The sequence below is a fragment of the Desulfopila aestuarii DSM 18488 genome, from assembly GCF_900143695.1.
Taxonomy (GTDB): domain Bacteria; phylum Desulfobacterota; class Desulfobulbia; order Desulfobulbales; family Desulfocapsaceae; genus Desulfopila; species Desulfopila aestuarii.
This window is the reverse complement of sequence record NZ_FRFE01000012.1, coordinates 1-115,343: the sequence shown is the minus strand read 5'-3', so window position 1 is coordinate 115,343 and position 115,343 is coordinate 1. Positions and strand designations below refer to the sequence as shown.

General features: G+C 51.0%; 99 protein-coding genes and 1 tRNA gene (1 of these 100 running past the window's edge). 41 read left to right on the top strand and 59 right to left on the bottom strand.

Features of this window, described 5'->3' with window-relative positions; all coding sequences use genetic code 11:
- The 7 genes from BUF15_RS13185 to BUF15_RS13155 all read right to left on the bottom strand — a co-directional run.
- Positions 1 to 1,087, bottom strand: partial view of a TOL_0244 family TonB-dependent receptor gene (locus BUF15_RS13185; protein WP_159441295.1) — the 5' portion only. Its footprint begins 1,004 nt before the window's first position; 1,087 of the gene's 2,091 nt are visible here — the first part of the coding sequence; the start codon lies at positions 1,085 to 1,087; its stop codon lies off the left edge, out of view.
- Positions 1,088 to 1,444: 357 nt separating this feature from the next.
- Entirely contained in the window at positions 1,445 to 1,648 is a 204-nt protein-coding gene (locus tag BUF15_RS13180) for a hypothetical protein (RefSeq protein ID WP_073613959.1), read from the bottom strand.
- A gap of 72 nt (positions 1,649 to 1,720) precedes the next feature.
- Positions 1,721 to 3,892, bottom strand: coding sequence for an L-lactate dehydrogenase (quinone) large subunit LdhH (gene ldhH / locus BUF15_RS13175; RefSeq protein ID WP_073613958.1), 2,172 nt, complete (start codon positions 3,890 to 3,892; stop codon positions 1,721 to 1,723).
- 135 nt (positions 3,893 to 4,027) lie between these two features.
- Positions 4,028 to 4,591, bottom strand: a complete 564-nt coding sequence (locus BUF15_RS13170) for a LutC/YkgG family protein (protein ID WP_073613957.1) — start codon at positions 4,589 to 4,591, stop codon at positions 4,028 to 4,030.
- 424 nt (positions 4,592 to 5,015) lie between these two features.
- Complete coding sequence (locus BUF15_RS13165) at positions 5,016 to 6,455, bottom strand: sigma-54-dependent transcriptional regulator (RefSeq protein ID WP_073613956.1); 1,440 nt, start codon at positions 6,453 to 6,455, stop codon at positions 5,016 to 5,018.
- Between the two features lie 3 nt (positions 6,456 to 6,458).
- The gene (locus BUF15_RS13160; RefSeq protein WP_073613955.1) at positions 6,459 to 9,101 is read right to left on the bottom strand and encodes a hybrid sensor histidine kinase/response regulator; all 2,643 of its coding nucleotides are present in this window, start codon (positions 9,099 to 9,101) and stop codon (positions 6,459 to 6,461) included.
- Between the two features lie 273 nt (positions 9,102 to 9,374).
- Entirely contained in the window at positions 9,375 to 10,490 is a 1,116-nt protein-coding gene (locus tag BUF15_RS13155; protein WP_073614011.1) for a glycosyltransferase family 4 protein, read from the bottom strand.
- Between the two features lie 114 nt (positions 10,491 to 10,604).
- On the opposite strand from BUF15_RS13155, the gene BUF15_RS13150 reads away from it, so the two are divergent.
- Together BUF15_RS13150 and BUF15_RS13145 are read left to right on the top strand one after the other, a co-directional pair.
- Positions 10,605 to 11,795: a glycosyltransferase gene (locus BUF15_RS13150; protein ID WP_073613954.1), complete on the top strand. Its 1,191-nt coding sequence runs from the start codon at positions 10,605 to 10,607 to the stop codon at positions 11,793 to 11,795.
- Positions 11,792 to 12,220 carry a YqaA family protein gene (locus BUF15_RS13145; protein ID WP_073613953.1) on the top strand — a complete coding sequence of 143 codons (429 nt, stop codon included), beginning with the start codon at positions 11,792 to 11,794 and terminating at the stop codon, positions 12,218 to 12,220. Before BUF15_RS13150 ends, BUF15_RS13145 begins: the two co-directional genes overlap by 4 nt.
- Positions 12,221 to 12,227: 7 nt before the next feature.
- Here BUF15_RS13145 and BUF15_RS13140 read toward each other — a convergent pair whose 3' ends face one another.
- The 11 genes from BUF15_RS13140 to rsmB form a co-directional block, all read right to left on the bottom strand.
- A complete protein-coding gene (locus BUF15_RS13140; protein WP_073613952.1) occupies positions 12,228 to 12,704 on the bottom strand; it encodes a hypothetical protein in 477 nt (158 codons plus the stop codon).
- 144 nt (positions 12,705 to 12,848) lie between these two features.
- Positions 12,849 to 13,073, bottom strand: a complete 225-nt coding sequence (locus BUF15_RS13135; protein WP_073613951.1) for a hypothetical protein — start codon at positions 13,071 to 13,073, stop codon at positions 12,849 to 12,851.
- 337 nt (positions 13,074 to 13,410) lie between these two features.
- Complete coding sequence (locus BUF15_RS13130) at positions 13,411 to 14,832, bottom strand: transferase (RefSeq protein ID WP_073613950.1); 1,422 nt, start codon at positions 14,830 to 14,832, stop codon at positions 13,411 to 13,413.
- A 70-nt stretch (positions 14,833 to 14,902) separates the two neighbouring features.
- Positions 14,903 to 15,475: a CBS domain-containing protein gene (locus BUF15_RS13125; protein ID WP_073613949.1), complete on the bottom strand. Its 573-nt coding sequence runs from the start codon at positions 15,473 to 15,475 to the stop codon at positions 14,903 to 14,905.
- 160 nt (positions 15,476 to 15,635) lie between these two features.
- Positions 15,636 to 16,934, bottom strand: a complete 1,299-nt coding sequence (locus BUF15_RS13120; RefSeq protein WP_073613948.1) for a CBS domain-containing protein — start codon at positions 16,932 to 16,934, stop codon at positions 15,636 to 15,638.
- Positions 16,935 to 17,185: 251 nt separating this feature from the next.
- Positions 17,186 to 17,998, bottom strand: coding sequence for a M48 family metallopeptidase (locus BUF15_RS13115; protein WP_073613947.1), 813 nt, complete (start codon positions 17,996 to 17,998; stop codon positions 17,186 to 17,188).
- A gap of 57 nt (positions 17,999 to 18,055) precedes the next feature.
- On the bottom strand, positions 18,056 to 18,388 hold the full coding sequence (locus tag BUF15_RS13110; protein ID WP_073613946.1) for a hypothetical protein: 333 nt from the start codon (positions 18,386 to 18,388) through the stop codon (positions 18,056 to 18,058).
- A gap of 153 nt (positions 18,389 to 18,541) precedes the next feature.
- On the bottom strand, positions 18,542 to 19,864 hold the full coding sequence (locus BUF15_RS13105; protein WP_073613945.1) for a PhoH family protein: 1,323 nt from the start codon (positions 19,862 to 19,864) through the stop codon (positions 18,542 to 18,544).
- Complete coding sequence (locus BUF15_RS13100) at positions 19,861 to 20,964, bottom strand: M24 family metallopeptidase (protein ID WP_073613944.1); 1,104 nt, start codon at positions 20,962 to 20,964, stop codon at positions 19,861 to 19,863. The genes BUF15_RS13105 and BUF15_RS13100 overlap by 4 nt, the downstream gene beginning before the upstream one ends.
- Before the next feature lie 25 nt (positions 20,965 to 20,989).
- Positions 20,990 to 21,580 (bottom strand): hypothetical protein, encoded by a 591-nt coding sequence (locus BUF15_RS13095; protein ID WP_073613943.1) that lies wholly within the window; start codon positions 21,578 to 21,580, stop codon positions 20,990 to 20,992.
- A 152-nt stretch (positions 21,581 to 21,732) separates the two neighbouring features.
- Positions 21,733 to 23,097 carry a 16S rRNA (cytosine(967)-C(5))-methyltransferase RsmB gene (rsmB, locus tag BUF15_RS13090; protein WP_073613942.1) on the bottom strand — a complete coding sequence of 455 codons (1,365 nt, stop codon included), beginning with the start codon at positions 23,095 to 23,097 and terminating at the stop codon, positions 21,733 to 21,735.
- 283 nt (positions 23,098 to 23,380) lie between these two features.
- Between rsmB and BUF15_RS13085 the strand changes: the two genes are divergently transcribed.
- The 3 genes from BUF15_RS13085 to BUF15_RS13075 are packed head-to-tail and all read left to right on the top strand — an operon-like array spanning position 23,381 to position 25,949.
- Complete coding sequence (locus tag BUF15_RS13085) at positions 23,381 to 24,229, top strand: D-amino-acid transaminase (RefSeq protein WP_073613941.1); 849 nt, start codon at positions 23,381 to 23,383, stop codon at positions 24,227 to 24,229.
- Between the two features lie 41 nt (positions 24,230 to 24,270).
- Positions 24,271 to 25,290 carry an amino acid ABC transporter substrate-binding protein gene (locus BUF15_RS13080; RefSeq protein ID WP_073613940.1) on the top strand — a complete coding sequence of 340 codons (1,020 nt, stop codon included), beginning with the start codon at positions 24,271 to 24,273 and terminating at the stop codon, positions 25,288 to 25,290.
- A 29-nt stretch (positions 25,291 to 25,319) separates the two neighbouring features.
- Positions 25,320 to 25,949 carry a class II aldolase/adducin family protein gene (locus BUF15_RS13075; RefSeq protein WP_073613939.1) on the top strand — a complete coding sequence of 210 codons (630 nt, stop codon included), beginning with the start codon at positions 25,320 to 25,322 and terminating at the stop codon, positions 25,947 to 25,949.
- Between the two features lie 89 nt (positions 25,950 to 26,038).
- Here the strand turns inward: BUF15_RS13075 and rbr are convergent, their stop codons facing one another.
- From rbr to BUF15_RS13055, 4 genes are all read right to left on the bottom strand, one after another.
- Complete coding sequence (gene rbr / locus BUF15_RS13070) at positions 26,039 to 26,614, bottom strand: rubrerythrin (protein ID WP_073613938.1); 576 nt, start codon at positions 26,612 to 26,614, stop codon at positions 26,039 to 26,041.
- Between the two features lie 2 nt (positions 26,615 to 26,616).
- Positions 26,617 to 26,808 carry a ferredoxin gene (locus BUF15_RS13065; RefSeq protein WP_073613937.1) on the bottom strand — a complete coding sequence of 64 codons (192 nt, stop codon included), beginning with the start codon at positions 26,806 to 26,808 and terminating at the stop codon, positions 26,617 to 26,619.
- Positions 26,809 to 27,073: 265 nt separating this feature from the next.
- Positions 27,074 to 28,072 carry a GGGtGRT protein gene (locus BUF15_RS13060; RefSeq protein WP_073613936.1) on the bottom strand — a complete coding sequence of 333 codons (999 nt, stop codon included), beginning with the start codon at positions 28,070 to 28,072 and terminating at the stop codon, positions 27,074 to 27,076.
- Positions 28,073 to 28,083: 11 nt separating this feature from the next.
- Complete coding sequence (locus BUF15_RS13055; RefSeq protein ID WP_073613935.1) at positions 28,084 to 28,776, bottom strand: iron-sulfur cluster assembly scaffold protein; 693 nt, start codon at positions 28,774 to 28,776, stop codon at positions 28,084 to 28,086.
- Positions 28,777 to 29,950: 1,174 nt separating this feature from the next.
- Between BUF15_RS13055 and BUF15_RS13050 the strand changes: the two genes are divergently transcribed.
- Entirely contained in the window at positions 29,951 to 30,823 is an 873-nt protein-coding gene (locus BUF15_RS13050; RefSeq protein WP_073613934.1) for an OmpA family protein, read from the top strand.
- 132 nt (positions 30,824 to 30,955) lie between these two features.
- On the opposite strand, the gene BUF15_RS13045 is transcribed toward BUF15_RS13050, so the two are convergent.
- Positions 30,956 to 32,188: a diguanylate cyclase gene (locus tag BUF15_RS13045; protein ID WP_073613933.1), complete on the bottom strand. Its 1,233-nt coding sequence runs from the start codon at positions 32,186 to 32,188 to the stop codon at positions 30,956 to 30,958.
- A gap of 366 nt (positions 32,189 to 32,554) precedes the next feature.
- On the opposite strand from BUF15_RS13045, the gene BUF15_RS13040 reads away from it, so the two are divergent.
- A complete protein-coding gene (locus BUF15_RS13040) occupies positions 32,555 to 32,998 on the top strand; it encodes a nuclear transport factor 2 family protein (protein ID WP_073613932.1) in 444 nt (147 codons plus the stop codon).
- A 96-nt stretch (positions 32,999 to 33,094) separates the two neighbouring features.
- On the opposite strand, the gene BUF15_RS13035 is transcribed toward BUF15_RS13040, so the two are convergent.
- From BUF15_RS13035 to BUF15_RS13020, 4 genes are all read right to left on the bottom strand, one after another.
- Positions 33,095 to 33,301, bottom strand: coding sequence for a hypothetical protein (locus BUF15_RS13035; protein ID WP_073613931.1), 207 nt, complete (start codon positions 33,299 to 33,301; stop codon positions 33,095 to 33,097).
- 234 nt (positions 33,302 to 33,535) lie between these two features.
- Complete coding sequence (locus tag BUF15_RS13030; RefSeq protein ID WP_234981176.1) at positions 33,536 to 36,664, bottom strand: efflux RND transporter permease subunit; 3,129 nt, start codon at positions 36,662 to 36,664, stop codon at positions 33,536 to 33,538.
- A 34-nt stretch (positions 36,665 to 36,698) separates the two neighbouring features.
- Positions 36,699 to 37,997, bottom strand: coding sequence for an efflux RND transporter periplasmic adaptor subunit (locus BUF15_RS13025; RefSeq protein WP_073613929.1), 1,299 nt, complete (start codon positions 37,995 to 37,997; stop codon positions 36,699 to 36,701).
- 39 nt (positions 37,998 to 38,036) lie between these two features.
- Positions 38,037 to 39,482, bottom strand: a complete 1,446-nt coding sequence (locus BUF15_RS13020) for an efflux transporter outer membrane subunit (RefSeq protein WP_084553972.1) — start codon at positions 39,480 to 39,482, stop codon at positions 38,037 to 38,039.
- A 186-nt stretch (positions 39,483 to 39,668) separates the two neighbouring features.
- Here BUF15_RS13020 and BUF15_RS13015 point away from each other — a divergent pair, with 186 nt between their 5' ends.
- Positions 39,669 to 41,105 (top strand): ATP-binding protein, encoded by a 1,437-nt coding sequence (locus BUF15_RS13015; protein WP_073613927.1) that lies wholly within the window; start codon positions 39,669 to 39,671, stop codon positions 41,103 to 41,105.
- Between the two features lie 7 nt (positions 41,106 to 41,112).
- A complete protein-coding gene (locus BUF15_RS13010; RefSeq protein ID WP_073613926.1) occupies positions 41,113 to 41,793 on the top strand; it encodes a response regulator in 681 nt (226 codons plus the stop codon).
- A 46-nt stretch (positions 41,794 to 41,839) separates the two neighbouring features.
- Here the strand turns inward: BUF15_RS13010 and BUF15_RS13005 are convergent, their stop codons facing one another.
- A complete protein-coding gene (locus BUF15_RS13005; protein ID WP_073613925.1) occupies positions 41,840 to 42,811 on the bottom strand; it encodes a zinc transporter ZntB in 972 nt (323 codons plus the stop codon).
- A 216-nt stretch (positions 42,812 to 43,027) separates the two neighbouring features.
- Here BUF15_RS13005 and BUF15_RS13000 point away from each other — a divergent pair, with 216 nt between their 5' ends.
- Both BUF15_RS13000 and BUF15_RS27130 read left to right on the top strand, forming a co-directional pair.
- Positions 43,028 to 44,353, top strand: a complete 1,326-nt coding sequence (locus BUF15_RS13000; RefSeq protein WP_073613924.1) for a DUF945 family protein — start codon at positions 43,028 to 43,030, stop codon at positions 44,351 to 44,353.
- A 134-nt stretch (positions 44,354 to 44,487) separates the two neighbouring features.
- Positions 44,488 to 44,640 (top strand): hypothetical protein, encoded by a 153-nt coding sequence (locus tag BUF15_RS27130; protein WP_159441294.1) that lies wholly within the window; start codon positions 44,488 to 44,490, stop codon positions 44,638 to 44,640.
- Positions 44,641 to 44,697: 57 nt separating this feature from the next.
- Here BUF15_RS27130 and queF read toward each other — a convergent pair whose 3' ends face one another.
- The 4 genes from queF to BUF15_RS12980 form a co-directional block, all read right to left on the bottom strand.
- The gene (gene queF / locus BUF15_RS12995; RefSeq protein ID WP_073613923.1) at positions 44,698 to 45,513 is read right to left on the bottom strand and encodes an NADPH-dependent 7-cyano-7-deazaguanine reductase QueF; all 816 of its coding nucleotides are present in this window, start codon (positions 45,511 to 45,513) and stop codon (positions 44,698 to 44,700) included.
- Positions 45,514 to 45,683: 170 nt separating this feature from the next.
- Positions 45,684 to 46,118 carry a hypothetical protein gene (locus BUF15_RS12990; protein WP_073613922.1) on the bottom strand — a complete coding sequence of 145 codons (435 nt, stop codon included), beginning with the start codon at positions 46,116 to 46,118 and terminating at the stop codon, positions 45,684 to 45,686.
- Between the two features lie 10 nt (positions 46,119 to 46,128).
- Positions 46,129 to 51,486 carry a CHAT domain-containing protein gene (locus BUF15_RS12985; protein WP_073613921.1) on the bottom strand — a complete coding sequence of 1,786 codons (5,358 nt, stop codon included), beginning with the start codon at positions 51,484 to 51,486 and terminating at the stop codon, positions 46,129 to 46,131.
- A gap of 105 nt (positions 51,487 to 51,591) precedes the next feature.
- Entirely contained in the window at positions 51,592 to 52,383 is a 792-nt protein-coding gene (locus BUF15_RS12980) for a caspase family protein (RefSeq protein ID WP_073614010.1), read from the bottom strand.
- A gap of 758 nt (positions 52,384 to 53,141) precedes the next feature.
- Between BUF15_RS12980 and BUF15_RS12975 the strand changes: the two genes are divergently transcribed.
- Positions 53,142 to 53,681, top strand: coding sequence for a hypothetical protein (locus tag BUF15_RS12975; RefSeq protein ID WP_143170717.1), 540 nt, complete (start codon positions 53,142 to 53,144; stop codon positions 53,679 to 53,681).
- A 26-nt stretch (positions 53,682 to 53,707) separates the two neighbouring features.
- On the opposite strand, the gene BUF15_RS12970 is transcribed toward BUF15_RS12975, so the two are convergent.
- A complete protein-coding gene (locus BUF15_RS12970; RefSeq protein WP_073613919.1) occupies positions 53,708 to 54,718 on the bottom strand; it encodes a hypothetical protein in 1,011 nt (336 codons plus the stop codon).
- A gap of 302 nt (positions 54,719 to 55,020) precedes the next feature.
- Here BUF15_RS12970 and BUF15_RS12965 point away from each other — a divergent pair, with 302 nt between their 5' ends.
- The 5 genes from BUF15_RS12965 (at position 55,021) to BUF15_RS12945 (ending at position 61,028) form a co-directional block, all read left to right on the top strand.
- A complete protein-coding gene (locus BUF15_RS12965) occupies positions 55,021 to 56,718 on the top strand; it encodes a potassium channel family protein (RefSeq protein WP_073613918.1) in 1,698 nt (565 codons plus the stop codon).
- 89 nt (positions 56,719 to 56,807) lie between these two features.
- Positions 56,808 to 58,010 (top strand): ABC transporter substrate-binding protein, encoded by a 1,203-nt coding sequence (locus BUF15_RS12960; RefSeq protein ID WP_073613917.1) that lies wholly within the window; start codon positions 56,808 to 56,810, stop codon positions 58,008 to 58,010.
- A gap of 10 nt (positions 58,011 to 58,020) precedes the next feature.
- On the top strand, positions 58,021 to 59,742 hold the full coding sequence (locus tag BUF15_RS27395; protein ID WP_073613916.1) for an ABC transporter permease: 1,722 nt from the start codon (positions 58,021 to 58,023) through the stop codon (positions 59,740 to 59,742).
- A gap of 21 nt (positions 59,743 to 59,763) precedes the next feature.
- A complete protein-coding gene (locus BUF15_RS12950; RefSeq protein ID WP_073613915.1) occupies positions 59,764 to 60,402 on the top strand; it encodes an ATP-binding cassette domain-containing protein in 639 nt (212 codons plus the stop codon).
- Positions 60,402 to 61,028 carry a CDP-alcohol phosphatidyltransferase family protein gene (locus BUF15_RS12945; RefSeq protein ID WP_073613914.1) on the top strand — a complete coding sequence of 209 codons (627 nt, stop codon included), beginning with the start codon at positions 60,402 to 60,404 and terminating at the stop codon, positions 61,026 to 61,028. Before BUF15_RS12950 ends, BUF15_RS12945 begins: the two co-directional genes overlap by 1 nt.
- 94 nt (positions 61,029 to 61,122) lie before the next feature.
- Here BUF15_RS12945 and BUF15_RS12940 read toward each other — a convergent pair whose 3' ends face one another.
- The 13 genes from BUF15_RS12940 to BUF15_RS12875 all read right to left on the bottom strand — a co-directional run bounded on the left by BUF15_RS12940 (position 61,123) and on the right by BUF15_RS12875 (position 73,448).
- The gene (locus BUF15_RS12940; protein WP_143170716.1) at positions 61,123 to 62,016 is read right to left on the bottom strand and encodes a hypothetical protein; all 894 of its coding nucleotides are present in this window, start codon (positions 62,014 to 62,016) and stop codon (positions 61,123 to 61,125) included.
- A 412-nt stretch (positions 62,017 to 62,428) separates the two neighbouring features.
- Positions 62,429 to 63,607, bottom strand: a complete 1,179-nt coding sequence (locus BUF15_RS12935) for an iron-containing alcohol dehydrogenase (protein ID WP_073613913.1) — start codon at positions 63,605 to 63,607, stop codon at positions 62,429 to 62,431.
- A 444-nt stretch (positions 63,608 to 64,051) separates the two neighbouring features.
- Entirely contained in the window at positions 64,052 to 65,176 is a 1,125-nt protein-coding gene (locus BUF15_RS12930) for a double-cubane-cluster-containing anaerobic reductase (protein WP_073613912.1), read from the bottom strand.
- 45 nt (positions 65,177 to 65,221) lie between these two features.
- Positions 65,222 to 65,980 carry an ABC transporter ATP-binding protein SaoA gene (gene saoA / locus BUF15_RS12925; RefSeq protein ID WP_073613911.1) on the bottom strand — a complete coding sequence of 253 codons (759 nt, stop codon included), beginning with the start codon at positions 65,978 to 65,980 and terminating at the stop codon, positions 65,222 to 65,224.
- 150 nt (positions 65,981 to 66,130) lie between these two features.
- Positions 66,131 to 66,958 (bottom strand): ABC transporter permease subunit SaoP, encoded by an 828-nt coding sequence (gene saoP, locus BUF15_RS12915; RefSeq protein WP_268753185.1) that lies wholly within the window; start codon positions 66,956 to 66,958, stop codon positions 66,131 to 66,133.
- On the bottom strand, positions 66,901 to 67,725 hold the full coding sequence (gene saoB, locus BUF15_RS12910) for an ABC transporter substrate-binding (seleno)protein SaoB (RefSeq protein WP_073613908.1): 825 nt from the start codon (positions 67,723 to 67,725) through the stop codon (positions 66,901 to 66,903). Before saoB ends, saoP begins: the two co-directional genes overlap by 58 nt.
- Positions 67,726 to 68,829, bottom strand: a complete 1,104-nt coding sequence (gene saoX / locus BUF15_RS12905) for an ABC transporter substrate-binding subunit SaoX (RefSeq protein WP_073613907.1) — start codon at positions 68,827 to 68,829, stop codon at positions 67,726 to 67,728.
- Positions 68,830 to 68,871: 42 nt separating this feature from the next.
- Positions 68,872 to 69,354 carry a Cys-Cys-COOH (seleno)protein SaoC gene (gene saoC, locus BUF15_RS12900; RefSeq protein WP_073613906.1) on the bottom strand — a complete coding sequence of 161 codons (483 nt, stop codon included), beginning with the start codon at positions 69,352 to 69,354 and terminating at the stop codon, positions 68,872 to 68,874.
- On the bottom strand, positions 69,351 to 70,436 hold the full coding sequence (saoE, locus tag BUF15_RS12895; RefSeq protein ID WP_073613905.1) for an efflux transporter SaoE: 1,086 nt from the start codon (positions 70,434 to 70,436) through the stop codon (positions 69,351 to 69,353). Before saoE ends, saoC begins: the two co-directional genes overlap by 4 nt.
- A 3-nt stretch (positions 70,437 to 70,439) precedes the next feature.
- Positions 70,440 to 70,694, bottom strand: a complete 255-nt coding sequence (saoT, locus tag BUF15_RS12890) for a thioredoxin-like (seleno)protein SaoT (RefSeq protein ID WP_073613904.1) — start codon at positions 70,692 to 70,694, stop codon at positions 70,440 to 70,442.
- Between the two features lie 69 nt (positions 70,695 to 70,763).
- Positions 70,764 to 71,414, bottom strand: a complete 651-nt coding sequence (gene merB / locus BUF15_RS12885) for an organomercurial lyase (protein WP_073613903.1) — start codon at positions 71,412 to 71,414, stop codon at positions 70,764 to 70,766.
- Between the two features lie 54 nt (positions 71,415 to 71,468).
- On the bottom strand, positions 71,469 to 72,626 hold the full coding sequence (locus BUF15_RS12880; protein ID WP_073613902.1) for a double-cubane-cluster-containing anaerobic reductase: 1,158 nt from the start codon (positions 72,624 to 72,626) through the stop codon (positions 71,469 to 71,471).
- Positions 72,627 to 72,695: 69 nt separating this feature from the next.
- Entirely contained in the window at positions 72,696 to 73,448 is a 753-nt protein-coding gene (locus BUF15_RS12875; protein ID WP_073614008.1) for an acyl-CoA dehydratase activase, read from the bottom strand.
- 420 nt (positions 73,449 to 73,868) lie between these two features.
- Between BUF15_RS12875 and BUF15_RS12870 the strand changes: the two genes are divergently transcribed.
- Positions 73,869 to 74,264 (top strand): hypothetical protein, encoded by a 396-nt coding sequence (locus BUF15_RS12870; RefSeq protein WP_073613901.1) that lies wholly within the window; start codon positions 73,869 to 73,871, stop codon positions 74,262 to 74,264.
- A gap of 229 nt (positions 74,265 to 74,493) precedes the next feature.
- Here the strand turns inward: BUF15_RS12870 and BUF15_RS12865 are convergent, their stop codons facing one another.
- The 3 genes from BUF15_RS12865 to BUF15_RS12855 all read right to left on the bottom strand — a co-directional run bounded on the left by BUF15_RS12865 (position 74,494) and on the right by BUF15_RS12855 (position 76,400).
- A complete protein-coding gene (locus BUF15_RS12865; protein WP_073613900.1) occupies positions 74,494 to 74,736 on the bottom strand; it encodes a hypothetical protein in 243 nt (80 codons plus the stop codon).
- A 725-nt stretch (positions 74,737 to 75,461) separates the two neighbouring features.
- The gene (locus BUF15_RS12860) at positions 75,462 to 76,208 is read right to left on the bottom strand and encodes a DUF6538 domain-containing protein (protein ID WP_073613899.1); all 747 of its coding nucleotides are present in this window, start codon (positions 76,206 to 76,208) and stop codon (positions 75,462 to 75,464) included.
- 102 nt (positions 76,209 to 76,310) lie between these two features.
- Positions 76,311 to 76,400 (bottom strand) — tRNA-Ser (locus BUF15_RS12855).
- Between the two features lie 538 nt (positions 76,401 to 76,938).
- On the opposite strand from BUF15_RS12855, the gene BUF15_RS12850 reads away from it, so the two are divergent.
- The 13 genes from BUF15_RS12850 (at position 76,939) to BUF15_RS12790 (ending at position 93,250) form a co-directional block, all read left to right on the top strand.
- The gene (locus tag BUF15_RS12850; protein WP_073613898.1) at positions 76,939 to 77,385 is read left to right on the top strand and encodes an Lrp/AsnC family transcriptional regulator; all 447 of its coding nucleotides are present in this window, start codon (positions 76,939 to 76,941) and stop codon (positions 77,383 to 77,385) included.
- A gap of 112 nt (positions 77,386 to 77,497) precedes the next feature.
- The gene (locus BUF15_RS12845) at positions 77,498 to 78,778 is read left to right on the top strand and encodes an aminomethyl transferase family protein (protein WP_073613897.1); all 1,281 of its coding nucleotides are present in this window, start codon (positions 77,498 to 77,500) and stop codon (positions 78,776 to 78,778) included.
- Between the two features lie 20 nt (positions 78,779 to 78,798).
- Complete coding sequence (gene gcvH / locus BUF15_RS12840; protein WP_073613896.1) at positions 78,799 to 79,194, top strand: glycine cleavage system protein GcvH; 396 nt, start codon at positions 78,799 to 78,801, stop codon at positions 79,192 to 79,194.
- Between the two features lie 4 nt (positions 79,195 to 79,198).
- Positions 79,199 to 80,533 (top strand): aminomethyl-transferring glycine dehydrogenase subunit GcvPA, encoded by a 1,335-nt coding sequence (gene gcvPA / locus BUF15_RS12835; RefSeq protein WP_073613895.1) that lies wholly within the window; start codon positions 79,199 to 79,201, stop codon positions 80,531 to 80,533.
- On the top strand, positions 80,530 to 81,987 hold the full coding sequence (gene gcvPB, locus BUF15_RS12830) for an aminomethyl-transferring glycine dehydrogenase subunit GcvPB (RefSeq protein ID WP_073613894.1): 1,458 nt from the start codon (positions 80,530 to 80,532) through the stop codon (positions 81,985 to 81,987). Before gcvPA ends, gcvPB begins: the two co-directional genes overlap by 4 nt.
- Before the next feature lie 3 nt (positions 81,988 to 81,990).
- Positions 81,991 to 82,680: a lipoyl(octanoyl) transferase LipB gene (lipB, locus tag BUF15_RS12825; protein WP_073613893.1), complete on the top strand. Its 690-nt coding sequence runs from the start codon at positions 81,991 to 81,993 to the stop codon at positions 82,678 to 82,680.
- Positions 82,680 to 83,576, top strand: coding sequence for a lipoyl synthase (gene lipA / locus BUF15_RS12820; protein WP_073613892.1), 897 nt, complete (start codon positions 82,680 to 82,682; stop codon positions 83,574 to 83,576). The genes lipB and lipA overlap by 1 nt, the downstream gene beginning before the upstream one ends.
- A gap of 272 nt (positions 83,577 to 83,848) precedes the next feature.
- Complete coding sequence (locus tag BUF15_RS12815) at positions 83,849 to 84,457, top strand: TetR/AcrR family transcriptional regulator (protein WP_073613891.1); 609 nt, start codon at positions 83,849 to 83,851, stop codon at positions 84,455 to 84,457.
- Between the two features lie 354 nt (positions 84,458 to 84,811).
- Positions 84,812 to 86,206, top strand: a complete 1,395-nt coding sequence (locus BUF15_RS12810; protein WP_073613890.1) for a putrescine aminotransferase — start codon at positions 84,812 to 84,814, stop codon at positions 86,204 to 86,206.
- Positions 86,207 to 86,345: 139 nt separating this feature from the next.
- On the top strand, positions 86,346 to 88,076 hold the full coding sequence (locus tag BUF15_RS12805) for an aldehyde ferredoxin oxidoreductase family protein (RefSeq protein WP_073613889.1): 1,731 nt from the start codon (positions 86,346 to 86,348) through the stop codon (positions 88,074 to 88,076).
- Positions 88,048 to 88,323, top strand: coding sequence for a ubiquitin family protein (locus BUF15_RS12800; RefSeq protein ID WP_073613888.1), 276 nt, complete (start codon positions 88,048 to 88,050; stop codon positions 88,321 to 88,323). Before BUF15_RS12805 ends, BUF15_RS12800 begins: the two co-directional genes overlap by 29 nt.
- Before the next feature lie 131 nt (positions 88,324 to 88,454).
- Positions 88,455 to 89,957, top strand: coding sequence for a Na+/H+ antiporter NhaC family protein (locus BUF15_RS12795; RefSeq protein WP_073613887.1), 1,503 nt, complete (start codon positions 88,455 to 88,457; stop codon positions 89,955 to 89,957).
- A gap of 341 nt (positions 89,958 to 90,298) precedes the next feature.
- Positions 90,299 to 93,250 carry a PEP/pyruvate-binding domain-containing protein gene (locus tag BUF15_RS12790; RefSeq protein ID WP_073613886.1) on the top strand — a complete coding sequence of 984 codons (2,952 nt, stop codon included), beginning with the start codon at positions 90,299 to 90,301 and terminating at the stop codon, positions 93,248 to 93,250.
- A gap of 171 nt (positions 93,251 to 93,421) precedes the next feature.
- On the opposite strand, the gene BUF15_RS12785 is transcribed toward BUF15_RS12790, so the two are convergent.
- Together BUF15_RS12785 and gdhA are read right to left on the bottom strand one after the other, a co-directional pair.
- Positions 93,422 to 93,664 (bottom strand): hypothetical protein, encoded by a 243-nt coding sequence (locus BUF15_RS12785; RefSeq protein ID WP_073613885.1) that lies wholly within the window; start codon positions 93,662 to 93,664, stop codon positions 93,422 to 93,424.
- Between the two features lie 68 nt (positions 93,665 to 93,732).
- Entirely contained in the window at positions 93,733 to 95,079 is a 1,347-nt protein-coding gene (gdhA, locus tag BUF15_RS12780; RefSeq protein ID WP_073613884.1) for an NADP-specific glutamate dehydrogenase, read from the bottom strand.
- A gap of 729 nt (positions 95,080 to 95,808) precedes the next feature.
- On the opposite strand from gdhA, the gene BUF15_RS12775 reads away from it, so the two are divergent.
- Positions 95,809 to 96,531 (top strand): TrmH family RNA methyltransferase, encoded by a 723-nt coding sequence (locus BUF15_RS12775; RefSeq protein ID WP_073613883.1) that lies wholly within the window; start codon positions 95,809 to 95,811, stop codon positions 96,529 to 96,531.
- On the opposite strand, the gene BUF15_RS12770 is transcribed toward BUF15_RS12775, so the two are convergent.
- Together BUF15_RS12770 and BUF15_RS12765 are read right to left on the bottom strand one after the other, a co-directional pair.
- Entirely contained in the window at positions 96,524 to 97,222 is a 699-nt protein-coding gene (locus BUF15_RS12770) for an RluA family pseudouridine synthase (RefSeq protein ID WP_073613882.1), read from the bottom strand. The two genes, BUF15_RS12775 and BUF15_RS12770, sit on opposite strands and share 8 nt — an antisense overlap.
- Positions 97,219 to 98,085: a class I SAM-dependent methyltransferase gene (locus tag BUF15_RS12765; RefSeq protein ID WP_073613881.1), complete on the bottom strand. Its 867-nt coding sequence runs from the start codon at positions 98,083 to 98,085 to the stop codon at positions 97,219 to 97,221. Before BUF15_RS12765 ends, BUF15_RS12770 begins: the two co-directional genes overlap by 4 nt.
- Positions 98,086 to 99,397: 1,312 nt before the next feature.
- Here BUF15_RS12765 and BUF15_RS12750 point away from each other — a divergent pair.
- Both BUF15_RS12750 and BUF15_RS12745 read left to right on the top strand, forming a co-directional pair.
- Positions 99,398 to 101,494: an acetate--CoA ligase family protein gene (locus tag BUF15_RS12750; protein WP_073613878.1), complete on the top strand. Its 2,097-nt coding sequence runs from the start codon at positions 99,398 to 99,400 to the stop codon at positions 101,492 to 101,494.
- A gap of 22 nt (positions 101,495 to 101,516) precedes the next feature.
- Positions 101,517 to 102,530, top strand: coding sequence for a hypothetical protein (locus tag BUF15_RS12745; protein WP_234981173.1), 1,014 nt, complete (start codon positions 101,517 to 101,519; stop codon positions 102,528 to 102,530).
- A gap of 38 nt (positions 102,531 to 102,568) precedes the next feature.
- Here the strand turns inward: BUF15_RS12745 and BUF15_RS12740 are convergent, their stop codons facing one another.
- Positions 102,569 to 102,973, bottom strand: a complete 405-nt coding sequence (locus tag BUF15_RS12740) for a desulfoferrodoxin family protein (protein WP_073613877.1) — start codon at positions 102,971 to 102,973, stop codon at positions 102,569 to 102,571.
- A gap of 581 nt (positions 102,974 to 103,554) precedes the next feature.
- On the opposite strand from BUF15_RS12740, the gene BUF15_RS12735 reads away from it, so the two are divergent.
- The gene (locus tag BUF15_RS12735; RefSeq protein ID WP_073613876.1) at positions 103,555 to 103,878 is read left to right on the top strand and encodes a hypothetical protein; all 324 of its coding nucleotides are present in this window, start codon (positions 103,555 to 103,557) and stop codon (positions 103,876 to 103,878) included.
- A gap of 361 nt (positions 103,879 to 104,239) precedes the next feature.
- The gene (locus tag BUF15_RS12730) at positions 104,240 to 104,425 is read left to right on the top strand and encodes a hypothetical protein (RefSeq protein ID WP_073613875.1); all 186 of its coding nucleotides are present in this window, start codon (positions 104,240 to 104,242) and stop codon (positions 104,423 to 104,425) included.
- A 260-nt stretch (positions 104,426 to 104,685) separates the two neighbouring features.
- On the opposite strand, the gene BUF15_RS27740 is transcribed toward BUF15_RS12730, so the two are convergent.
- Positions 104,686 to 105,999, bottom strand: a complete 1,314-nt coding sequence (locus tag BUF15_RS27740; protein ID WP_073613874.1) for an HD-GYP domain-containing protein — start codon at positions 105,997 to 105,999, stop codon at positions 104,686 to 104,688.
- Positions 106,000 to 106,602: 603 nt separating this feature from the next.
- On the opposite strand from BUF15_RS27740, the gene BUF15_RS12720 reads away from it, so the two are divergent.
- The 3 genes from BUF15_RS12720 (at position 106,603) to BUF15_RS12710 (ending at position 110,378) form a co-directional block, all read left to right on the top strand.
- The gene (locus BUF15_RS12720) at positions 106,603 to 106,788 is read left to right on the top strand and encodes a hypothetical protein (protein ID WP_234981172.1); all 186 of its coding nucleotides are present in this window, start codon (positions 106,603 to 106,605) and stop codon (positions 106,786 to 106,788) included.
- 222 nt (positions 106,789 to 107,010) lie between these two features.
- Entirely contained in the window at positions 107,011 to 108,150 is a 1,140-nt protein-coding gene (locus tag BUF15_RS12715) for a PQQ-dependent sugar dehydrogenase (protein ID WP_073613873.1), read from the top strand.
- Positions 108,151 to 108,719: 569 nt separating this feature from the next.
- Entirely contained in the window at positions 108,720 to 110,378 is a 1,659-nt protein-coding gene (locus BUF15_RS12710; RefSeq protein WP_073613872.1) for a M14 family zinc carboxypeptidase, read from the top strand.
- Between the two features lie 275 nt (positions 110,379 to 110,653).
- On the opposite strand, the gene BUF15_RS12705 is transcribed toward BUF15_RS12710, so the two are convergent.
- Complete coding sequence (locus BUF15_RS12705; RefSeq protein ID WP_073613871.1) at positions 110,654 to 110,887, bottom strand: hypothetical protein; 234 nt, start codon at positions 110,885 to 110,887, stop codon at positions 110,654 to 110,656.
- 160 nt (positions 110,888 to 111,047) lie between these two features.
- On the opposite strand from BUF15_RS12705, the gene BUF15_RS12700 reads away from it, so the two are divergent.
- The gene (locus BUF15_RS12700) at positions 111,048 to 111,308 is read left to right on the top strand and encodes a hypothetical protein (protein WP_073613870.1); all 261 of its coding nucleotides are present in this window, start codon (positions 111,048 to 111,050) and stop codon (positions 111,306 to 111,308) included.
- Between the two features lie 112 nt (positions 111,309 to 111,420).
- Here the strand turns inward: BUF15_RS12700 and BUF15_RS12695 are convergent, their stop codons facing one another.
- From BUF15_RS12695 to BUF15_RS12685, 3 genes are all read right to left on the bottom strand, one after another.
- Positions 111,421 to 112,440: an aldo/keto reductase gene (locus BUF15_RS12695; protein ID WP_073613869.1), complete on the bottom strand. Its 1,020-nt coding sequence runs from the start codon at positions 112,438 to 112,440 to the stop codon at positions 111,421 to 111,423.
- Between the two features lie 629 nt (positions 112,441 to 113,069).
- Positions 113,070 to 114,194, bottom strand: a complete 1,125-nt coding sequence (locus BUF15_RS12690) for a site-specific integrase (protein ID WP_073613868.1) — start codon at positions 114,192 to 114,194, stop codon at positions 113,070 to 113,072.
- 139 nt (positions 114,195 to 114,333) lie between these two features.
- Positions 114,334 to 114,702: a hypothetical protein gene (locus BUF15_RS12685; protein WP_073613867.1), complete on the bottom strand. Its 369-nt coding sequence runs from the start codon at positions 114,700 to 114,702 to the stop codon at positions 114,334 to 114,336.
- Between the two features lie 385 nt (positions 114,703 to 115,087).
- Here BUF15_RS12685 and tnpA point away from each other — a divergent pair.
- The coding region (gene tnpA / locus BUF15_RS12680) for an IS66 family insertion sequence element accessory protein TnpA (RefSeq protein WP_327021865.1) at positions 115,088 to 115,343 on the top strand (256 nt) is incomplete at its 3' end.

Below are 115,343 nucleotides of genomic sequence, written 5' to 3'. Positions count from 1 at the left end.
ACGTCCATCTGTAACCCAGGCCCCAGACGATATCGTGACTCCCCGCTGGATCCCAGTGATGCTTGAACTCAAGGTCTATCGTATCCCGTGACTCCTCTGCCACCACCTGGTCTCGCCAGGTATAGTCGTAATAGAACTGGAGATCGATATCGGACGTATCGTTAATGCGATGCTGCCAGGTGGTAAGGACATGACCACCGTTATATTTTTCGGTTCCGTTGGTTTCTGTCCAGCCTGGCGTGCCAATATTGGCAAGGTCCGAGCGGATATCCGCTTCGTTGTCGTAGGCCTCTGCCTGAAAAGACAGGGTGTCTTTGTCGGTATGGCTGCGGTCGGCCCGAAAACCGGTCCTGATCGACTCCCATGCGTCATGGGCATCTCCGCCCTCGGGATCTTTGTAATCTTTTTGGTGAAACCCTTTGGCAAAAATCCGGTAGATGGTTTTATCGTCGATCTGTCCGCCATAGCGGGCTGAAACTTCCGGCTGAATATAATCACCCACTTTAGTGGTAACAAGTCCGCCCTGGGTGTCTCCGCTATTCTTGGTGATGATGTTGATGACGCCATTGACGGCATTGGCACCCCATACCGTCGCTCCTGGCCCCCGAATGACCTCGATTCGCTCGATATCCTCCAGCATTGTGTCCTGGGCGTTCCAGTAGACACCGGAAAAGAGTGGGGTGTAGACGGAGCGACCATCGATTAAAACCAACAGCTTGTTGGCGAAATATTCATTAAATCCTCGAGAGCTGATGGCGTACCGCGAGCCGTCGAGCTGTGCGACCTGCAGGCCAGGTACGAGGCGCAGTGCCTCGGGGATGTTCTGGGCTCCTGATCTTTCGATATCCTCTTGGGTGATGACCGTTACCGCTGCTGCGACGTTGAACAGCTGTTCCGATTTTTTCGAGACCGAGGTGATCTGGGTCTGCAACAACTCCTCGATGGATAACCCCTTCAAATACAGGAGGGTGGCATCTTCTGGCTGCTGGGTTTGCGCACCACTGCTGCCGAATGTGCAGAGTGGCAGCAGTATGGAAAAAACGGAACCATAAAGGAATTTTCGCTTGCTATGCTGATTTACGGTCATGGTCATCACGTTCAAATAAGGGTTTGCTGAGCACTATTTTCCCGGCGCGGATTGCGTCTGTGCAAGCTCTGTTGTCGTGTAACCTCTTGGGGCTAACAGTGAGAATAGCCAAAAGGATACCGCAAGTACAGTGACTCTATCGCAAAGCGGTTGAGCTATGCGATCAGTGTGAAGCAAAGATTGTCAAAAAAAACAGCAGCCTATTCCTTGAAAGAGAACAAGGGGCCATGTGCAGGATAGCACAAAAGAAATGGGCGGGGAAAGCGGAAAGTACAAATATTTTTACAATTAACAAGCGTGCAGGATGACGATAGACTTCAACCTGCACGTATACTAGGGCTGGGCTGGCGCTGAAAATTATTTTTCGTCCATCGGCCCAGGTGCGCAGAGTGCACCGATATCGTTGGCGGTGGTTCCACAGTTGCCGCAGACGAATTTGGGGTTTTCCTGATATTTTTTCAATTGTTCGGTTCTCCCGGCTAGCCGTAACTCGCACATATGCGCTTTGTGGTTTGCGGGATTGGTGCAGAGGTTGTCAACTTTGGGAAGTCTGTCGCTCATTGGTCTCTCCTTACTTCATATCTGAAACCACTGGAGCGGGCCTGATACCAGCCCCAGTGGTGCGAAGATTTATTATTTCTTGTCAAGTGCTTCGGCCATCAGTTCGACTGTGTGGGCGCAACGGATGTTCGGGTTGGCTTTGCCCATGGCTCCCTTTAACATAATCATGCAGCCTGGGCAGTCCATGGCTACTGTCTTGACATTAACGTTTTGAATGGCTTCAACCTTGTCATGGGTGATCTGTTTGGAGATCTGTGGATGGCTGAGGAAAGAGTAGGTACCACCGAAGCCACAGCAACGGTCGCTGTTCTTCATCTCGCTGATCTCGTAGCCGGAAGCACCAAGCAGCGCGCGCGGCTCTTTGAAGACGTTATTGCCGCGTTTGAGATGGCAGGAGTCGTGATAGGTTACAGATCCGTTACCACTCAGGTTGCCAAGTTTTTCTGAGGCGCCCAGCACGTTCTCCAAAAAGGCTGAAGCATCCATGGTCTTATCGCTTAAGGCCAGGGCCTTGGCTGACCAGCCTGGATGGTCGGCAAGACGCTCGACGAAATCGCGCTTGATGGCCATGGTACAGGTCGGACAGATCGAAATAATATAATCGACCTTGGCCTCGGTGAAGGCTTCCACGTTTTGTTTGGCCAGGTAGACCCCTGTTTCGGTATCGCCGGAGTAGAGGGCCGGAATGCCGCAACAGTTCTGCTTTTGCGGGAAGACAACATCTACATTTAGGGCGTTTAATACCTTGATCAGGCTGGTACCGACTTCCGGATAGACAAAATCAGCACCGCAGCCGACGAAGAAACCGACGGTGTATTTCGGATCACTGACGCTCTGGCGGATATTGGGGAACTGATCACGGAAACTGGTTTCGGCTACTGACGGCAGGTCGCGCCACTGGGTGAAGTCACGATCCATGAAGTGCATTGGCAGATGGCGGATGACACGCTTCTCATCACCGGTACGGCTGGGATGGGTCACCGGCCGTTGCAGTTTGGATGCCGCTTTGACCATGGAGTGGAACAGACCGCGGTTTTTCATTACTGCTTTAAACGCCACGTTTTTGATGACACCCATGCCGTACTCGGAGGTGACCTGGGTCCGCAGATGGAGGATGATTTCCTCGAGGTCGATATTGGACGGGCAGACAGCGGTACACGATCGGCAGCCAATGCAGGCGCGGGTGAGCTCCTTCGCCTTATCGAGACCCTCGTAGAAGGCAGTGAGAATGATGCCGATGGCGGAAATGTAGATTGAACCGAATACATGGCCGCCGACTGTCTGGTAGACAGGGCAGACATTGGCACAGGCTCCGCATTGGATACAGCGCAGTGCATCTTGGCAGGCTTTGGACTCGTAGAGTGCCTCACGGCCGCCGTCGATCAGAACGATATGCTGCTCCTTGGTCTTGCCATCGCAGGGTACGGTGCCCTTGATCCAGGTGACGTAGGAGGTGAGCAGCTGACCGGTGGCGTTTCGCGGCAGCAGTCGGGTCAGCTTGATGGCATCCTCGACAGTGGGGAGCAGTTTGTGGATGGCGGCGAAGACCACATGGGTATCCGGAAGGGTGGCGCAGAGTCGAGCGTTGCCCTCATTGGTGACAAGGCCGATGCCGCCGGTGTTGGCAATCAGGAAGTTGGCGCCGGTCAGGCCAATATCGGCATTGAAGTATTCCTGTCTCAGCCGTTCACGGGCAACATCCACCAACGTCTTGATTTCTGGATTAAGTGTCTTGCCAACCTCCTTGCCGAACAGTTCGGCGACCTCTTCCTTGAACATGTGGATAGCGGGCATGACCATATGGCTGGGGCGCTGGCCGGCCAGCTGGACGATCCACTCGCCAAGATCGGTTTCAGAGGCGCGGATACCGGCTTTCTCCATGGCCTTGTTGAAATGAGCTTCCTCGGAGACCATTGATTTTGATTTGGCAATCAGTTTGGCGCCTTTTTTCTCGGCCAGCTTGATCACATAGTCGTTGGCCTCTTTGACGTCTTTGGCGACAAAGACGATGGAGCCGGCTGCTTCCGCGTTCTTAATGAACTCAGCCAGTAGCTCTTTTCTTCTGATTCGCACATCATCCTTGATGGCGGCCAGTTCCTGGCGCATGGCATCAAAATTGAGGCCGCTATAGGCGTTTTCGCGGGCGATCAGATAGGCGTCGCCGAAGAGGTGCAGAGCCTTACTGAGTTTCGGGTTGTTGATCGCGGTTTCAATACTCTTTTTATATGATTGGTCGGTGGCCATGTGAGCCCTCCTGGAGAATATCCGTAAAAATTATTTGGCCTTGCCAAAAAGGTGCGAGAACCAATGGTTCAAATCAGCAGCTGACTGAGGTGCCGTGTGCGTCCTTGAAGGTTTGGGGACTTTTCACGATGTTGGTCAAATCTCATACAGATCGCTGGAGAGGCCTTCAATTACCAAAATGTGCAGCTCACGGGGACCGTGACAACCGATGGTGAGAACTCGCTCGATGTCAGCGGTTCGGCTTGGGCCGGTGACATAGGCGACAAACTTCGGCTCGTTTCCGGTGTGTATTTTGGTCATCGGTACGGCGGCGGCGAGGTTGTCTTCTAAAATGATTTCCGGATCGACCAGGACAAAATGTTTTTCAGGGAGGGTGGTGGACAAACGGACATCTTCAGCGGTTGACTCAAGGACGACGGTGCCGGTGTCGGCCATGGCGAAGTTACAGAAGGTGACTCCGGCACCGGGGAAATGACCGGCCTTGCGGAAATCGCCGTCATAGACATCTACGCCTGCATCGGCCAGCACTGTTCGTAAATCATGTTTTTCAGAAAGTGCGGTTCTGGGAACCAGGGTGGTGCCGCTGGAATTGGTGACGACATATTTAGCTGCGTCCTGCAGGTTTTCCAGCTGGGTGACCTCGGCACCGACGCGGCGGGCCATCTCCATGAAACGCGAAAGGTGGGTGTTGTTGGGCATGAACATACTCCATTGTTCGTTGTTACCGGTATCCGTTTTCACCTGTGATGAGAACGGCAAAATTACACTAGGTAGATATATCCCGTGGATTAAGCACTTTCCGTACCATGACGTCAAAGTCGTTGGAAAATAACAAAAAAACAATATGTTATAGGGGTGGGGCGTAAACGTTGTTTCCGATTAGAACTGTTGCGGTCTGAAAAAACAGATTTGCTGGTAATACCTGTAATGGACTTGAGGCGTTCTGCAACAAGGGAAATTGAATTTATATATCTGGAATGGTAACGGAAAATGAACTCAAGCACGATGGCGTCTGTTCAAATTGCTGGTCTGGCCAGTGAGAGCGAGTCTGAAAAAACGGACAAGTTGTTGACGACCATACCAGTTGCACTTCCTGCCCGGTGTGAGCAAGGGTGATGACAGCTTACAGAGAGAGACCGTACTTCTTCAGCAGTGAATAGAAATGTGATCGCGATAGCTCGGATTTATCGAGAATTGCGGAAATATCCCCATTGCACTGGCGGATTAGCTCACTTAGATAGATCTTTTCGGTCATGCCTTTGAACTCTTTCAGAGGAGGGAGGGAACGGTCGAAAATGTCCTTGTAAATCTCGTGTCCGATTTTTCGGACTCCGTCGTTTGCTGGACCACCTTCATTACTGGTTACCTCCGAACCGGTCATCTGTTTTATCTGGGCTTTAGCAACCTGGATACGTAGCTCGCGAGAGAGATGAAAGCTGTAAAGGGTGTTATCCTCGTCGGCATTGACCATCGCCCGTTCGAGAATGTTAAATAACTCTCGCACGTTGCCTGGCCACTCGTAGCTGTTCAGGGTGGTCAGGAGGTCATCGGCCAGGATCTTCGGAGCCATACCGTAATTGTTCTGGAGATACTCCATCCTCGCGACAATAAGAGGCTTGATGTCCTCGATCCGTTTGCGTAACGGTGGTAGCCGAATATGCATCGTGTTGATCCGAAACAGCAAGTCACTTCTGAAATTGCCTTGTTCCACCATCATGTCGAGGTCGCGGTTGGTGGCGGCGATGAGGCGGAAGTTGCTGGTATCCTCCTGTGCCGCACCCACTGGTCGGAAATGGCGCTCCTGCAGGACACGGAGAAAAACCTTCTGCAGTGAAAGCGGCATTTCACCCACCTCGTCGAGGAACAGGGTGCCGCCATCGGCAAGTTTTACCAGTCCCAGCTGGTCGCTCTGGGCGCCGGTGAAGGCGCCTTTGCGGTGACCAAACAGGGTAGATTCAACGAGCGACTCCGTGAGCGAGGCACAATCAATGACGACGAACTTCTGGGCGGCACGTCTGCTGTTTTTGTGAATTGTTCGGGCAAAGAGCTCCTTGCCGGTACCGGTTTCGCCGGTGATCAGTACATTGGCGTCGGATCGGGCGGCCTTGGCGGTGAGCTGTAGGCTGGTCTTGATACCAGGGCTGACGCCTACGACCGAGCTGAGATCGACGCTCTGTTGTTCGGTACGGGCATTTTTTTCCTGGCGGTATTTGAGCGCCCGATTCAGTGTAAGGGTGATTTCTCTCACGCTCGAGGGCTTGAGGATATAATCCCATACCCCACCCTTGATAGCCAGCTCGGCCCCATCCGGATCTCCTTTGCCGGTGAGGATGATCACCTCTGGTGGGTTGGGCAGTGCCATGATCTGCGGCAGGATCTCCAGGCCGTTACCGTCCGGCAGGTGCACATCAAGAAATACCACGTCGTAGCCATTACCATTCAAGCGTTCCAGGCCACCTTTTAAGGTGTGAGCCATATCACAGAGATGGGATTGCCGGGTAATGAGGCTCTCGATGGTTTCACAGGCTTCTATGTTATCGTCGATAATGAGCATCTGGCTCATGAATTACTCCTTGTCATGCACGGCGCTGAGGGCCTTTTTCAGATCATGCCGGTCATAGGGCTTAATCAGAATACGGATGATATTGGGATGATTCTTACCTGCACTGATGGCATCTTCACGGCCAGAAACAAGTATGACCGGGAACTTCTCAAGTTTCTCAGCGAGCTGGGCGCCGTTCATGGTCGGCATGTCATAGTCGGTGATGATGATATCGATATCGCGTGGTTCGGAAAGCGCTCGTTCGAGAGCCACCAGGGGATCTCGGAGCGCTTCGACCCGATGGCCCATATCTCTTAAAATCCTAGGAACGCTGTTCAGCTGGTCCTCATCATCTTCCACAAAGAGGATGGAGAGAGCCTCTGAAGGTGTTGAAATCGCATCCTGATCGGAGAGGATATCGGTGTCACCGCTTTTCGGTAGATAGATCTCAAACGTTGTACCCTCGCCGGAAACGCTCTGCACCTGGATACCGCCCTTGTGGCCTTTGATTATACCATGGACAACGGCAAGGCCAAGGCCTGTACCTTCGGTAATGTCCTTTGTGGAGAAAAATGGATCAAAAATATTATCGATGATAGAGGCATCGATGCCGTGGCCTGTATCGGAGATGGTCATTTTGACATAGTTACCCTGCGGGATGTTCATGACGCCGCTTTTTTCCTGGTCGAGTACGGCATCGGCCAACTGGATGCGGAGCAGACCGCCTTTTTCGCGAAGGGCATGGAAGGCGTTGGTACAGAGGTTTAAAATAACCTGATGTATCTGGGTAGGATCGCTGTCGACAATCATACTGTTGTGGCTAACGTCCACCTCGACGTTGATATTGGCAGGCAGTGAAGCATCTATCAGGCTTAGCACTTCCTGGATCACGACGCTAATGTCCGTGGGTCGGAAACCCTCACTGGAAGGACGACTAAACGACAGGATCTGTTTTACTACCCGGCCGCCGCGTCGGGCAGCTTTGAGTACACGCTGCAAATCCTTGGCGGTTTGAGAGTCAGGATCGACGTCGCCTAAGGCCAGCTCGGTGGAGTTGATGATAGAGGTGAGAATGTTATTGAAGTCGTGGGCAATGCCGCCGGCCAGAGTGCCGATAGCCTCCATTTTCTGGGACTGGATCAGCTGTTTTTCCAGGTTCTGTTCTTTGGTGATGTTTTCGGCCGTACTCAATACACCGACAATTTTCCCAGCCTGATCGAGGAGTGGTACCTTGTTCACTTCCAGCCAGCCCCTGACCCCATTGTGGTCGACAATTTTCCGGCGGACCTTCCTGAATGCCTTGTGCTGGTTGGCTACCGCATAGTCGGTGGCCATGGACCAGCGGCAGTAGTCCGGGTCCGAGATGATGTCGGTGGCGGTGTTCATCACCATTTTCTCCGGGCTCTCTACCCCGAAGAATTCGGTGAAGGAACGGTTGGCGCCAAGATAACGGCCCTGTCCATCTTTCCAGGAGACCAGCTGGGGAATGGTATCCATCAGGGTCTCGAGAAACGACAGTTGCTCAAGTGCCTTGCGCTCAACCTTGCGCCGCTCGGTCATGGCGATCAATAGCGATAAGAGGGCGGTAAGCAACAGGAGGAAACTGACCATGATGGTCCAGAAAAGCTCTTTGGATAACTCATAGAAAATGGTCGGACTGTTGATGATGATCGAGTCTTCCGGCAGCAGTTTCTGATCGATATTCAGTCGTTTCATAACATCATAGTCGAACATGTAGAGGCCGGTCGGTTCAAGCTCGATGGGGATGGTATCCGCCGGTTCGCCATTGAGAATCCTGAGTGCCATCCTGGCGGCGGTTTCGCCGTGTTGACTGCCGGAAAGCAGACGGCCACCAACTACGCCATGACCGAGGAGAAACTCCCAGGCCGTGTACATAGGTACCGAGGAGTGAGCGTAGATCTCTTTCATCACTTCCTCAGTGGTATAGAAACGTCCCTTGATGGTCTGGTACCAGGGGGTGAAAAAGAGAAAGGTGTCGTCGGGAAGTTGTTTTACCCGCTCCTTGGTCTCTTCCAACGAAAGACTGACCCAGATTTCCACATCCAGGTCCGGGTCTGAGACGCGGACTTGCTGCTCCACCTGGTTGGCTATGGCGTGGCCGGTAACCGAGTCGTCGCCGAAGACGATCATGCGTTTTTTGTCGGGATGGAGTTTCCTTGCGATTTTCAGGGTGCGGGCCAAGTCAAAGTTCTCGATAACACCGGTGATGTTTTTCTGGGAGAGATCGACCGTTTCGATGCCGTTGATGCCGCAGAAGACCACCGGCACATTGCCGAAAAGATCTTCCTTGAACTCCTGGATAAAGCTCAGTGCGTCGTTGTCGGAGACGATGATGATATCGAATTTTTCATCCTTGAACTTTTCACGATAAAGGGTGTAGAGCCGGGGTTTGATATATTCGTAGTTATATTTTTTGGCGTCAAGATACTCGATCTGCAGATCGATTTTAAAATCGCTCTGGTTCAGAACTTTGCGAACTCCCTCCAGTACTTGGTCCGACCATTGATAGCCGTCATGGTACGAGTTGAGGTAGAGAACATTCTTTTTCAGTTTCTGGGCAAGGGCCGGCCATGGAAAAAAGAGTAAGAGCAGAAGAACAAGGAGAAAAAGGGTCTGAATCCGACGGGAAAGCTGTACCGTAATCATTGTATACCGCTTGATAACATCCTGATATGTCAAGGTTGACAGTCTCGTAAAAATCTCAAAATCAAGGATGGTTAAGTAAAAATCTTCATATGCGAAGCAATTGAAAAATCGAAGTAACAAAGCAGATGGAGAGCTATTACGACGCCATCAAGGTTGAGAAAGAATACTCCGGTGTAGGTTCCGGTGCGGTCTCTGCTGCAACTATTTCGGGCAATACCTGAGAATGGAGGTTCCATTCACATTGAGCATATCAGATATCGTGCCAAGATGGCACTATCTTTTACTAGCAATCTTTTCGAGAATTTCCGTGAAACCTGCATAGCCTCTTGAAAGCTCATGATGGTCCCGGACGTGGGTGGCGGCCTGCTGCCCCAATGTCCTGCGCAGTTCCGCGTCAAGGATCAACCTGTCGATATTCTCGGTGAACAGATGTGGTGAGGATGCCAGGCTGGTGAGGCCGGTCTGGCCGTTGACAACCGCTTCGCCACCGCCCCAGTCCGAAAATGCCACCACCGGTAATCCGCAGGATTGGGCTTCGAGGTAGACCATCCCGAGCGACTCTTCAACCCCTGGGAAGGCAAAGATATCGGCGCCGCTGTAGACGGATGCGAGTTCATTTCTTGGAATACGGCCGCAGAAGGTGACACGGTTACCCATGGCTTTGCGAGCGAAGGCGTGAAGTTCATCTCGGCACCGGCCATCCCCGGCGATGACCAAATGGATGTTTCTGCCGTTTCGAATGAGTTCCGCGCAGGAGTTCATCACCGTTTTGAGCCCTTCCGACTTCACGCCCGGTCGGAACATCGCGGCAGCCATGACAACCACCTTGTCTCTGACATTCCATTCTTGGCGCTGTTGCTGGCGGCCAGTATCGCTGAAGGTAAAATTGGCGGTATGGATGCCGGGCGGAATATATTGAACCCGTTCGGGTGGGAGAAGCCGCAGCAGGTTTTTTTCATCTCGTCGTTTATTGGTGAATACCATGGCGGCAGAGAGCAGTGCCTGCCTGTTCAGGTAAAAACCGGGGCGAGCCAGGAGTTGCCGGCGCCTTTTCGTTGAATAGATACCCTGAAAAACAACATAGGGGATCTGAAGCCGCCTCGCGCACCATGGGCCGAGAAGATCGGGAGCCTTGTAATAGCAATGATAGCTGAGCCAGATATTCGGATGGTCACCCTTCTGGTTGCGAAGAATCCTCTGTCGTTCAAAAAACAGGTGTAGCAGTTTGCCCGGATGCAGGTAGATCCAGCGGCAGCGAAGTCTGCTGACCAGGCGGCACTGATGGCCGGCCCGGTTCAGATGGTCGTGGATTTCGGTGCCGAGGATGAGATCGCCGGAGGGATTGGGGTGACCCAGTGGCTTGAACGGCATATAGTAGGCGATTTTCATCTTGCGGCCAGATTGGCAGAACATGGTTAAAAAGGATCAATGTGTCTGTAAAGAAAACAGATCCCGCATGATTATGCATGGGAAAAATGTGCATTTTTCGAGTAACCTGCCCTTATGGAACTTCCACGTCTTGATATATTGCTCTACGCCCATGATGGCCGCGGCCTGGGCCATGCCAGTCGCACCATTGCCATTGGTATGGCGCTCCGCCGTGTTGCCCCTGAGCTTAGGGTTCTGTTTGTGTCCGGCTGCAAGGTGAGCCAGGAGTTGATCGGTCGGGTGCCGCTTGACTGGCTGAAACTACCATCCTACGAAACGGAGGTGGTGGGCGGAAAGTCCCGCGGTATTGTCGGGAATTCGATGTTCAGTGACCTGGAACTAGGGGAATTACGGGGGGCGAACCTCGAGCAGATCGTCCGGCTCTATCGTCCCCGGCTGGTGTTGGCCGATCACACCCCGCAGGGGAAGCACCGGGAACTTTTGCCGGCGCTTCACTCGTCCGCTGTTATTGAAACCCGATGGGTGCTTGGGATTCGTGGAGTAGTGGGGGCAGTGCCACAGGCGAGGTCAGAACTGGCGGCGCAGATTTTCATGGACCATTACCGTGATATTCTCTGGTATGGGGATGAAGAGGTCTTGGGCGGTGAGCATCTGGCTCTCGTTCGAACCCAATATGGGGTTGAGCCCATGACCTGCGGTTACGTATCGCGGGTAAAGGAACTGCAGTATTGGCGCACTACAACTGACGACGATGCGCCATCGTTTGCCGGGATTGTGTCTGTGCCCTGGCTTGGCGAATATTCTCTTGGTTTCTTGCAGTCCCTGGCTGAAGCATTACGGATTGTGGGGCCGGACCATGGCGAATGGAAACTGTTTATTGAGTCCGGGCCTTCGGCGTCTCTACAGGTGGAGGTTCAGTCCTTGTTCGCCTCTCTCGAATATTGCCGGTTGCAACCGCTTTCCGGCGCCGAATACCTGCGGTCCCTGTCACAATCACGCTCGGCAGTGATTTATGGCGGCTATAACAGCATCATGGATGTTTTGGCCGAACAAATCCCTGCAGTAGTGGTGTTGCGGGGGATGCAGGACAATGAGCAGCAGCTGCATCTCACAAAGTTATTGGCAGCCGCGGGTGAACAACTGAAGGTGGTCGAGGAGCATCGAGTGGAGGGAAGTCGGCTGGCTGCAATGCTTCTGGCCATCTTGGCGAAAGCCGGTCACTGCCAACATACTGTCAACCTCGACGGTGCTGAACGTGCCGCTGAACAGTTGATTGAGCTTCTCTCCACAAAACTTTTTTCATGACCGGCTATTTGCTGCTGTTTGTTGCCTCGTTTCTGGCAGCCACCATCGTACCTTTTTCTTCTGAGGCCATCCTCTATGGTCTGCTCAAACAGGGAGAGCCGTCCTGGAATTTGATTATTGTTGCCACCTGCGGCAACACTCTCGGGGCGGCGGTCAACTGGGTACTCGGTCGGTATCTTCTCCATTATAAGGATCGACGCTGGTTCTATTTCTCAGAGGATCAGCTTACCCGCATGCAGATGCGTTTTCGAAAATATGGGGTTTGGAGCCTGCTCTTTTCCTGGCTGCCGTTGGGTGGCGATATTCTTACCTGTGTTGCCGGTGTTATGCGAGTGCCCTTTATGGTGTTTCTGCCGTTAGTGGCCATTGGTAAGGGTTTACGCTATATCGTCGTCTTCTATCTTTCTCTAATCCCGCTGACCTGATGGCAGGTTATTCGGAATCCAAGCGCCACCTGCGGTAATCATTTTGTCCTGGGCTAAGTCGAGGTGGCGGTACGATCACAACCGAGCTACCGGGTTCAGCTAGCCAGGCAGTTACCATATAGTACCGGGTGAGCATATATCCTATCTTCTCCGCTTGGGAGGAAAGGATTACTTTTGCCTGATAGTCGTCTTCTCGGAAGAATTCAGTGGAATGGTAAATTTCTCGCCAGAGAGTACCACTCATCTTGGTAGGGTACCAGAATTGGCTGTTGAATGAATATTTTTTGTCCAATGCCAGGTAGGCTACAGGCCGCTCTCCTGAGCCGTTGTAAACATAATAATTATATTTTGCAGTACCATTGTCGTCGAGAAACGGACCTTCTGCCTCAGAGCTATAGATGAGCCTTCCCATATCCCGGTTTGAAGCGCAACCGGGGAGCACTAGAATTGAGATCGCAAGTAAATAAATAATATATCTATTCATTGTTTTCACCGTAGCAAATATGATTTGGTACAAACAGTGATTGTCTCAGAAAAGGATAGCTACAAATGAGAGGGAAGGCAATGCGTCTTGAACGCTGAAGATGAGATTCATTAAGTGGATAGGGCGAGGGGCGGTCGACGAAAATTATCTGGAACCCCAGACAGTATAACCTTGTTTCTCAAGGGCCTGCACACATTTTTCATTTGCCGCAAATGCTTCATCATCCGGCCACTCGCCCTTTACCTCGCAATTTTGAAAGTCGAGGGTGTCAGGGTGCTTTAAGATAACAACTTTTGGTCCTTTCTTGTCCGCGAGGCAGGAGGACAACAGAAGTGTTGTAGCGGCAAGCAGCAGTAGTTTCTTGAGCATGTCCATGGTTCCGTGGAGGTGGCGACAAATTGTTCTTGAATATCTATGCAATATTAGAGCTGATCGAGTGTAGCCCGACTGCTGTAATTTGTCAAAACAAGATCAATGGAGGAAGCTGGAGAGATATCAGATTGCCCGTTTGACGTCAGCAGTGTCAGGGAAAACTCAGTGGAATTGATAACAGGCGAAGGTGAAGAAAGAGTGGAGCGAGGGAGGGAGTGATAAGTAAATTGAACGTGAAAGTGAACCTGGCGGGAAAGAGACAAAAGACGAAACCCTGAATGAGCGCTTGGCTCAATTCAGGGTTTCGTTGAAAAAAGGATATTATGCTCGTCTGCTAAAGCTTTATTATCATATTGGGATACAGTCCTTCCATCTCACCGAACCGGAACGGCTGGATGGTGTTGAGGGAAAGGTTCTGGTTCTTCTGGGCATGACCGGCATTGTTGTGCTCTTCGTCATAGAAGGCGCCGTTCACCTCAAGAATATGTTGAATTCTGTCTTGGAAGGCCTTCACGAATTGTGCTCCGTTACCCTCAAAGTGCATTCTGCCCCGGGTGAAGGATTTTTCGATTTTGGTGAGCTCTGTCAGGGAGACACTGTTTTCTTGAAGATCCCTGGCATTCTTGATCAACCCCCACACCAGGTGTCCCGGTGGGATTTCCAGAGGTTCGTCTATATCGATAATGGTGTGCGGCATGATGATGCACCGTTGGCCTATACAGACCCTGCTTTCTGCAGTTCCCCGGACAAAGCTGTTGAAACCGACAAAGACATTTTCTTCGAGATCGGCTTCGATCAGCTTGGCACCGTGGGCAGTGACATCGAAACCGGCCAGGGTCGAGTTGATAATATAGCAGTTTTCCTGGGCGTTGGCCCCCTTGCCGAGGGCGGAATTCTGGAGGTATGCTCGCTGGGAGACCAGCACGTTCTCGGCGATGGTGGTCTTGGGCAGGATCACCGCGTATCGGTCAAGCGAAGCGCTGGCGGGAATTGTATCGATGACATCGAGATTTACCATGTTGAAGACCCGTTGGAAGGCTCCCTGGTGTTCTTCAATAAAGTCGAAGAGCAGGCCGCTTGGTTGACCATCTTCCATATGCACATAAGGCTGGAGTGCTTCGGGTTTATATCGATAATAAAAATTGAAGTTGTTGGGGCTGTTTACCCAGATTGTACCCGGTTTGATACGGAGGTGATGCACTTCACCCGCCTGGATGTAGGAGTACCTGCCGATAACGCTGTCATGGGCGGTGGTGAGATCGACAGTGGCAAAGGGGCCGAGAAAACAGCCGTCCATTGGGGAGCCATGGATATTTGCGAATTGCATGGCCAGGGTTGAGCGGATAAAGAATCTTTCAGCGGTCTCCGGGTCGTGGGAATAGTTGTGGACCAGGGTCTTTATAAGGGCGCTGTCCCGGATATCGATCACCTCATCGGTGGTGAGTGGTATCGAAAAGTTCTGAAAGGTGAAAGTGGAGCCTTCTCGTTTGAGTTCGTCGCCCCTGATATCGCTTTTGTAGAGTAGGGAATTGGTGACCTTGCATTTACCGAGGAAATAGCTGCCGGCGAGACCGGAATGGCTGAATTCGAGATCAAGTGGGTGATCCGGGGTGATGCCGTAGAAGGCATAGAATTTCGTCATCTTTTCAGGATCAATCAGGTTTTCGACAAAGGGACGGACATCAAAATCAAGTTCTCTGAGGTTGATGTTTACCTGCTGCACAATCCGGTCGTAGAGTTTTTTCAGTTCTTTCATGTTGTTTATTTCGCCTCAAAATGGGTGGAGTTCCAGGGGACGGGACTTCGGGTTCAAAATCTCAAGGATTTCACCCGTTTTGCGGTGCAATGTCGTGCTTCTTCATCTCATGATAGACGGCGGCGAAGACATCGGCAATACGCAGGATTCCGACAATCTGCCCGTTGCGTGTAACGAGCAGAGAGAGATGGGTGCCAGCAACCAGTTGATGGATTGCGGTGTCGATAGAGGCATCCTCGGAGACGAATTCACCCGGTGTCGGTTTCTGCATAAACTCTTCCACTTTTTTGGCGGCGGCGTTTTTCAGATCCTCCTTGCGCATTATGGGGCCGCGTAGCCGGTGCAGCTCCTGGATGTGGGCCATATATTCGGGACTGAAGTTGAAGCTTTTGAGTTCTTCCAGTTCACTATCGAGATCGGGCCTTGTTTCGATGGCTTTCAGTACCCGCAACTGGCCGATCTTGCCCACGACATTCCGATTCTCGTCGAGGACCAGAATGGCCCGATGCTGATACTTGCTGATGGTGTATGCCTCCTGAGCGTGTTCCAGCACATTGATGGCGTCAAGCAGGGTGGTTCCCATCGGCACTGTGGCGTATTCGGAAATCGGCACCATGAGATCCTTGACAGAATAATGTTCCATGTGTCTCTCCTTGTACGAAAACTGTTATGTGAAAATTACGAAAAATGTGACTGCTCCCCGTTGTCGTTAACCGGCAACGGTAAACAGCGGTAATTTGGGTGATGGCGGAGGTGTCGATGACCCTGCCATGCTTCCTGTTTGCCCTGCGATGGAAAGGGAACTATTCGGGTAACAGGTTATAAAAATAATTCAAAATATCTGTTCTGGTGACAATGCCAATGACCTTGTTGTCCTGGACCACGGGCAGATGGCCGATATTTTTTTCGAGCATCAAGCGGCCCACTTTGGCCGGGATGGCATCCGGGGCGACACTGATCAGGTCGCGGGCCATATAGGCCTTGACCGGTTTGTCCCAGTGTTTGTCATTCTTTAATTTTTTAAAGTCCCAGAGCACGATAATGCCCTGTAACTCATCATTTTCCATGACCAGTACCCCTCTGATCTTACGGCGGGACATCATGGTATGGACTTCACGCATGGGAGTGTCCGGGGTGACATGGGATACCGGAAACGACATCAGATCGGCTATCCGTGCGCTTGCTTGCTGTTCGTTTTCCAGGATCTTGATTATGCTGTCGCGGATGGCTACCGCCGATTGCTCACTGAGCCGGATGGTGGCAGAACCCGCTCCGGCATGACCGCCGCCGCCCAACTGGCTCATGATCAGGCCGATATTGATCGACTCCACTCCGCTTCGGCCGATCACTGTGGCCCGGTCGCTGGTGACGAAAATGACAAAGATGGCATCGACGTTGATAATGGAGCGGTAGATGTTAACGACGCTGGACAGTGTCGTGATCTTGTCTTCCAGCGGAACGATGTTGAAGCCGACTTTGAGATCGCTGATGGTCCGCTTTTCAGTAGACTTCATCATCTCAAAGAGAATTTCTTTCTGTTTTTCTTCGTACGGAGGGTTAAGGAATGTGCTGGCAACGTGCAGATCCGCACCATTTTCTAAAAGGAACGCTGCTGCGTACGCGTCTTCCGGAGTGGTGGAGGGGAATGTCAGATGGCCTGTATCCTCGTACAGTCCAATCAGTAGAATGGTGGAGATCAGCGGGTTGAGTTCCATCTCACGCTTTTTCATCTCCCGCACAAAGAGGGTAACGGTGGCACCGATATCCTCCTGGCATACCCAGTTTGCCTGGATGTCGCCGCCTAGAGCGTGATGATCCCAAAGGTGAATATCGAGATCGGTTCGCTTCTTCAGCTTGTCCATCCGGTCCAGCCGCTGCCAGCTGGCAGTATCCACAACAATGAGTCTGGTGACTTTATCGTGTTCGACTTCCTGGGGGAGAATGAGATTGAAGGCGGTTTTGTGGGTGGAGAGGAAGCGGCTGACGTTGCGGCTTGTTTCCTTGGGGACTACGCCAACGCTACCGGGATAGAGCAGGGTGGCGGCGACGATGGAGGCCAGGGCGTCGAAATCCGTCTGCTTGTGCGAAGTGACGATCTGCATGAATTACGGCGCGTAATAAAGAACCATCGGCGGTGAATGTTGATTGACACCGATGATTGCACGTGAAACTGAGTATTTTCTTGAAGAGCACATCGGGAAAGAATACCATATTTCCCGTTTTTTGCGAACTCTTTGTCACTCGCAACACGCCGAAATATCAGCTAATTGTTGTTGCAAAACGCAACATGCCCAGCAGGATTAATGTGAGATCATGAGGTAACCATCTGAGATTCTGGAAATAGAACACTGATTTATTTCAACTGATAGACTGGCCGCGGCCCCGGCTGCTGATACAGCGGCATCATCTTGGCGGTGAGTGCTCTCAGTTCTGTCTGGCGATTGGCAGGTGCTGGGTGAGTGGAGAGGAATTGGGGTGGTTTTGGTCCGCCGACCTTGCCCATCTTGTCCCAGAGGGTGATAGCGGCCCGTGGGTCATAGCCGGCTCGTGCGGCAAGTTCGATCCCCATCACATCGGCCTCGGATTCGGCGGTACGACTGTTGGGCAGCGTAATGGCCAGGGCGGCAGCCATGGCTCCCCCCGACATAGCCAGACCTGAATACTTGCTGTCGCCGGCAGCAAGCGCCACGCCCATCATTCCCATCTGGGTGGCCATGGCCATGGACATTTTTTCGGCGGTATGATTGGCCAGGGCATGCGAGATCTCATGTCCCATAACCTGGGCGAGCTCATCGTCAGTGGGTTTCAGTTTTTCGAGAAGACCGGTGTAGACTGCCATTTTGCCGCCGGCCATACACCAGGCGTTGACCTCCTCCGGCTCATCGATCACCTTGACACTCCAGTCCCAGGAACGGGTGGCTGGAAAGAGGGCGATCGCCTGATAGATGATACGACCGGTAATGGTCCTGACTCGCTGGGAAGTTGCCAGATTAGAGTCAATCTTGCCCTCTTTCTGCAAGGGAAGAAGGGTCTGGACATAGGCTTCACGGGAGGCGCTGATCGCCTGTTCGGGAGACACCAGCATCAGCTGCGATCGTCCGGTTGGGCTGGTGGCGCAGCCAGCAATCAGAAAAAGAAGAAGGAGTACAGAGATCCAGATTTTCATGGTGGAAGTCCTCTGGTTTTGTGGATGCGTTGCTGAAATTGAACAGGCGAGCGATTTTCAGGCCCGGATCATCTCTTCTTCCAGCATCCTGTCGACGAAGTCGAGGACAAACTGGCGTTGAGTGGGCGTAGCGTGGGCAATACAGCTGCAGTGGAGGTTCGACTGGCTGCGGACCAGCAATTCGAAACGGACCTGGTACTGCTCGACCTCCACTGCCAGGTAAAAGGGACCATGTTCTTCATGACCCTGCTGGGCTGCGGAAAGGAGATCGGGCGGGAGCACAATCCAGTAAAGGCCGATCATCGGCCCGGCGGTGAGGGAACGTTTGAGATACGAGTCGATATTGTCCCGCTCCATGGGGGACAGTTCGTCAATGACTATCTGGCGCATAATATCGTTTTATAAGGTTGCTCGAACCGGAAATGTACAGAGGTTTTGCACTGTGCTCTCTTGGGGCCGGTATCCGGTCGGATAGGGAAACAGATGCCCCGGCAGGCGAACTTGCCGGGATCATACCATATATAAAAAAATCTGTCCTGCAGCTTATAAGAAATCGGCAGCAATCGCCGAAAGTGGTGAGCGCTCGCTTTTGGAAAGCGTCACATGACCGTAGAGCGGTTGCCCCTTGAGTTTCTCGACCGCATACGACAGACCGTTTGAGGACGAATCTAAATATGGATTGTCAATCTGGTTCGGGTCACCGGTAAGCACCATCTTGGTGTTCTCGCCGGCACGGGAAATAATGGTTTTCACCTCATGGGGTGTGAGGTTTTGGGCCTCATCGATGATTACGAACTGATCCGGGATAGAGCGACCGCGGATATATGTGAGAGCTTCCAGTTCCACATGCTGATCCTTGAACAGCTTGTCCACCTTGCTCTGCACCGTGCCTTCCTCGAGTCGGTGGTTCAGGCGCATCAGGTAGATGAGGTTGTCAAAGATAGGCTGCATCCACAGGCTGAGCTTTTCGTCTTTGGTGCCGGGGAGATAGCCAATATCCTTGCCCATAGGGATCACTGGCCGGGAAACCAGCATCTTTTCAAATGTCTCACCGTTCAGCACACTCTCAAGGCCGGCTGCGAGTGCAAGCAGGGTTTTGCCGGTGCCGGCCCGACCAATCAAAGTGATGAGGCTGATAGCGGGGTCGAGCAATAGTTCAAAAGCCATCCGCTGCTCTTTGGAACGGGCTCGAATATGCCAGGCGTTCTCACGCTCTTTCACAAGATGGCTCAGAGTTTCTGGGCCGGTGGCCCTTGCCAGCGCCGAATGTTTGGGGTTGGACTCGTCCTGCAGCAAGATGAACTCATTGATGAGAAAATCGCCGTTGGGGATTGTGAGTGTCTCTTCCTGGTAATAGCGGTCAACCAGCTCGCCGTCCACAGATATCTGATGCCAGCCGGTGTACAGGGCATCGAAATCGCATTTCTGCTTCTCGAAGTCCATCACGTCGAGGCCGAGCGCATCGGCTTTTAAGCGGGAGTTGATATCCTTTGAGACGAAAATGACGCGATGACCTTCGCTTTGCAGCGCGTACGCTACAGCCAGGATGCGGTTGTCCGGGACGCTCATATCCATGAACAAGCCCGGCATGTCCTGAGTTTCGACGGTGATTTTGAGAATACCGCCATTTTCCATTTGCACACCGTCTCTCAGGTTTCCCTGGGCGCGGAGCCGGTCGAGTTTACGGATAACCTGACGGGCGCTGCGGCCCAGTTCGTCATTGTGGCGTTTGAAGTTGTCCATTTCCTCGATGACTGTCATCGGCAGGACCACGGTGTTATCTTCAAAGGAGGTGACGGACTCCGGGTTATGGAGGAGGACGTTGGTGTCGAGAACGAAATATTTTGGTGGTTTCGATCTGGTCATATATCAAGCCAGGTGGTATCGCTGTTCAGGTTTTCGCAACCGTCTTCTGTTACTATCACCATGTTTTCCAGTCGGATACCGCCCCATCCCGGGATGTAAATGCCTGGTTCAACAGTGACAATCATGCCGGCTTTCAGGGTATCCTTGCTTTGGGTCGAGAGGCGTGGTGCCTCGTGTACGGCCAGTCCAACGCCATGGCCGAGGCTGTGGCCGAAATAGTCGCCATAACCGGCATCGGCGATGATATCGCGGGCTGCCTTATCGACCTCTTTACCGCTGATCCCGGCCTTGATCGTGGCTATGCCGGCCAATTGCGCCTGCCGGACGATGCGATGGATGTCCTGGTATTTTTTGGTAACTCTTTTCCCAGGGATAAAGGTCCTGGTCATGTCTGAACAGTAGCCGTTCAATATCAGTCCCATGTCGATGGTGAGTGGTCCGGCGGCGCCTATGCGGCTGTTTTGCGGTACGGCATGAGGAAGAGCGCTGTTTTCCCCGGCCGCGACAATGGTGGCAAAGCTGGGACTTGATGCACCTAAAACACGCATCCGCTGTTCGAGAGCAAGGGCAATGTCGATCTCGGTCTGTGAGCTGGTGATGGTGGGGAGAATATCTCGAAAAACCTGTTCATTGCGGGTTACCGATTCACGGATAAGTGCAATTTCCTCGGCATCCTTGACGGTTCGCATTTTTTCGATCATGCCGGAGAGCGGCACGAGCTCGATGCCTTTCTTTTTGAAAGCGTCTTTCATGGTCCGATGGGTCGAGTGGAGCATGTAGCTCGACTCAAATCCCAGCTTTCGGATATCGCACTTTGGCAGCAACGATTTCAACAGGTTGATGAGCCCGCGGGGATACATTTTGATCTGCAGGTGCGGTACCTCTTGCTCTGCCTGCTGCCGGTAGCGAAAATCGGTGAGCAGCAGCCCCTCACCCCGGGCCGGGATGAGGAGTACGCCCGAGCTTTCACTGATGTCATGGTCTGTGGCTGTAAAACCGCTGAGGTAACGCCGGTTATGGGACTGACTCACCAGGAGTGCGTCAACCTTCTTACGGCGTAATTTTTTCTGCAGTTTTTTTATACGTTTTGCGTAATCCATCAGAACCTCATAGGAGGAATGAGAATCAGACCAGCCCCAGCTGCTCCAGGATCGTGTCCTTACGCTGCTGCATAGCCTGGTTGTACTGGCCGTTCAGTTCCTGCTGCATCCGGGTCATCTCTTCCTGGTACTTTGGATGCATGGAAGCCCTGATTTTGCCAGCATCAACCCCTCTGCCGGCATACTGCTGTTCAAGTTGGGCCTTGAGCGCGCCTTCGAGCTGTTGGGTCACCTGCTCCTTATGCTTGTCGTACTGCTGGAGGATTTGCTGAAGCTCCGAACAGATCTGGGAGATTGCCGAAACTCCGAAATTGCCGGCAATGCTCATGACGCCGTTTAAAGCGACTTCACTGCGTTTCTGCAGCATTTCGTCACGGGGCAGCACCACGTTTCTAAGAAGTGTCTGTACTGCGCCTTTATACATGGCCTGCTGTGTTTCAGGGGGATTTCCGGCAAGTGCTTCGACCAGGTCTTCCAGTTGGTTGTTCAAAAAATCTGCGGCAAGGCGCATTCCTGCCTTCATTGTATCTTCGTCACTGGCAACGGGTTTGGCATTGGCCGTCATTTTCGCCATGCGTTCCATTACCAGATCCATTGTACTTTTTATCTCTGCCATAGTGTGCCTGTTGGGTGTTTGTAGAGGATATGTTACGAAAAAGTTAAGCACGGAATGTACATCAGACAGGGGGCGAGCGCAAAGAAAATCAATTCTCCCGCTAAGGGGCGCTACGGCTGTCTTTTCTGTGGCTGTATAACTCTGGAAGCCCGTCAGGATGTACGCATAAATCGGGCTGCAAAAAAACCGTCGATCTCACCTGTTGGTCGTGGTGCGAAGACATCTCCTTCCAGGAAGCCGACTGCAGTTTCTGGAAGATAGCCGCGACAGGAGGTGAGGGAAAATCCCGGATGGGCGGCGAGGAATCTCTCCATTACCTGCTGGTTTTCCTCGATTTCAATGGAGCAGGTAGCGTAGACGATGACTCCTTCCGGTGCAACCAGTTCCGCTGCATTATCGAGAAGATCGAGTTGTTCGAGCTGGTAGCCGATCAGGTCATCTGGCTGGCGGTTCCAGCGAATGTCCGGGTGCCTGCCGATAACTCCTGTTCCCGAGCATGGGGCGTCGATCAACACCCGGTCAAACTGTAGACGACTGGTCCGTAAATATTCCTGGAGATTTGTCGGGCAGATGGTGAGTTGCCTTTCGGGGGCCAGGCGGTCGAGATTTTCCTGCAAGAGTCTGAGGCGCTGCGGTTCGGGTTCAACGGCCACGACCCGACTGTTGGGAGCCATGAGTTGGAGGATGTGGCTGGTTTTCCCGCCCAGACCGGCACAACCATCGAGATAGGCCATCTGGCTGGTAAAGGGGCCAAGCAGTAACGTTGCCAGCTGGGCCGCTTCATCCTGCACCTGAAAGCAGCCTTCATCGTAGCCGGGCAGAGCGCTAATTGATCCTTGATAGTTGGTCAGAACCAGACTGTCTGGCGCATAATGTCCAGGAATGGCTGTAATACCGTCCTCCTGGAGGCGGTTGGCGAAATGGTTGCGGTCGATCTTGAGGGTATTGACCCGAAGCGTGAGTCTGGGCTCCCGGCTATTGACTCGACAGATCCGCTCCATCTCGTCTTGTCCGTAGCGGTCCCGCCAACGATCCGTGAGCCAAGCAGGATGATTAAGTATAGGGGCCCCGGAAGAAAGCGTATCGTCAGGTCCTGGCAGCGTATCGCGTTGCCTGGTCGCGGCGCGCAGTACCCCGTTGACAAAACCGTGGAGGTGTTTTTTCAGGCTTGCGGCCTTGAGAGCATTCACCGTTTCGTTAACCGCCGCCGATTCGGGAATTCGGTCCAGGCAGAACAGCTGGTAGAGCCCTACTGAGAGTGCTTGGTACACAAAAGGTTCCAGTTGGTCGAGCGGTCGGTTGCAAAGTTTGCCGATGAGCAGGTCGAGATAATCGCGGCGACGTAGCACTCCATAGATCAGGTTCATGGCAAGGGACCGTTCAGCGCCGATGAGCCTGCATTCGTCAGTCACCGAGTCAAACAGGGGCTTGACCGGATAGCGGGTACGGTTGAGGCGCAGCAGCGTTTCTATGGCGGCAAAGCGCGATGTTTTGGGATATTTGCGGGTCGCTTCCATGCTCTCTGGTGGAAAAAAGATTGCTGTGATCTATGCTCTTGTATCTTGGCTGAGCAAGACTATACTCATGTCAGTCTGGGAATTCCCGATTTTTTTCTGTGAACGTTCATGTCGTTGAGGTTGGCCAGGCTTTCTCTTCGCTGTATTTGTCAGGGTGTGCGGTTAGGCCGTTTCTATATTGATAAAATCATGGTAATCATCGGGGGCATAAGAGGAGCCTGGAATTGAGAGACGGAAGAGGTGCAAGAACGGAGTACGTTATTTAATTTACCGGAGGCAGAAGATGAGGCGGACGGTCTATATCAATGGCAGTTTTGTGCCGGAAGATGAGGCGAAGGTCTCGGTGTTTGATCGGGGCTTTCTCTTCGCAGATGGGGTCTATGAGGTGACAGCGGTCCTTGATGGACGGTTGGTTGATTTTGACAGTCATGTTGATCGGCTGAACAGGTCATTGACCGGACTCGGCATGACGATGGATCTCAATTACGCGGCACTGCTGGATCTCCATCGCCGTTTGGTCAGTCGCAATGGACTGCGGGAAGGTGTTGTCTATTTGCAGGTGACCCGTGGCGAGGCGGACCGGGACTTTCACTATCCGGTGGGTGTTGCCCAGACTCTTGTCATGTTTACCCAGGAAAAACATTTTAGTACTGAAACAGTGAAAGGGCTCTCGGTGATTTCTGTTCCCGACCTCCGCTGGCAGCGGCGGGATATCAAAACTGTGCAGTTGCTGGCCGCGTCCATGGCAAAAATGGCTGCCAAAGAGGCAGGTAAAGATGACGCCTGGCTGGTGGAAGACGGTCATGTTACCGAAGGTACTTCGAGCAATGCCTATATCGTGACCAACGACGGGACTATCGTTACCAGAAACCTGTCGACCTCCATTTTGCCAGGAACGACCAGGGCGGCAGTACTTAGGCTTGCAACTGAGCAACAACTCAAGATTGACGAGCGGCCTTTCACCCTTCAAGAGGCTCAGCAAGCGGCTGAGGCTTTTATTACTTCAGCGACTGCTTTTGTCACCCCGGTGGTGGAGATTGACGGAATGGCGGTGGCCGACGGACGTCCCGGGCAAATTGTCGGACGCCTCAGAGAAATCTATATAGAAGAGAGCAGAAAGACAGCTGTTTGATCCGGTGGGGTGGAGGACGACAGTTGTCTTTGGAGAAATGTATGACGAACAAAGTACGGCTACTTGCGATTTTCCTGTTGATGCCGCTTTTTGTTGCTTTCCAGGCGGAGGCGGCAACCAGGGAGGAAGTACGTGGTCGTGGGTATCTGCAGTGTGGTGTTGCCACCGGTTTACCCGGTTTTTCCTTTTCAGATGAAAACGGCAATTGGACCGGTTTTGACGTGGACCTTTGTCGGGCGGTGGCGGCCGCTGTTCTTGGGGACGCCAAAAAGGTCAGGAATGTCCCGCTTACAGCAAGGGACAGTTTTACGGCCCTGCAGTCCGGAGAGGTGGACCTTTTAGCCCATGATACGGGTTGGACCATGACCCGTGATACCTCGTTGGGAATCAGTTTTGCCGGAATCAGTTACTACGACGATCAGGGATTCATGGTTGCCGGCAGCGCAGGGATAACAAAAAGAGGGGAGCTGGAAGGAGCTGCCGTCTGTGTCCAGGCTGGAACAACGGCAGAGCTGAATACTGCCGATTTTTTTTCGCAGAACGGTATGAGTTACAAACCAATTGTTGTCGATACGCCCGACCAGGCGCTGAAGGGGTTTGAAGCGGGGCGCTGTTCAGTGGTAGCCGGCAACCTTGCGCATCTCCAGGCGTTGCGGAGTCGGTTGGCCGAGCCGGAGAGTGCGGTGATGCTGCAGGAGAGAATGGCACGAGAGGCGATGGGGCCGGTCGTGCGGCAGGGTGATGATGCCTGGTTCAATATCGTCAAATGGACCCTGTTTGCCCTGGTGAATGGTGAGTCCCTTAGACTTACAGCAGATAATGTCGTGCAGATGCAGACAAGTGCAGACCCGGCAGTACGAAGATTTCTCGGATTTGAGGGCATTAAGGGTCAGGGCTTGGGGCTGGCTGATGACTGGGCTGCCCGGATTATCCTGCAGGTTGGCAATTACGGCGAGATATTTGAACGGAACCTTGGACAACACGCTCTTCTTAAACTGGAGCGTGGACCAAACGCCCTCTGGTATGACGGTGGTTTGCAGTATGCGCCTCCGTTTCGTTAAAGACAGGATATCAGGAGGGGTGAGGTTTCATGGAGCAGCGTGAAGGTGTTGTCAAATTCCGGCTCGATTTTCATCAAAAAAGATGTATTACCAAGGAGATGACCGCCGAGCTCAACGGCTGGCGGCATGTCCTGCACCGGCTGGGGCTTATCGGTCAGGAGCCGGAGCGATACCAGGGTTTGGGATTTGGTAATATCAGCTGCAGGACGTCAGATGCGAGGAGCAGTTTTCTGATTTCCGGTACCCAGACCGGTAAGTCGCCGTTTCTCTCCTGCTCGGAATATGCATTGGTGACACAATGTGACCCTCTGACCAACTCCGTTAGTAGCATGGGACTTACCAAGCCGTCTTCAGAAGCATTGACCCATGGGCAACTGTATCTCTTGGATGTGACTATAGGCAGTGTTGTACATGCACATTCACCAGAGATTTGGAACCAGGCAGAGGCGATGGGCCTGCCACGTACGCCACGTGATGTGGCCTATGGCACTGTGGAAATGGCTCTGGCAGTTGATGAGCTATTTTCTCTAAAGTCAGTTCGGAACTGCCGGTTGTTTGTCATGGATGGTCATCAGGATGGGGTAGTCAGCTTTGGGAGCAATATAGAGGAGGCCTGTGGGACGATGATCGCAGCACTGGCTTCTGCTGTCGCAGGGTGACAAGGTAATAATGGCGAGCTATTGAAGAACAGCGCCATGTTTCAAAGGAACATGGCGCTGCTGGTTGGTGATAATACAGTTGTTGCAGGCTACCAGTTTTTGCCCAGCAGCTCAAAATAGCCCTGAGGTCGGACGCAGGCTGGACATTTGTCCGGTGCTTCAACGCCCTGGTGGATGTAACCGCAGCCAAGGCATTTCCAGAGCTGTGGCTCCTCTCGAACAAAGACCCGAGCTGCGTCTATATTTGCTGCCAGCTCACGATACAGCTGCTCATGGTGCTGTTCCGCAACGCTAATGGCATCAAAGGTATCGGCCGCGCGGATAAATCCCTCCTCGCGGGCGATTTTGGCAAAACCCTTGTACATCTCTTCATGCACATAGCGTTCGAGTTCTGCCGCCGACAGGAGATTGGCTCGGGTGTCGAGCGTGACCCCGGCCGGAAAAGACCAGGTGGTTTCGTATTCCCCTCCGTTGAAGAACTTGAAAAACCTGTGCGCATGCTCGTATTCTTCCCGTGCGGTATCGTCGAATATCCTGGCGATTTGGATATAGCCATCTTCTTCAGCCCGACGCGCAAAAAAATTATAGCGGGTACGGGCCTGGCTTTCCGCCGAAAAAGAGATCAGGATATTCCTGGCTGTTCGGCTTTCAGTGAACTTCCCCATGGCTATTCGATGATTTCGATGGCATCCGCGCCGCATTCCCGCATTGCCTGCCGAACCACATCCTCATATTTTTCGGGAATCTCATCAAACTTTACGATGGAGAGCAGTTGGTCTTCATCGTACTCGAATACTTCCGGGCAGAGTTTGTTGCAGTTCCTGTCGCCCATACACTGACTGGTGATCTTGACCTTCATGAGTCCTCCTGAATAAGTGGGATGGTCACAGCCGCTGCCTGGTGGCACGTGACAGCGGACCACGGAAAAGTCCCGGCGATATATCACATTTCGCCGATTGGCTTAAACTGGAATCCACTATACCGTATCGACAGGGAAAATGCACTGTGGAGATGATGAAATTTGTCAGGAAGTGGTGGGTGACGAGTGGTACTGTCTGGTTGATGAACCCTTCCGGGATCTGGGACGCCAGGAGCCCAGAAGGGTTGAGTACCAAAGACTGCGATCAGGCAGTAGCCTGTTCCAGCGCCACAGCAACGGCCACGCTGGCACCGACCATGGGGTTGTTACCCATGCCGATCAGCCCCATCATCTCGACGTGGGCCGGGACAGAAGAGGAACCGGCAAACTGGGCGTCAGAGTGCATTCGGCCCATGGTGTCGGTCATGCCGTAGGAGGCTGGACCTGCACCCATATTATCGGGATGCAGGGTGCGGCCAGTGCCGCCGCCGGAGGCGACGCTGAAATAGTTTTTCCCCTGCAGCAGGCACTCTTTCTTATACGTGCCGGCGACCGGATGCTGAAAGCGGGTCGGGTTGGTGGAGTTGCCGGTGATGGAGACATCGACACCTTCCATATGGTTGATCGCTACACCTTCGCGTACGTCGTCAGCGCCAAAGCAGCGGACTTTTCTTCGGTCGCCGTCAGAATAGACGGTTTCAGCGACAACCTTCAGCTCACCTGTGGCGTAATCAAAGCTGCTTTGGACATAGGTGAAGCCGTTGATGCGGGAGATGATCCTGGCCGCATCTTTTCCAAGTCCATTCAGAATTACCCTCAGCGGAGTCTCACGAACCCTGTTGGCAGATTTGGCAATACCGATGGCGCCTTCGGCGGCGGCAAATGACTCATGTCCCGCCAGAAAAGCGAAGCATTTGGTCTCTTCTTTCAAGAGCATGGAGGCGAGGTTGCCATGGCCGATACCCACCTTGCGGTCGTCGGCGACGGAGCCGGGGATGCAGAAGGCCTGCAATCCCTCACCAAGGGTGGCAGCGATATCTGCGGCCTTGGTCAACCCTTTCCTGATAGCAATAGCCGCCCCCAGGGTGTAGGCCCAGCAGGCGTTTTCAAAACAGATAGGCTGGATGGATTTGACGAGCTCAGCAACATCGACACCGCGGGATAGGCAGATTTCACGAGCCTCTTCCAGTGATTGCATGTCGTATTTGTTAAGGACCGGGGTAATTTGGCCGATCCGTCTGTCGTAACTTTCAAACAGTGCCATAATTTCCCTCCCTATTCATGGCGTGGGTCAATAGTCTTGACCGCATCGTTAAATCTGCCGTAGGTGCCAGAGGCGGACTCCAGCGCGTTGGCAGGATCCGTTCCTTTTTTGATGGCTTCCATCATCTTGCCGATGTTGACGAATTTGTAGCCGATGATCTCATCATTCGCGTCCAGGCCGATTGCCATGACATAGCCTTCGGCCATTTCCAGGTATCGCGGTCCTTTGGCGCTGGTGCCATACATCGTACCGCAAACAGAACGCAGCCCTTTGCCGAGATCTTCCAAACCTGCACCGATCGGCAGGCCACCTTCGGAGAAAGCGGACTGGCTGCGACCATAGACGATCTGCAGAAAAAGTTCCCGCATGGCAACGTTGATGGCGTCGCAGACAAGATCGGTGTTCAGCGCCTCAAGCAGAGTCTTGCCAGGAAGAATTTCAGAGGCCATTGCTGCAGAATGGGTCATACCGGTGCAACCGATGGTTTCGACCAGGGCTTCCTCGATAATACCGTTCTTGATGTTGAGAGTCAGTTTTGCGGCACCCTGCTGAGGGGCGCACCAGCCTACGCCATGGGTGAGTCCGGAAATGTCGGTGACTTCCTTTGCCTTGGTCCAGCCACCTTCCTGGGGAATGGGTGCGGGGCCGTGGCCGGCAGATTGCGCCACGCGACACATCTCCATGATTTCGGAAGTGTATTGCATTGTATGCTCCTTGAACGAAAAGAGAAACGAAAAGACAGGCTGCGCATCCTCTTGTGGGGGCAGCCGTGAAAAATGTTCCATGTCCGAAAAACAGACGCGAAATCTCATGTTGCTGAAAAAGGTTGTTTTCCGGGATAATAAATAAGTGACAATAAAATATCGAATTTCTGCGGAATGTCACTGAAAAACTCCTCGATCTTTTTTGGGACTCTACCTTATAGTTATCATCCTGCCGCAGAGTCGTCGGATTTATTGCCGTTTACCTTGCAATACACGCTATTAGTCAAAAGATATTCACGGTAATATAATGTGTTATATGAAACTGACTCATCTTCAATGTTGTTCTATTTTCGGTGGGAAATATGATGGCCAGCAACGGTAAATTTCCTTTCACAAAGAAACCGCACGTTCCCCTCTCCATGCCCTGACTGAGAAAAGAAGGGAATGACGATGTCGGGGATGGCCGAAGAAGTGCCATTTCTCTAGTGAGAAAAAATGGAGCCAATTGACAGAACCTTGTTGGTTTGCTAAAAATTTTCGTGGAATTATTTGAAATTAAAGGCTAGTATCAAAATACCCTACTATGAAGGCTTTGGTACTCTGTCTAGCTCTTTATTTATTTGGCTTGCAGATGATGCCAAATTTCGGTTGGGGTGGTTGCTTGCAGCCTTTCAAATGTTCTGTAATAGTTTGAAATGTAACATTTTTTGCTATTAGGAGAATTCCATCGGTTACAAAAGAGCATACAGGCTCAATTAGTCAGGAAGCCGTGATATTCATGACGTGGGTTGAAGGATGTCTCTGCACAAAGGACAGGTTCGACTACCATCAATCTGCGCGGAACCTATTGTTTTTTTCGTTAAACATGGCTTGATTGTTGAACTTGCCTGATTATTCTTTACCACATGCTTAATTTGATACACCTTGATAACCATGCTGAGTGATTAAAATTACTACATTTTGGATAAAAGGAGGGAACCGGTAACATACGTTGCTTCGGTTTGGAGAGAGCCGGGGTTCAGCACGACAGATCAGAATGATGTCGTAGATAAAAGTGGCAAGGTTTTTCAAGGGATTGTCCAGGTGGACATAATATAGAAGACACATGAATGTTGCTGTGATAGAAAACCGCTTTTTCAGAAGAAATGTAGTATAAGACTTAAGGAGAAAAGAAATGTTGAAAAGAACTGTATTTGTTGCCCTGGCCGCACTTGCTCTGAGCACGCCTGCTCTGGCCATCGAGATTCCTGCCGATGCCGGCGTTGGTTTTTACAAAGAATCCACTGCTTATCCGTCATCTAAGTTTAATAAACTTATCGAGGCTTGTGGAATAAGCATGTCAGCTGATGCTGTTGGTAATGTTCCTGCTACATATGCCAAGGCTGCTGATGGTCAGGTTGCTTTCAATGATCTTGATATAGCATACAGTCCAATGCAATACCATTCCATCTTCACTGCATATGGCCTGCAAATCAATCCTGAGAAGGTAAAAGAGAATGCAGTTACTGACTATGCTGTGGTTAAAGACGGCGAAGTTATGGTGAAATCTGCACCAAGTATTGCTTTCAATGGCGATGAGTGGACGAGAATTTTTGCCATGTACGATCTGCCGTTTGTTGACGGTGATGATGATGGCGACGGCGTCCTGAACAGCAGAGATCGTTGTCCGGATACCCCGAAAGGCGTGAAAGTTAATGAGGATGGTTGCTGGGTCTACACAGGCATTCTTTTTGACTTCGATAAATCCAACCTCAAGGCCGAGTACAAAGAAGACCTGAAAGGTGCCAAGGAAATCTTCGACATGAATCCGGATCTGGAAGTTGCTGTTGAAGGACATACAGACTCTGTCGGTACTGATGCCTACAACCAGAAACTCTCTGAGAGACGTGCTAATGCGGTTGTCAAGTATCTCGTGAACACTGTTGGTGTTCCTGCTGACAAGCTTACTGCAGTTGGTTACGGTGAGACCCGTCCGGCGGCAACGAACGATACCGCTGAGGGTCGTGCGCAGAACAGAAGGGTTGAATTCACCCCGAGCAGAAGATAGTAAGAGTTTTCCAATCGGCTTTGTCCGGTTGTTGAACTGAGAAAGGGGCTATTCCACAAGGGATAGCCCCTTTTATTGTTTATGGGCAACCGTCCGTTGGAAAATGATCTCTCCCTGAATGTCTCCTATCTTCTAATTTACCCCAGGGGGACCGGCTACAACAAGGTTACGCCCATTACTCTTCGCCTGATAGAGATAAACATCGGCGCTGTTCAGTAGTGTTTCATGGGATACATCTTCGGCAGTCTGCCATTCTTCAATGGAGCTTACCCCAAAACTTGCGGTGACATGCACGGCTTCCCCGGAGAAAAGGAAGGGGATCTCGGCTACTGCCTCCCGTAGACGTTCAGCGATTTCCACTGCACCTTCAGTGTCGGTCAGCGGCATGATAAGGATGAACTCCTCACCGCCGAATCGACCCAACCAATCCACATCCTGGCGAATGAGCTGCTGTATCGTTTCAACAACCTGTTTCAATACCAGGTCACCGGACTGATGGCCGTAGTTGTCGTTGATTCTCTTGAAATGGTCCAGGTCGAAGATAAGGATGGCTATTGGGTTGTTATAGCGCCTGGCTCGTTTCATCTCTTTAGGTAGGTATTCGTTAATCCCGCCCCGATTGAAGCAACCGGTCAGCGCGTCACGGATGGAAATTTGCCGGATACGTTGTATCGCCTCTTCCAGTTCGTTCGTGCGCTGGTTGACGATTTGCTCCAGGTTGTTCTTGTACTCGTTGAGTTCTTTCTGCGATTTTTCAAGCGATCTTAACATGGTCTGGTATCGGAGTTGCTGATACGCCTGATTGGAGAGCCGGTTGGCCATGAGCCAGAGAAAATCAAGCTTTTCCCTGAAGTGTTCCTCCGACATTTTTCCCATTTTATGAAAGGCTCTGAGCATCCTTTCGGAATCAACGCCAATTTCTTCAGCATAGGAAATAATGCGTTCTTCATTGACACTGCCTATTGAGTTCTGCCCGATCAACCAGTTTGCCACGTGAACATTTTCGATAACGATCGGGGCTGCGGCGTCGAGAAAGCCTATGCTCTCACAGGAGTGGCAATAGGGTTTCTGGGTTCTAAGCGACATTTCTCCCAGTACCTTGCCGGAACGCATGCAGTTGAGCAGACCTTTTTCGGTCCCGCGTATAATTTGGCAAACTTCACAGTAATTACTGGGCTTGGTGATAGGGGAACCGGTAATGTCGACGATGGATGAGGCGATACGATGGGCTTTGGCAAACGAGTCCTGCAACTCTTGAAGATGATTAATATCGATGATATCGATCAAAGAGTAATTCTTGAGAAAGGTCTCATGATGTTGCCGGGCACGTTTTGTGTCATCATTAGGGGGATAATGTCGTGTCATGGTCTGAATTCTGCTCACCTCAAAAAGATATCACGATGCTGAAAAATGTCGTTACATCCTTATGTTACCAGATGAACAGATTCAGGCCATCATTTTCGCAAGGATTATATAATTTTTCTGGTTTTTCCAAAATAAAGAGATCAGATGTGGTTGAGTGTTGGGAACATGATGCAATCGTCCTATGCTCCCTGGTTTGGGATGGTGGCAGTATTGTTGGTCAGGTTTTTTGCTAAAGATAAATGAAATTAGGTAAATATGCCTATTGTATTGAGAGGTTGTTCATGGTAAGCACAAGTCTCATTACAAAGGATTTCCAGGCTGGTGGATATTCTGCAATTCGTTGATATTCTATAAAAGGGGTGAAAAATGAAACTGAGCAGGGCGTTAATCAATGTTGCACTCGTACTTTTCCTGGTTGGACTGCTGGCCGCGTGTCAGTCAACCAAAAACCCGGGCATGATGATCGGCAATATCCAGGGAAATACTAGTGATGAAACAGAAGTCTACGCAATCGTTGCCAAAGTTCAGGAATATATCAGTGCGAGTGAATGGGATAAATGGCTGGCGCTCTACTCCGATGACGCTATTTTGACGAAAGGCGACGAGAAAGTTTCGAAAAGTGAAATGCGTAAATCGGTAGAGGGTATCAAATACAAAATTACTGATATGGAGGTCCTGCAGAAGACCATCGGTGTGGATGAAGCTGTTGTCAGCACTCGATTTCTCGGTAACGGCAAGGAACAGCTTGAGTCTTATAAGCTGAAAAAGATCGACGGCATATGGCTCATTGTAGAGGAGACAAACCCTTGATTCCTAATTGTTAAACCGTTGCTCGTTAAATATAGAAGAGGCGGTCTCAAGGGTGAGGCCGCCTTTTTTTCGTTGGGGAACGAAGGGGCACGCAACTCAACAGTCGCAGTCAAATTTACTGCAGGCGATGCAGTAGACGGTCAAATGTACGGCTTCGGCGAACATTTCAGTACCGTGCTCGCTGTCGTACGCTTTGGCAAGCGCCATCACCTCTTTATCGTCTTCCGCCCGGGTGATAATGTCGATCAGTGGGGCGAACTGCTCCTGATATTCTGCCTTTTCGACGGCGGAACTGTTATTCATATAATCTTCATAACAATATCTGATTTTCGTCCGTTTTCGTGCCACAGCTATCCTCGATTGTTGTCTATCTTTTGTTCTATACTAGGTTCGGTAATCATGAAATGGACGTTTTAACCGGTTATAGGAATGCTGGCAAGTGGAGGAACGAAGAGAAAACACGAGGTGTGCCTTACACCTCACCGACTGAGATCGTCGGTGAGGCGGAGACAAGATGACGTAGAAGCAGTGATCAACTTAGTCCGGCAGGCTATGATTGTCGCCAAGTCTGCCAATGTGTTGCTGATGCGAAGTCGTTGCAATTTCCGGTTGGGAACCAGATGCTTCCTGCATGAATATTCGAATGTTCTCCACGATCAGATAGAGACATGGTACCAGTACCAGCGTGATTACCGTGGCAAAGAGGATACCGAAGCCCAGTGAGATCGCCATGGGGATCATGAACCGGGCCTGGCGGGAGGTCTCCATGATCATTGGAGCGAGACCAAAAAAGGTGGTGAGTGTGGTCAGCATAACAGGCCTGAAACGCCGCATTGCCGCTGCAGCGATGGCGTTATGCGCGTTAAATCCTTCCCGCCGGCGCTTGTTGGCGTAGTCTACCAGAACCAGAGAGTCATTGACCACTACACCGGATAAGGCCACCACTCCCATCATACTCATCAGGCTAAGACTGTAGCCCATAATGAGATGACCAATAACCGCCCCGACAAATCCAAACGGAATGGCTATCATCACGATGAGTGGTTGACTGTAACTCCTGAAGGGTACCGCCAAAAGGAAATAGATGGAGACCAGGGCAAAGGCAAAACCCTGCATCAAGCTTTGTACGCTCTCCTTCCGATCTGCCTCGCGACCCTGATAGCCATGGGTAAGGCCTGGAAAGGTATGGGCGAGCTCCGGCAGGGCCGAGTTATTCAGGGCCGCCAGAATGATCGGGGTGTCCTCAATGGGGTCTACATCGGCCTTGACGGTGACGGTTCGGCGACCGTCCCGTCGGGTGATACTGGTGTAAGCGCGGCTGCGTTCCACATCGGCGATGTCCGAAAGTGGTACGAAGGTGCCGGCAGAGGTGGCAATCAGCATCCGTTCGATATCAAATTCGCTGAGCCGTTGGGACTCAGGCAGCTGCACTCGCAGAGTCACTTCATTTGCGCCTCGCTGCTGCTTGAGAGCTATAGCTCCCTGGAAGGCGTCGCGCACCTGACGGCCTACCTCTGTTGGCGTAAGACCTAGGCTGCGGCCTCGTTCATTGATGGTAAAATTGAACTGTGGTTTTCCTGGGGTATATCCATCGTCGATATCCTTGACTTTCGGAAATTCCGCCAGCTTATCTGCCAGTATGGCGCTCGCCTTGTCCAGAATTTCAATATCCCGGTGGCTCAGCTCAATGGCAATGGAAGAGCCGCTGCCAGGGCCGCCGCGATCCGATTCGAAGACAGTGGATTCAACTCCAACAATGGGCCCCACTTCTTGTCGCCAAAGCTTTGTGACGTCTTTAGTGCTTAGCGGGCGAATATCCGGTGGGGTGAGGAAGGCGTTTACCTCGATGGTGTTTTCATCAATCTCCGAGGCGATACCCTCCACCAGCTTGTCGTCGCCGTTTTGTTCGCGAACCCGTTCCATGGCCTGAACGATCTGATCCCGAACCTTGGCAAGTTGGGAGTAAGGGCTCCCATATGGCAGATTGGCGGTAACTACGGCCCGGTCTGACTCGACCCGCGGCATGAGAATCATCCTGATGCGGCCGCTCTGCACATATCCAAAGGTTACCAGTAACATGGCAATAAGCAGGGCGACGGTCAGAAATTTCCATTGCAGTATTGATTCAAGTGCCCGTCCGTAGATGTTTTCGACAAACCAGTTGAATTTTCTGCCAAAACCCTGTTGCAACCGGTTGAGGGCGCGTACCAGAGGATTTGACGGCCGGGGATTGCTGTGGGCCAAATGGCTGGGCAGGATCAAAACCGATTCAAGCCAGGAGACAAGGAAGACAGTGATGACCACTAACGGAATCACCTTCCACACCTTGCCCATAATACCGGGGACGAACAGCATCGGCATGAACGCCACCACGTTGGTCAGGATGGAGAAGGCGATGGGGCCTGCCACATCCTTGGCGCCTTCGATGGCGGCTTCAGCAAAGGAAAAACCCCGCTGTCTGTATTCATAGATATTTTCGCCGGCAATAATGGCGTCGTCGACCACGATACCGAGGGCGATAATAAAGGCAAAGAGCGAGATCATGTTGATGGTGACGCCGAAGAACGGCAGAAAGAGCAACCCCCCGAGAAAGGAGATGGGGATGCCCATGGTAACCCAGAAGGCCAGCTTCATCTCAAGGAACAGTCCCAAAAGGCCCAACACCAGAACCAGACCGAAAAAGGCGTTTTTCAAAAGCAGCTCGAGTCGCTGCTTATAGACTTCTGAGTCGTCGCTGGTAATGGTCCAGTGGATACCGGGAGGCAGATCCGATTCTATCTCGGCCATGGCCGCGCGGGTGGCATCGGAGACACCGATGGGGGTCTGCTTGCCGACCCGGTAGACCAGGAGGTTTAACGACCGTTGCTGTTCATAGGCGGCTTCACGGTTTGAGCTTTCAAATCCTTCCGTGACATCAGCAATGTCCTCAAGATAAACGGTTGTACCGGTGGTCGTGGAGACGATGGGGATGCGAGCAAATTCTTTTGCCCAGTCTCGCCGGTTGTCGACCCTTAGGAGGATCTGGCCGCCGCTGGTTTCCACCTTGCCGCCAGGTACTTCTACCGACGACTGGCGGATAATGGTGGCCACCTGGGTAAGGGTCAGGCCGTACATCCGTAGCTTTTCGAGGGGAATTTGCACCTGCACCTCAAAATCTCTTCCGCCGCCGATGTCCACCTGGGTGATGCCGTCAGCTTGCAGGAGCCGGTCGCGAACCTGTTCCACAACCTCTCGTAATGACAGCTCACTCACGTCACCGTAAAAATTGAGCCGCAACACCTGATGCCGCCGCGACGCCATAGATACGATCGGGTCCTCGGCGTCATCCGGGAAGGTGGAAATGCGATCTACCTCCTGCTGGATGTCCTGCAGGACGGTCTGCCGGTCGGCGTCATCCATCATCTCGGCGCGAACGCTGGCACTGCCTTCGGAGGCGGTGGAGGTGATCTCCTTGATACCATCGATACCCTCAATAGCGTCTTCGATGGCTAAAATGATACCTTTTTCCACTTCTTCCGGGCTCGATCCGGGATAGGAAACGCTGATGTTGACCCGGTCCAGTTCGAATTCGGGAAAGACTTCCTGTTTGATCCTGGTGGTCATAAAGATTCCGCCAAGGATCAGAAAAATCATGAGCAGGTTCGGGGTGACCCGGTTGTGGATCATCCAGCTGATGGGGCCGCTCTCTTGGGTGGTGAGCTTACTGAGCACTGGGGTTTCCTCCTGCATTTTCCATTTTCCCCTTCTTGCCTTGCCGCTGTCCGTCCACTGCCGTTTTTTTGTCACCGGCAACTTGTAGCGCGATGCCGGCGATGGGAGAAGAAAGTTGGGAGACCACCAGTCGTTCACCATTGGCAAGGTCATCAGCGACAATCACCTGGTCGCGATTACGAAAGAGAATGTCCACTTCCCTTATTTGCAGTTGTCCCTTATCGTCCATCAGCCAGACCTTGTTGCCGTCGTGGATATGGGAGCGATCCAGTTTGACGGCTGAATTGATGGGGATTCCAACTATCTCAGCTTTGACAAAGGAGCCGAGCAGCAATTTCGGTTTGGCGCTGTTCTCTGGTTTCAGGCAAAGTGGATCGTTAATTTCCACCAGGAGCTGGGCCATGCGCCCCTGAGTTTCAAGAGCAGCTTCAAGCCGGATAAGTTTCCCGGTGCGGAACTGGTCGGTGTTGCTCTGAGGGTAGATGCGCACTTCAGAGCCAGTTTCACTGGTGGTGGGAAATTTCAGCCATTGCAGCTGGTCAACGGGGAGAGTGAGCCGCAGCCAGAACACGTCGGCACCAACCAGCCGGGCCAGCGCTGTTGATTCGTTGACACGTGCGCCTACATCGGCACTGCGGTTCTCAATGACACCGTTGAAAGGGGCTTTCACCTCAGTACGGGCCAGATCGAGCCGGGCTTGTTCGAGTTTAGATCGGGCAACAGCAAGTGAGGCCTTCAGCTTTACCAGCTGCGGCTCGCGCAGGATGAGGGCCCGCTCTTCGGGCCGGACTTTTTCATTAACCAGAGCAAACTCTCTGGCGGCGATGGATTGATTGCCCATCTCTATTGCCAGATCGCTTTCGGCCTTTTGTACTTCACTCTCCAGCTGTTGGAGTGTCAAACGGTAGTCGTCCTGATCAATTTTCAGCACGGTTTCACCCGCCTCGAAATGGCCGCCAGGCACAAACTCGTTACTGACTTCGATCACCTCTCCGCCGACCCGTGGTTTTAAATCGACCTCCCTGGCGGCGACTATTTCACCCATGGCCTCAATCATGGTTGTCTGCAGACCCGACTGGATAGTACGTACTTCGACCAGAGTGGCATTTGGCGGTCGTTTCACAGGCCGGGCTTCGGGTGAAGTCCGCATCAGGTAGACGGTAATCGCCACTCCGCAGGCGAGGATCACCGCAGGAAGCAGAAAATGCAGGATGAATCCGGCTATTTTGTTGGTCTTGCGGTGAATTTCTCCGGGAGCGATATGTTCCTCTGGTCGTATCATGTTCATGGCGGCTCTGGCTTTTATGGTTATACGGATTTTTCTTTTTCAACTCTTATCGGAAATGGCGATCGAGGTGGGCGGCACATGTCCGCCCAGAGCTCGGTACAGGCTGATTCGATTACTGATGAGTTGCTGTCGGGCAGTCAGTACATTACGCTGCAGGGACTGTTGAGACAGCTGGGCCCCCAGCACTCGCTGATATTCGACAGCGCCCAGCTTATAGCGATCGCGAATGTTGTAGATGGTCTGGGTAGCCAGTTCGAGCTGGACTTCAAGGCTGGAGATAAGCTTTTTCTGTTCTTTTTCGGCGACGAGGGCGTCTTCAACTTCACCGATGGCTTCGAGAATAGTCCGATTGTAGGCCAGCAAACGTTCACGGGTCACGGCAGTGGTGCGATCGACCTCGGCCTGACGACTGCCGCCATCCACGATTGGTCCGAGGAGATTGCCGGCGATGGAGGCCAGCCAGTTGTCAAAGAGCTGGCTGGCGGTGCCGGTGGTGGTGAGATCGGCAGAGATTGAGAGACGCGGATATTTGTCGGCAATGGCTGCGGCTACTCTCCGGTCAGCGGCCAACACATTAAAGAATGCACCTCGGATGTCCGGTCGGTTGTTCAGCAGATCGAGTGGTACGCCGGTGGCAGGCAGAGGTGGCAGCGCGATCAGTTCAGGTTGCTCTGGCAGGGTGAGCAACCCAGGGGAAACGCCGCTCAAGATGGCCAGTTGATGTGTGAGCTGGGCAGCATTGCTTCGTTCTCGGGCCATTTCTCCTGATTTCGACTCAATCAGCTGTTGCTGCTGGAGCACATCGGCAATGCCGATCTGGCCGGCATTGAATCGCAATCTGATAAGCTCCAGGCCCAGCGTATTGACCTCCTGCTGTTTTTTCAGAAGTTCCATTTGGCTGTAGCTTTCTGCCAACTGGTACCAGGTGGTGGCAATCTGGGCCGCCAGGGAAAGCGCAGCCGTCTGCAGATCTTCTTTCGCGGTGCTCACTTCAAAAAGGGTTGCATCTTCCTTGGCCTGCAGCCGGCCCCAGAGATCAACCTCGTACCCGGCTGCCAACCCCAGGGAAAAATTGCTGGTCGAACTGGAACTGTCATCGCGGCGTGTTCTGGTTTCAGTCCCTTTGGCCTGGGCGTCGAGGGTTGGGGATAGCTGGGCTCCGGCTTGACGGGAGATCGCTTCAGCCTGCAGCAAACGTTCCTGGGCAATCTTCAGGTCCAGGTTGGATTGGAGAGCTTGTTCAATGAGTTGTTTCAGGTCGGGATCCGGGAGATCCTGCCACCACTCATCCGATATTCGCAATTCGCCCTGTTGGGAAAATTGTGCAGGTAACTCAACCTCGGGTGATTGTGGCAGCAAACCGGTTTTGGGTGCGCAGCCAAAGAGCAAGCCGGCAAAGAGAAGCAATAGTAACCTGCGTCCAAACGAACGGTGTGCGCATTTGTGGGCCGGAGCGGCGGGTAGGGATGATGCCGGTCTTTTCATGTGTCGTTCTCTTGTAAAGAAAGAGGGTAGTTTTCGAAATATGCAGATTATTACACAATTAATAAGGATGAATTGTGGCAAGAATGTGAAAAGAATGTGCAAAGAGGTATCCTGAAGATATTCCCTCAAAAAAAGAGAGGATATCTGGTACAAAAATATGGAACAGTACCTCAAAAGGATATCTCGATGAAAATCAGATTACACTATAAGCTCTTTGCAGCAATTCTCGCGGCCATTCTGGTGGTGGTGGTCTATATGACCCTTGTCATGCAGTGGAGTTTCAACCGTGGTTTTCTTCACTATGTGAGCAGTGTCGAGTATGAGCAGCTCAAGCGTGTTGGTACCGAGTTGGAGATCATCTACAAAAAGCATGACGGTTGGAGTTGGCTTACCGATGACCCGATTCGGGTTGCCGAAATCATTATCGGCAGCTATGCGGATAGAAAGCAGAAAGAAAGGTTTCTAGAGCGGTTGCGGGGAAATGGACGCGGCAGCAGAATGCTTCCCTCCGGACCACGGCCGGCCGAGCTTCCGCCGAGTTTGTTGCCGAGGGTTTTTCTGCTCGACGAAAAAAAGCATACGCTGTTCGGCTTTGATCCCGGCCAATCCAGCGTCGATCTGATTGAGCTGCTCCATGAAAACAAAGTGGTGGGGTATGTGGGCCTCTATCCGGCCCGATATCTATCAGAGAAGCTGGAGCTAGTTTTTGCTAATCAGCAAAAGTTCACCCTCATGCTGATCGCCGCTGCAGCAGTGCTCATTGCCGCTGGTTTGACATTCCCCATCACCTATATGCTGACTCGGCCCATTCGGGAGATGGCTGCAGCTACCCGTAGCCTTGCCAAAGGGCGTTACCAGACCCGTATTCGCATGAATTCCAGTGATGAGTTTGGGCAGTTGGCCCAGGATCTGAATGATCTCGGTACTATTCTCGAGAAAAACCAGATTGCCCGAAGTCAGTGGATTGCCGATATCTCCCACGAGCTGCGCACGCCGCTTTCCATTCTGCGCGGCAAGATCGAGGCGTTACAGGATGGGCTCTATCAGCCGACCGAAGAACTCTATCGTGGTCTACATCGGGAGGTCATGCATCTTGGTCTCCTGGTCGATGATCTCTACCAGCTGTCGCTTTCCGACCTGGGGGCGATGTCCTACCAGCGGGTAGAGGTTCAGCCATGCTGGGCCCTGGAACAGGCGATATCTCTTATGGAGGCGGAGCTTACAGATCATGGACTGCGGCTGGAAACCGAAGTGGATATCGATAATGATGCCTCACTCTTTGCCGACAATGAGCGACTCAAGCAGTTGTTTACCAACCTACTGGCCAATGCCATCCGCTATACGGATTCCGGCGGCACTATCCGTATCCATGTCGGCTGTGAGAAGCAACATTTGGTGTATACCTTTGAGGACACCGCCCCCGGAGTAAGCGACGAAGATCTTACCAGGCTCTTTGACCGTCTCTACCGGGTCGAGGCCTCACGCAGCCGGGAACTGGGCGGTGCGGGATTGGGCCTGTCCATTTGCCACAGTATCGTCACAGGCCATAACGGCACAATCGAGGCGGAGCACTCCCCTTTGGGAGGTTTGCTGGTGCGGGTGCGACTGCCGCTTTCTGAGTAATAGCATTATGACCGAGCACATTCTCATCGTTGAAGATTCAAGGGAGCTGGCGAAGCTGGTGAGCGACTATCTGGCCCAGGCCGGGTTCCGGAGTCACTGCCTCCACACAGGAGAGACTGTGGTGGCTTGGGTGCGTGAACACAATCCGCGACTGATTCTGCTGGATCTGATGCTGCCCGGTTGCGATGGGCTGACGATTTGTCGCGAAATACGTACCTTTTCGCAGGTGCCGATCATTATGGTGACGGCAAGAATCGAGGAGTTGGACCGGTTGACGGGGCTTGAGCTTGGGGCCGACGATTATGTCTGCAAGCCGTTCAGTCCACGGGAGGTGGTCGCCCGGGTGAAAGCGGTGCTCAGGCGCAGTGAAGAATTGAACAACCATGGCACCGGGGCAAAAAGCGGGTCACTGCAGCTTGACCCGGCAAAATACGAGGCCAGGATCGACAGTATCCTACTGCCGCTCACGGTCGTTGAATACCACCTTCTGGCGCTCTTGGCCGCTGAGCCCGGCCGTGTTTTTTCCCGTGGTCAATTGATCGAGAGAATCTATCCCGATCAGCGGACGGTCAGCGACCGAACCATCGACAGTCATGTGAAAAAGCTCAGAAAAAAGATCAGCGAGGCCTGCGACCGGGAGCTGATCCATTCCGTCTACAGTGCCGGATATAAATTTGATGACAGGTAGGGACTGCCACTCTCAGGCTGGAGCTGACATCAACAGCAATTCAGTTTCAAAACCACTTCTTTTTCCAAAGATAATAGAGCTGCATGCTCAGTAAAAAGAGGATCAGGCCGGAAACGGTCATAAACCCGTACTTACTGTCGGAACCGGGGATGCCACCGACGTTGATCCCCAATAGCCCGGTGAGGAAGCCAAGCGGCATAAAGAGGGTTGCCACCAGTGAGAGGGTGTACATCTTGTTGTTCAGTTGTTCTGAGAGCCGGTTGATGAACTCCTCCTGGGCGATGATGGCTCGGTCGCGGATGGAATCAAGCTCCTCGAGATGCCGGTTCAGGAGGTTGACGTTTTCCCTGAGACGCATTTTATCGCGGCGCTGCAACCAGGGTGGAGGTTCATTTAATAGGTGATTGATGGCGTCTTTCTGGGGTGCAAGGTAACGTTTTAAACGAATGGCCAACCGTCTGAGTCGTGCCAGTTCGACCCGGAGTTCGGAATATTCCTCCATTAGCAGGTTGTCTTCCAGCTGTTCGAATGCGTCTTCGAGTTGATCGAGCACCAGGGAGATGCGGTCGTCGATATGCCCGACAAGGGAGCTGATGAACTCACTGCTATTTTTCGGGCCGTCCCCATGGTGCAGTTCCTCTTGGATATCCTCAAGCGAGGACATCCTGCGGCGGTTGGAACTGATGATATACTGTTCATCGGCCCAAATCCGCACCGCGACCATATCTTCCGGGTCTGCGCCGGGGTTCATGTTGACACCGCGCAAATCAAGAATCAGGTCGGTGTGAAAGAGCATGGCGCGGGGACGTGAGGTCTCTTCCAGTAGACTCTCCACCGCCAGCGGATCGAGCCGGTCGCAATTGCGCAGCCAGGCAGCCGCTTCGGGGCTGGTGTAGTCAATGTGTACCCAGAGCAGATGATCGGGATGGACGGGCAGCGTGTCCGTTGATGATATCTCAATTTCTCTGCCATGTCCTGTTCGGTCCAGTAGAAAACCGTGGATCGCTTTGCTGTGCATGGAAACTCCCCTTCTTGTCGGTTATCCGGCATATCGTACTGCCTAATGGAAAAGCGCAACCATTTAAACTGTAAACTATTTTATAACAGGATATAACCAGAAAATATTACGTGCTAATGGTCAGACTACCGCGACTCTGGTATGATCGCGGTAAGTGATTTGTAACGGATAGGTGTCCGTGATGTTAAAGTGATTTGCCTCAATTGGAGTGAAAATATGAAAAAGGTTGTCATAGCAATTGTTATCGTCCTGGCACTTGTTGGAGCCGGGATGCCTATTATCAATGGTATTTTGATGGAAAAGGGCTATCGGGAGCTGGTGACCCAGGTCAACACCATGTATACCGACCAGGGCAATGACATGCAGATGGATATCGTCCGTTATGATCGAGGGCTAACTTCTTCGGAAGTAGAGTGGAAGATCGATCTTGGCGGTTTGAAGGCCGTATATGGGATTGACGAGGTTGTCGTGATCGATCGTGGCAAACATGGCTATCGAGGAGTTACATTTACCTCCAGCCTTGAGCAGAATCCATGGTACAGCAAATTTGTTGCCGGCCAGCCGGGAGGAAAAGACCCGATTACTGTTGTTACAGAATATACCCTGGGCGGCGATATCCGCTCCAATATCTCCCTTCTGCCCATGACCTTCAAGATCGAGCAGGATACGCTCGAGTCCCGCGCTGCCAAATTTGATATTACCAGTGACTGGAAACTTGAGAGGATACAGGCTAACGGTACCTGGGAGGGGATGACGGTGCCCGATAAGATGACCCTGGAGGGTGTATCGTTTAACTCCGATGTACGACTGATTTCATCCTTTATCTGGGACGGGGGTGCTTCCGCACATTTCGGCAAAATGAGCGGCCGTGACGGCGTAACGGAATTGACCATGGACGGTCTCCGGACCGGTTATACCGCTCATTATGACGAAGTGAACAAGACTCTCGATATCGAGGCCTCTTATGGGGTTGGTCTGCTTTCCGACGGCCTTGATAAGGTTGAAAACGGGAGTGCCACCATGGGTGTGAGGGGTCTTGATGCTGCAGCCTATGAGGAGGCTATGAAAAGCTACACAAAGATCCTTGGTGAACTGTTGACCGAACTCGGGAATACTACCGAAGATCCGGAGGTGGCGCTACAGGCATTTCAGGCCAAGATGAGCAGTGTCGGCCTGCAGATGGTGAGCATTGTGGAGAAATTTCTAAAACCCGGCCTGGAAATTTTCGTAAGCGACGTGCATGCCGGGCTGCCGCAGGGTGAGGTGAGTGGAGATCTGGTGGTGAAGCTTGAAAAAGAGCTGACTGTGGGGCAGATGTTCCCGATGCTGCAGCAGCCGGAGCAGGTATTTGAATACCTCACCTTCCACTCCAACATGCAGGTACCGGCGGAATTGGTTGGCGAAAATCCCATGCTGCTCGAACCAGCTTTTCCAGGCATGAAGACCGGACTTTTTGTCAAAGACGGTGCCAATCTGGTCAGCAAGATGGAAACCAGGGATAAAAAATTGTTTCTCAATAATGAACAGGTCGATCTGAATTGATCCGTATTTGTTACAGGAAATGGTATGTTGAGGTGTGTTGGTTCATGTGCACACGTTGTGGAAGAAACTGCTCCTGATGTGAACATGATCCGATACATGTTGATATTGATTCAAAACTAAGAGAGAGGTATGCCATGAATGAAAAGCCAGAGAACAGTGTTCAGGTGCAGCAAAAAAATGAACCAGCAGAAAAGCCTGCCTGGTATGATTCTCTCATCAAAATAGTTCAGGATCTGCTGGAATTTAATATGCACACCTACAAACAAGAGAAGGTTCCACGACTGTAAAACCTTTTCTTTCGAAGGCGTGCTGAGGACAGGCTCTCTGTTGTTCGCAGTTATCCCTTATTGACGTGGATCGCGAAGATTTGGCCATGGCCCGGTCCCGGTCGAGCGGATCGGGTTGATGTCGATGCCGCCGCGGCGGGTGAATCGGGCCGTAACCGTGAGTTCTGCCGGTCGGCATTGCTTCATGATATCGCTGAAGATATTTTCCACGCACGCCTCGTGAAAGCCAGCGTGTTCCCGATAAGAGATGAGGTAGCGCAAAAGGCTCTCCGGTACGATCCGCTTCCCCTCGTAGCTGACGGTTACCGTCGCCCAGTCGGGCTGGCCGGTAACAGGGCAGCAGGAACGAAAGAGCCGGGAAAAGAAGGTCTGTTGTGTCGTATCGTCCCCTGTGGCGAGAATCGATGGATCGGGTATGAAGCTGACCTGGTCAATCGTCTGTTCGTCAAGGCAGATTCCTTCCGGTTCGTTAATCGTCACCTTGGCGAAATCCCTTGGTTCAATCAGAACGACCTCTACCCTGGCACCAGCCGTCGCACTTAAGTCCTTCTCCATTGTTTTTCTCACCGTGTCTCCGCTCACAAATCTGCTCATATTGAATGAGTTGCAATAGAGCTTGAATGACTTCGACTCGATCAGGTTCGGGGATGAGGACGGCACCCGCAGCTCAGCCATCGCCACTTCCGGCCGACCTGATTCGGAGAGCCAGGAAAGTTCATAGATATTCCAGATATCCTCACCCAGCCAGCTTGCAACCTGTTTGGCAATTCCTGCCGCTTCCCGGCCAAGCTGACGTGGTATGGGGCAGAGCAGGCTGGGATCGTAGGTAAAGCTGTAGGCAACGTGTTTGCCTAAGGGGAGTTCATTGGCCATTGTTGATGGAACCTGATGTAGAGGAGCGGTAAATTGCTGCTGCGAAATGTTGATCAGAGAATGTGAAACAGTTGGTAGCGTGTCCCGGCGGCGATGTCAAGTAAACCCTTTTGCTGCAGATTGTTTATGCAGGATATTCTGTTGCTGTTGATCCTGCGCTTAGAAACGTCTCAAAGCAGTATCAGGTTCTCCGCAACCCACCTGGCTGAATTGGCATAGACCTCATTTTCCTTACCGATCACCACATAATCAGGATGTTGGACCTCAATGCGCCCCTCCTTGGTGACCAGCACGGCAACCACCCCTTCGGGCACCTGAACGAGCCTGCTCCGTGCGGTTTTGCGATAGTGTCCCGCTGTCACCTCCTCATAGGTGGCAGTAAAGATCTCCTTTTTGATTGGGTATTCCTCGCCGGATGGCTGGACGATAATCCAGTCCAGCCCCGGCGTCGCGGTGAGGGTGCCACCGGCAACTTCAAAAGTTTCTTCGCTTTTGGGTTCACGGATAGTGACAGTGGTTTTCCGTTTGGCATCCCGCGGTACACCCCAGCCAGAGGGAATCTGGTCCCCGTTTTCAATAACAACGCGCTCTATCTCTTCCGACATTTTTTACTCTCTACTCCTCGTTGTTACGTATATCCGTTATCAGTTGCTGCAACGCCTCTTTTACCTTGGCTCCCTTTTTATCTGAAGGGAGAAATGCGATGAGGAAGTCCAGCTGGTTAGTCGCTGAATCCTGTTCGCGGGGGCTGCCCAGCCGTTTCAGTAGATCGCGGTACCGTTCAGCGATCTGTTGCCTTACCTCCGGATCGGTGAGACAGAAGGCGGCTTTCTTTTCCTGGTAGCATCCCCATAAGGCGCGGATGCGTTCCGCTTCGACTGCGGCCATGGCATGGAAAAACTGGCGACTTTGATTGAATCGGCGCCGTCCGTCTTCTGCGGCGGCCGCTAGCAGTTCGGGGAGTTGATCCTGCCTGGCATCAAAGAGGTCCCTTTCACCGCAGGCTGCACTGAGAAAAGCACCGTCCAGGGCGTTCAGCAGCGGGTAGTAATCCCAGAGGCCGGTACGTTGATAGGACATCTCGGCGGCCCGCCAGTACCCATCTTGCATTCCCAATAGACATTCGCTTATTTGCTCTGTCTTGCCAAGAGTTTTGTAGGCCTGGGCCTTTCGCTTCCAGTAGGAGGCGAGCATTGACAATCGCTCTATGGTCGGTCCCATAGCAAGCAGCAGATTCAATCGCTGCCAGCCGGCCTGCATGTATGCTTCGCCTTTCTGCTGTATGTTCGTATCCTTGTCGCCAAGCAGTGTTGACCCTTCACGGATTTCCAGGTTGGCGAGCTGTTCCAGGCCATGGAGGCTCAGTCCGGCATCTTCCAGGCTCAGGGCGGCGCGATAATGGCCTATAGCACGCTCCCTGTCGTTCAGTTCGGCCCAGGCAACAGCCAGGGCTTCACGAACACCTGCATGTTGAAAGTCGGTACCACGGGCAGCTTCTTCGATAGCCTTGAGCTGGTCGAGATAGTAATCTTTTTTGTCTTGCTGAGTCGCGTCCTTAATACGTGCGCTCAATTTTTCGAGATCGGCGATGATGTGACTGGGATGAACGTATTCTTTTTGTGATGTGTTCCGTTCTACAGAACCTGGGAAGCGGTAACGGTCGTCCCCATATGCCTGGAATGCTCCCCAGGTATTGGTGCCAGGATGGAGTCGGTAGGTTTCGATGCGGGCCAGCTGGACGGCTCTGGCAAAGCGATATCCTTTGAACATCGCTTCATAGAAGGTACGGGCAAAGGTTGAGGCGGCCTGATCGTCCACCGCCCAACCAGCGGCGATAACCGCTTTGCAACCCATTTCGATGCATTGGGTTGCGAGGTTGGCGGCGAGCTCGCCTGTACGTGTTTTGAGTTCCGGGGCCATACTGCCAAGGTGACAGCAGTTGATGAAGATGAATTCGGGTACATGTCGCAGTTTTGAGATCTGCGCTGAGGTGAGGTAGGTTTCCGGTCCAAGGACCATGCCGGTCCTTTCTGTCTCTTTGTCTTTGACGACACCATGACCGGCGAGATGCATGAAGCGGTAATGGCCGTTAAAGAGTGCCTCGAATACCTGAACCGAGGTGGCGCGGTAGATATCATAGATTTCGTAATCTTCTCGCTCAAAACAGTCGGCCACTGTTCGTGCCTCAGCCTGGGCACCCGGTAGCTCGTTAAGCCCCGACTGGGTGTCGCCGACGATGAAAACCCGCTTCTCCTGGACTGTCGGTACCCGGCCCCGACCGTGGGGCGAGGCCAGCTGGCGCACAAGCTCGACGCGTACCGCAAGGGGTGGCTCATCCGGCTGGTCGGTGTCGCGCATGAGTTCCCAGGGGTAGGCGGCCGCCTCTTCATCCATCGACATCGTCAGGGTTCTCAGGTCCGCGACCAGCTCCTTCATGGTGTTTGGCACCAGCAACTCAAAGAGTGCCCGTGAAAGCCCCGGTTGATCGTGGGTCGTCCCGGTTGCCGAAAGGAGCAGCCCGTCAACAGCCTGGCGCTGGTCAGGTTCGGCACTGACTTCATTTCTGGCCCTGTCGGTGACCACTGTAAAGCGCAGGGCACCTTTATCGGCTTTATCGGCGACGATATGAACGCGATAGGCTCCCGGTCCTTCAGAACCGGTAAACTGCCTGCCACAATAACCACCATGTCCGTCACGGAGGCGACCCTCAAAGGTGGCGGCGTTGGCAAACCGTGACTCGCCCAGCAGATCACGCAGGGATTCCACGGCGGTAATCGCCCGACTTTCCATCTCTTCAAAAATGGTTAACCGGCCGATCCGAACATTCAGTTTCCCTTGTGCCAAGGCAAGATTGGTGCGTCGTAAGGCGTCTATCAGGCAGCGGGTGCCCGCTTCGACAGAAAGGCCCGTAAACCCTGTGCCCACCAGAACGGAGGAAACTTCGAGCTGGTGCTGTTTTTCCGGGTCAATAGCCATAAGCTGATCACTGCAACGGGCATATTCCAGGAGGCCGTGGGTGATGGCTCGGGTCAAAGTGCCTGGGAGCAATTCGCCGATCGGGCCAAGACCGACAACAATGGCACCGGCCGGTTTTCGATTCCTGGTAGACTGCCGGAAGACCATGGCGTCTTCAGGACGGCAGGGGTAGCGACCAATAGCGTGGGCCTCTTGCAGGCGGTCGCTCAGGAGGCCGTTAAGAAACTTGGCGCTGCCCCGCAGGCTGTCCGCGGTATAGGAACCGATGAGGATAGGGGATTCGGCGGCAGCGAGGCTGCCATGAATCACTTCAACGGTTGCCGGTACCTCACCGGTTGTTTCGGCCCGTTTACCGGGTTTTGCTCCGCCGATGGCAGCGGCAAGAACCTCCTCGACGCTGGGATAGAGGCCGTTGCCGGTGAGACTTCTGCTTTTGAATACAGGTGCAGAAACGGTCCTGGCTGTGGAAGGTGAGCGTGATAACCGACGGGTGGAGCCGGTTTCAAGTAGCTCAAGGTAGGCATCAAAGGCTTTCGTGTGGTTTGCCAGATCGCCATGTGAAGCATCGGTGTACCAGACAGGCACTCCGGCTGGAATGCCTGTTTTCCAGGGCACCCGGCCATCACCTTCATCTGTCCAGCCGATTTGCACCTGGCCCTTTTCCACTCGGACACCAATCGGTGTAGGGCTTTGGCCAGCGACGTAGAGAGTGCATTCCGGATCGAGATCGGCCTGGCGTAGGGCTTCTATTGCTGCACGGGCGGCCGTGAGTGGTGTCTGTTTTGGCGCAAGCCAGGATGTTGCTTTTTTCGAATCACTGTCCTCGTTGTAAAGTTGTAGCCAGGTCTCTTCGCTGAAATAGTCGAGACCGTCGATGGCCAGGCCGTTTTCCTCCGGCCAGGGCAAGAGTTCCAGCACTCCTGGGAATTCGCTTACGATTTCTAAAAATTCGCGCATATCGTGTTTCCAGTCGAACCAGCGCTCAATGGTTTGGATAAAGTCGTCGCGAGCTGTTAACACAGCGGCAATGGAATGCGAGCCTCTGTTTGGGGTGCCCAACTGCAGCAGGCGACTGCCCGGCAGGGATTTGAACTCTTGCCAGCGAGTCTTGAGGGCCAGGCGGGCCACCAGTCCGCCCATGGAATGGGCAACAATCCGGAGCGGCTTGCCGCGCTTTTTCGCATCTTTTATGGCCTTGTCCAGCTCTTTGCCAAAGAGGGTGGCCGCAGCGGTAATGGAGAGGCGCCAGTCGTAAGCGAAGGGTCGCACTTCGTACTTTTCGGTAAGGTAGCGGGCCAGTTTCTCATAGCTGAGGTCCATCCAGCCGTCTGGGCTGACGTTTTTTGCCTCAACCTTTAACTTGTCCATGCCGCCCGTGCACATGCTGAAAGGATCAAACCAGATGCGGTCGCTTCCCAGCTGAATATGGCTGCCCATGATGCCGGGTAGGATGAAGGCAATGGGGGCGTCGGCTTTTGGTTTAGTCTTGCGTCCTCCTCTGCTGATGGTCGCCTGGGACGGCCCTTCCAGAAGGACAAAGTCCCTGTCGTTGCCGCCAAGGCAGTTGATGATGGGCAGGGCGCTTTCATCGCGGCGGAAATAGCTGAGGTGGTGCACTTTGGGGCCGGCCAGGGACTTTTGGCGTATTCCCTGCATCCTTGCCGCCCCTCCACTCATGGAGGGTGTGTTGACAACCAGATCGGTCTGACCCCCGTAGTAGACCTCCGAGAGGCAGTCGCCAAGCCAGGGGAGCAAGCCTGCCCCTTGAAAATCGCCGGCAACGGTATGGAGAGGAAAGTCGATTTTAACCTCAGGGTCGTTTAAGAGCGCAACAAGGGGCGAGTCCGGCATCATTGCTTCCAGGCCCGGCAGGATGCGGGCATCGGTACGTTCCCTGACCAAAGCGAGCAGAAAACCCTGCAGCAGGTCGTAGCCTTTTGCAACAGGTTCAAGAAATGGTAGGGTTTTGGCGCCCAGATCAATTCCCTTGCCAAACAGGTTGAGCATGACGCTGGCCCAACGGTCGAGCTTGCCGGCGGCGAGGGTGGTGCCGCGGGCTGGACAGGCGACACGGACAAACCGCTCCACCCGGATGGCCCGGCTGATCATCTCCCGACTCAGTTCTTCCAGACGTTTGGCATCGTCTTTAAATTTCTCTCGGCCTGTGCGGCTTCCATGCTGGAGAAAGCGTTTGATCTCGCTTGAGGTGAACGGTTTTTCGCCCACTCGATTGGCCCGCGCCAGCAGTTCACCTACCAGGCCACCCCGTGAATGGCTGACCAGGTGGAGGCATGCTCCTTTGGGTAAAGTCTTGATCAGGTCAAGAGCGTTCTTTATTGGGCTATCGGTAAGACTGCGGTGCTCAAAGGCGTAGATGCGGGAGCCGTAAATGTCTACCAGCTTGCGGCGATAATCTGTGTTATACCAAAGTCCTCCGAAGCTGCCTTCGGAGGAAGATGCCGTACCGTGGAGAAACAGCAGGATTGGTTCGCTTGAGGAGGGGAGGGTATCGACTTTACTCAGTTCCCATTTTCCTGTGGAACACCGGTAGAGACCTGAGCGATCTTCGAGCCGGGCGTCCTGGAACCTGCCGGCGGCCACCAGGGCTGCGACGCTGACAGGGCCTTGGCGATAGATACACAATCCCTTCAGGATCCAGGCGCCGAGTCCGTCGCGAGAAGTGGTGGGGAGGCGGCTGCCGGAAAGGTGCAGGGTCTGGCGAACCTGTATCGCCGGAGACTTGGTGGTATCCGATCCTTCTCTGGCAGACGCTTTACCAAGATAACGTTCGACATCCGCTGCCGCCACCAGAATCCGTGGACCGTTGCCCAATTCCAGTTCGATAACCGAATCTATAGGAATGTCGATAAGAGGAGGCGCTGCGCTTGTGCCACGGGCAGCACCATCCAACACAAAGGTTTCGGCCTGCCATTCTGCCACTGTTTCGGTTTTGACCGATGTGCCGTCTATTTGTAGCTGGATGGTGTCCTTTGCCATTGCGGCCTCCTCATTATTCGACTGTTATACATAATATTCCGAGGATAAATTTTTTTAGCATAACGTTGAGTTTAGGCGAAAAGATCATTTTTCAAGAGGCTCAAATTATTGAAATATTTTGAAAAGCCGGGCTGTGCGTGTGCCGAATATCTGCGGCGATTGCGGCAACCGTGTCGAAGGAAGATAGCTGCGGATGGCCCTGAACCAGGCGTCATAATTTCTTGGCTCCACGTCCCGGAGTGTCTTCAGCGCATAATAGGTGAAGGCGCCGTTGGGGCGGCCCTGAAAGCTCGTGTCCCAGCTGTATTCGCTGTCCTGGCATCCGGCCAGCAGCAGATCACCCCCGGCCCGGGTGAAACCGCCGCGTGGGGTTGCTCTACTCAGTTCTGGCGGCGGCAGCTGGTCTTTGGCCATCCAGGCCTCGGGTGGCATGAAACGGATTTTGGCCACTCCGGGATCAAGGTCATCTTCCCTGCCGCGGGTCACGGATCCGGAATGGCAGCTGTCCGAGATGAGCACGATGCGCACCCCGGCCGGACGCCGAGAAAAGAGGGCATGGATAACATCGTCGAGTAGTGCACCGGCGGTGGCGAGATCGTAGGGGCAGAGGGCTTCGTCACGTCCGTCAGGTTCATCGCCGCTGGAGTCCGGTACCCAGGTTCCGTGACCGGAGTAGGTGATAATCAGGTTGTCCCCTTTGACTGAGGTGGTGATCAGGTCACTGATGCCCTCAATCATGGGCGCGAGCTTCGCCTGTGTGTCAAGCATGAGACGCACCTCGAAGCCGCGTCCCCTGAACTCAGCTGCCCAGTCGTTGGCATCGTTGACGCAACCTGACAGATCATTGGCAGTACCTGGATAGTCGTTGATTCCGATGCAAAGCGCCTTGGTTGTCATGGTGTCCTCCATTGGTGTGGGTGACGTGCGTGTTTCACCAGGTATTCTGGTGTTCGAAAACTGCGCTTGGTTATATCCGAGCCAATAGCCGATGTTGTTAAAGGAAAAAATGATCTGCCAAGAAAGCCATTTCAGTTGTTCTTGTCTTGCATGAATGTCTCTGAGGAGACTGTGCCGGGTGCGATTATTGAGAAAGGTCTGGTCTGTTGTGGATGGAAAAGTTTCAACAGACATGACATGATATTCGTCTGTTACATCTATTGCCTGAACATGTTGAAACAATATAGCTGGCGAACCTTACATACGTTTGAATGCAAACTCTCGTACCTGGAGTCAATGAGTCTGGCCAAAGAGAAGATACTGTTAATAAGTTCAGAATAACGGGTGAATAGCAAGTGGGTCAAGGTAATTCCGTAACAAGGAAGGCTATTGATCTATTGTTATTTTTCAGCAGAACCGTCAAGTGATCAAAAGTGAAATTTTTGTTAGGCGAAAATGTCTTTGTTGACAGGGTGTCCAAAGAACATCAATGTCAGGGATGAAACTGACCGGATCGTCATTAAAGGTAATCGCGTCTTTCGACATGCCGGTTGAGCTTGCCAAAAAAAACATAAACCATTTTTTCCATGCCATATAGACCAAACCTGAAAGAAATAGAAGCATCCTATATAAACGTGCTACAAAACTGGGAATCGATAGATGACCAGCTCGACGAACACAAAATTGGTAGAAAAGATACGCCGTTTGACAGACTGTTGATGGATAATTTGCTCTTGGCCTGGGAGCATATAGATTATTTCATCAAAAAGAGAGAGTATGGCTTGCTCTCCCGAAAGGGTGGGCCCGATATGCTTGAGATCAACCATCGGGTCCATTATGGAGAGAATTATGTACTGCGTGATGAATACAAAAAAGCTATTGAGGCGACCACCGAGAAATTCACGAAACAAATACAGCATATTAGAAAATACTACAAAAAGAATATGAGAGGTGATTCGTCAGTTAATAAGGTGGCTGCAGAAGTGTATATTTCAATTCTTGGTCAACCTCAGTTGTTCATAGAGGGCAACCATCGAAGTGGCTCTATTATCGCGAGTTGGATTAACATGGCACACGATAAGCCACCTTTCGTCTTAACCGTCGAGAACGCATTGACTTTTTTTCGCCCTGCTCAGGTCATAAAAAAATTCGATAAGCTGTCCATGTGGAGAAGCATAACGAAACTTCCCAAATACAAAGCTGACTTCAAACGATTTTGGAAAGACCACTGCGATATGCGGTTTGCGGTGAAAAAGTAGAAAAGGGTGATATCTCTCAAGAGACATCAGGCCTTTTTTTGAACGAGCGTCGTGTATACCTCGGTCAACTCCACAAAGCTCGTTTGATTCCCTCCCTGGTCCGGGTGCAGTTTTTTCGCCATTTTCCGGTAGAGGCGATTCAATTCTTTTCTGCTCATCTTTTTCAGCTCCGCCGGTGAGCGGCCAAATATTTCGATGATCCGCTCTTCACTCACCGTCGGTTGGCGTTCTGGCCAGCTGAAGGTGCGGTGACTGTTCATGAACCGGCGTACATACTCTTCTTCAAAACTGCGTGCGGCGGGGGCGAAGTCAAAAAACATCACCAGATAGCGGACCAGGTGATGGTGCAGGTGTGATGTGGTCGGTTCACCGGCCCAGAATGAACTGTTTCTGTTCAGTTCGCAGAGGGCCTCGATGAAGTGGTCGGCCACCTGGTCTTCCGGCAGTGCTTCCGGCAGGAAGGTGGCAAACGACTGGCTGAAGAATCTTTGCAGGTTGAAGATTGCGTAAATATAGTTTCGATATTCACCTGGAGTGAGGGCTTGTTCCCGTGCCGTCAAATAGTATTCGCGTTCGTCACGGCACTGATCCAGCAGCGGGCGGCAGGCCCTGTCGCGCAAGGTGAACAACCGGCTCTGATCAATGGCGCGGTAATGGAGGTAATAGAGTCTGCGCCGATCGAAGATATGGATCTGCTCTGCGATCTTCTTTTTTTCAATGTCGCTCAGTGGCACGGGGATATATCGCTCGGTACGGTGAAAGCGGGAGAGATGCTCGCGGTAAGTGCGCGGTAGAAACTGCCAGAGGAGCTTTTCCAAGAGGGTGCTGGTGTCGTGATTGGGGTGACGGCTGACGGCGCGTTCGAGTTTGTCGCTGAAAAAGACTGCACGCTCGCCCAAAAGTTCCATATGCTCTGCGGGATCCTGACCAAGATCAAACACCAGCCGGTGGGTGAAGTGGCTGGTGACCGGGTCTTCATGGGACTGGCGAATCTGGTATGTGCCGGTTCCTGTATGAAGTTTTGAGGCAAGATACATCGTCACTATCCTGGAAAAGAAACAGCACCTTATTCTATCATGGTCTATACCATAATGGCGTTTCGGGCGAATTCAACACCATCGGGTGAGAGAACTGACAGAAGGGTAGCACGGTCATCTCGCGAGAAAAGAGTTGATCAATACCAATTTTCATAATAATTTCTCGCAGGTCGTCTCTCAATCAACCTGCCGACTACGCAACCTGACTGCTGACCATGGAACAGGAACCGTGAAGCCGGTTCTCACGTGATGTACGTTGTCCCCCTTTCCGGGTGCAGTTGTATCCCATCCGACAGAAAAAAATGAAATTTATTCCAGCCCAGCTGCTCTTTTTTCTCCAGAATACGACCACCAGGCGCAATTTTGTGCTGCTGGCCAAATTCCTCGTTTTTCTGGCTGGGGTGATCACCCTGTTTTCTGTGCTCTTTCACGTGTTGATGCTCTACGAGGGCCGGGAATTCAGCTGGATTACCGGGTTCTATTGGGCGCTCACCGTAATGTCCACCCTGGGTTTTGGGGATATTACCTTTCACAGCGATCTCGGACTGATGTTCACCATCGTCGTGTTGCTGACAGGGGTGATCTGCCTGCTGATCATGCTGCCGTTCACCTTTATCCAGTTTTTCTATGAGCCCTGGCTGGAAGCTCAGGCACGAAGCCGTACACCGCGAGAGCTGCCGGAAGAGACGCGTGATCATGTGATTCTCACCCATCTAGACCCGATAACCAGGAAACTGATTGAGAAACTGAAACGGAGGAATATCGAATATGTGTTGGTAGCCCCAGATCAGCAGCAGGGTAGCGATCTCTATGATGCCGGATACAAGGTCGTGGTTGGAGCCCCGGATGAACCGGAAACATTTCGTCGCCTGCGGGTTGAGCAGGCGGCTATGGTGGTGGTGACTGGTGATGACCTGCTGAACACCAATGTTGCTTTCACCATCCGGGAGATATCAAAAACAGTCGGGATTGTCACCACGGCGGATAAGGATAACTCTCTTGATATTCTGAATTTTCCTGGAAATATCAGGGTGTTTCAGTTTGTGAAGATGCTTGGTCAGTCCCTGGCTGAAAGGATGGTTGGGCTTGGCCAGGCCGGCACCATTATCAGCAACTTTGACACGCTGCATATTGCCGAAATAGCAGCAAAACGCACAACGCTTGCCGGTAAAACCCTGTTGGAAACAAATCTGCGGCAACGTTCCGGCACGACGATAATTGGTCTCTGGGATAAGGGGCATTTCGAGGTGCCCGCCGCAGAGACGATAATCGGTGAAGATACCTTGCTTCTTCTTGCCGGGACACGGGAGCAGTTGCAACAATTTCAAAAAACATACGTTTCGGTGCAGACCGGCATCGCAACGAATTCGCCGATACTCATTCTGGGTGGTGGTCGGGTCGGGATGGCTGCTGCTGAAAAACTGAAAGAGAAGGGTATTCCCTATACCATTGTTGACAAGCGGACGAACCTCGGTAGCGATGGGGCCTTGCATAATCTCATTGTCGGCGATGCTGCTGACCTCAATGTGCTGAAGGCAGCAGGTATCGATGAGGCCATGGCGGTCATTGTCACGACCCACAACGATGCCATGAATATCTATCTGACCTTTTATTGCCGGCAACTGCGGCCCGATATTCAGCTGGTCTGCCGGGCCACCAGTGAGCAGAGTGTTTCAAAACTGCATATGGCGGGTGCCGACTTAGTACTGTCTTACGCCTCGATGGGGGCAAATTCCATCATCAACCTTCTGAAGACAGATGAGATTTCCATGTTTACCGAGGGGCTCAACATCTTCAGTGTAACAGTGCCGGAGAAACTGGTGAACCGAACCCTTATCGATAGCCGGATTCGTCCGTTGACCGGTTGCAGTGTGGTAGCCATCAAATCGGATGGGGCGTTGAAGGTTGGACCGGACCCAGCCTTGCCATTACGTGGCGGGGATGAACTCATTCTGATTGGTACAACCGAAGCGGAAAAGCTGTTTGCCGCAAGCTATTGAACGATTGGTAGCCAGATCTGAAGGACACCTTTTACGTTCTGCTGCTTTTGTAGCGCGAAATCTTACAACAGTTCGAAAGGAGATCTGTTATGCGAAATGTGAGAAGTCTGCTCATATGTCTGTTGCTGTTGCTCATGGTGCAGCCAGCCTGGGGTGGTTCGGGTGACTGGTCGGCCATTGTCGAAAAGGCCAGGGGGCAGAAAGTCTATTTCAACGGTTGGGGTGGCTCCGACGTGATCAACGATTATATCCGCTGGGCTGCTGAGCAGGTGGCAGAGCGCTATGGGGTTGAGGTTATCCATGTCAAGGTGACAGATATCGGGGATGTGGTCGGGCGTATTCTTGCCGAGAAGAGCGCGAACCGGACAAGTGGCGGCACCGTGGATCTGATGTGGATTAACGGCGAGAATTTCCGGGCCATGAAGGAGCAGGGATTGTTGCCGGCCCCCTATACTCAGCTGCTGCCGAATTACCGGCTGGTGGATACTGACAACAAGCCAACCACCATGTTCGACTTTACCGTGCCGGTGGAAAACCTTGAGGCTCCATGGGGCATGGCCCAGCTGGTTTTTATCTATGACAGCGCGAAGGTGACGACTCCACCAAAAAGCATGCATGAGCTGCTCGCTTTTGCCCAAAAGAATCCCGGGCGAGTAACCTATCCGGCACCGCCGAATTTTCACGGAACCACCTTTGTCAAGCAGGTCCTCTTAGAGTTGACGGCCGATCCTGCGGTGCTTGCAAAGCCGGTAAGCGATGCGGATTTTTCCACTGTGACGGCCCCGCTCTGGGACTTTCTCGACAAGCTGCATCCGCTGATGTGGCGGGGCGGAAAAAGCTTTACCAGCAACGCTTCCGAAATGAAGACGCTCCTGGCTGATGGTGAGATTGCCATTTCCCTCACCTTTAACCCTAATGACGCCAGTAACGCCATCGCCAGTGGCGAATTGCCGGATAGCGTCCGGACCTATGTGCATGAAGGTGGCACGATCGGCAATACCCATTTTCTGGCGGTGGTCTTCAATTCTTCCAATAAGGAAGGAGCCATGGTTTTCGCCGACTTCCTGATGTCACCGGAAGCCCAGGCACGAAAAGCCGATCCGGCCATCTGGGGAGATCCGACGGTGCTTGCCATGGATAAACTAAGTAAAGAGCAGCGAAAACTCTTTCATGATATCAAACAAGGTGTCGCCACTCTTTCTCCGGCCGAACTTGGCAAGGTGCGGCTTGAACCCCATACCTCCTGGGTCGAAGCGCTGGAGAAGGCCTGGATTTCCCGTTACAGCAAATAGCAGTCAGATCATGAACAGTTCGGGACGTAGAGGAGTCGTCAGCAGGTTGCGGGTCTTTCCGCTGCTGACGCTGACGGCTTTCTGTATTCCCATCTTGCTCGGACTTGCCGGTACCTGGTTGCCGGCCTTTGGTTTTCTGCCGGTTATTGGTGCCGATCAGCTGAGTCTGGCACCATTTCGCGAGCTTTTTTCCCATCCTGCCTATCCTGGTGCCATGCGTGGCACGCTTATTTCCGGTCTTGGCGCGACCATTCTCGCGCTCGCCTGTTCGCTCTGGATCACAGTGACGGTTTATGGTTCGACCTTGTGGCGCCTGTTGATACGGGCCCTGTCGCCGCTCTTAGCCATGCCCCATGCGGCCTTTGCCATCGGCTTCGGTTTTCTGGTTGCCCCAAGCGGTTGGCTGGTTCGTCTTGTTTCTCCCGAATTGACTGGTTATACGATCCCACCCAACTGGCTGACGGTAAAAGACCCATACGGTGTGAGTCTGACAATCGCCCTGGCCTTGAAAGAAACGCCTTTTTTATTGCTGATGTGCTTGAGCGGGTTGAACCAGCTTGATATGCGACGCACCGACTGGATAGGGCGCAGCCTCGGTTACAGCCGGGTGCGTATTTGGACCAGGCTGGTGCTGCCCCAGCTCTACTCCCAATTGCGGCTGCCGGTACTGGCAGTACTCGCCTATTCAATGAGCGTGGTGGATGTGGCGATGATCCTCGGGCCGTCCCTGCCGCCAACCCTGTCGGTACTTGTGGATCGCTGGTTTAATGATCCCGATGTGCATCATCGTCTGCTGGGTGCGGCCGGAGCTACCTGGCTTCTGGTGATGACTGCTGAGGCGATTGTGCTTTTTATTGGCTGTGAGTGGTTGATCCGTCATCTAACAGTTGGCCGACTCACAGATGGCAGCCGTACCACACCGCTGGATAGGTTGCGCTGGTTGGGAAGTGTTTCGGCTGTGGGGCTTCTGGCGATCAGTCTTGGTTGTCTGCTTATTCTTGTCATCTGGTCTTGTACAGGGCGTTGGCCGTTTCCGGCACCGCTACCGACAGATTATAGCCTCAGGTTCTGGGAGAAAGGTCTTGGGCTGGCAATCGGGCCACTCGCGATAACTTTTCTTGTAGCTGCGCTTGCCACGTGCATTGGCGCGGTGCTGGTGGTTGGTTGTCTTGAATATGAGGTGCGGTTGAAGCAGCAGGGCAGGCGGCCCGACAGTCAGTGGGTGCTTTGGCTGGTCTATCTGCCATTGCTGGTGCCGCAGATTGCCTTCCTCTTCGGCATCCAGACAGCGGCGGTATTGCTGCAGGTCGAGGGTACATTGGCGAGCATGGTCGGTATCCATCTTGTCTTTGTGCTGCCCTACATCTTTTTGACCCTTTCAAACGTCTACCGAAATTTTGATCCCCGTTATATACGCGTGGCGGTGGCGGTAAGCGGCGCACCGGTGCGCAGTTTTTTTCAGGTGAAGCTGCCTATGCTGGCCAAGCCTATTGCTTTTGCTATGGCAACCGGCTTTGCCGTGAGTGTCGCCCAGTATTTGCCTACCATGTATTTGGGGGCGGGGCGGTTTATGACCATCACCACCGAGACCGTCAGTTTGGCAGGCGGCTCGGATAGGAGGATCGTGGCAGTCTATGCGCTCTGCCAGTTTCTCCTTCCGGCGCTGGTTTATGGGGTTGCCATATTTCTTCCCGCATGGTTTTTTCGAAACAGAAAGGCGATGCAGAATTAAGTTATTTACCATGAGCCAGATATGTCACTTCAACTGGAAGGTTTGCAGATTACATTCAAGGGACGACGTCTCTTTGCCCCGGTGACCCTGGCCATCCCCAATGGCGAAATCGCCACAGTTATGGGGCCGAGTGGCTGCGGCAAGTCGACACTGCTGGCGGCAATTGCCGGCAATCTCGAACATGGTTTTTCGGTTAGTGGCCGCATTGTGTTAAACGGCCGCGAGCTGAACGGAACTCGGATGGAAGAACGGAGAGTAGGCATTCTCTTTCAGGATGATCTGCTTTTTCCCCATTTTGATGTCTATGGCAACCTGGCTTTTGGCGTCTCCGGCAAGCTTGATAAAAAGGAGCGCCGACAGCGGATTCTGGAAGCGCTGGAGCGAACGGGTCTTGCCGACTTTGCTCATCGTGACGTGGCGACACTGTCGGGTGGGCAGAAGGCGCGGGTGAGTCTGCTTCGGACCATGCTGGCTGAGCCGGAAGCGGTGCTTCTCGATGAGCCATTTTCAAAACTTGATAAACCGTTACGGGCCAGTTTTCGCGATTTTGTCCGTGAGCAGGTTGCTCAACTGACCATCCCAGCTCTTCTGGTGACACATGATGAGGAGGATAGTTGCGGCGGGATCATCTGTCGGCTTGGCGGCGAGGAGGATCGCTGATGCTTGATCGTTTTGCCATCGAATGGTTGCGAGGACCTCTGGTGAGCGGGGCTCGCTGGCTACATGCACATGGCATGCGGGCAAATCAGGTGACGCTCTGGGGGTTTATGATAGGGATGCTGGCCATCCCGGCAATTGGTTTGAACTGGTATTCTGTCGGTCTTCTGCTGATTCTCATGAATCGGGTTGCGGATGGCATTGACGGCGCCCTGGCCAGGATCGATGGGGCTACCGATGCGGGTGGCTTTCTTGACATCGTCCTCGATTTCATTTTCTACTCGGGCATTATCTTTGCCTTTGCCCTGGCTGATCCCGCGCGGAACAGTCTTGCCGCCACGGCACTCATCTTCTCTTTCGTTGGGACCGGTTCTAGCTTTCTTGCCTATGCCATTATGGCCGAGAGGCGAAAATTTGTGAATATCGTCTATCCGCACAAGGGGTTTTACTATCTGGGTGGGCTGGCAGAAGGGACCGAGACAATATTTTTTTTTATTGCCATCTGCCTGTTTCCGGCACTTTTTCCCCTACTGGCCTGGTTTTTTGCAGGAATCTGCCTGCTGACCACGATTGTTCGTGTGTGGGGCGGTTATAGGGCGATCGCTGCAGCCGAGGAGGAGCGGCGGTGAGAAGATTGCTCCGACCGCTGAATGTGAGGTGTATTTACGATGAATTCTTCCTGGATCCTGGCAGGAAGAGGAGAGGTTGCTTAGCAGTGTCAGGCTACTTTTTGTTGTTGCCACTATTAAACGGATCGTACAGATACTGAAGATAATCTGAGCCGATGTTGTTTAACAACGGGTTTTTCAGCCGGAACACCCTTCGTTGCCCAAGCTTTGCAAAAGCAATATTTTCCTGATATTCCTCCTGCCACAACTCCTGAAGTGAGCCGTCCTGGTAGGCCGCCACTATTCCCCGGTGGATGCGGTCAAGAGCTGTTGTGTTATTGGCATGGGTGTAAAAAAAACGGGGGAGGGGGTAGACGATGGTCATGCTTTGGTCGATTGCCAGCCCTTCAATCTGGCTATGGGCATTGTATTCACTGAGCAGCTCATTGATGCCTCGGCAAAAAAGATCGAACCTTCCTGTGGCCACCATCCTGAAAAGACTTTCGTAACCCGGTATTTCATTGACGGTAAAACCGTTATAGCGCAGGATCTTGGTGTCGGACCAGCCGATACCCTGTCCATGGCTGAAGTTGCGTAATTCTCCAAGGGATTCAACCTGTGCCAATCGGTCGATGATTGCAGGGGCCGCAAAACAGACTCGATACCCGACAATGCCCAAATCAACCGGGAACGGTACGTAAGCCATTCCGAGAGAATTATAGTTGTCTTCATAGCTGAGCTTGATGAAAAAATTCGGCAGGCTGTTTGTCTGAATAATTTTCTTGGCACGGGTAAAGGTCATTGGTTCGCTGGCGATGAGGTGATACGGACCGTCGCTGGCCAGAGTTTTGTCCAAGGCCAGCTGGAGGAGCTTGGTGTCGTATGCATAGCGGACATCTATCTCGCTTTCTGCGCCACGATAGGTAATTATGAGCGGTTTTTCATTGGCAGGATTACGAGCGGGAAGGGGGCTGTAGCTGAAAAGAATGAGCGTTACGGATGTGATCATCAGGCATATGAGCCATAACCAATTGCTCCGCTTTGTGAAGGAATGCCTTTTTTCGAGTCCATCCGTATTGCAAGGCTGACTTTTTATGAGATCATCATACATCATAGGCTCCCCACGAGGAGGCGAGTGGTTGATGAACGCTATCGAAGGGTTGCATGGTTGACGAGCAACGCTTTGCAGGTCAGTTTACGGAGCGGTAAAGCAACTCTTTTAAAAAAATGATCTGCCTCGGGGAAAACAGGTTTACGCTTTTGAGTTCGCGGATTGTGAAATGTCCGATTACATTAAGTATAGCGTATTATGATGGTGCATATCAAGGTGAAGAGGGCGTCCTGAAACGGGTTGCTGGTTCAGGCTGCCCGATTAGGCTGCTGCTGCATCAGGAGAGGCCTGATACAGCAGCAATCGGAGGCTACTTATATGCCTTGGTAAAAATGGTGATCACATCGTCCATGCTCAGCTTGTAGCGATCGAGAGTGAAGAGAAATCCCATGGTCTCAAAAGCATTCTTGGCAAATTTCGGGATGTCTTCCTTTTTGATGCCATAATCCGATAATTTCAGATTCCGTACTCCGCATTTTTCCTGCAATTCGACTAGTGCTTCGACAAAGAGATACGGTTGTTTCGATTCTTCCACCCCATCTGTTGATTTGCCCATGGCCTTGGCCATCATCACCAGACGGTCGGGTACTTTCTCGGCAAAAAAGGAGAAATAGGCCTCTGAGAGAATGATGAGACCGGCGCCGTGCGGCAACTCAGGGTAGTAAGCGCTGAGGGCATGTTCCAATGAATGCTCCGAGGTGCAAGAAGAGGTCGACTCCACGAAACCAGATAGAGTATTAGCCAGCGCCACGTTGGTGCGGGCGTCGATATCCTGGCCGTTTGCCACCGCCGTTGGCAGGTAGGTATTGATCAGTTCAATGGATTTCAGGGCATAGATATCACTTACCGGAGTGGCGATCTTGGCGATAACCCCTTCTGCGGCATGAAAGAATGCATCGAATCCCTGATAGGCCGTAAGCTTGGGCGGTACGGTCAGCATCAGTTCCGGATCGACGATAGAGAGTACCGGGAAGGTTTCGGGGATACCGAAACCGATCTTTTCATTACGCTCTTCATGGGTGATGACGGTCCACGGATCTGCCTCGGTGCCGGTGCCTGCGGTGGTGGTGATAGCCACGATCGGCAGCACGCCGCCGGTGACCGGTTTGCCTTTGCCAGTTCCGCCACCGATATAATCCCAGTAGTCACCCTCATTTTTTGCCATTACAGCGATTGATTTGGCGCTGTCGATGGAGCTGCCGCCGCCTAGACCGATCACAAAATCACACTGTTCTTTTCTGGCCAGTTCCGCACCTTCCATGACATGGCGGAGGATGGGGTTGGGCATGATCTTATCAAACACTACTGACTGTACATCATTTTTTTTAAGCAGTTCGACGACCCGCTCAAGATAGCCGTTAGCCTTCATCGATTTACCTCCGGTAATGACGATGAGAGCCTTCTTGCCGGGCAGTTTCTCGGTGGAGAGTTCGGCCAGTTTGCCGGGCCCAAAAAGTATGCGTGTGGGGATATGATAATTGAATTGCATGTCTGCTCCTTGTGGTGGGTTATCTGGGAAAAGGTTGAGAAACCTTCTGTCGGTTGAGTCAAATAGACATGAGAGACAATGGGCTTGAGGTGTTAGGGTGTCAAGTGCCAAATCACGGGGAGACATTTTGAAGGAGAGATTTCGGATGATGTCTTGTGATGCAGCGCGTGGACTAGCCCGGATTTCTCAAAAACATGGTGTCAATTTGGCTGGGATTGCGTCTCAATAAACCATTTAGCCAGGAGGATCGGATTACCAAATTTGTACAAAGTTCACCGAAGTTCAAACCTGGCTAAACGGGCTGGGAGACTGATGCGGTCGGGTAAGTGGACGGGGCCGATACAGATCAAGACATTGATCCGTTCATTTGCGAGCGTTCAGAGTCGACCCGGGATTACGATGTGCTCCATATACTATTTTGATATAAAATGGGATGTCGGTTACTTACAGCATCTCGAGATATGCCTCGACGCGGACCCGAATCTGCTCGGTATCGCTTTCAGCATAGTCTGTCTCCAGGTGGAGGGTTGACATGCCAAATCTCTCCTGAATAAATGCGTTCACGCTAAATGCTTCAACATTATAGGTATGACATGCCTGCCAGGTAAGATCGATGACGCCATCGACTGAAAAATCACTGATCATCTCTTCAAGAAGAGCAAACCTTCCATGGTTTGGGCTCATGACGGAACAGGGAGTGGAAAGATACTGCTCGGCCAACGCATCCATCGGGTCTTTCTCAAGGTCAATCTGAAAGGCCTGTTTATAGCCCGAACAGTTTTCGAATGCCACCACGTCGGCACCACATTGTTCAACGATTTTAACAACCTTCTCACTGCCAACTCCAACAGGAACACCGGTAAGAAGAATGCGTTTTCGTTTGCGATCTTGAGCGGATTCGGTGCGAAAGCTTCCTTTCGCGGCTTCCTCGGCTATTTCCTGCAGCAACGCGATGGTGTTCTCTTTATCGGCAAGATAACCTACTCGGAACATCATCTCCAGCATGAGTGAACCTTGAAGCGGGGCAGGATCCTGTTTCCCCAGATCCATAATCATTTTCTTGGCTTTTCGCTGACGATTGAGCAGATCAATAGCCGCAACGAGACGTTCCCTGGTAATTTCAACCCCGGTCAGTTGCTCGACTATGTTTTTGAAACGGCCTAATTCAGCACGCCAGGCTGGCAGTACCGTAGCAGTATCCTGGTTCTGTGGCAATTGCAGGACCTCAACCGGCTTATATCTGGCGAGCAGCTCGAACATTTTCTTTTTGCCGTCACACGTTGTATCTCCGATGATCATGTCCGACATCCTGAAAAACGGGCAACTATCAGTTACCGCATAACCAAAACTGCTCTTGATCAGAGGACAGAGATTGCGAGGAAGGATAGTCTCGGCGGCCTCTATCGGATCATTACGTGTACCGCACAGCGGCAGTGGTATCGCTCCGGCGGCAACGGCAATTTCCACTGGCGAGTAGAGACAATAGAAGCCGATTGCCGGGCGGCCATCTAGCTTTGCCTGTTCAAGTGCCAGAAGGCTTTCTTCTGAGATCTTCTGGAGTCGGTTCATTAAGGTGCTGGCTGTATTAGGAGAAGGCATATCGTATCATGTCCATCAGGATTGAGATTTGTGGTTTTCCTTGAGGATATCTGTCAGTTTATTGAGACAGGCATGGTAATCATTGGAGCGGCGGTTCCGCGGACGATCGATATCAACCAGCAATTCATGGACGATTTCTCCCCGGTTGGTCGACATAACAAGAATACGATCGCTCAGATAGACCGCTTCATCGACATCATGGGTTACCATGATGACGGGCTTCGGATTACTTTGCCATAAGGCCTCGAACTCTTCCTGCAGATTATGGCGCATCTGGTAGTCAACCGCCCCAAACGGCTCGTCCATAAGCAACAATTCAGGTTCTGAAGCAAGTGCTCGAACCACTGCAGTGCGCTGTTTCATGCCACCGGAGATCTGGCTGGGATACAAGTGTTCCGAGCCTTTGAGGCGGGCCATCTCCAGATAGTGGTGCAGCTTTTCATCCTGCAGCTTTTGCGGGATTTTCTGCTGCTGCATGGGGAAAAGAATATTCTCCCCCACCGTCATCCAGGGAAAGAGTGCATAATCCTGGAATACAACACCACGGTCAGGACCCGGTTTATCAACCTTGCATCCATTCAGCAGCACCGTGCCGCTGCAAGGTTGCTGAAATCCTGCAATTATGGTCAAGAGTGTTGTCTTGCCGCAACCCGACGGCCCGAGAAGGCTTACAAACTCGCCGCCCAGGACCTCAACGTTGATATCCTGCAGAACCGTTTTACAACTGCCGTTTTCACCGTAGTGTTTTGTTATGCCCTGAACTTGTAGATTCATTGATAACTGCTCTTCGCAATGCTCATTGTCGGCCAGATGACCGTTACGGCCTTATAACGTCTGTTCATACATTGCTGGTGCTCCTGACTTTCGGTGTCTGCGCTTACCTTGCTCTTCGTACCCATCCTCTCCTCAGAGGCAAGCGCAAGGCTATGCAACAAACCGCCAGCGGGTTACCAACCTTTCCAATACCAGAATGGAGAGGTCAATCAGGTAGCCAACCAGGGCAGCAAGTATCATCAGGGCAATCAGCAGAGCTGTTTCCATCTCTGTCTGTGCTTCAATCATGGAGAAACCGAACCCGGCACTCGTCGCGATAAACTCCGCTCAGATGACGCTCATCCACCCGGCGCTGAGTCCAATACGTACTCCGGTTATCATGTCCGGTAAGGCTCCCGGCAGGGTTATCCTGCTGAAGATGCTCCACCTGCCGGCCCCCATCGATCTGGCAGCATCATAATAGTTCTGCGGTACAGCCCGAACTCCGGCCATGGCGTTCAACATGATCGGAAACGTCGCCACCATGGCGATCAAAAACAGCGTTGGTCCTTCACCAAGACCAAACCAGACGATGGTCAAAGGCACCCAGGCCATTATGGGTACCTGCCGGAGTGGTCCGATTATGGGATCCACTAGCTCATTGACAATCTTTGAATACCCCATGGCAAAACCTACGCTGAGGCCGATAACCAGGGCAATAGACAGACCGATCAGAACCCGTTGCATGGTCAGAAGCAGATCCTGCATGATTTCGACATTGCCTAAGGCGCCAATCAGGGCCAAAAAAGTATCTAGCGGTGACGGCAAGAGCAGCGGATTGTGATAATGAAGCGCCGCCAGATGCCAGATAAGCAGCAGCACTCCGAAGGTTACCAGTCGATAGGCAAGCTTTTTTGGGGAAAAGCGCATGCGTGCAAAATCTATCCTGACTGGCGGTTGCCTAAAGGGGACACGAACCGGACGTGCAATTTCTTCCATTGTGCAACTTCTCCTTCTGTATATTCCTCTGAACCATACCTTTTTAAAAGGTACAGTAGTCGTTCATCATGGGCTGCTTCCTGGACAGCCCGGTCGTAATCCGCCATCAATGCTGTAAACCCACTGGATGCGGCAATTGATTTCCTGACTACCAGAACATAAGTAACAACACCCGGTTCTGTCGGTGCAGCGGGATATGCAACACCTGACAGGTCACGGGTTTTGACGATATCCAACACCGCGCCCTGAACAACTCCTCTGGCATAGGCGAAAGGAATAGCTGAGTGAAGCATGGGCATACATTTTCCACGCCCGGCAAAGCGCGAAGCAACCATCTGCTGCTGATATTTCCGTTTTTGAGAGATGGCGATGGTTGGTGCCTGCAGATCTGCATCCGGATGGAGAAAAATGACATCCGAATTCTCCATTATCGGACCAACTATACGATATCGGTCATCCCGCGCGACCAAAGCCTCTGCGGCATCGGGACACATCACCGCCAGATCGAGTTTTCCCGAACTCAAGGCATATTGGCCGGCACTGGCACAACAGTCATACAGCGTGTACGGCTCAAAGTGGACGGTTTGTATTGCAGGCTCGCGGTGTTTTTCCTTTAAAACATATTGAAAAAGTATCCCCGCCGCCCCGTCGGGGATGCCGATTCTCCGAATCTCACGTTTATCAGCATCATTGCCGTAGACCAGACCGATAGATATCAGACCCAGTACCAGGAAAAGAAAAGCATAGCTGAGCTGTCTGCGCTGCATTTAGACGTTGAGTTCCGTTGCCTTTTTTTTCCAATCCGCATATGGCATACCTTGCGGAAAGACAGTATCTACTTCACTACTGATGAAATCATCAAAATCGGCAATCTGTTTATTCTCAAGGAAGGTGGTATTGACAATTTCTTCATACTTCGGAGCCTTGGGGAAAATACCGATGCTGAGATTGTGTGAAACCGTCTCGTTATAGGCTTCTTCTTCCAGGTTCCAGCGTAAGGTGCGAGATTCGCCGACGGTTTTCCTGTAGATAGTCATCAGGCCCACTTCATAGGGAACATGATAGCTTTCCGAAAAGATGTGGGCGGCCTTTATCGGCTGGGTATAGATATATTGAATGGCCCGTACATGGGCCAGAACCATCTTCTGCGCGATCTCCGGATGCTCGTTGACAAAGTTGCGATTCATCACCTGGGCGCAACATATCCCCCAGGTACCATTGGGGAAAACATCAAAGGTGCGTATGATTTTTCCGGTATTTTCATATTCCGCCATGGAGCCCCAAGGGTCACAGCACCAGAACGCATCCAACTCACCGGTTTTAAAAGCCAGATACTCATCCCGATCGGTCATGACGAAATTCTGGTAATGCTCTGCCTCCTTGGGGATATTGTTCTGCATGGCATAGGTAACCCACCAGCCATTGTTTGTCTCAGGTTTTGCGCCAAGAGCCACCTTCTTGCCCAAGAGGTCTTCAGGCTTTTCAATTCCATGCCTGGCGACAATGTACATGGAACCGCCTTTATGATTATGGGCAACCGCCACCATGGGTGAACCTTTGAGAATCGCCTTGGTCATCCCGACAAAACCGATATAGCCCACATCCATCTGTCCTGCCGCCATCGCCTGGGGAACCTTGCCGTTGCCCATAACTTCGACTTTCAAACCAAGGTCAGCAAAGATTCCCGCATCACGCGCAATCGGGGCAGCTGTCATGTGGTCGCAGTCGTAATAGCCGAGTCGGACCACATAGTCATCATCACCCTTGCCGAGCATCAGACTCGGAAACCCCATACCTAATGCCGCTGAAGCGCCTAACACTCCGGCACCTTTTAAAAACTGTCGGCGATCTGTCTGTAGTCCTTTTTTCATATCATTCCCTTTTCATAAAACATTTTGCGATTTTCTCTTTCCTCAGCAACAATCTTCCATGCCATCTCCAAAGAGATCGACCAGTACGCCTTCTTCAATCCTGAAAATGGCGTACCCGACCTTGGCTCCTTTACGGCCTTGAAGTATGAACTCCAAAGGTGGCGTATCATCGATGTTTCGAAACTGAATCATCTGGTCCGATATCGGTGCCGGAAGTGGATTGGTTTCCACAGGCGCTGCGACTACATTACGGATAACCGACATCTGGTTCTTTTCTCCGTCCGCCCGGTAGATGACAATTATATCTTTTCGACCATCGTCATCCAGATCTGCCTCAGCGTATTTGAGAATGACACGATCAGGATGAAGCTTTAAAAAATGTGAGAGAAGCGGGAGTTTACCGGCTGCTTCTTCTGAAAAATTCCGCTGATCCCCGACCTCAGTGCCAGACCGGTCATCCCCTCCACATCCCCACAAAAACAGGCATATCAAAAGCAACAGTATCGTGCTGTGTACCTGTATCATGCCGTAACTCTCTTTAAGCACGTGGTAAATAGCGGTCGGTAAGCCCTGAAAAAGAGCAACACAATGACTATCGAGCAAAGTGTCTGTAGCTCATCAGGCACCGAGACAATCAACATATTGGCAAGTCCAATGGCCTGTTTGCCCTTATCGAGGTTGTAGAACGGTACAAAATCAGGCAATAGCAGTTGATTAGCCAACCAGCCAATGAATACAGAGCAGGTGACTACAAAAGAACTGTAGATAAGGACAGTCCTCTTGCCGATCATTTTATAGATGCTGATCAACTCTGGCAGATTTGTCGCTGCTCCGGTCATCAGGAAGGTGATAGCAATACCCGGAGCAGCCCCTGAAGCAACGAGGGCTGCGACAAAAGGGATATGTCCGACAGCGCAGACATAGATAACGGAACCTATGACCGCAATACCAGCAATCGAGATCAAACCGGGATCGCCCAGATACGCCTGAATGAGATGGTGCGGGATGAGCGCTATGAGAACAGCAGCCAGCAAAACACCAAGGATGATATATTTGCCGACCATTGTACCAAGCTCAAATATCCCCCATTTCAGGCCAATCACGAGTCTCTCCCATAGCATCACCGGCTCACCACCATCAAGACTGGTGACGTCCACCTGGCTGTCCATTCCCGGAGCGTGCAGTTCGTCACCTGCCATCAAATTACCGATCACGCCTATGCCCACCGGCACCAGAAATCCCGCCACAAGATAGAGAGTGGCGATTTCAGGGCCAAGAAGACCATAAGCAAGCAGGATGGCTGCCGGGTTGATGATTGGGGTTGCGACCATAAATGCCAGGGTCGGCCCGAGGTAGGCGCCGGTATAGTACATGCCGAGCCCTAGGGGAATCACCCCACAACTGCAGATGGGCAAGAGCATTCCCGAAAGGGTTGCCTTAATAATTGCCGGTAGCCCTTTGTTGCCCAGAGCCCTTTGAAATCTGGCCGGGTCAAGGAACTGCCGTAGTAGACCGGCGACGATGAAGCTGAGTACCAGCCAGGGGGCAACATCCGAAAGGATGTCCCAGGCGGTCAAGGCAATGTCGGAGAGAATGCCAGGAATCATGGTCTACCCCTGCATGGCCTCGCCAATGGCTTTTTCTATGATATCTTTTGAGAGCGTCTCATATTTCCGGGTACCGTTGATAATCATCGTCCCTTTGCTGATCATCCCGTACTTTTTAAGGTAATCAAAATCCTTACCGGCATAGTAAAGTGAGACATCAACCGCATCTCCATACTTGGCCGCAATCTCTTTTATGCTTTCTCCATGCTCGTCGCAACACGCGCAGGTATTGATGAATTCCACGGTGACTTTACTCATGTTCTTTCCTTTTCTATTCACTTTATCAGTCTGCTATGGTGCTGGAAGGATCAGCCTGCTATCCCTATTTCAATTCATAAGCGGGGTGAAAAACCTGGATCCGAATTCGACAGCTTCGTGCAGATCAAACACTTCCCGATTGACGGAATCTTCCTGTAACCACTTGTCTGCAGTCTCCTTATCTTTGAGAAACATCATCTCCATGCAGAGGCTGTTTGCACAACAGGAACAGGAGCTCACGGCACCCCAGGCGATACCGAAACGTACATCCTTCACCTCTTCGATATTTTCTATTTTTGTGGGGGACTGTTGAACTTGCACCGGTGCGCCGGTAACCCTGCATTTGGAGGAAATCAGGGTGTCGATTTGAAACATTGAGCTGACCGACAGGGCATCGAGTGCGCACATGGCATGCACTTCAAAACCATTGATTCGCACCTTGTGTTCCCGCTGCTCCATGGTGAAAGGATAGGCGCCTATGGGCGTTCCCTGATCATCAAACACGACCATGTCATTGTCTTTTAAAACACGTACAGCATTTTCTAGATCGGAAGTACGCTCTGCCATTTCCTCTCTGGTAAGAATGCGCCCATTGTCGACAAAAGAGCGTAAAACAGCCTGGTGCAGACCTTTAATCTCAGGCCCGCAATTCTCCTGTTTTGCCTTTAATGGCAGTACGTTAATCAGACGATCAAGAGCAATAGTTACCTTATCTGACATTTCCAGCTCCTCTGGTATGTGATGGTAGTTGACTGTAGGTATATTTTGAGACTGTTATCTTGATACCATTTCCAATAGCGCCTCAACCTTGGTTCGTATCTGCCCCTCGTCATTGTCGGAATAATCGGATTCAATTTTCAGATAGGGCAAGCCGTGGGTGTTAGTTACATGACGCCCAACCTTGTAGGACTCGACATTATATGAGTGACAGGCTGTCAGCACAAAATCGACAACGGCATCAGGTTTAAACTGTTCGATCAGATCTGAGAGCGCCGTAAGGCGCCTGTTATTGGGGGTCATGCACGCGCAGGGGACTTCCAGATAGCGTTTTGCAAGAGCTTTTACCGGATCATCGCTATTCTCTTCAATTTCCCCTACAAAGCCCTTGATACCGGTACAGGCGTCAGGGACAACCACCAACCCCCCGGCCTCTTCAATTATCCTGAATATCTTCAAGGCATCTCCACCGACGGGACAACCGGAAACCAATACTCGTGGCATCTTAGCAGTACCGAAATGGATACCGTTCTCTGCTCGTTGCTCCAATTTTGCCATCACCGTTTCCAGGATAGGCTCCATCTCCTCGGCCGTTGCCGGCAATGCCAGGAAACCGATATCATACATTTCCTGCCAGCTTATCAGGGGAGGATGCATGGCGGCATATTCGAAAAATTTTCGCATTGCGCGGTTCTTTTTATTGGCGTTGCTGATGGAAATTTGGAGAGCTTCATCGCTGATTTTTCGATCAAATGTTTTTTCCAGAAAGCACTGAAGCTTACGGATCATGACGGTCCAGTTCTCTAAGGCTTCAGGCTCATCAGCCAGCTGGGGCAGGTCCATCACATGCATTGGTTTTATCTCTGCCGCAAGCTCAAACATCTTTTTCTTGCCGTCACAGGTCGTCTCGGCAATAACGGCCTCACTCATAGCAAAGAATGGACAGGTACCTTCTAGAATGAAGCCATAGCTTGATTTTATGAGTGGACAGAGGTTCGCCGGCAGCACAGTTTCTGCACTGGCGATGGGAGCTTTTGAAAAAGCACACAGGACGGCCGGGATGAGACCCATTGCCTGGATGAGTTCAATAGGAGCATAGCCACAGTAAATCCCGACCACGGGATATCCCTTCTCCCGTTTAGACTCGATATAATGGAGTACTCGTTTTGCAGGAACTCCTGCATATTGATCGTCGAATAACGGTTGAGGATCCATATTTAACTCTCTTGTATTGCTGTTATCTTACAGGGAATATCGCTATTCCTTATTTTCTTAAAAGGTGGTTCAGGGCATCTCAGAGGACAGTAATGCTGCACCAAAGGCCCCGACAAATTGTGGTTCCTCAGGCACATGCACTACACGGTTCAATTTCTTAGCCAGCAGGGATTGCATGCAGGAATTTCTGGCAACACCACCGGTAAATACTACCTCCCCCTCGGGTGCGACCCGGTTGATCATGCTCACGGCCCTTCGGGCAACACTGCTATGCAATCCTAGAGCAATTTCTCTGCGATCCTGTCCCTTGGCGATCAACGACGTCACTTCAGATTCGGCAAATACTGTGCACATGCTTGAAATGTTAACGTCTTTTTTAGCTCCTAACGCTTGGTCGCCAAATGTCTCGATGGCAAAGCCCAAATTTTTCGCCATGATCTCCAGGAATTTCCCGGTACCGGCAGCGCAACGATCATTCATTTCAAATTTTTTTACTTTGCCGCTTTCAAACAACGAAATGGCTTTGCTGTCCTGGCCACCTATATCCAGTACGGCGAGGGCTTGGGGAAAGAGCACCAGAGCGCCCCTGGCATGGGCCTTGATCTCGGTTACGGTCTGTGCTTCAAAAACAAGTTCGAAAAGGTTTCTGCCATAGCCGGTGGCGATAGTATGATCCGGCCTGGCATCATTCATAATTTTTTTCACTTCTTCCATCGGATCGAAACCGGTATCCGCAATCCTTTTGAGCAGAATTTTGCCTGCGCTATCAACAACCACCAGCTTTATCGCCCGTGATCCAATATCTATCCCCGCAAACCTCATCTCAGCCATGCCTCGTATTTTGCTTATACTCACACCAACTGCTGCCGATAGCCTGCAGCAATTTTGCTCTCATCTTTCACTGAAAAAACATAACAAATGCACGACACTCTTATTGGTACAGTGCAATTTTGATAAATAGATCAATCCGATACCGTTTATAGTATTATTAAATAAATATCAACCTCATTAATGTGATAGATGCAATGCATTTAATCGGAAATTCCTATCGTTATGTAACCTATGTTACCAAATTAACACCAATGTATCGTTTCAATACAACACGTTGTGGTACTCGGTGGGCGGTTATTGGTCACCTGAAGCAAAATCAGAAAGAACTCCTCCGCGTAGGTTGCTGCTCAATTCATCAGGGAGATACAATGGAGGATGGAGACGGTTATCGGGGATGATGAACCTGTTTAAATGAAATCCGATGCGATGGAGAAAGGACAGTGTTGGGTGGAGAGGGAAATAAGAAACCCGCAACTCATGGATGAGTGCGGTTTTTGTGGTCTTTGTTGGATTTCTCTGAATCTTGATTTGGCGGAGAAGCAGGGATTAGAGCATTCGGCTCTTTGCCTTCTCGCATCTCACTGTTATTGTGCGACATCCTGCATTTACCCGCTGCACGTGTGGATAAAGCTTGTGGATAAAGAAATACCTCATGCACAAGGCTTCTGCACGTCATTTTTGTGGCTGAGAATGGTTGCTTTGAGAACGGGGAATGGAGCGGATGATACAAACTTCTTTGGCGGTTGGGGGCTGGGGGGGGAGCATCTGAACGGTGTGACGGAAGTGCAATGGAAAGCAACCAAATGAAAACTCCATGTTGTCAAAAACCTATACAATTTCAGTAAATACAGTGCACTACGGTCTCGCCTGTCTAAAGTCGGCTGAAGGATTTGCCAGTTTTTATTCATTCTTTGTGGCAAAGTTCTGGGACAATTTGTACACGGTCTCAACGCCGGATTCAAGACTTGATCGGAACGGTCATAAACCACATTGGATTAAATCGGGTTTTCCATTTCTTACTCAATGCTGATAACGTTCAAAAGTTTTCGGTGATCTTAAAGTAACCTACCTTTTTGAGCACGGTCCCGTCTTCTTTTAAGAATATTCGTGGATCGCTGGTGCGATTCACCTCTTCACCATCTTCAGTGTTAAGTGTAAAAACCTTACGTGCCGAAACGACCACCCCACTCTCATCTGCAATAATGTCCTGGAATACTATTACCTTTTGGTTATGGTGTGCTAAAGAAGTAACCTCGAATTGTCCAATTAGCTGTTTCATAAAGTGAAGTACCACCTGATTCTCACCTATGAGAAAATGCCATCATAGGCAGTGTTGGAATTATAAAAAGAGGAAGGATCAAAGGCAGACCCTTCCCCTAAGAAGAACATGAGGTTGATATGGCAGTATTAACTTCTGGTTCTTCTATCTCTTGCGGCTTTTGTCATCTGGAGGATGCAGGCTCAGGGCTAAGGACACTGAAGGTTGCGCCAATGAACAGCTTTGGAAGGTAAAGTATGAATATTGCTAAAGGAAGGAGTATTTGGAGCAGGACAGGTAGTAACCAGAACAACACAATCAACTGACTTATTTGATCCATGGCTTCACCTCATTTAGTAATGACCTTATATCGGCCCATTCATGAATGGAATAACTAAAGACAACCAGAAATGACAGTTATAAAAAGTCACCTAACATGCGATGGTTAAGATGACAATAGGCGAATATACGGAGTTCTGTGTAGGGAAATTCCTTACAAGAGACAAAACCAATGGTATTTCAGATTATTAGCGCTCATCTACAAATATGTAACATGCCGTTTTTGTGAATTTTTAGCATAGCAGAACCCCTTCATTCCTAACTCGCAGCACACTCATATCTTAACACTTGTCAATCTTCTGGCAAACTTCGTCAACTTGAGCAATCAAAAAGATAGGCTATACAAAATCGTCCACAGCTGAAGACGGTTTGTTAGCAATTTCCATTTCATGTCGGGTGATTACCTCTCATTTTTTTGACAAAAAATCTGAGTAAGTATATCGATGAAAGTGCGAGTGCTCTACATACTTTTCCACTACCTCAGTAAACTTGAGGGCCACCGTCTCCTTTGCTTGAACAACTGGTGTCGCCACTTTTGGAGAAACCTGCTCTTCCCTCAAAGCCGGTATCAACTCCTGGTCGGAGACGGAATAGTCACCCTGTGAACGCTTGATTCTGACGTTGAGAATCGACTGGAAGCCAACCATGAGTTCTCGGCTCAGGGACTTGTAAGAGTCACTCTCCGGGTCAATATCGATGTCATACTTGGCAAGCATCGTGTTGGCCACCGGGTGCAAAAAGGAATGGTCTTTGTTCCACAGCCACCTCTTCACAGAGATGTTAAGAGACTCTGCTTCCTTATCGTCCATGGCACTGTCACCAGTGACATAGAGGTTACTCATGGTGTGTTGACCCAATGCCCTGCACTTCTCGTCATCCTCAAGCGTTTGCTTGATGTACTCACGGACAAGCTGGTCTATCAGTTCTTTCGAAAACTCTGCCATGCTAATGAGTACCTTCACGAACAGTTGATGAATGTATGAGGCGATGCATCGGGCCCGATGCTTTGCCACTCGTAAAATTCCAGAGCGGAGAGAATACCTGAACTCTCTCTTGCCGACAACGGATTGCAGGTCAATCGGAATGCGTAATCTGAAGATGTCTCCGGAAGGGGTCTGGTACAGGTAGGAAGGGGTAGAAACGGAAAAGCCCATCTTTTAGTCCTCTCGTTGGTCATCTTGTGGATAACGTGAGTGGATAAAGACAGGTTCGTGGGTATCGATGTTGGATATATATCTCAATGATATCGATAGAATTGGCGGAGAAGCAGGGATTTGAACCCTGGGTGGAGTCACCCCCACAACGGTTTTCGAGACCGTCCCGTTCAGCCGCTCCGGCACTTCTCCGCAAGGCCTTAAGAGATACAGGCTCGCTGAAATTTTTTCAATATGTAAGAAAGTATATTAGTCCATGATCTGTAAAAAAATGCTACACAGGTGAAAGATATCCGCTAATTGAGTGCAGCAGCTTGTGCGACGCAATTTCCCGGCCATTAAACTTCCTACCGAATGAGGTTCGGTTTGCCCCGGCCTTTTTTGTTTTTTTTCCGATTTTACGCATCGTCCTGATTGCGCGTTGTAAAGATTAGCGAGCGGGGTTCAGGTGACTCGAATTGTGGTACTCGCACATTTATTTGAAGATACACGGGAAAAATTACGAGTGCCTGTAGATAGCTACAGAAAATGCAGCAAAATACTGCGTAATCCGTAAAAATATATGCTTTGAGTTGACAGTATCTTCAGTTTACCGTAATATTTTTTAGAAAGCATAAGTTGTGTAGGGCATGTCTGGCATATATTCTTGTGTAATCCATTGTTCCGTTTGGCATTTGCAGGAGTTGGCTCTTGATGTGTAACTGCTCGAATAGATGTTCTAGAGGTCGCCATGTATATCGATGAAATCAATCTGGCTATCATTCGCCATTTAAAAGACGGACGGGTTCCGTTTAAAAAAATTGCCGACGATCTCGGGGTTTCCGAGGGTACGGTGCGAACCCGGGTGAAAAAGCTGACGGACGAGGGAGTTCTCGATATCGCCGGTCTGGTGGACCCGGAAGCGATCCCCGATCTTGGAGTTGTGCTGGTTGGGGTCAAGGTCAAGGACATGGACCTGGTGAAAAAGGGTGAGGAGTTCAGCAAGCTGAAAGGTGTTACCTCGGTTTGCGTTGTCACAGGCCGCTACGACCTGATCGTCACCGTTCTCCTAACCAGGGATTTCACTATGCTCCGTTTTTATACTGACGAAGTCTCGACCATTGACAAGGTCCAGTCGGTGGAGAGTTTTGTGGTCTACAAGAGCTTTAACCTGAAGTTGCCGATGCCATTGACCTGAGAAATGCCTGGTGCGGTAATGATGGCAGAATGAAGAAATTCATCGAATCGAATGGCTGGTTGTCGCATCTTGCTCTGAGGTAAATAAAATTCTTGATAATGAGGATCACCCTATGGAAGAATTGAAGCGGACGGCGCTCTACTCCTGGCATGTTGAACATGGTGCCAATATTGCACCTTTTGGGGAGTATGAGATGCCGCTCTGGTACACAGGTGGCGCCAAGGCCGAGCATCTGGCAGTCATTTCCGGAGCCGGACTGTTCGACACCAGTCATATGGCAGTTGTAACAGTGGCAGGAGCGAAAGCGCGTGAGCTGATCCAGTACTGTTTTAGTAAGGATTTGGATCATTGTGTCGGTCTGAAGAAAGGTCCGCTGGTGATAGGGCGCTGTGTTTATGGCGTGTTCCTGAATCCTGACGGTACAGTTCTGGATGACGCCATTGTCTATCAGGTGGCGGAAAAGGGCTATATGGTAGTGGTGAATGCCGGTATGGGCGGCGCCATTGCTGAGCGGCTTGAGAAATATAACACAGACTATAATGCAGACGTCGATGATCTTACCGATCAGGTTGGCAAGATGGATGTCCAGGGGCCGGCGGCAGCGAAAATCGTGAAAAAACTGTTGGCTGACCCGGAAAAAGTTTTGGCAAACATGGCCTATTTTTCCTTTAAAGGTGGCTTCGCCGGAATCGATGCGGCAGAACCGGTCACTCTGGTCGACGGGACCTCGCTCATGCTATCCCGCACCGGATATACCGGGGAGTTTGGTTTTGAGATCTTTATAGACAAAGACGATTTTGTCAGGGTCTGGCAGGAGGTAATGGCAGCCGGAGAAGAATTCGGAGCACTGCCCTGTGGTCTTGCCGCCAGGGATTCATTGCGGGCCGGGGCGGTGCTGCCGCTCTCGCATCAGGACATCGGCAACTGGCTCTTTGGTGCCAATCCCTGGTTGTTTGCGCTGCCGTTTACCGATGACCAGAAGGGTTTCACGAAGAAATTTGTCGGCAGTGAGGCCGTAGCGGCTACAGGCAAGGTGCTTCATACATTACCTTTTGCCGGTTATGACCCTCGCAAGATAGTCGTCAGTGATGAGACATTTGTCACTGACATGGAGGGCAAAAATATCGGGCGTATCCTCACCTGCGCCACTGACATGGCGATTGGCAGGGTCGACGGCGTGATCTACTCCGTCGCCAGCATTACTGAGGACGGTTGCCCAGCAGCGTTTGTCCCGAAAGGTTTAAGTTGCGGATTTGTTCAGTTGGAAGAGGATCTTGCCCCCGGCACCGAGGTGATTCTCACCGATGGCAGGAAAAAGAAGATAACGGTTGAGATCAGGGCTGATGTGCGTCCGCGGAGAACCGCGCGCAGGCCGATGAAGGAAATGCTGTAACAACCATTAGGAGGATGGCCATGAAAGAGTTGAACGAGTTGAACCTGCCCGCAAATGTCCGCTACACCGAAGATCACGAGTGGGCCAAGATTGTCGGCAGTACTGTCAGAATTGGTGTCAGTGATTATGCCCAGGATCAGCTGGGAGATATCGTCTTTGTTGAATTTCCAGAAGTTGGCGACAGCTTTGAACAGGGTGAGGAGTTCGGTTCCCTGGAGTCGGTGAAAGCGGTTTCGGAACTCTATCTGCCGCTCAGCGGCGAGATCGTGGCGATCAATGAGGATCTGGCCGATTCGCCTGAGCTGATCAACGAAGATCCTTATGTCAACTGGATCGTGGAAATCAAACCCGCCGACAAGAGCGAGTTTGAGGAACTCATGAACGCTGAACAGTATATGGACATGCTCGAGGGATAAAGCTATGCGCTATTTGCCCCACACAGAGGAAGAAATCGCCGAAATGCTGGCGACGGTTGGCAGTGACAGTCTCGAAGGGCTCTTTGACACCATTCCTGCAGACTGCCGTATGACCGGTGAAATAGAGCTGCCCCCGGCAATGACCGAGTGGCAGCTTGACGATCATATGGCCGGTATCAGTGCCCAGATGAAGGTAACTACCTGCCATAAAGTGATGGTTGGCGCCGGTATCTATCACCATTTCGTGCCGGAATCGATCCGTACCCTGGCCTCGCGCTCGGAATTTTTAACGGCCTACACCCCATATCAGCCGGAAATGGCGCAGGGCACCCTGCAGGGAATTTTTGAATACCAGACCCTGACTGCCAGACTGCTGGGCATGGATGTGGCCAACGCCTCGATCTATGACGGCGGGGCGGCGCTGGCTGAGGCGTTGTTGATGGGTCTTCGGATCAACAAGAAGCGAAAAAAAATCGGGGTATCCAAGGGGATTCATCCCCATCATCGCCAGGTGGTTCGCACGTATCTGCAGGCCACCGAGTTCGAGATCGTTGAGTTGCCGATTGGTGCAGACGGTCGTACCGACTTGGGTGAGCTGGCCGACCACGGTGAACTGGCGGCGGTGGCGATCCAGTCACCGAACTTCCTTGGCGTGATTGAGGATCTCACCCAGGCAGGTGTTGCCATTCACGAAACCGGCGCAATCTTCATTACTTCTTTTACTGAGCCGCTGGCTTACGGGCTGGTAAAAAATCCGGGTGAGTGCGGTGCCGATATCGTCTGCGGTGAAGGCCAGAGTCTTGGGCTGTCGCGATCATTTGGCGGGCCTGGACTCGGGATGTTTGCCTGTAAGGATGCCTTTACCCGCAATATGCCGGGACGGTTGGTGGGCGAGACGGTAGATCGGGACGGTCGGCGCGGCTTTGTCCTGACCCTTTCCACCCGTGAGCAGCATATTCGCCGGGAAAAGGCGACCTCCAACATCTGCTCCAACCAGGGCATCTGCGCTATGATGGCCGGTATGTATATGGCTTCGCTTGGCGGTACAGGCTTGCGTGAGCTCGCTCAGCTGAATTTTTCAAAAGCTGAATATATGAAAGCCGAGCTGAAAAAGGCGGGTGCCGAGATCGTTTTTGACTCACCGACCTTCAACGAGTTCCTGGTTAGGTTTCCGAAAGACTTTGAAACGACCCGAAAGAAACTCTTCGATGAGGGTATTGTCGCCGGCCTGAAAGTCGGCAAGTATTATCCACAGCTGAAAGACTGCTATCTCTTCTGCACCACGGAGACGGTGACAAAAGCGGATATCGACAAGGTCGTGCAGGAGGTGTCGCGATGAAAACAGCACCCGGAGCTTCCGGTCTGATCATGAACGAGCCGCTCCTCTGGGAGAAAGGCAAAAAAGGCAGGAAGGGGATGTCTATTCCCGCAGCAGACGTGCCGCTGGCAACACCTGAGGCGGCGCTGGCAGGGGCTGGGCCGGACTTTCCTGACTTAAGCGAGATCGATGTCATTCGTCATTATACCCGGTTGTCCCAGTGGAACTTCGGGGTCGACACCGGCCTCTATCCGCTTGGTTCCTGTACTATGAAGTACAACCCGAAAACCAACGAAAAACAGGCGGCCACCCCGGCTATCGCTGCGGCACATCCGATGCTGGATGATGAATATGTCCAGGGTACGCTCAGGATCATGTATGAGCTGCAACAGTATCTGATCAACATCACCGGTATGGCGGCGGCGACCCTGCAGCCATCCGCAGGTGCCCAGGGCGAATTGACCGGTATGCTGATCTTCGATGCCTACCATAAGAGTAAGGGCAGCAAGCGTAACAAAATCCTTATTCCGGATACAGCACATGGCACTAACCCGGCGTCTGCCGCTCTTTGCGGCTACAAGCCGGTGCCGGTCGCTTCCAATGCCGAGGGCATGCTCGACGTGGAGACCGTTAAGGCCCTGATGGACGAGGAAACCGCAGGTATTATGGTCACCAATCCCAACACCCTTGGTCTCTTTGAGGAGAACATCCGGGCGGTGGCGGAGATTGTCCATGCCAAAGGCGGTCTGGTTTATGGTGATGGTGCTAACATGAATGCCATCATGGGCATCGTCGATCTCAGCAAATGTGGGGTCGATGTGATGCACCTGAACCTGCATAAAACCTTCTCGACTCCTCATGGCGGCGGTGGTCCAGGCGCCGGTCCGGTCTGCGTGGTGGAAAAACTTGCACGCTTTCTGCCCATCCCCCATGTAAAAAAAGATGGCGATACCTACCGGCTGGACTGGGATAACCCTGACTCCATTGGCCGGGTGCATGGCTATCATGGAAATTACGGGGTGTTGGTCAAAGCCTACAGCTATATCCTCAGCATGGGCGCGGCTAACCTGAAGAAGGCCAGCCAGCTGGCGGTTCTGAACGCCAACTATATCAAGGAACGGTTGAAGGGTGCCTTACATCTGCCCTATGACCGGCCCTGCATGCATGAGTGTGTCTTCTCTGACGAGAAGCAGCATGAGCTGAAGGTTGCAACCCTCGATATCGCCAAGCGGCTGATCGACTACGGTTACCATCCGCCGACGGTCTATTTCCCACTGGTGGTCCACGGCGCCATCATGATCGAACCCACCGAGACGGAATGCAAGGAGGATATCGATCAGTTCATAGATACCATCCTGCTGATACTCCAGGAGGCAAAGGAGAACCCTCAGTTGTTGTATGATGCTCCGGTGATGGCTAAGCGCAAGCGTCTTGATGAGACTCTGGCTGCCCGTAAACCCTGTCTCTGCGGCTAGGTTATGCAGGCCGCACTTTGCGACCTGGGACTCATTGAGTACCAGGTCGCCTATAACCTTCAGACTCGCCTGGTCGAGCAGCGGCGCCACCTCGGGCCGGGCAATGACACCTTTCTGGTGGTGGAACATCCCAGCGTCTACACTCTTGGCCGTCGCGGCGGCCGGGAGTTCCTGATGGTCTCCGAAACCTTCCTGGCTGAGAAGAATATCGCTGTTGTGCCCATCGAGCGGGGTGGGGTAATTACCTATCACGGTCCTGGCCAGCTGGTCATTTATCCCATTATCCATCTCAAACAGGCGGGACTCTCCGTCGCTGACTATGTATCGACACTTGAAGAGTTGATGATCGCACTAGCCGCTGATGTGGGCGTTGTTGCCGCACGCGACGAGCGCAACCACGGGGTCTGGGTTGGCAACAATAAGCTGGGCTCAATCGGCATCGCCATTCGGCACGGAGTGAGCTTTCACGGTCTGGCCTTAAATGTTAACCTCTCACTTGAACCGTTTGGTTGGATCAACCCCTGCGGCCTCACCGGAGTGCGGATGACCTCGCTGACGGCAGAGACGGGGGCGGATGTTTCAATGTCTCAAATAACTGCTGGTCTCCAGAGTCATCTTGAAAAGCTCTTTCCCTTTTCTTTTCACAAAATCGCGCCGGACCAACTGGATCCGACGGATGAGGTACGCAACTAATGGCAGGATGCAATCACGGAAATATCACAGTGGGTAAGCCTCGCTGGCTGCGACGCAGTCTTCCCACCGGTCCAGAATATGAGAAGATGCGGCAGCTTCTGAAGCGGAGCCATTTGACCACGGTCTGCCAGGAGGCCCAGTGCCCGAACCAGTTCGAATGCTATTCTGAAGGTACCGCCACTTTTATGATTTTGGGTGACCGATGCACCCGCAACTGCCATTTCTGCGCTGTCGAGCATAAGCCACTGACCTTACCTGACCCCGAAGAGCCTGAGAGGGTAGCCGAGGCGGTGGATATCCTGAAACTCCGTTATGCGGTCATCACCTCGGTGACTCGTGATGATCTGAGCGATGGCGGTGCTTCGCTATTTGCAGAAACCATTCGGGCTGTCAGAAAACGGCGGCCAGAGACACTCATTGAGGTGCTTATCCCTGACCTGCAGGGCAATTGGCAGGCGCTGGCTGCTATTGTTGATGCGGCGCCGGACGTGCTTAACCACAATATGGAGACGGTGCCGTCCCTCTATCCCCGGGTGCGACCGGAGGCCATTTATGAACGGTCGCTGGCCTTATTGTCCGAAGGGAAAAAACTCAATCCACAACTGCCAACTAAATCGGGCATTATGGTGGGACTTGGCGAGACGCGAGACGAACTGGTGCGGGTCTGGGATGATCTTTTGACGGCCGGTTGCGATATTCTAACTCTTGGCCAGTACCTGCAGCCCTCCAAAAATCACCTGCCGGTGGAACGCTTTGTCGAGCCGGAAGAATTTGCCCAATTGCAGGACGAGGCTCTGGCCCGTGGTTTTGCCGGTGTGGCAGCAGGCCCTTTTGTGCGCAGTTCCTACCAGGCCGAAAGCCTTTACCGGAAAGTGCGGCGACAGCTGGCCGGCTGATTGCTTATCGTATTCTTCGGCGCAGGCTTTTTATCTATTTTTCTTCACACAGTGTAGTCAAATCTCGTGGGCATATTGATGATAACATCAATATGCCCATGTTTGCATTTCGGATATCATTGCATGGAAGAAGATGGAATGATCTTTTGGATAGTATCCTCTTGTCATTGCCTAACCGTATCTGCCCTTTTCTCCGTCGATATTTTTGTTGACAAGAAAAACTTGGCAGAATATTTAACAGACTGATCAATCAATTCTGTGCAAGGATTCTCATGAAGAGTAGAAAAAACCTCAACGCAGCCATGCGTAAGCCTGAAATCCTCGAAGGGTACTATAATGTCCTGATTCGGGAAGGCCTTGAGAATACTTCTATCAGCAAGATCGCAAAAGAACTGGGTATTCATACAAGTCTCATTTTTCATTATTTTCAGAACAAGGAAAACCTGACGTTTGAACTTGTACAGCTGATGATTGAAAAATTCAAATCTGCCCATCTCCTTGTTTTTGAGGATATCGAGGACCCTAACGAGCGATATGCGGCCCTTCTTGATCTGATTTTCTCTCTACAATGGTCGCGAACTGTGGATCCTGGTGTACATTTTGGCTTTTATTACCAAAGTTTCAGGGATCAGCGGACATTAGAGCATCTGCAAGGGATGTTTGCCTGGTTACGCGATTATATCGAAGAGCAACTTGTTATTTTTAATGATCACGGCATAATTACAGTGCAGGAGCCAAGAAAGGCGGCAGATTATATTGTGACCCTTATGGAAGGTATGGAATTTCACTCCCAGTTCTTACGGGATGGCAAGCCGTTTGAGGACTTTTCAGAGAGCGTGAAGACCTCTGTTCGCGCGCTGCTGGCTTCAGGAGTTCTGTAGCGCAAATTTTTACATAATTATTGATTGATCGATCAGTTAATGAATGAGTTTTCCCATGACACTCTAGGGTAAGAGGACAAGAGCCACCTTGTTGCAAGCCTTCGTAGGAGAGAGTGCGGGAGAGTGTAGAAAGACAGTTTGAGATGCTCTTCTATGGGCCACTATATACTGATCGATCAATAAAATATAAGAAACTCGCCGGGAGACGGCAAGGTAAAACTCTAGATTATTGGAAACATTGAATATCGATGTTTCTATGCAGGCCCCACACAACTTTCAATGCTCTTTGTGAGCAACCCTCCAGGCTGAGTCGTTCGGCCGGAGATACATCATCAACCAGAGAGGTGCAAAATCATGACATTGGAACCCGATACAATTCCCACGACGATACAGCCTTGTGATCGCAACGTTGATCTTGCACGCCAGGAAGCACAACGGATGGTCGATCTGATAACGACCGTCGAAGCTGAGGTCAGTGACGAAGATCGTCGCTGGGTGGCGCAGACTACCTACCAGAACTTTGCGAATCACATCAATAAAGGTTTCCTGGAATATCGGAAGTCGGTGACGGAGACCAATGACTTTGCACTTACCGATTGGTATGGCGAAGGCTCTATGCTCCGTGACGTTCTTGGTCGCGAATATATCGACATGCTTGGTGGTTTTGGACTCTATTCAGCGGGAATACGGCATCCGAAAATTGTTGCTGCTGTCAAGGCCCAGCTGGATCGAAGTCCACAGTACAGCCAGGAGATGCTTGATCCTCTTCGGGCGCATCTTGCTCGCGTAATCGCCAAACTTACTCCAGGTGATATCCAGTACGGTTTCTTTGCCAACAGTGGTACGGAGGCGGTCGAGGGTGCGATGAAGCTCGCGAAGCTCTATACCGGCCGTAAAGGTTTCATTTCAACACTCAGTGGTTTTCATGGCAAGACTCTGGGCTCTTTGTCGCTCATTGGCAAGAATGTCTATCGTGAGCCGTTGCTGCCTCTGCTGGAGGGTGTGCGCCAGGTTCCGTTTGGCGATGCAGATGCGGTGGAAATGGTGCTCAAGAGTGCCAAAATGGTTGGTGACGGTATTGCCGGTGTAGTCGTTGAGCCGATCCAGGGTGAGGCGGGTGCTGTTGTGCCGCCTAACGATTACTGGCCAAGGCTGCGTGAAATTTGTGACAAGTACGATACCCTTCTTATCGCCGATGAGGTTCAGACAGGTTTTGGGCGAACCGGGAAAATCTTCGGTGTCGATCACTGGGATGTCACCCCTGATATCATGTGTTTTGGCAAAGCACTTGGTGGTGGCGTGGTAGCCATGTCCGGTTTCTTCTCTACCGCCAAGATATGGAAATGTATGGAACCTAATCCATTCATGCACACCACCACCACTGGTGGCAATCCCCTGGCCTGTGCTGCCGCCCTTGCCAATGTCACCGTTATGCTTGATGAGGATCTGCCGCGTCAGGCCGCTGAAAAAGGTGAATACATTAAAAGCAAGTTCAAGGTGCTGCAGGAGAAATATCCGCAGATCCTTCAGGAATTCCGTGGAAAAGGTTTACTACTCGCTATGGTCTTCCCGACCGATGAGATTGGCTACAAGGTTGCCTCCGGCTTGTTCAGCAGAAAAGTGCTGACCGCTGGCACTCTGACCAATGCGCGCTCCATCAGGATTGAGCCGGCACTCACAGTTTCCTATGAGATCATTGATGAGATGTTGACCCGAGTGGCGGATACGTTTGCGAGCATCGATATCTGAGATAGAGGTGTTTTTGCCACGCCCCTGAGTGATACTTCGGGGGTTTGGCAATCTGTGGCAGCGGCTGCGTCAGACATCTCAAGGATTATAGCAGGAAAGGGAATTTCATTTCCAAAAACGCATTCGTAAGGAGAAGAAAATGCGATTTCTACGAGTGAATATGACAGATCTGAGTGTCAGGACTGAGGTGGTGCCTGAGATTTACCGGGAACTGGGAGGGCGGGCCCTGACTTCCATCTTGGTAAATGACGAGGTTCCCGCAACTGCCGATCCACTTGGTCCAGAAAACAGGCTTGTCTTTGCACCGGGCTATTTCACCGGGACTACCTTGGTGAATACCAGCAGGCTTTCGGTGGGCGGAAAAAGCCCTCTGACGGGCGGGATTAAAGAGAGCAATGTCGGCGGAACGGTAGCGTTTGCCCTGGCGAGGCTTGGTATTGTCGCCATCATCCTTGAGGGCCAGATCCGGGATGAGAGCAACAGCTATCTACTGTTTATCGATCAGGACGGCAAAGCCGAACTGCAGGATGCCTCTCATGTTCGAGGAATGCGCACGTACGCTTTGGTGGATCAACTCAAGCAAACGTTCGGCGATAAAAAGAGTATCACCTGTATCGGACCGGCAGGGGAGATGAAGCTGCTTGCCGCTTCCATACAATCGACGGATCTGGACGGCCGGCCATGCAGGGCAGCAGGCAGAGGTGGCCTGGGGGCCGTTATGGGCTCGAAAGGGTTAAAGGCACTGGTGGTGGATCGGGGAGGAAAAGCGGTTATCGAACTTGCCGATCCGGAATCTTTTAAAAGTGCGGCAAAATCCTATGCCAAGGCAGTGCGGGAAGATGAGTTCAGCGGCCAGATTCTGCCGGAGTTAGGGACGGCTGTCCTGGTTGAGCCCATCAATGCTGCCGGAGCGTTTCCGACCTGTAATGCAAGAACTGGCCAGTTTGCCGGGGCGGAGAAAATCAGTGGCGAACGTCTTGCGGCGATGATCAAGGAGCGGGGCGGCCAGGCAACCCACAAAGGATGTGCGCAGTGCATTATTGACTGTTCGAACGTGGTGGTTGACAAGAAAGGCGACTATGTCACCTCCTCACTGGAGTATGAGACCATCTGGTCCATGGGTGGAATGATCGGCAACGATGATCTTGATTCCATCGCAAAGCTCGATTTTCTCTGTGACGACATTGGCCTTGATACCATTAGCACCGGTGTCGCTATCGGTGTTGCCATGGACGCCGGTTATCGGAAGTTTGGCGACGGGGCCGCCGCTATTGATCTGCTTGAAGAGGTTGCCAAAGGTTCGGAAATCGGCAGGGTAATCGGTAACGGACCGGATGCTGTCGGCAGATATTTCAACCATGACCGGGTGCCGACTGTGAAAGGGCAGTCGATTGCTGCCTATGATCCGCGTGCCATTCAGGGGATGGCGGTAACCTATGCTACCACGCCGATGGGCGGTGATCATACGGCCGGTTGGGTTGTTGCCCAGAATCTTGAAGCTTTTGGTGGGACGATTAACCCGCACGGAGCGGAAGGACAGGTTGAGCTTTCACGTAATTCCCAGATTCACATGGCTGCGGTTGACAGTGTCGGAATCTGTGATTTCGCACAGTCGGGCCTCGCCACGCCTGAAGGGATGGCAAATGTGCGAACGATGTATGCTGCCCGCACCGGGAAACCATTTCCCGAGGAAAAATGGCCGGAATTGGGGGAGCGGGTAATCCGGGCTGAGCGTGAATTCAACCGTAACGCGGGATTCACTGCCAAGGATGACAGGTTACCGTCGATGTTCTACACCGAGCCGCTTCCCCCCTATAACGTGGTGGTGAAAGTGACGGACGATGAAATGGATACAACTTTCCCGTTTTGATCAGGCTATGCAGGTTCGGGTGAAATTGCTTGGCATTTTGCCTTCGTTTTATACTGGTCCGTATACGGAGGCAGGGCTTGATCTCGATATTCCTACCGGTTCAACCATCAAAGATCTGGTTGAAATGCTAGGAATACCTCGGGAGCGTGTAGCGATTGTGACCATTAATAATATGCTCGCAAGGGCTGGAGATTGTATTCCTGAGGATGGAATTATCAAATTGATGCACTCTATCGCAGGGGGGTAATGGTACAGTTCTTCACCTGTTACAAAACAGCAAAGTTAAATCAAATGAGAAGCTACAAAACATTATGGAATGCTGAGATGAGGAAAAAGTAGTACATACACAATTAATCCACCTCCACGGAGAGAGCGCACATGAGTACTATCATAACTGAAAGTACCCCCATTACAGGTAGCCTGGAAAGCAAGACCGCTTTGCAGCGCTCTGTTATCGAGTATCTGGTTCTATTCAGCTTTTTTGCCCTTGTAGGTTATTTTGTGCCTGACGATGAGACAACGTTAGGTGTTTTTTCAGCGCTGCCGTCTTTGTTTCTGCTTGCGTTTATTTTTTATACCAAACGTATTCTCGAAGGTCTTACGCTTGCGGCACTTCTGGCCTTTATTATGGCCGACAAGACCGCTTTCTTCGGTCCGTTAAACGAGACCCTGACTGAAGTACTCACCGATGGGGATACACAGTGGTTGTTTATTGTCTGTGGCCTGATGGGAAGTATCATCGCTCTTATTGAAAAAGCTGGTGGCGCCCAGGCCTTTGGCGACTGGGTTGCCAAGCGTGCAAAGACCAGAAAAAGTACTCTCCTCTGGACCTGGATGCTAGGAGTGGTGATATTCATCGACGATTATCTCAATTCCCTTACCGTCGGATCCTGCATGGCTCCTATTACTGATAAACATGGGGTCTCACGTGAGAAGCTTGCCTACATTGTGGATTCAACCGCAGCCCCAGTATGCGTACTCATCCCTATCTCTACCTGGGCTGTGTATATCGGTAGTTTGCTGGAACAGTCCAATGCCGTCCCTGAAGGGGAAGGCATGAAGATGTTTATCCAGACAATTCCATACAATATCTACGGCTGGGTAGCGGCTCTTATTGTTCCTCTGGTTATTCTCGGACTCATTCCAGTGTTCGGGCCTATGAAGGCCGCGGAAAAGCGTGCCCAGGAGACGGGAGAGCTGGCTCCTCCAGGGTCTGCGAAGATTGACATTAAAGGCGGGCAAAAGACAGAAATCACGGCAAAACCAAGAATACTGAACTTCTTTTTACCTATTATCATTCTGGTCGCTTCCACCATATATTTCGATATCGATATGCAGATGGGAGTTCTCACCACGGTCGGCTTAACATTCGTGCTTTACATTTTCCAGGGTATCATGACCCCGGAAGAGTTTTTTGACTGCTGCGTAGTGGGCATCAAGCATATGCTCTTTCCGTTGCTCATGGTTATCTTGGCCCTTACCTTTGCTAACGTCAATGAGAAGATTGGTTTCCTCACCTATGTGATCGAGACGGCCAGAACTTTTATGACCCCAACCATGCTGCCTGCAGTTGTTTTTATTGTGCTCGGTATCACTGAATTTATTATGGGCTTGAGCTGGGGTATGTATGCTATTGCCATTCCGATAGTAATCCCCCTGTCAATTTCTATTGGAGCAAACCCCCTTGTGGCAGTTGGTGCTGTTTGTTCAGCAGGAGTTTTCGGTAGCCATATTTGCTTCTATTCCGATGCGACCATTCTCAGTTCCGCTGCTTCTGGCTGTGATAACTATCGGCATGCTGTTACCCAGATGCCTTTCGGATTCCTCGGGGCGGCCATTTCGCTCGTGGGATTTATCATAATTGGTATGCTAGGTATCTAAAGGGCCTGCTTATGTAGTCCGCAAAAAAGCTTTGTACGAATTGTGGGCTATCAGCTTGACCATTTGGGTTGTTCCAGCTTCATGAGTTTGGAACAACCCATTTTTATTGGTAGAGAGTTGAAGGTTTGACAGGATAGCATTCGACATCCTTCCCTGGGTTCTGTAATCTCATGTAGAGTGATGCTTCCGTCAATACCCCACTGACAGGAGTCGAGAAATTGCCATGCCGCAAAGGTGTGGGGGAGATAGAGATTTTTAAAGATCGCCAGCCGTCGGCGATTTAGCCCCTGTGCCTGGAGGTTACAGCGCATTTCTCAATACTTCCAACTGCAGAGCGAACTATGATTTCAGCTCACCAGAAAAAAATCAGCTCTCGTTTCAAACTGTTTCATGAACTGATGCCGACCAAGGTCCGGCATATCATGTTGATAAGTACCTCCTATGAAGCCTGGATTATGGAGGAAGATAGCAGGATCTCTGAACAGATTGTCAATGAATACCGGGGACTCAATCTCAGTCATCCTCCCCGGCTTACCTGGGTCTCTTCACTGGCTGAGGCTCTGGAAATGTTTACTGTCGGCTTGTTTGATCTTGTCATCAGTTTTTCCCGCACTATCGATGACAATGTCTTGCAGCTCGGAGCAGAGATCAAGAAAATCCGACCCGGCACACCAGTGGTGTTACTGTCCCATCAGGAACTATTGCCGGAGGCCGGCCCTGCCCTGCAGGAATATTCCCGCTCGTTTGATCGGGTGTTTTTCTGGTCGGGACAAGCTGAAATTCTCCTCGCTATTGTCAAAAGTGTTGAAGATCAATTCAACGCCGTGCCGGATACCACCACTGCAGGAGTCAGGGTGATCCTTCTTGTGGAGGATTCGCCATATTACCTTTCCATTATGCTGCCCCTCCTATACAAGGAACTGGTGGTGGAGACCCAGGCGGTCATTGAAGACAGCTTGAACGAAGAGCATCGGCTGCTCTCGATGCGGGCAAGACCGAAGATCCTCATTGCCCATTCCTATGAGCGGGCCCTCGACCTCTACGAGCAGTTCAAGCCCTATGTGCTCGGCGTGATTTCGGACATGCGTTTCTACCGAAATTACATGCTGAATGACACCGCCGGTTTCAAGTTGCTCAGCCATATCAAGCAGGACCGATTTGACATACCGCTTTTGCTCACCAGTTCGGAGCCCAAAAATGGTGCATGGGCCGAGCAGATTCCCGCCATGTTTATAGATAAGAACTCGCCGGGTCTCCAGGAGATGATCAGGACGTTTCTGGTTAATTATCTTGGTTTTGGCAATTTCGTGTTCAGGATGCCGGATGGGACGATCTACGATCAGGCGGAAAATCTCTATGCCTTGGAAAAGAAACTCGAAACGATTCCAATCGAGTCTTTTCTCTTTCATGCCCGTCACAACGATTTTTCACGCTGGTTCTATACCCTGGCCGAGGTGGAGCTTGCTTCCCAGGTGCGGCCTCTTCGTGAATCGACCTTTACCACTGCAGAGAATCATCGGCGGCATCTTATCGACATGATAAGGGAAAAACGAATTAAGCGGCAGCGGGGTGTAATTGTTAATTTTGACCGATACAGTTTTGATCCTGATACAAATTTTGCAAAAACGGGTAACGGCTCACTTGGTGGCAAGGCTCGTGGGATCGCTTTTTTCTCCTCGCTTCTGGAGAAAAACGGTGAAAAACTCCAAACACTGGAGAAAATAGAGGTCCTGGTCCCACAGACCCTGGTGATTACCACCGACATTTTTGATGAATTCGTCAGGTTGAACGACCTGCAGGGAATGGTCAGCGAAGATCTGCCGGATGAAGCGGTCATGGCCATATTTCAGGAGACGGTCTTCCCGGGTGAGTTGCTTGACCAGCTAACCTATTTTCTGCATGAGGTGACCTATCCCCTGGCAGTCAGGTCCTCCAGTATCCTTGAGGATGCCCAGTTCAAGTCGTATGCAGGATTGTACCATACCTGCATGCTGGCAAATGATCATCACGACTTCAACTTCCGGTTGACCCAGTTACTCAATGCCATTCGCCGGGTGTACGCTTCCACCTATTTTCAGGCGCCAAAAGCTTTTACCAGAAGGGTTGGCAGTCGGACAGAACTTGAGAAAATGGCGGTGATTGTCCAGCGGGTTGTGGGCAGCAGGTATGGAAATACGTATTATCCCGCCATCTCCGGGGTTGCCCAGTCTCTCAATTACTATCCTTTTGCAGGCATGAAAACTGAAGATGGCATTGTCAGCATGGCTCTCGGGCTCGGCAAATCGGTCATGGAAGGAGAGAAAATTCTCCGCTTTTCCCCTCGCTCGCCCCAGGTTCTGCCGCAGCGCTCAACGGTGAAGGATATTTTAAATAATGTCCAGCAGCACTTCTACGCCTTGTCCATGGACCGGCAGGGAGATACGCCGGAGGCAAGCGATGCTGCAACCCTGATAAAACGGTACGTAACGGATGCAGGCCAAGATTTTCCCGTACGGTTTCTGGCGAGCAGTTACAATCATGAGGAGCAGAGAATCCGGGATAGCTTTATTGATAATGCTGTTCCTGTTCTGACATTTGCCTCCATTCTCAAATACAAGGCCTATCCTCTGGCCGAGGCGGTTGCCACGTTGCTGGAAATTGGTGCTGCTGGGTTGGGATGTCCGGTTGAGATTGAATTTGCGGTCGATCTTCCATCAAACACCAGTGAAAAGGCGCGGCTGGCAGTGTTGCAGATCAGACCAATGAGTGCGAGAGAAGAGATGCTTGAGGTCGATATTTCTCCGGAGGAAATTCGGCGAGCCTTTTGTGTCTGCCATCAAGCGTTGGGGAATACTGATAATTGTACCATGACTGATTTGGTCTATGTCAAACCAACCGATTTCGACCCGGCAAGAACGGTTGAGATTGCAGGAGAGTTGGCAAAATTCAACAGCGCCCTTATTCAGGCTGGCCGGAAATACATCCTCATTGGTCCTGGTCGCTGGGGTTCGGCCGACCGATGGCTGGGGATACCGGTTGGCTGGGCTGATATCGGTGGCGTTGGGGCCATTGTCGAGACGGTACACCCACTCCTGAAGGCCGACCCGTCACAGGGCTCGCATTTCTTCCACAACATTACCTCGCTTGGAATCAATTACTTCAATATCGGCCGTAACGGCACTGACCGGTTTGATATCGAATCGTTGGCGTCACGACAGATTGTCGAAGAAACAACGTATGTACAGCATATCCGGCTCAAAAGAGCTATACGGCTCAAGGTCGATGGCCGGACCCGTACGGGGATTTTGTTGTGATACCGAATTGATACCGGAAGCGATGTCACCTGGCCTGAGCAGGCATACCTGGCATGGCCCAGGACAGCATGCAGGTGAGGAGAGGTCAATGGCAAGAGCAGACAAGAGGATATTCTTCTCCCCGGTCAAGCCGGGGAGAAGAAGGAGGGCAGAAATTCAGATTGGGCGCTTTTAGGAGTACGCCTGATTGAGCCACTGCAGACCCTTATGGGTTATCAGCGAATATTGACCGTCAATGTCGTTCATGATGAACCCGAAACCGTCAAGAACTTTGAGGATCTGCTTGGTTTCCGGCAGTGACATGGCCAGTCTATCGGCAATGATCTCGCTGCCCACCACCGTTGGTGAAGTGTTGTTTCTGGCATTGTCTGCCAGGAGCATGAGTACCTCGTTGGTGTATGTCTGTAAATTCATTATCCGTTCTCCATCAAAATCTACTGGTAGTTATCATGGGTTGGTTGGGTGGTGTGCTTTGAAAGATGTCACACCACTCCCTGGTCAAGCATTGAATCGACAACCTTGGTAAAGCCGGCAATGTTGGCACCCATCACATAGTTGCCTGGCCGGCCATACTGGTCAGCGGTTTCCTTACACATCCGGTGGATGTTTTTCATGATGCCCTTGAGGCGGTTGTCAACTTCCTCTTTCGGCCAGTTGATGCGCATGGAGTTCTGGGCCATTTCAAGTCCTGATACGGAAACACCACCGGCATTGGCAGCCTTGCCGGGGCCGTAGAGTATACGGTACTCGAGGAAGATGTTGACTCCTTCCGGGGTCGTAGGCATATTGGCGCCTTCAGCAACAACCTGGATGCCATTATTGATAAGATTCTGGGCATCTTTGGCGTTGATCTCATTCTGGGTGGCACTCGGGAAGGCGCAGTCTGCGCGGTGATTCCAGAGCGGGTTGTAGTCGAGTGCCGGATCAACCGGGGTGAAGGTTGCTTCCGGATACTGTTCCACGTACTGCTCGACTCTGCCGCGCTGGATATTTTTCAACCGCATGATGTGGTTCAGTTTGTCCCTATCCAGACCTGCCGGATCATAGACATAACCAGAGGAGTCGGAGAATGTGACAGGTTTTGCCCCGAGATCGAGAAGCTTCTCTATGGTGTACTGGGCGACGTTGCCGGAACCGGAAACCAGGCAGCTTTTTCCTTCCAGGGTTTCGTTACGGGTACTGAGCATTTCAGCTGCGAAATAGGTGCAGCCATAACCGGTAGCCTCCGGACGGATCAGGCTTCCGCCCCAGTTCAGACTCTTTCCAGTCAGGACTCCGGTAAATTCGTGGGCAAGTTTCTTGTACGTACCAAACAGGTAACCGATTTCCCGGGCTCCGACACCAATGTCGCCGGCTGGGACATCGGTATTTGGGCCGATATGACGAAAGAGTTCAGACATGAAGCTCTGGCAAAACCGCATAACTTCATTGTCTGATTTTCCTTTCGGGTTAAAGTCTGAGCCGCCCTTGCCGCCGCCCATGGGCAGAGAGGTCAGGGCATTTTTGAACACCTGCTCGAAAGCGAGAAACTTCAGGATGCTGAGGTTGACGGAGGGATGAAAACGCAGGCCCCCCTTATAAGGACCGATGGCGCTGTTCATCTGGACACGGAAGCCGCGATTGACCCTGACCTGACCCTGATCATCTACCCAGGGTACCCTGAAGAGAATGACGCGTTCGGGTTCAACGATCCGCTCGAGGACTGCTTCCCGGCGATAATGAGGATTTTTGTCCAGAACCGGCTGAATAGATTCGATTACTTCGCGAACTGCCTGATGGAATTCATGCTCATGCTGGTCTCTGTCTGTGACGAATGTGATGTCGGTCATACATCTCTCCTTGCATTTGTGAATCAGGTGGGCTTCAACGCTACTCATCTTGTCTATTATCGGTGGCTAAGAAACCGGGTTTCGATTCTGTGACCATACTTTTATCCTTGCCGGTGGTAGCCGATACTGCAATGACACCTTCCAGCTGTCTGGTTCAGGTTGCCTGATGATCAGAGCAGAACCTTTACGATCATGTACGATACTAAGCAATTCTCAGGCCAATTGAATAAATTATGAAAACGCTATGAATCCAGCATATTGAGCTGATCGCAGAGTGGGAGGAAACTACGCATTGATCAAATTGTGAATCAATTTTTTATAAATGACATGAAAACACTGATTAAAGGTGATTATTTTTGTAATCGCTGTTTGTTGGGGAGAGAAATGGGAAAGGATGAAGGTAAGGATAGAATGTCCTGAATGATGCTAATATATTGGTAAATCATCTTATTAACAGTTTATTGCGACGATGAAAAATATGAATTTTCTTCGGATTCCTTAAGGCAGTTCTGATGACCATTGATTCAATTATGAATCGATGGTCGAAAATGGTTATTGCGCTGGAGTATGGTCGGAACGACGGCATGATGCCTCGGTATAGAGGATGGTTGTTTTTGGTTTTGACAGACTCCAGCCCGGCAGGTACTTTGTTGCTGCAAAGGCAATCTTGCAGAAGAGTTTTCCATGTAGACGATTTACGGTTTCCATTCTTATGAAATATTAACAGTTATGAGAATTTCATCACGCGACAACCAGGTCGTCAAGAGTCTTATCAAGCTGCACGCTCCGAAACGTCGGCGGGAACGTGGCGAGTATCTCGTTTACGGAAAAACGTTGTGTGAAGAGGCGATTGCGGCGGGTGTGGTGACCACCCTTATATTTGTTCAGGAAGATGCCTATCAGATCAGCAACTTCTCCCAGAAGTTGCTGGTAACACCCAAGGTGATGAGTGCGCTCACCGAGAACGCTCATGTGGACATCTGCGCACTCTGCCGCATGGAGAGCCGGGAGTTTCAGGCTGGTTGTGATGTGGTGGTGCTCGACTCTATTCAGGACCCCGGCAACCTGGGGACGATCCTGCGCAGTGCGAGAGCCTTTGGCTTGATCAACATATTCTTAAGTGAAAACTGTGTGGATCTCTACAGCATCAAGGTGCTCAGGGCGGCGCAGGGAGCCCATTTCTCGCTGGCAATCCGATCCGGCGATCTCGATGCGTATCTGCGTCACTCAACCAACAGTCTTGTGACGACTTTTGTCGATGAGCCGAACAACTTCATGGATCAACCTGCCAGAACGTATGACATTGTCTTCGGCAACGAGGGCAGTGGAATTCGTCCGTCACTCAAACCCCTTACCCGGCAGAATCTCAAGCTCGATATTGATTTCGAATCTCTGAACGTGGCTATCGCCGCGTCGATCATTCTCTATACAACTTTCCGTAAAATCAGCTGATAAGTCCCTGGCTCGATCCTTGCCAATATATTGGATAGGGAGCGATGATATTCAATTCTTCTGCTCGCACCGGGTGAGGGAATCTGGTGTTATAGGAGTGTAGCCCAATCGCGTCCTGTGTTCCGAATGTATTGGCTGAGCCGTATTTTTTATCGCCGAGAATGGGGAATCCGGCGTAGGCCAGCTGGGCACGAATCTGGTGATAGCGGCCGGTATCCAGATCGATCTGCACAAGGCTTAGCTGCGCGTTTTTCTTCAGCACGGTGTAGGTAAGTGTCGCCTCCCGGCTGTCCGCTGTCTTGCTATGAGTTACCAGAGCATGATGGCTGCGGTGGCTGAGGTGATTTTTCAGCTGGATCGTCACCCCGGGTGGACCGGGACTTCCCTCCACCAGGGCATGATATATCTTGGTGATCCGTTTGTCGCGCATTGCCTGGTTGAGGCGGGAGAGGGCCTTGTCGGTCCTGGCGAAGATCACGAGACCGCTCACTTGGCGGTCGATGCGATGTACTGCATGGAGATAGACCCTTCCTGGCTTGTTGTAGACTTCTTTCAGATAGGCTTTGGCCATTTCCTCGAGACTGTCCCGGTTGTCGTCCGGCACCGGCTGGGTCAGCAGGCCTGCGGGCTTGTTTACCACCAGCAGATGGTTGTCCTCAAAGAGAACGGTTTCAGGGTCGAGGATGTTCATTTTTTTCGGTCGGCAAGCCACCTGGCCCAGGTGCCGTTGGGCAGGGGGAAGGTGTCACCTTTGCCGATGAGATACATTTCGCCCGATTCAATTGTACCCTGTTTTTCAGCCAGTAACTGGGCAAGCAGGTTCTCCATGACGGTTGGTGTGAAACCATTGGTATGGCAGGAAAAGAGAAGAAAAAGCGGATTGTCGCTCAGCAGGGTTTTACAGAGATCCAGTACGGTAAGGATATCTCGCTCAATCTTGAAAATCTCACCTTTCTTGCCACGGCCAAAAGATGGTGGGTCGAGGATGATGCCGTCATAACGGTTGCCTCGGCGCACTTCTCGTTGCAAAAACTTGATGGCGTCATCCACCAGCCATTTGATCGGAGCCTCTTTGAGACCGTTTAACGCCGCGTTTTCCCGCGCCCAGTCGACCATGCCTTTTGAGGCGTCGAGATGGCAGACTGCGGCGCCTTCTAGGGCCGAGGCCATGGTGGAGCCACCGGAATAGGCAAAAAGATTGAGAACCGATATGGGCCGAGAGTAGCGTTCACGCGCTGCCCGCACTGTTTTCCTGAGCCACTGCCAGCTGGCGGCCTGCTCAGGGAAAATACCTAAGTGGCCGAAATCGGTGCTTGAGAGTTTGAATGTGATGCCCTCGACTTCGATCTGCCACTTGTCCGGAAGTGACTGTCGGTTGACCCAGTTGTTGCCCTTTTCCCGGTCAAACGAAGCGGCGACCTTGTTCCACAGCTCTCCCGGATGCTGTTTTTTCCAGACAGCCTGCGCGGCCGGTCGGTTTAAAATAATTTCTCCGAAAGCCTCAAGTTTTTCTCCTTCACCGCTGTCCAGAAGACTATATCCGTTTTTTTTCATGGGTGCTGTCGTGATTTCCTTTCCTTGCTATGTGGTTACGCCTGAAGCTACTGGAAAAACAGGATGAACATAATTGTCAGACGCGTCGGTTGTTTGCGCCATCGTATCAGGAGCATGGCCCCATTGCAATTTTTTTATAGTAAATTCTGCAGAAACAAATGGTTATGAAATGAGGTGGGAAGATATGTCAATAATAGAAACTTTTTGTGTTATTGCATAAAAAAACTTGACACCGAAGAGAAATATCGTGTTATCTCAGAAAGTTCAATGATGATGACGCAGTGAGATTGTAAATTTTTTTCATGAAGCAGCTTGTCAAGCTTTTCCGGCTTTGTTGGTTGTGGCAGAACAACGGGCAGGACGGAAAAGTATAGGAAAAGAATTCTGATCTGTGTTAAAGAGAGAACCTGCTGAAGATGAACCAGAGACATTTGTGAGGATAATTTCCTTTAATAAAAAGGTCTTGGCTTTGTTTTTGTCAATTGTCGGTCAGTATCGCGGGGGGCGATAGATGTTACTGGCTTTAGCGTTGGCGGAAATACAGGATCTGAAAAATGTCTTTTAACGCTCAGGAGCAACTGAGAGAACCCCCCGCATCCAAGCTGAGCAGTGAGAAAGGTGGTTCTAGCGGCTTCTGACAGACTCGATACAACGCAAGTCAGCTTGATGTTGTAGAAGTAATCTGGAGGAAAGAAAAATGAAGGCACGAGAATTTGAAGCATACTCAATGAATCAGCTCGTAATCAATCTCAGTATGCTGGCAGTGATTATTGCCTGTTCAGCGTCAATTGTAGTCATGTTAAAGTCATTGGCTTAGAAACGTTTGCAGAAAGTCCCTCAATTTGTCCAGGGGGGAGGGGGCTTTCATCATCATGGCCACAGGCTGCTTTTTTTCATCTACTCAATTGGCTGGGCGGCTGAGCATGGTTGGAGTTTACCACGCAGTTGTTGTTATCATTCATCATTTCAATGCTACAGGGAAAGCGGAATTCTTGTCTATCTGCTCAACTGAACGCTTCATGTAAACCGAACATTTCAGTCCCCAATAGCCTTTCAACTATCCTGCGGGTGATGGGTGCTACCACCCGATCTTCTGACGGCTTAACAAGACACTCTCTGTGGTCTTCAAACCAGTCCTGGCAAGATCCAACTTCCTGTCCTCTGTCCTTTTTCCTGACGTGTGAATGATCTTCCTCGATGACAAATGTTGCAAGTTTCCCTGTGGTTGGTAATGATGAACGTGAGAAATTTCCGGCCCGGATGACCTGCATCCGGTGTGTCTGTCACGTTTCGTTTAAGGAGCCATTCTTTTATGGAAAAGTTCTTTTACCCTGAGTCCATTGTCATTCTTGGTTTGTCCGCCAAGGAAAACAATTTGTCCCGCCTCATTCTCGGCAATCTCATTCGTTGGGGCTATAGTGGCCGAATTTTTGGTGTGAACCCGAGGTCGGAAGAGCGCCATGTCGATGGTATCAAAATGTACCGGCACGTGGCCGAACTGCCGGAGGTCCCGGACCTTGCTGTGGCACTCCTGCCAGCCCGCTTTATTCCGGAGGCGGTGCGCTCCTGCGGAATGTTCGGTATCAGTCGTATGGCAATTCCTTCCGGTGGCTTTAATGAGGCCGGTGAAGCCGGCAAGCAACTGGCGGAAGAACTGCAGGGTGCAGCCAGGGAATACAATATCCGTTTTATAGGCCCAAACGGCCTCACCATTGTCAACACCGCCAACGGTCTCTGCCTTCCCTTTACTCCGCTCTACTGTCCACCCAAAGGTGGCATGTCGATCATAACCCAGAGCGGCGGCATGGGCCTCTTTCTTTGGAATCTTATGGCCGACCAAAATATTGGTTTGGCCAAATTTGCCTCCATCGGCAACAAGCTGAATCTGAATGAGGTCGATTTTCTCAAATATTTTGCCCGCGACCCCGAGACAAAAATCATCTGCCTCTATGTGGAGTCCATAACGGATGGCCGGGCGCTGCTGGAGGCTGCGGCACAGTGTGAAAAACCGGTAGTGATCTACAAGTCGAACACTACCAGGGCCGGTGGCCGCGCCGCCATGAGTCACACCGCAGCTATTAGTAACGATGAAGAAATCATCGATGCGGCCTTTGAGCGGGCTGGCATTATCCGCATCCACAGTTTTCACGATTTCATCTCAGTGACCAAGGCCTTCAGCCTACCGGCCATGCGAGGAAAACGCATCATGGCCATGAGTCCTGCCGGAGGTTTCTCGGTCATTATGGCCGATCTCTGTGATAAGGCAGGCTTTAGTTTTGCTGATCCGGGTCAGCCTTTCTATGATGAGATTGCCAAATTCGGCAATGCCGGCATCATCAATGTCGGCAATCCGCTTGATATGGGCGATATGTACGACCCGAAATCGACGGCGGATATCTTTCACCTGGCGCTCCATAACGATAATGTCGACGGCGCCATCTTCATTAACCAGTGGCCGCGGATGCCGGTGGGCGATGATATTTTTACCAGAATGTTTCATACCGATCTCTCCCAGGAGACTATGGGAGCTGTCCGCTCATCGGGAAAACCCTTGGGCGTCTGTCTGTTTGGGCCGTCAGATACCATCACCCGGATCAAGCACAATCTCAGTATCCCGATCTTTGACAGCCCGGAAGAGATGATTCGTACCCTGAAAATTCAGCAGGAATTTTATCAACGGAAGAGTGACGAACCGTTTTCGCCATCACGTCCACAGGCTATTTATCGTGAAGATGCTGCCGCCTGGCTGCAGGGCCATCGAGGAATTTGCGGTGAGGAGACCATTGACCTGCTCGGCCTGTATGGAATCGCTGCGCCTGCCGCGCATCTGGCAAAAAGTGTGGAAGATGCGGTGCTGAGCGCTCGTGCCATCGGTTATCCGGTGGTGATGAAGGTCGTCTCTCCCGATGCGGTCCATAAGTCCGAGGCCGGTGGTGTCATGATCGGGCTACGAAGTGATGTTGAGGTTGCAGAAACCTATGCAAAGATAGGATCCAACCTCGCAGCCTATAAACCGGGAGCGCAGTTTGAGGGTGTCAGGATCATAAGAATGGCCCCGCCCGGTTATGATATGTTTGTCGGCGGTCGGGTCGATGATGCCTTTGGCCCGGTGGTTTTCTTTGGTTACGGAGGCATCTATGTCGAGATTTTCAACGATACCGAACGGGCCCTTTGCCCGACAAATCATGATGAAATAACCGCCAAACTGGGGCGGCTGAAATCGTACTCGATGCTGCAAGGAGCACGTGGCCAGAAAAAAGGCGATATGGCAGCCTTCACCGATCTTATTGTACGGGTGTCGTGGCTGCTGGCTGATTTTCCCCAAATCCGTGAACTTGATCTCAACCCGGTGCGGGTATTCGGCGAGGGCGTAATGGCGCTGGATGGCCGGGCGCGGATTACCGGTTAATGGGGATTAGTCCGTATTTGTTATGAACAGGATTGTTGTTCTTTTGCTCATTGCCGTTAATTTCTTTTTTATCTTCCAAGGGAGTGAAGCTGCGGAGATTGACAGTGTCACTCCACGGAAAATTCAGCTGGAAAACAGCCTCACTGAAATAAACAGGATCTTCAATGCCCGGCTGGCGGAAGGCATCGAAGAAGCCAATGCCCGGCAGAGTGATATAGAGGGTATGGCCCCGGAAGAGTTTTGTGATGAAGAGCAACTCTATACCGAACTGCGTAAAGCCCTCTTTCAATCGTTTATGGCATCCTGGGGATTGAAGGGATTCGAGCTCGATAAACAGCTGCGCGAGTTGCTGGCTGACCGAAGTTATGCACTGGCCCTCAATGACTCCATCTATCGTGATATCGATTATCTGGAAGGCTTTTCACTGAAGCTCAAAGAGCTGAGTGATGTTGTGAATATCAACGGCCATCTTGTTGGGCTTGATAAGCTTGGGCATATGTTTTCAGAAGGATGGCATTATTTTGCCATGACCAGCGATGATAACCAGAGTCTTCTCCAGGCAATGGCCTGGGGGAAAGAGCAGGAAACCGGCAAATATGGCTATGCGACCACTGGCATCTTTTCCTTTGCAGATCTGGTTGCCAATTTTCATGGCTGGCGGTTCTGGAACAGTGTTCTTGGAAAAAACGATGATCCATTATCAGGTTTTTTTGCAAATCTGGTGGCCAGTCCATATGTGAGCTGCAATATTCAGTTGGTTGCCTCGATCAGGTACCGCAAAATAGTCAGAGCCTGGGAAAGTGACAAGCCTTTTGATTTGTCAGGATATCTGGATGGGATGTGGGATGAAGGCAATAACTGTAACAGCTACGCCGACACCACCATCGAGGCGAAGGTGACTTCTCGGATACGAGATGTCGACCCGCAGTACAGCTGTCCTGCCGCACCTCAATACTGCGAAGAAGCCCGCAAGAGATACGGTAGCTACGCAAAATATCTCATTCACCCATCATGTTTGACCGTTGGTGTCAAATGATCAATTTGGTTAAACATGATGTAGTATCTTTTGGGGTGTTAGACCATTTCTTCAGTCAACCAGAAATCATGCAGGTTGCAGAAGCTGGTGACATAGATCTTGCCTTTGTAACCGGGTGGAAGGTCAAAGGCCGATTCTGGCTTGTCGGTAGGTGTGAAAGTCATGGCATTGACAAAGGTGCCGTCTTCAAGAACCAGGGTGTGCCTGACGATGAAGTGGTCGGAGGACATCGGGTGTTTGGTCATTATCGCAACGGTGGACCCTGTGACCGTTACCTGAGGCGCATGCGAACCTTCTTTTCCTGCCCATTTACCCGGATTATCCTTGGTGTAAATGATGTTGGTGTAAGCGCTACCCTCGGAGGCAAAGGCCATCTGGCCGGAGGTGAGGGTCACAAGAGATACTGCGGCGGCGGCTTTTAAAAAATCACGGCGATCGTTCATAGTTGTTCCTCCTGTAGTGGGATGGATGTCAAACGGTTAAGAATCTTTACTTTTGTTGCGTCTCCAGCTGCCGTGTGGTTGGCGGGACAGAGTGCAATGAAAAGAAGATGTGGATTCCAAGCATGTCTACCTGATCCTAGCACAGCAATGGGGCGTGAACAACAACTGTTTGCAGGTGAGGAGAGGGCGCAGAATGAAATCTGAGGCAATAAAACACTTTTAACCTATTGGTTATAATGAATGAATATCTGTATGGCGTATGGGGTGATGAAACATATTTGAAAGAATATTGCGGCAGGAATAAGGGCCAAGGTATGTGATCGGAGGTGAATGCCACCAAACCGGAATGGATGGCCATATGTTGTCAGGGTGATGATTGATTGCTAAACTATTTTCACGATCAGCCGATAAAGGACTATCAGGGATGAGAATGCGCAGCAAATATTCGAAGGTCGCCCAGACTGCTTCCAGACCTGATGGATGAAAAGAGGATCTGGACAAAAGGAAGCGCTAGAGCTGTTGAGGGCTCGGCCGCTGCCCAGGCCGAAAAATACGAATCGTGAAAATTGAGGGAGTCCGGCATGACGCTATCAGCAGTTTCGAATACAATAGTCGCAAAAAATCAAGTTACTCAGCAGAAAACTGGAACTGCAACAGAGCAATCGGAAGGAAAAAAATCCAATGGCTCGTCTGATGCTGGTTTCTCCGGAAAAAAATTTGATGATACCGTGACCTTGAGCCAGGCTGATAAAGCTGGTGGTCCGGCAAAGACGGTAGATGCTAAATCTATCGAACAGGTGTTACCGCGGACAAAGGCAGCAATCCTGCAGGACAGCAAAACTGCAGTAACGACCCAGGCAAATATAAATGCCCAGACCGCGCAGGAGTTTCTTTCTGAGAAATAACAAAACCATTCGGCATCTCCCATACCTTCATTGAAAGCGGCGTCGGAGAACAGCTGATTGAAAAAATTGAGTTATATGAAGATAAAAGGGGAACAGCTGAACAGCTGTTCCCCTTTTATCTTTGTGGCATTGTCATTATATATTATTTTAAATGATAGTATTTACTATCATTTAAAACTCATATTGCTACTATTGTTGTCTGGCGTTGGATGTTTACAATATAGGCATGGGAAGAATGGGGGAGTGAAGAACAGACACAACCTGCACTTCCATAATTGACAAGCCTGGTGACGGGAAGAGCAAAATATGATTGAGCCAGTCCCGGCCTGAAGAAAAACATAAAAATATAAAGGAGACCGCTATGAGTATGAGAGGTCAGATTATTTCGAAAGAATATCAAAAGATGGTTTTTGTACAGGATAAAGACGGTAAAGAATTTTCCTGCTACCTTAATGACGTGAAAAATTTTGATGGCAAGAAGGGTCTAACTCGGGAGCAGAGAGCAAAGTGCCTTGACATCAGTCAGGTTGCCGGTGACAGCTGGTAAATAATTGTCAAAATACAGCCTGAGTTCATGCCTTGTAAGCGCCGGTCGTGTAATGCACGACCGGCGCTTTGCTGTTTTCAGGGTGACAAAACGGAAACGGAATGCAGGTGGGCACGCTATGGGAAAATCAATGTCTGGACTTGAGAGCCAGGCGTGCTCACGATTGAGAAACTTGGATGGGTCTGGGTCTATTTGGTGAGAAATCTCACTCTCAATTTCAGTACACCTTTTTTCGCGATTACAAAGGTTCTGAAGGAAGTCTAAAAGTCAGATGTTGCGAGAAAATTTTTATCTTCAAAGATGCTGATGCAGGCATCCACAACTTGGGGGTCATAGAGGATGCCACGGTTATCACGAATTTCCTGCAGAGCGGCCTCATTCCCCATGCTCGGTCTGTAGGGCCGATGGGAGCCAATGGTCTCAACGACATCGGCAACGCACAGTATTCGTGCTTCCAGCAGGATGTTCTCACCTGCCAGTTTTTGCGGGTAACCTGATCCGTCGTATTTTTCGTGGTGCTGGAGCACAATCTTATCGACGGGCCATGGGAAGTCGATTTGCTTTAAAATGTCGTATGCAACTTTTGGATGCCGCTTGATAAGCAGGAGTTCAACATCATTAAGTGGTCCGGGCTTACTGAGAATTTCGCCAGGAATCGAGATTTTCCCCATGTCATGAATAAGACTCGCCAGCTGTAAACCTTTTTTCTCATCTTGCGAGAGGTTCATTTTTTCAGCAATGGCCATTGCCAACACGGTGGTTCTTCTTTGATGGCCGACTGTATATGGGTCCCGTTCTTCCAGGGTGAGTGACATGGCCTGAACTATTTCTTCGAGGTTGCCCTGTAATCGAGTATTGCTGTTGCTCAGTTCTTCTTCTATAAGCTTTCGTTCTTCAACCTCTTTTCTGAGCTTTTTATTGAGTTTGGTGAGTTCGGCTGTGCGTCCTTGAACAATGGCTTCAAGCAAGTCATGATGCTGTTGTAAAATTTCTTCAGACTCCATTTCCTTGGAGACAATCGTCAAAAAACCGAGGGAGAGACAAATGTTATCTGCTTGGTGCAGTTCTACGGTAGCGTGGTCTTTGATCCAGACAGCCTCACCGTGTTTGGTACGAACCTTGTAAAAAGCCTCAACCACACCGCTGCTTTTCCCTTCTTCTCTCAGTTCCCTCCATGATTCACTGGTTTCGTTCCTGGATTTTATCTCTTTTGAGCCAGTGAGTTCGTTCTTCTGCTCTCGGTATGTACGCCTGTCAATGAGGCTTCCACGTAAGAAAGATGGGATTTGATGCAATTCACAGTCGAGAAAATCAGTGAATTTTTTTGAAGCATATTCATACCAGATATTTTTGCTACCTTCTTTCCAGGCAGCAATATAGAGTAGGGGCGCAGTTCCGGTTCGTTCATAGGCTTTATAGCCGGCAATACATTCTGTTAGCCTCTGAACGAGAGCTTGGGAGTATGTTTTGGAGGAGAGGATACTGTGATGCCCACTACTTCCGTTTTCAGAAGAGTGGTTGGAGGAAACAGTTTTCTGGCTCTGAATATTACTCCTTAAGCCAAGAGTGCCCATCAATCAGCTCCTTATATGCTTTACAAGCGCAAGATGCAGAGATCGTGCTGTAATTGGTATCTCTTCAAAATGCGACAGATTAATCTCATTGTTGGCGAAAAGGCTAAATTCCCACCTCGTCTGAAATGCTTTTTGTAACATGCAATAGACGACATCTTGCATTATGCAGTTAGCCAACGAACGATGAGCTAAAACCAGTAAAAAAGCAACTATAACAACTCGGAAAAGCAAAAAAAGAATTGTGTTGTCTGGAAACGGGGAGCTGTCAAATGAATCTTGATGAATCCATTATATTCTTTCGGGGAATGGTCAAGGTTGATGATACAGAAAGGACGGCAATGGTCCTTTTAGAGAGGATGAGATTGTGAAGCGTAGAGGTCCGGCATCCTTTAGTGATAGTTTATGCTATCATTTAACCATTATAATGACACTGTTGTGGCTGGTTTGAAAATGTTTACATTGTAGGCATGGGAAGGTTGAGGATGGTGAAAATGATCAATGCAGATACTGCCGAACCAGATTACAACTGAGGACCGGAAGAGAATGAAGTACCTCAATACAAACCGGGCCTGAGAGTAAACATATGAATTAAAGGAGACAGCCATGAGTATGCGAGGACAGATTATATCGAAAGAGTATCAAAAAATGGTTTTTGTTCAGGATAAAGACGGTAAAGAATTTTCCTGCTATCTTAAAGACGTAAAATATTTTAACGGCAAGACAGGTCTTACCCGTGAACAGAGGGCGAAATGCCTCGATATCAGCCAGGTTGCTGGTGACAGCTGGTAAAGAAAACTGCTGAAATAAACAAACCGACTTCATCTAAATGAGCCCCTGCCGTGACATCCACGACAGGGGCGTTATAGTTTTCAGCAAGTACGATTGGTGTGGGAGAAAGGCGGAGGTTGACGTCTCTTGGGAGGAGTAGGTTGTATTGCACTTTCAGAGTGTATTTTGATTTTTCATTTCGGGCGTCTTTGTAAAATGTTGTGAACAGGATGGAGGAAAACCATGAAGGGACGGAGAACCTGTTGGCTTGCAGCGTGTTTGTTGTTCGTCTGGACCATTGCCTCCAATTCGATTGCCGAGACGGTGGATGTTGTTGGCACGGCCGGGACAACATTGCAGGTTGAACGAGTAGCGACATTCGATAGACCATGGGCGATGACCTTTCTTCCAGACGGCAACATGCTGGTAACGGAAAAATCAGGGAAGCTGCTCTTGGTGGGAAGTGACGGCAAAACAAGGTCTAAGGTGAGCGGAGTACCGAAGGTAGCTTATGGCGGTCAGGGAGGACTGGGTGATATCATCGTCCATCCCAAATTTTCGGATAACCAGCAAGTTTACTTTTCCTATGCCGAAGGGGATCAGTCGGGTCGCCGGGGGGCAGCCGTTGCCAGGGCAAAACTGGACCGGAGCGGCCAAGATCCCATCTTACAGGGCCTGGAGGTTGTCTGGCGGCAGATCCCAAAGGTCAGCGGCAGAGGACACTATTCACATCGCTTGGCCTTTGGCCCAGACGATAAACTGTACATCACTTCAGGGGAAAGGCAGAAAGGGGACCCGGCCCAGAGCTGGAACGAGAATCTGGGGAAAATAATACGACTCAATCCTGATGGATCGGTGCCTCCAGATAACCCATTTCAGGGGAAGGGGGAACTGGCTAAAAGCTTCTGGACTCTGGGACATCGAAATATGCTGGGACTTGCCTTTGGCGAAAATGGGAGGCTCTGGGCTACGGAAATGGGGCCAAGGCATGGTGATGAATTGAATAGTATTGAGGCGGGTGAGAATTACGGCTGGCCTCTTGTCTCCTGGGGAAATCACTATTCCGGCCTGCCGATAGCTGATCATGATACCAGACCGGAATTCAAAGCACCAGCAGCTTACTGGGTGCCGACCATAGCGCCATCGGGACTAATCATCTACTCCGGTAATCTGTTCACAAGGTGGCGTGGAAATGCATTCATCGGTGGTCTCGCTTCACAGGCGTTGATCCGGGTCGAAATAGACGGAGATTCGGCAAGAGAGGTGGAGCGGTTTGATATGGGGCAACGTATTCGTGAGGTTGAAGAAGGACCTGATGGAGTGATATGGCTTCTGGAGGATGGGGACCGAGCCGGTTTACTGAAACTTACTCCGCGGGAATGATCGGCTAGTTGTACCGTTTTTCTCGGCGGTATGGAGGGTGTTGGCAAGCTTTTGGTTTCAATCTTGTTTAGCTGGATATCGTGTTTTCAAATCCGATTATATCTTCTATATGAGGAGATTTTTTTCGACCTGTAAGTACCTCGAGCAGTAAGAATGCAACACCTGACGCTGTAGAAGGGTTCCGGCAAGTTATGAAATTATCATCAATAACAACCGGTTCATTGACGACATTTGCACCTAAGTTATGCAATGTTTCCTGCCATATTGCTTCTTTATTATACTATACGTTGTGGCCTACGATTTTCCAAAATGCCTGCTTTTGCTAGGTCGCTGTAGGTTGCCGCAATAATTGAGAACACACTTCACTTTCACCTCGATACAAAATTTCCCCCTCTACGTCTGTAACGTAATGCTTCGCCAACCGTTAAATACCAGATAGTTCAGCCGCTTAATGTTCCGGCGCAAAGCGCAATGCTTTGCGCTGTCTAGCCCGTTGATATTTATCTGATGCTCTGATGGGAATCGGCGGATGCCATTTAACCAGAAGCATAACGAGGAGGGGAGGCAAAATGATGAAATGGACAATTGTACTGGCAATCACATTCCTGTTTTCAACAGCACTTAACGCAGCAATGGAATCGGAAAGCGAAGAAATTTTTCTTTCTCCCGGGGAAACAGCCATCGTTCGCGTCTATTATCCTGACCAAAGAACAGGCAACAAAACCCTTATCTCTTTCGAACCCCAGTTACTCGAAACGAACTACGCGAAGGGCTATCATGTGATGAAAGTTACTCAGGAGGATATAGATCGGCTTAATGCAGCGGGACTGCGGGTGAAACTTGATAATACCTGGACACCGTCACAACCGGAATCCCAGAAAGGAACTGATGATGAAGGTATTCCAGGGTACCCCTGCTATCGGACCGTGGAGGAAACCTACGCCACAGCAGGGCAAATAGCTGAAAAATACCCTAAACTTGCACAATGGAAAGATATCGGCGACTCCTATGATAAGGCAGCTGGTCTTGGCGGTTTTGACATGCGCGTGCTCGTGTTGACAAATCGCAAAATCAACGGCGACAAACCCGATCTGTTTATCTCAGCCGCCATGCATGCCCGGGAATATGCAACCGCCGAACTTGTCACCCGGTTTGCTGAATACTTAGTGGAAAACTATGGTACAGATGCTGATGTCACATGGATCCTCGATCACCACGAGATCCACTTGATGCTCCACACCAACCCGGATGGGCGTAAAATAGCCGAAGACCACACCTTCTGGCGGAAAAACACCAATAAGGACTATTGCTTGATGGATTACGAAAGTCGAGGGGCTGATCTGAACCGTAATTTCACCTTCGGATGGAACTGTTGTGACGGATCGAGTGGTGACGAGTGTAATGAGACATTTAGAGGACATTTTTCGGCTTCAGAACCAGAGATACAAGCTGTGGAAAGCTATATGAGTACTATCTTCCCGGTTCAGCGAGATGACGATTGGATTTCCGAGGCACCAGCTGATGCCACAGGCATATATATCGATGTCCATGCTTATGGCAAGCTGGTTCTCTGGCCGTGGGGGTCTACCAGCGATTCTGCGCCAAACGCTACCCAGCTCCAGACACTGGGGCGTAAGTTTGCCTATTGGAACAACTATTCACCTGAACAGGCCATCGGTCTTTATCCCACCGACGGCACCAGTGACGAACATGCTTATGGACATCATGGTGTTGCATCCTACTGCTTTGAGGTCGGTACCAGCTTTTTTCAGTCGTGCAAGACGTTTGAGGCCTCGGTCCTGCCGGACAATCTGCCAGCGCTGCTGTATGCCGCCAAAGTTGTACGGACGCCTTACATCACTCCCTCAGGGCCGGATGCAACGGAAGTGATAGTGGATCAGGGCTTGTTCGCCCATGGCAGCCAGGTGATTATAACAGCTACGATAGACGATACTCGTTATAAAAAAATAAATGGTAATGAAGAGGGTGAAGCCAGCCAGGAGATTGCAGCTGCAGAATATTATGTCGATATACCTCCCTGGGATGGCGGAATGCCTGAAGCATTGACTCCTGTAGACGGTCTTTTTGATACCACCGTTGAGAAGGTCTCCGGCATTATCGACACAACTGTTATTCAACCTGGGAAGCACCTGATATTTGTCCGCGGGAAGGACGGACTTGAAAACTGGGGAGCTTTCACGGCAGTGTTTTTGAACATAGAAAAATAGGCTAATTGTAAACTATCCATCCCCTGGTGGAACCGAAACAGAACGAAAAACTATTGGACGCTCTGCCAGCAAAGATTCATTGTCGAGAGTAGGAGTTGAAAAAGCTATTTCAGAAGATAGTTCAACGGTTTTGAGCGAAGCTCGTGGAGGGGAGCAGGCGAAAAAGAGTTTGCTTCCCTTTTCTTATCACCAAGCCGCAATGCCTCCTCCCATACTAAAAAAAACGTGGGTTTGCAGGATACCTCTTATATCGCAGAAAAAAGCACCAGACTTGTCTAAGAGTTTCTGATCACCCCAACCTTCTTCAATAGAGATCCGTCGCTTCTTAAAAAGATATTTGGTGTGTCTGTCGGCATGATTTCTTCGCCTTCGAGGTCATGGAGACGATAGCTCTTTTTTGAAGCTATGATCAAATGGCCTTCATCGATCTCTTTCTCCTGGCCGACAATAGCCCGACTACGCAAACCTTCCTCATCGATAACAGTAAAACGACCAATGATTTCTTTCATGGCAGACCTCGCTAGGTAGACGGTGTGTTAGGAATTTCAGCCTACCTGGATGGTCTTACATATCTCTTACAGAAGGAATGAACTTTCACGAGGATCAGCTTGCCTGCGTGTTGTCTTGCAATATCCATCGTCGTATATGCCCACGTCTCTGGAGACGATAGTGTCAGCGGGCTATATTTATCGTGAGCATTTCGAAGAGGCGGTGCTGGAGAAGCAGCAGGGCAGACTGAAAAGTGTGTGGTTTTGGCAAATTTGCTGGAAGATGGTTTTTCCCAAGTATGAAATGGGGACAACGCTGGTAATTTTGGCTCGACAGGGCAGTATTATTGGAGAAATTATTAACCAGGGAGCCTTTTGCAAAATGAGAATTTTCGTTCAAAATCGAGGCATGCGAAAAATTTTACCACAGGCATGTGCATAATATTCCAAGGATAAAATTTTAGCATAACGCTGAGTTTGGGCGAAAAGGCCATTTTGCAAAAGGCTCCAGGGGCTCTGAGGAGACCCTGGTTCACCTGCAGATAGGCCTCTTTTTATCCCATCGGGTAAAGAATTTCTTGATTGATGGCATTACACTCAATCCGAAGCTCTTCTGGGAGAAGCGTTTCAGATGCTTTAAGGGTATCGTCAAGTTGTGTTGGATGAGTTGCCCCGATTATCGTGCTTGGTACAAAATCAAAACTGAGCGTCCATGCCGCCGCCATTGTTGCTGGAGCAAGCCCATATTTTCGTGCTATGGCAGCATATTTTTGTGCAGCCGCCAATGATCGCTCATTGGCAAATCTCCCAGCTTGCGCTTTCATCCTCGGATCTGGATTGTTCAGGTAATCCCCATAGCGAAAGCCGTCCCAATTTTCGCCGGGTATATACTTACCGCTTAGAACTCCTCCGGCCAAAGGCGAATAAGGGAGTAGTCCGACCTGCTCTTTTTGACAAACGATCGCAATTTCATCGAGGAAACGTCGATTGAGCAAAGAAAAGTTGTTCTGAATTGTTTCAAAACGCTTATATTTTAGATAGCTGCTTGTCGTCAAGGCTTTAGTCAAACCGTAGGCATTCTCGTTTGATGTCCCGATATAGCGGACTTTACCACTTCGCACCAATTGATCGAGAGCTTCGAGACTCTCTTCAATTGGAACAACTGAATCAGGCCAATGAGCCTGATAAAGATCAATGTAATCGGTCTTGAGTCTTTTCAAGCTTCCTTCAACAGCAGTAGTGATATGAAATGCATCAAGGGCAGTCAGGCCGTGCCGCACTGGTGGTACGAACCAGCTATTGGCTGCTCCTGCCACTTTCGTGGCGATGATAATCGAATCTCGTGGCTTATCAGCCATCCACTCGCCAAATATTTCTTCGGTGATGCCATACGTTTCTGCTGTCGGAGGAACAGGATAGATTTCCGCCATATCAAAAAAATTAACGCCACTTGAGTAGGCTTTATCTAGTATTTCAAACGATATGCCTCTATCGCATTTTTTCCCAAAGGTCATCGTGCCCATGCAGATGTTGGAAACTCGTAATCCGCTTTTTCCTATATAATTGTATTTCATGATTGACCTCTCAATTGCTGGATGAAAACGTCTGGAGAGCCGAACGGAACTTTTAATAAGCCACGAGGATAGGGATGAAAATATGCTTTGCTGCTACTCAGAGCGGGCTTGATTACCGTCGCCATTCAGATGAAGCACGGAATACTGTACAGTTCGGATCAGAATTGATAACGCCTTAATCAGTACATCGTTGTCATTGTGTCTCACATCACATGACCAAGCTCATCCTATATTTTTTAGAAACCTTTTCTCCAAATAGCCTAACATATTATGTCTGAAGTATGCCCCGCAAAGTTGTTCATCTATCTCTTTTGGGAAAATTTCTTTGTTGTTTAGGAGAAGACGCTTGCTCTGTCGTCGTAGGAATACATCGAAAAAAATTTTGAGAAGAGAGGTGTGAGGCTATCAAGGCAATTTCGAGGAACAAACGATGTGAAACACAGAGTACACGTGGTGTGGAGAAGAGGCATCGGAGATAAAAAAAGCTATGTTCTTTAGAGAACATAGCTTGCTATTTTGGAAACCACTTTTATGTGGTGTAACTATTTGAAATAATGGTCGGGACGAGAGGATTCGAACCTCCGACCCCAGCGTCCCGAAGGGACATGTCATGCATACGCATGTAACTGTTATGATATATAAATATTTTCTTCCTGGAGAACATGCTTTGTTCTCCCAAGTCCGCCGATTGCAGCCTGTTTGATGGCTGTATTTGTCTCCTGATATACCTTCAATGTCATCTGCGGATCCGCGTGTCCGACGATCTCAGCGACGGCTCCTACATCGCCACCGGCGGAGAGCATATCGCTGATGCTTTTATGTCTGAGAGAGTAGGGGCGTAGTGGCCTGGTGATACCGGCCCGCTTCTTTGCTGCAGACCAGGCAGTCTTCATGCTTGTCTTGATCGGCCTATGGTTCCAGTGGATGACATACTTCAGATGTGTCTTATCCTTCTTCAGGTTTTCCTGATCTTCCTTCTTCCACTGGTGGAGGTGTTCTGCAAGATCCGGATGGATTGGAACAACTCTAGTGGGAATGCCGCCTTTCTTTGCCGAAATGATGGTGATGGTACCAGTATCGAGATCAACGTGATCCCAGGTGATGCCGTAAGCTTCTTCTCTGCCTGGTCTCAGGCCTGTGTAATAGCTGATGAGTATTAGTCGCCGGCAGTGGGGCGCTGCATGCTTCAGGATTGCTGAAAACTCTTCTTCTGTTGGTGGCAGGATTTTCTTGTCATCCCGTTTCGGCATTTCATATCCAGCCATAGGGGATGCAAGCAGCATGCGGCGCCGGACTCCCCAGTTGAGTATCGCCCTAACAATGGATAGCTCTCGATGGATAGTTGATTTAGAGATGGGCCTACCAGTATCTTTTCGCCTCCCATTGCCAAGGTTCACCTTTACCGTGTCCTGCAGGCGGCTGATCACGTATTTATCCAGCTTGGAATGGTTGATGGCAGTTGCAGGTAGATCGCCAAACCTGGGAAGAATGACATTCTCAAGTTTGTAATAGGTGTTGTCCTGGTCGGTCACGCTCATGGAGCCAACTTTGGCGACAACATAGGCGCTGGCCAATTCATGGAAAGTCGGACCTGTTGCAGGCGGATTGCCACGACGATCGGGAAGGGTGGCCTCAAAACGCTCTGCAGCCTCAATGGTTTTGAACGTGCGGCTGGTTGAGTTAGGGCGTTCCGGATCCCGGCCTTTGCGGAACTCGACTTTGAAGGTCCCGTTTTGTCGCTGTCGAATGCTCATTCGTATTTCGCTAGAGAGGTTAGACCGTTTTGTGAGCAGAAACTGTCACCATTATTTACACGATTTTAAATTCCTGCGATATGAAATGGGACAGATGGGGTACATCTGCCCCTCTATGATTATTGAAGGCCTTAATATCTTATAATTTTGTATAAGAGACAACTGAACCATTAGGCATATAGATGGTCTTATTATCAGTACTGAAATAATAATAGTCAGTTTTGCCTGGTCTCAGAACAGTTACCTTGCCATCATCCGCAACTTTCCAAGATGCATTTACAATCTTGCCATCTTTTTTTCTGTTGAACGTGGCGGTGCCACTTTCATTATACGTTACAATTGCATTGGGTCCATCAAGCCGGGCTCCGTTAAGGAATTCTGTGACCTCTGATTTCCCCATGAAAGTAACCCCAGGGTTAAGCTCCTGAATTGATTTTGCCGGCACGCAAGCAATTAATCCGAAAGCCGTAATTAGTACAAGAAATACATGCAGAGATGAAATTTTCATAATGCTTGGCTCCTCTTGGTAAGTGTCAGGATTGATTGTTGAACTTCGCCTTATTGCGTTGTACAAAAATAAGAATCTAATGCAATAGGTATAAATACCTAGCTTTTAGTAGGTACTAGTTCGATGAGTTTGGCAGGTAGAATGGAAAGATTATGATTATAGGCACATAGTAGTATATGGTAAGTGGTTCATTCTTTTGGTATCGAGTCGAAAAGATTAGCTGACCAGCCAAGAATTTTCATACCAGCCTAGAAGTTCTTTTTTCCCTCAATTCCATCCAATCATTCTCCTTATATCACTGTAGTGTAAGCGCTCAACAAACGCCATCTTTTCATATCGTTAACAATCTGTTTCATTGTGGCAAACCAGACCACGGGAGGGCACAATGAAAACAGAGCATAGCAAGAATCGGTCGGCCAAGCAGGAATATTGGCAGGAACACATCCGCTCATGGGAGAGTAGCGGCCTGACGCAATCATCATATTGCCGGGAGAACATGCTCTCTTTGGCGACATTTGGTTACTGGCGTCGAAAGAGCTCATTGAAGGTTTCTCACGAACCGCAACCGCGTTTTTTTCCTCTTGCGGTACAATCCCAGGTCCAGGAAAAGCAGAGTTCAGGTTTCAATACTGTCCGGTTGG

Excerpts from the sequence above, each read along its gene's own strand:
- BUF15_RS13180 (WP_073613959.1), bottom strand. The coding sequence starts at position 1,648 with ATGAGCGACAGACTTCCCAAAGTTGACAACCTCTGCACCAATCCCGCA.
- ldhH (WP_073613958.1), bottom strand. The coding sequence starts at position 3,892 with ATGGCCACCGACCAATCATATAAAAAGAGTATTGAAACCGCGATCAAC.
- BUF15_RS13170 (WP_073613957.1), bottom strand. The coding sequence starts at position 4,591 with ATGCCCAACAACACCCACCTTTCGCGTTTCATGGAGATGGCCCGCCGC.
- BUF15_RS13165 (WP_073613956.1), bottom strand. The coding sequence starts at position 6,455 with ATGAGCCAGATGCTCATTATCGACGATAACATAGAAGCCTGTGAAACC.
- BUF15_RS13160 (WP_073613955.1), bottom strand. The coding sequence starts at position 9,101 with ATGATTACGGTACAGCTTTCCCGTCGGATTCAGACCCTTTTTCTCCTT.
- BUF15_RS13155 (WP_073614011.1), bottom strand. The coding sequence starts at position 10,490 with ATGAAAATCGCCTACTATATGCCGTTCAAGCCACTGGGTCACCCCAAT.
- BUF15_RS13150 (WP_073613954.1), top strand. The coding sequence starts at position 10,605 with ATGGAACTTCCACGTCTTGATATATTGCTCTACGCCCATGATGGCCGC.
- BUF15_RS13145 (WP_073613953.1), top strand. The coding sequence starts at position 11,792 with ATGACCGGCTATTTGCTGCTGTTTGTTGCCTCGTTTCTGGCAGCCACC.
- BUF15_RS13140 (WP_073613952.1), bottom strand. The coding sequence starts at position 12,704 with ATGAATAGATATATTATTTATTTACTTGCGATCTCAATTCTAGTGCTC.
- BUF15_RS13135 (WP_073613951.1), bottom strand. The coding sequence starts at position 13,073 with ATGCTCAAGAAACTACTGCTGCTTGCCGCTACAACACTTCTGTTGTCC.
- BUF15_RS13130 (WP_073613950.1), bottom strand. The coding sequence starts at position 14,832 with ATGAAAGAACTGAAAAAACTCTACGACCGGATTGTGCAGCAGGTAAAC.
- BUF15_RS13125 (WP_073613949.1), bottom strand. The coding sequence starts at position 15,475 with ATGGAACATTATTCTGTCAAGGATCTCATGGTGCCGATTTCCGAATAC.
- BUF15_RS13120 (WP_073613948.1), bottom strand. The coding sequence starts at position 16,934 with ATGCAGATCGTCACTTCGCACAAGCAGACGGATTTCGACGCCCTGGCC.
- BUF15_RS13115 (WP_073613947.1), bottom strand. The coding sequence starts at position 17,998 with ATGAAAATCTGGATCTCTGTACTCCTTCTTCTTTTTCTGATTGCTGGC.
- BUF15_RS13110 (WP_073613946.1), bottom strand. The coding sequence starts at position 18,388 with ATGCGCCAGATAGTCATTGACGAACTGTCCCCCATGGAGCGGGACAAT.
- BUF15_RS13105 (WP_073613945.1), bottom strand. The coding sequence starts at position 19,864 with ATGACCAGATCGAAACCACCAAAATATTTCGTTCTCGACACCAACGTC.
- BUF15_RS13100 (WP_073613944.1), bottom strand. The coding sequence starts at position 20,964 with ATGGATTACGCAAAACGTATAAAAAAACTGCAGAAAAAATTACGCCGT.
- BUF15_RS13095 (WP_073613943.1), bottom strand. The coding sequence starts at position 21,580 with ATGGCAGAGATAAAAAGTACAATGGATCTGGTAATGGAACGCATGGCG.
- rsmB (WP_073613942.1), bottom strand. The coding sequence starts at position 23,097 with ATGGAAGCGACCCGCAAATATCCCAAAACATCGCGCTTTGCCGCCATA.
- BUF15_RS13085 (WP_073613941.1), top strand. The coding sequence starts at position 23,381 with ATGAGGCGGACGGTCTATATCAATGGCAGTTTTGTGCCGGAAGATGAG.
- BUF15_RS13080 (WP_073613940.1), top strand. The coding sequence starts at position 24,271 with ATGACGAACAAAGTACGGCTACTTGCGATTTTCCTGTTGATGCCGCTT.
- BUF15_RS13075 (WP_073613939.1), top strand. The coding sequence starts at position 25,320 with ATGGAGCAGCGTGAAGGTGTTGTCAAATTCCGGCTCGATTTTCATCAA.
- rbr (WP_073613938.1), bottom strand. The coding sequence starts at position 26,614 with ATGGGGAAGTTCACTGAAAGCCGAACAGCCAGGAATATCCTGATCTCT.
- BUF15_RS13065 (WP_073613937.1), bottom strand. The coding sequence starts at position 26,808 with ATGAAGGTCAAGATCACCAGTCAGTGTATGGGCGACAGGAACTGCAAC.
- BUF15_RS13060 (WP_073613936.1), bottom strand. The coding sequence starts at position 28,072 with ATGGCACTGTTTGAAAGTTACGACAGACGGATCGGCCAAATTACCCCG.
- BUF15_RS13055 (WP_073613935.1), bottom strand. The coding sequence starts at position 28,776 with ATGCAATACACTTCCGAAATCATGGAGATGTGTCGCGTGGCGCAATCT.
- BUF15_RS13050 (WP_073613934.1), top strand. The coding sequence starts at position 29,951 with ATGTTGAAAAGAACTGTATTTGTTGCCCTGGCCGCACTTGCTCTGAGC.
- BUF15_RS13045 (WP_073613933.1), bottom strand. The coding sequence starts at position 32,188 with ATGACACGACATTATCCCCCTAATGATGACACAAAACGTGCCCGGCAA.
- BUF15_RS13040 (WP_073613932.1), top strand. The coding sequence starts at position 32,555 with ATGAAACTGAGCAGGGCGTTAATCAATGTTGCACTCGTACTTTTCCTG.
- BUF15_RS13035 (WP_073613931.1), bottom strand. The coding sequence starts at position 33,301 with ATGAATAACAGTTCCGCCGTCGAAAAGGCAGAATATCAGGAGCAGTTC.
- BUF15_RS13030 (WP_234981176.1), bottom strand. The coding sequence starts at position 36,664 with ATGATCCACAACCGGGTCACCCCGAACCTGCTCATGATTTTTCTGATC.
- BUF15_RS13025 (WP_073613929.1), bottom strand. The coding sequence starts at position 37,997 with ATGAACATGATACGACCAGAGGAACATATCGCTCCCGGAGAAATTCAC.
- BUF15_RS13020 (WP_084553972.1), bottom strand. The coding sequence starts at position 39,482 with ATGAAAAGACCGGCATCATCCCTACCCGCCGCTCCGGCCCACAAATGC.
- BUF15_RS13015 (WP_073613927.1), top strand. The coding sequence starts at position 39,669 with ATGAAAATCAGATTACACTATAAGCTCTTTGCAGCAATTCTCGCGGCC.
- BUF15_RS13010 (WP_073613926.1), top strand. The coding sequence starts at position 41,113 with ATGACCGAGCACATTCTCATCGTTGAAGATTCAAGGGAGCTGGCGAAG.
- BUF15_RS13005 (WP_073613925.1), bottom strand. The coding sequence starts at position 42,811 with ATGCACAGCAAAGCGATCCACGGTTTTCTACTGGACCGAACAGGACAT.
- BUF15_RS13000 (WP_073613924.1), top strand. The coding sequence starts at position 43,028 with ATGAAAAAGGTTGTCATAGCAATTGTTATCGTCCTGGCACTTGTTGGA.
- BUF15_RS27130 (WP_159441294.1), top strand. The coding sequence starts at position 44,488 with ATGAATGAAAAGCCAGAGAACAGTGTTCAGGTGCAGCAAAAAAATGAA.
- queF (WP_073613923.1), bottom strand. The coding sequence starts at position 45,513 with ATGGCCAATGAACTCCCCTTAGGCAAACACGTTGCCTACAGCTTTACC.
- BUF15_RS12990 (WP_073613922.1), bottom strand. The coding sequence starts at position 46,118 with ATGTCGGAAGAGATAGAGCGCGTTGTTATTGAAAACGGGGACCAGATT.
- BUF15_RS12985 (WP_073613921.1), bottom strand. The coding sequence starts at position 51,486 with ATGGCAAAGGACACCATCCAGCTACAAATAGACGGCACATCGGTCAAA.
- BUF15_RS12980 (WP_073614010.1), bottom strand. The coding sequence starts at position 52,383 with ATGACAACCAAGGCGCTTTGCATCGGAATCAACGACTATCCAGGTACT.
- BUF15_RS12975 (WP_143170717.1), top strand. The coding sequence starts at position 53,142 with ATGGATAATTTGCTCTTGGCCTGGGAGCATATAGATTATTTCATCAAA.
- BUF15_RS12970 (WP_073613919.1), bottom strand. The coding sequence starts at position 54,718 with ATGTATCTTGCCTCAAAACTTCATACAGGAACCGGCACATACCAGATT.
- BUF15_RS12965 (WP_073613918.1), top strand. The coding sequence starts at position 55,021 with ATGAAATTTATTCCAGCCCAGCTGCTCTTTTTTCTCCAGAATACGACC.
- BUF15_RS12960 (WP_073613917.1), top strand. The coding sequence starts at position 56,808 with ATGCGAAATGTGAGAAGTCTGCTCATATGTCTGTTGCTGTTGCTCATG.
- BUF15_RS27395 (WP_073613916.1), top strand. The coding sequence starts at position 58,021 with ATGAACAGTTCGGGACGTAGAGGAGTCGTCAGCAGGTTGCGGGTCTTT.
- BUF15_RS12950 (WP_073613915.1), top strand. The coding sequence starts at position 59,764 with ATGTCACTTCAACTGGAAGGTTTGCAGATTACATTCAAGGGACGACGT.
- BUF15_RS12945 (WP_073613914.1), top strand. The coding sequence starts at position 60,402 with ATGCTTGATCGTTTTGCCATCGAATGGTTGCGAGGACCTCTGGTGAGC.
- BUF15_RS12940 (WP_143170716.1), bottom strand. The coding sequence starts at position 62,016 with ATGATCACATCCGTAACGCTCATTCTTTTCAGCTACAGCCCCCTTCCC.
- BUF15_RS12935 (WP_073613913.1), bottom strand. The coding sequence starts at position 63,607 with ATGCAATTCAATTATCATATCCCCACACGCATACTTTTTGGGCCCGGC.
- BUF15_RS12930 (WP_073613912.1), bottom strand. The coding sequence starts at position 65,176 with ATGAACCGACTCCAGAAGATCTCAGAAGAAAGCCTTCTGGCACTTGAA.
- saoA (WP_073613911.1), bottom strand. The coding sequence starts at position 65,980 with ATGAATCTACAAGTTCAGGGCATAACAAAACACTACGGTGAAAACGGC.
- saoB (WP_073613908.1), bottom strand. The coding sequence starts at position 67,725 with ATGCAGCGCAGACAGCTCAGCTATGCTTTTCTTTTCCTGGTACTGGGT.
- saoX (WP_073613907.1), bottom strand. The coding sequence starts at position 68,829 with ATGAAAAAAGGACTACAGACAGATCGCCGACAGTTTTTAAAAGGTGCC.
- saoC (WP_073613906.1), bottom strand. The coding sequence starts at position 69,354 with ATGATACAGGTACACAGCACGATACTGTTGCTTTTGATATGCCTGTTT.
- saoE (WP_073613905.1), bottom strand. The coding sequence starts at position 70,436 with ATGATTCCTGGCATTCTCTCCGACATTGCCTTGACCGCCTGGGACATC.
- saoT (WP_073613904.1), bottom strand. The coding sequence starts at position 70,694 with ATGAGTAAAGTCACCGTGGAATTCATCAATACCTGCGCGTGTTGCGAC.
- merB (WP_073613903.1), bottom strand. The coding sequence starts at position 71,414 with ATGTCAGATAAGGTAACTATTGCTCTTGATCGTCTGATTAACGTACTG.
- BUF15_RS12880 (WP_073613902.1), bottom strand. The coding sequence starts at position 72,626 with ATGGATCCTCAACCGTTATTCGACGATCAATATGCAGGAGTTCCTGCA.
- BUF15_RS12875 (WP_073614008.1), bottom strand. The coding sequence starts at position 73,448 with ATGAGGTTTGCGGGGATAGATATTGGATCACGGGCGATAAAGCTGGTG.
- BUF15_RS12870 (WP_073613901.1), top strand. The coding sequence starts at position 73,869 with ATGAAATCCGATGCGATGGAGAAAGGACAGTGTTGGGTGGAGAGGGAA.
- BUF15_RS12865 (WP_073613900.1), bottom strand. The coding sequence starts at position 74,736 with ATGAAACAGCTAATTGGACAATTCGAGGTTACTTCTTTAGCACACCAT.
- BUF15_RS12860 (WP_073613899.1), bottom strand. The coding sequence starts at position 76,208 with ATGGGCTTTTCCGTTTCTACCCCTTCCTACCTGTACCAGACCCCTTCC.
- BUF15_RS12850 (WP_073613898.1), top strand. The coding sequence starts at position 76,939 with ATGTATATCGATGAAATCAATCTGGCTATCATTCGCCATTTAAAAGAC.
- BUF15_RS12845 (WP_073613897.1), top strand. The coding sequence starts at position 77,498 with ATGGAAGAATTGAAGCGGACGGCGCTCTACTCCTGGCATGTTGAACAT.
- gcvH (WP_073613896.1), top strand. The coding sequence starts at position 78,799 with ATGAAAGAGTTGAACGAGTTGAACCTGCCCGCAAATGTCCGCTACACC.
- gcvPA (WP_073613895.1), top strand. The coding sequence starts at position 79,199 with ATGCGCTATTTGCCCCACACAGAGGAAGAAATCGCCGAAATGCTGGCG.
- gcvPB (WP_073613894.1), top strand. The coding sequence starts at position 80,530 with ATGAAAACAGCACCCGGAGCTTCCGGTCTGATCATGAACGAGCCGCTC.
- lipB (WP_073613893.1), top strand. The coding sequence starts at position 81,991 with ATGCAGGCCGCACTTTGCGACCTGGGACTCATTGAGTACCAGGTCGCC.
- lipA (WP_073613892.1), top strand. The coding sequence starts at position 82,680 with ATGGCAGGATGCAATCACGGAAATATCACAGTGGGTAAGCCTCGCTGG.
- BUF15_RS12815 (WP_073613891.1), top strand. The coding sequence starts at position 83,849 with ATGAAGAGTAGAAAAAACCTCAACGCAGCCATGCGTAAGCCTGAAATC.
- BUF15_RS12810 (WP_073613890.1), top strand. The coding sequence starts at position 84,812 with ATGACATTGGAACCCGATACAATTCCCACGACGATACAGCCTTGTGAT.
- BUF15_RS12805 (WP_073613889.1), top strand. The coding sequence starts at position 86,346 with ATGCGATTTCTACGAGTGAATATGACAGATCTGAGTGTCAGGACTGAG.
- BUF15_RS12800 (WP_073613888.1), top strand. The coding sequence starts at position 88,048 with ATGAAATGGATACAACTTTCCCGTTTTGATCAGGCTATGCAGGTTCGG.
- BUF15_RS12795 (WP_073613887.1), top strand. The coding sequence starts at position 88,455 with ATGAGTACTATCATAACTGAAAGTACCCCCATTACAGGTAGCCTGGAA.
- BUF15_RS12790 (WP_073613886.1), top strand. The coding sequence starts at position 90,299 with ATGATTTCAGCTCACCAGAAAAAAATCAGCTCTCGTTTCAAACTGTTT.
- BUF15_RS12785 (WP_073613885.1), bottom strand. The coding sequence starts at position 93,664 with ATGAATTTACAGACATACACCAACGAGGTACTCATGCTCCTGGCAGAC.
- gdhA (WP_073613884.1), bottom strand. The coding sequence starts at position 95,079 with ATGACCGACATCACATTCGTCACAGACAGAGACCAGCATGAGCATGAA.
- BUF15_RS12775 (WP_073613883.1), top strand. The coding sequence starts at position 95,809 with ATGAGAATTTCATCACGCGACAACCAGGTCGTCAAGAGTCTTATCAAG.
- BUF15_RS12770 (WP_073613882.1), bottom strand. The coding sequence starts at position 97,222 with ATGAACATCCTCGACCCTGAAACCGTTCTCTTTGAGGACAACCATCTG.
- BUF15_RS12765 (WP_073613881.1), bottom strand. The coding sequence starts at position 98,085 with ATGAAAAAAAACGGATATAGTCTTCTGGACAGCGGTGAAGGAGAAAAA.
- BUF15_RS12750 (WP_073613878.1), top strand. The coding sequence starts at position 99,398 with ATGGAAAAGTTCTTTTACCCTGAGTCCATTGTCATTCTTGGTTTGTCC.
- BUF15_RS12745 (WP_234981173.1), top strand. The coding sequence starts at position 101,517 with ATGAACAGGATTGTTGTTCTTTTGCTCATTGCCGTTAATTTCTTTTTT.
- BUF15_RS12740 (WP_073613877.1), bottom strand. The coding sequence starts at position 102,973 with ATGAACGATCGCCGTGATTTTTTAAAAGCCGCCGCCGCAGTATCTCTT.
- BUF15_RS12735 (WP_073613876.1), top strand. The coding sequence starts at position 103,555 with ATGACGCTATCAGCAGTTTCGAATACAATAGTCGCAAAAAATCAAGTT.
- BUF15_RS12730 (WP_073613875.1), top strand. The coding sequence starts at position 104,240 with ATGAGTATGAGAGGTCAGATTATTTCGAAAGAATATCAAAAGATGGTT.
- BUF15_RS27740 (WP_073613874.1), bottom strand. The coding sequence starts at position 105,999 with ATGGGCACTCTTGGCTTAAGGAGTAATATTCAGAGCCAGAAAACTGTT.
- BUF15_RS12720 (WP_234981172.1), top strand. The coding sequence starts at position 106,603 with ATGAGTATGCGAGGACAGATTATATCGAAAGAGTATCAAAAAATGGTT.
- BUF15_RS12715 (WP_073613873.1), top strand. The coding sequence starts at position 107,011 with ATGAAGGGACGGAGAACCTGTTGGCTTGCAGCGTGTTTGTTGTTCGTC.
- BUF15_RS12710 (WP_073613872.1), top strand. The coding sequence starts at position 108,720 with ATGATGAAATGGACAATTGTACTGGCAATCACATTCCTGTTTTCAACA.
- BUF15_RS12705 (WP_073613871.1), bottom strand. The coding sequence starts at position 110,887 with ATGAAAGAAATCATTGGTCGTTTTACTGTTATCGATGAGGAAGGTTTG.
- BUF15_RS12695 (WP_073613869.1), bottom strand. The coding sequence starts at position 112,440 with ATGAAATACAATTATATAGGAAAAAGCGGATTACGAGTTTCCAACATC.
- BUF15_RS12690 (WP_073613868.1), bottom strand. The coding sequence starts at position 114,194 with ATGAGCATTCGACAGCGACAAAACGGGACCTTCAAAGTCGAGTTCCGC.
- BUF15_RS12685 (WP_073613867.1), bottom strand. The coding sequence starts at position 114,702 with ATGAAAATTTCATCTCTGCATGTATTTCTTGTACTAATTACGGCTTTC.